Raw genomic sequence first — 112104 nt, forward strand, 5'->3', positions numbered from 1 at the left:
GAGGTGCCGGCGTCGTCGTCGTACCGCGGTCCGCGGCACGGTCCAGAACCTCTCGACGCAGCCGCTGGGCCTCCTCCTCCTTGAGGAAGGCGAGGACGACCGACGAGCCGGTGCCGCCCGCCGTCTCGATCTTGAGCTGGGCCAGCCCGAAGAGGCGCGCGAGGAGCGGCTGGACGACGTCCACCGCCTGGATGCGGTTGAGGCGCGCGTGGCGCTGCTGGCGGAAGAGGATGCCGCTGTGGAGGAAGACGGCGTCGCGCCCGACGGCGTAGCGCATCATCCGCCACGACAGCACCGAGTACACGGTGAGGACGAGGAGGAGCAGGAGGACGGCGCCGCCGCCGATGAGGAGGACGAGCGTCCAGTTGACGGTGTCGCGGTCCTCCCACACCTCGGCGAGGAGCTGGGTGTTCTGCCAGATCAGCACCGCGAAGAGCGCGACGATGACCTTCCACGCGTTGAGGACGGGCGTGACCTTGTGCACCCGCCGCCAGTCGACGTGCTCCTCGGGAGCCGGCTGCTGCTCGGTGCTCACAGGCCGGCCAGCCTCGACTCGCCGCGCTCGCTGAGGCGGTCACGCAGCCGGGAGGCCTCCTCCGGCGGCAGGCCGGGGATCGAGGCGTCGGTCTGCGCCGAGGCCGTGTGGAGCTGGACCTTGGCGACGTTCGCCCACCGGTCGAGAGGGCCGGCCTGGACGTCGACGTACTGCATACGGCCGTAAGGGACGACGGTGAGCTGGCGGAAGAGGATGCCCTTGCGGATGAGGAGGTCCTCCTCGCGCTCGGCGTAGCCGACGGAGCGCACCTGACGCGGGACGAGCCAGCCCAGCCATGCGACGAGCAGGACGAGCACGCCGATCGGGATGGACCACCACCATCCGGGGAAGAGGACGGCGAGGACGATGAGCACGACGAGCGGCAGTCCCAGCCACACCGCCACCGAGATGAGCCGCACCTTGATGAGGCCGGCCGAGACGGGTGTGAAGATGAGGCCCTCAGGTGCGAACGGGTCGCGCATCGCACCTCGCCGGTCTGGCATGTCGCTCATGGGTGGTCCTCTCGTCGGTCAGCACCGAGAGCCTCCCACACCCTCCCCCCACCCCTCGCATATGGGTGAATATCGCGGCCAGTGGTCCTCAGCAGCAGTAGGACTCCCACATATGCGGGGTTGGTGAGGGCGGTCGGGCTCCGCCGGAGCACGGGTGCTCCACGGGGCACGGGTGGGGCGGCACGGTCCACCGTCTCCCGTTGAGGCCGGGACTGAGGGCCGACGACGGCGTGAGAGTGCTGCCATGTCCACCGACCCTGTCCCCGCCTCCTTCGCCCGGGCCGCCGAGAAGGACTGCGTCACGCCGCTCCTCACCCGTGACGTCGCCGCCCACGGGCTCAGCCCGTCCCTGCTCCGACGCAAGGCCTACCGCCGCGTGTTCCACGGCGTCCACTTCCCCGTCGACGCGGCCGACGACACGTGGACGCGTGCTCACGCCGCTCTGGCACTCACGGGGCAGGGAGCCGTGGCCAGCTTCACGACGGCGGCACGGCTGTGGGGTGCCGCGGTTCCCGAGGACGCCGACATCCACGTCAGCGTGGCCACCGCCGCTGAGCGTCATGCGGTGGACGGCATCACCTTCCACGTCGACCAGGGCCTGGTCCCCGAGCACCACGTCCGCGGCGTCCGGGTGACCTCGCCGGAGCACACGTTCATCGACCTGGCACGACGGCTGAGCCTCGTGGACCTCGTCGTTGTCGGGGACAGCCTGGTGAGGAACGGCCACACGGCGCCCGAGAAGCTGCGAGCCGCCTGCCTCGCGAGCAGGCGCAAGGGAAGCGTGGCAGCCAGGCGTGCCAGCATGTACGTCCGGCCCGGGGTCGAGTCCCCGATGGAGACACGCCTGCGCATGCTCGTGGTCCTTGCCGGTCTGCCCGAGCCCGAGCTGCAGATCGAGATCCGGCTCGAGGACGGCACCGTCGTCTACCGCCTGGACATGGGCTACGTCGCGGCGCTCCTCGGCTTCGAGTACGACGGGCGACACCACGCCGAGGACCCAGCGCAGTGGGACCACGACGTCTCCCGGCGCGAGTACCTCGACTCCATCGGCTGGCGCATCATCGTCATCAGGGCGGCAGACATCTACCAGCACCCCGACCAGACCCTCGCCCGGATCGTGACCGCCATGAAGGCAGCGGGCGCACCCGTCCCGGCTCTGTCGACCACCTGGGCTCGCCACTTCCCCGGCCGCTCCTCCTGACCTCTCCGCATATGCGGGAAAACTGCACGCTGCGCGCCAGAACGGCAGTAATTTTCGCGCATATGCGCGGGGGGGGGGCTGGAGAGGGGGCTAGGCGGGTTCGGGGTCGTCCTCCGGGGGGAGGCGGCACCACTGCTCGACGATCAGGGCCACCACGAGGAGCGCCAGGGCGCCCACGCCCGCGGCGCCGGACCAGACGGCGTGGTCACGCAGCGCGGGGGCGGAGATGTTGGTCCAGGCGACGGCCACCTGGGCGGCGAAGTAGCCGGTGAAGGCGGCGCCGCACAGCGAGCAGGCCTTGGCGAACATCGCCACGCGCGCCGCGCGCAGGTGGTCCATGCGGGTGGCGCGCCCCTCGGTGAGGCGGCGCACCGACCGGCCCAGGAGGAGGAGGACGACGGCGACGACGGCGAGCACCAGCCACGTCTGCGCCGACACCGGCACGACGGTCCCCGTGCGCGTCTCGAGCACGGTGAGCCCCAGGTAGGAGACCGCGCCCACGACGACGCCCGTCCCCAGCAGCGTCTGCCAGCTCGTCCGGCGCATCAGGCCTCCCACCAGTTCTCGGCCACCCAGTCGACCGGCCCGAGGTCGGCGGCGAGCTCGGCCACCGGACCGAGCCCGGGCAGCACTGCCTCCGGCTGCACCCGCGCCCACGGCGCGAGCACGAAGGCGCGCTCGTGGGCGCGCGGGTGCGGGAGGGTGAGGTCGGCGTCCTGCCAGGTGAGGGCGCCGGCCGCGACGAGGTCGAGGTCCAGCGGCCGCGCGCCCCAGCGCTCCCCGCGCACCCGCCCGTGGCCCAGCTCCAGCCCTTGGCACAGCGCGAGCAGCTCGCGCGGCGGCAGGTCGGTGCGCAGGACGGCGACGGCGTTGAGGTAGTCCGGCTGCGGCCCCGCACCGGGCAGGGTGAGGGCCTGCGAGCGCAGCAGCGGGGAGACGGCGGCGACCGTCACCCGCGGGTGCTGCGCGAGCTGGGTGAGCGCCGCGGCGAGCGTGGCCCGCACGTCCCCGAGGTTCGCGCCGAGGGCGACGACGACGTCACGCGCGCCGTCGGCGTCGTCGGCCCGGCGGTGGACGTGGACGGTGACGTCGGCGAAGGGCACCGGGACCGGTGCCTGCGGCTTGTGGACGGTGACGTCGACGGCGAGCACCCTCGGGTGGGCGAGCACCCGCTCGGCGATGGTCGCCGCGACCGTCTCGACGAGGTCGACGGGCGGCCCGGCGAGGACGTCGACGACCTCGCGCGCGACCTCGGCGTAGTTGACCGTCCGGGTGAGGTCGTCACCGGCGGCGGCCGCGCGGGTGTCGAGGTGGAGGACGACGTCGGCACTGAACTCCTGGCCCAGCTCGCGCTCGGCGGCGAGGACGCCGTGCCGGCCTCGGGCACGCAGCCCCGTCAGCGTGATCCGGTCGGTCATGACGCCCCCCTCGCGGCCGCGAGCGCGTCGCCCACCCGCACGGCGTCGCGGCTGCCGGGCACCTCGTGGACGCGCACGCCCCACGCGCCGGCGGCCGCCGCGAGCGCGGAGACGGCCGCCGTCGCCGCGTCGCGGGCGAGGGGCGGCGCAGGCGTGCCGTCGTCCCCCGCGAGCAGGGTGCCGAGGAAGCGCTTGCGGGAGGCGCCGACGAGCACGGGGTAGCCGAGCGCCTGGAGCCGGTCGAGGTGGGCGAGGAGCTGCCAGTTGTGCCCGGCGTCCTTGGCGAAGCCCAGGCCGGGGTCCAGGACGAGCAGCCCAGGGTCCAGGTCCGCGCCCAGCGCCACCTCCACCCGCGCCGCGAGCTCGGTGCAGACCTCGCTGACGACCTCGTCGTACACGGCGCGCTCGTTCATCGTCGCGGGGTCCCCGCGCCAGTGGCCGAGCACGTACCAGGCGCCGTGGCGGGCGGTGACGGCGAGGATGTCGGGGTCGGCGAGCCCACCGGAGACGTCGTTGACGACGACGGCGCCCGCCCGCAGGCAGGCCTCGGCCGTCTCGGCGTGAACGGTGTCGACGCTGACGACGGCGCCGTCGCCGGCCAGCTCGGTGACGACGGGCAGCACGCGGTCGATCTCGGCGGCGGGCGGCACGCGCTCCGAGCCCGGCCTGGTGGACTCCCCGCCGACGTCGAGGACGTCGGCGCCCTGCGCGAGCAGCTCCCGGGCGCGGCGGAGGGCGGCGTCCGGGCGGTCCCAGCGTCCGCCGTCGGAGAAGGAGTCGGGCGTGACGTTGACGACGCCCATGACGAGCGTCCGGCCGACCCCCGCGAGGTCGGCGGCACGTGCTCGAGAGCTGCCCACCGGCCCAGGATAGGGGGCGGCCACGTCAGCGGCGGGGCGCGATGAGGCTCATCGCCTCCGCGCGCGTGGCGGCCTGCCGCATCTGGCCACGGACGGCGGAGGTGATCGTCCGGGCGCCGGGCTTGCGCACCCCGCGCATCGACATGCACAGGTGCTCGCACTCGATGACGACGATGACGCCCTGCGGGTCCAGGTGCGTGACGAGCGCGTCGGCGATCTGCGAGGTGAGCCGCTCCTGCACCTGCGGGCGGCGGGCGAAGGTCTCCACGAGCCGCGCGATCTTGCTCAGCCCGGTGACGCGGCCCTGGTGCCCGGGGATGTACCCCACGTGCGCGACGCCGTGGAAGGGCAGCAGGTGGTGCTCGCAGGTGGAGTACACCTCGATGTCCCGCACGAGGATCATCTCCTCGTGGCCGAGGTCGAAGGTCGTCGCGAGGACCTCGGCCGGGTCGGTCCGCATCCCGGCGAAGATCTCCTGCAGGGCCCGCGAGACGCGCGCTGGGGTGTCGCGCAGGCCTTCACGGTCCGGGTCCTCCCCGACGGCGACGAGCAGGTCACGCACCGCCGCCCGGACGCCCTCGGCGTCGTAGGGGCGCACGGCCTGGCCCTCCGGGAGCGCTGACGCCTCGCCCATCACACGCCCTCGGCCGGGCCACCGACCTGCCCCGACGGCGGGACCTCGCCCAGCCCGGGACCCTCGCCACCGGCCGCGGCCGCCTCGTCCTGCGGGAGCATGCCGTCGGCGCCGGTGCGCTCCTCGACGGGCGTGCGGACCGGGGGACGGTCGGACACCGTCCGGTTGACCGAGGAGAGCCACACCGGCCGGGGCTCGCGCTTGACGATCGGCGCAAAGATGGCCGCGAGCTCCCGCTCGTTGAGGGTCTCGTGCTCGAGGAGCTCCAGGACGAGGTGGTCCAGGACGTCGCGGTACTCGTGGAGGATCTCCCAGGCCTCGTCGTGCGCGGAGTCGATGAGGCGGCGGACCTCCTCGTCGACGATCCGGGCGATGTCCTCGGAGTAGTCGCGCTGGTGGCCCATGTCGCGGCCGAGGAAGGGCTCCCCGGTGTCCGTGCCGAGCTTCACCGCGCCGATCCGGTCGCTCATGCCGTACTGGGTGACCATCTTGCGGGCCAGGCCGGTGGCCTTCTCGATGTCGTTGGAGGCGCCGGTGGTGGGGTCGTGGAAGACGATCTCCTCGGCGACGCGCCCACCCATCGCGTAGACGAGCTGGTCGAGGAGCTCGTTGCGGGTCGTGGAGTACTTGTCCTCGCTCGGCATGACCATCGTGTAGCCCAGCGCCCGGCCGCGCGGCAGGATCGTCACCTTGGTCACCGGGTCGGTGTACCGGAGCACCGCCGCCGTGAGGGCGTGACCACCCTCGTGGTAGGCGGTGATCTTCTTCTCCTTCTCGTTCATCAGCCGGGTGCGCTTCTGCGGGCCGGCGATGACTCGGTCGATCGCCTCGTCCAGCGCGCGGTCGTCGATGAGGTCGGCGCCGGAGCGGGCGGTGAGGAGGGCGGCCTCGTTGAGGACGTTGGCGAGGTCCGCGCCGGTGAAGCCGGGGGTGCGCTTGGCGACCATCTGGAGGTCGATCTCGGGGACCATCGGCTTGCCGCGGGCGTGGACCCGCAGGATCGCGGTGCGACCTTGGAGGTCGGGCGCCTCGACGGTGATCTGACGGTCGAAGCGTCCGGGCCGCAGGAGCGCCGGGTCGAGGATGTCGGGCCGGTTGGTGGCGGCGATGAGGATGACGTTCGTCGTCGCGTCGAAGCCGTCCATCTCGACGAGCAGCTGGTTGAGCGTCTGCTCGCGCTCGTCGTGCCCGCCGCCCATGCCGGCGCCGCGGTGACGGCCGACGGCGTCGATCTCGTCGACGAAGATGATCGCCGGGGAGCTGGCCTTGGCCTGCTCGAAGAGGTCCCGCACACGGGAGGCGCCGACGCCGACGAACATCTCGACGAAGTCCGAGCCGGAGATCGAGTAGAAGGGCACGCCGGCCTCGCCGGCGACGGCGCGGGCGAGGAGCGTCTTGCCGGTGCCGGGCGGACCGTACAGGAGGACGCCCTTGGGGATCTTGGCTCCCACGGCCTGGAACTTGGACGGGTCCTCGAGGAACTCGCGGATCTCCTCGAGCTCCTCCACGGCCTCCTCCGCACCGGCGACGTCGGCGAAGGTGACCTGGGGGTTCTCCTTGCTCACCATCTTGGCCTTGGACTTGCCGAACTTCATCATCCCGCCGCCACCCTGCATGCGGGACAGGAGGAACCAGAAGACGCCGAGGAGGATGAGCATCGGCAGCAGGAGGCTGAGCGCGGAGGACCAGAACGAGGGGCGGGGCACCTCGGAGTTGAAGCCCTCGGCGGGGTCGGCCGCGGCGATCGCGTCCATGACGGTCTCGCCCTGAGGGGTTGCGTAGTAGAAGGCGACGAGGTCGCCCTTGTCCTCGAAGTCCTTGCTGAGGACGAGCTCGACGCGCTGCGTGGTGTCGGTGACCTCCGCCTGCTCGACGGTGTCGCCGGCGAGGAGCTCCAGGCCGTCGGAGGTGTCGATCTCCTCGGGGCTGTCCCCGGTGAGCATGGAGGCGCCGAGGTAGGCGAGGACGAGGACGAGGACGACCCACACGATGGGGCCGCGCAGCAGCTTCTTGGCGTTCATCGGTGGCGGCGCGACGGCCGGGTCCCTCCTGCTCGATCGATCATCGTTTGACGTTACACGTAGGGTCCGCGCAGGCAGGTGCGTGTTCGCCCAGGGCAGGACGGCCGTCCGGCCGGTGCCGGGCGGCGGCGCACGGGACGCTCAGCCGTTGTAGACGTGGGGGGCCAGCGTGCCGACAAAGGGTAGGTGGCGGTACTTCTCGGCGAAGTCCAGGCCGTAGCCGATGACGAACTCCGGCGGGATGTCGAAGCCGACGTAGCGCACGTCGACCTCGACCTTGGCGGCCTCCGGCTTGCGCAGCATGGTGGCGATCTCCACGGACGCCGGGCCGCGGCTGCGGAGGTTCGACACGAGCCAGGAGAGCGTGAGCCCGGAGTCGATGATGTCCTCGACGATGAGCACGTGGCGCCCGTGCAGGTCGGTGTCGAGGTCCTTGAGGATGCGCACCACGCCGGAGGACTTGGTGCCCGACCCGTAGGACGACACCGCCATCCAGTCCATCTCGATGTTGGCGTGCAGGCGGCGGGAGAGGTCGGCCATCACCATGACGGCCCCGCGGAGCACCCCGACGAGCAGGAGGTCCTTGCCGGCGTAGTCGGCGTCGATCTCGGCGGCCATCTCGTCGAGCCGGGCCTCGATCTGCTCCTTGGACAGCAAAACCTTCTCGAGGTCGTCTCCCATGTCGCTGGCGTCCATGCGCACTCCCTCACTCACCTGCGCCGCGCTGGCCGCGGCGGCCGAAGGTCAGCCTGCCACACCGACGGCGCGCGGTGACAGCGCCGGGCAGCGCCAGCGGGCCCTGACCCCGGTAGTCCGTGACGAGGGCCTCGAGACCCGCGACGTGCACCGCCCCGAGCGCGCCGGGCGGGCACCCGGCCGCCGTGGCGGCCTGGTGGAGCACCCGTCCCCGCAGCGCGGGGTGGGCAGCGGCGAGGACGACGACGTCGAGACTCACCGGGTCCGCATCGCTCACCCGGCCCCGGCCCCCCTCCCCCGCCGGCTCGCCCTCCCCGCGGAGGCCGGCACGGTCGGCCAGCTCGACCGCGGCGGCGGCGAGGTAGTCCTCGTCCTCCCGCAGCCGCCGGGCGGTGCGGGCCAGTGCCTCGGGCACGCCGGGCCCGAGGGCTTCGGCGAGGGCCGGCAGCACCTGGTGGCGGACGGCGGAACGGCGCAGCGGGCCGCCGTCCGCGCGGCGCCACGGACCGTTGGGCGCGTTCGTCGGGTCCTCGGCCCAGCGCAGCCCGAGAGCCGCGCACACGGCCTCGGTGTCCGGGCGCCGCAGACCGAGCAGGGGGCGGCGCCACAGCCCGGCCGCGGGCGCCATCCCGGCCAGCGAACGGCTCCCGGAGCCACGGCCCAGGCCGAGGAGGACCGTCTCGGCCTGGTCGTCCAGGGTGTGCCCGAGCAGCACGGCGGCGGCCCCGGTCTCCGTCGCGGCCTCCCTGAGCGCGGCGTAGCGCGCCGTGCGGGCGGCGGCCTCCGGACCACCGGGCCCGTCGACGTCGACGCCGCGCACCTGGGCCGGGTGCAGCCCGAGCGCCCGGCACGCGTCCGCGGCCTCGCGGGCGACGTCGTCGCTGCCGGCGCGCAGCCGGTGGTCGACGACCACCGCCCCGGCCCGCAGTCCCGCCCGCGGGGCGACGAAGGCGGTCGCCGCGGCCAGGGCGAGGGAGTCGGCGCCGCCCGAGCAGGCGACGAGCACGAGGGAGCCCGCGGGCAGGTCCGCGAGCACTGCCCGGACGGCCGTGCGGGCGGCGGCCACCGCCGGGGCGGGACCGGCCACGGCTCAGCCGTGGACCCGGCGCACCCAGGCGGTCGGGTCGGCGATCTCGGCGGGGGTCGGCAGGTTCTCCGCGGCGGCCCACACGGCGTTGAGGCCGTTGTGGCCCACCCGGTGCACGACCGCGCGGACGAAGTCGGCGCCGTTGCGGTACTGGGCGATCTTGGCGTCCATCCCCATGAGCCGGCGCGTGACGACGTCCAGGGTCCCGGTGCCCTCGCGGCGGCGGTCGAACTGGGTGCGGATGCGGGCCACCGAGGGCAGCACGCGCGGGCCGACGGCGTCCATGACGACGTCGGCGTGCCCCTCGAGCAGCGACATGACGGCGACGACCTCCGCGAGGCGCTCGCGCTCCTCGTCGGTGAGCACGGCGTCGACGAGCGGCCCCGCGAGGGCCTGCGCTTTCGGCGTCTCCCCGCGCGGCGTGGTGACGGCCTCGACGACGGCGCGCACGGTCCGTGCCAGGCGCTGGCCGCCCCCCTCCGGGGAGGCGATCGAGGAGACGGTCGCGGTCATCCGCTCGGCGAGGTGGCCGGCGAGCCAGGGCGCGGCGGAGAACTGGACGGCGTGGGTCTGCTCGTGGAGGCAGACCCAGCGGCGGAAGTCGAGGGCGTCGAGGTCGAGCTCGCGCTCGACGTGGAGGATGTTCGGCGCGACGAGGAGGAGGTAACCCGGCTCCCCGCGTCCGTCGGCGCTGGTGAAGGGGTCGAACTGGCCGAGCACCTTCGTCGACAGGTAGGAGAGCATGACGCCGAGCTCCTCACCGCCGAGCCGGGCGGCGCCGGGCAGCGTGGTCGGGGGGAGCAGGTCGCCCACGAGGTGGCGGAACATCCCGATGTTGGCCTCGGCCCAGCGCGCCCGGTCCACGACGTACACGGGGCGGCGCGCGGCCTGCGCGGCGGCGTCCTCCAGGCCGGTGATGTCGGCGACGTGTCCCGGCGCCTCCTTCGCGGAGGTGTGGAGCACGGTGACGAGGCCGCGGATCTCGGCGCGCCCGGCACGGGGCCCGGGCCGGGACAGCACGGCGGCACGGTGGCGGGCCGCCCGCCAGTCGATGGGAGAGCTCATGCGGTCACGCTATCCCGCGCGCCCCGCCCAGGCGCAGCACGCCCGGCAGCTCCGGGCTAACCGCACTCGCAGGTGGTGACCTCGGCGGCCCACTCGTCGAGGGCGGCGCGGGCCGGGCCGACCCCGCCGAGCTCGAGCTCGTCGGCGACGACGGCGAAGACGAGCAGGCGCCCCTCGACGTCCTGGACGAGACCGGTGAGGCTGACGGCCGTGGTGAGCGTGCCCGTCTTGGCGCGCAGCACACCGGCGGCCGGGCCCATCGGCCGCGCGCTCAGCGTGCCCTCGAGGCCGGCGGCGGGCAGACCGGTGACGGCGCCGTGGAGCTCGGGGCGCTCCATCGCGGTGGTGACGACGTCCGCGAGCACCCTCGCCGGGACCTGGTTCTCCACGAGGAGCCCGGAGGTGTCGGCGAGGGTGACGCCGTCGGTGTCGATGCCGAGCCCGGCGAGCCGAGCCAGGACGGCGCGGGTGGCGCCGGCGAAGGTCGCCTCCTCGCCGTCGGCGACGGCGACGAGCCGTGAGAGCACCTCGGCGACGGAGTTCTCCGACACCGCCAGGGTGTGGGCGACGACGTCGCGCAGGGGCGCGGACTCGACGGCGCCGAGCTCCTGCCCACCGGCGGGGGCGACGGCGCGGGTGACCTCCCCGCGGACCTCGACCCCCTCGGCGCGCAGCGCGTCCGCGAAGGCGGTGCCGGCCGCGAGCGCCGGGTCCTCCTGGTACCCGCCGTCCGGCGCGACGCCCGCGCGTACGGCGAGCGACTGGATCGGCATGACGAAGTCGAGGTCGATGCCGCCCCATCCGGGGGCGTAGCGCGGGCCGGTGAACAGCGAGTCGTCCACGGCCACGCGGACCTCCTCCCCCGCGAGCGTCCCGGCCACCTGGGCGGCGAGGTCGCGCAGCGAGGCACGGCCCACGGCGTCGCGGGGACTCCCCTCGCCGTCGGTGAGCAGGACGTCCCCGCCCCCGACGAGCACGACCTGCCCGCCCTCCCCGGCCACCGCCGTCGTGCGCAGGACGTGCCCGGGCCCGAGCGCGTCGAGGGCCGCGACGGCGCCGAGAAGCTTGAGCGAGGAGGCGGGCGTGCGGGGTCGGGCGCCGCCGACGTCGACGAGCACCTCCCCGGTGAGCGCGTCCTCGACGACGACGCCGACGTCCCCGCCGGTGCGCTCGTCCGCGGCGAGCGCCTCGCTGAGCGCGGTGAGCCGCTGCGCGGAGGGCACCGGCGCGTCCGGGTCCAGGGCGGTGAGGAGCGGCTCGGCCGGCTCGGCGGCGGGCTGCGGGAACGGTGCGGGGTCCGGCACCGGGAGTTGCGTGGTGAGGACGCCGGGGACGAGGTCGGCGGCGTCGGCCGCGCCGTAGCCGGCCACGAGGAGGAGCAGGGCCGTGACGGTGGCCGTCACCCGCCGCCTGCTGCTCGACGCCACGCCGGCCGCCATCCCTCCTGCGCCACGTTGTGGCCGCGATCTGCGAACTCGTAGGTCAGACTAGTGCTCGGTAACGACATGAGCGCACCCCCGGCTCCCGCACCCCAGCGAGGCACCGGCGCCCAGGAGAAGAGGTCAGGCAGTGGAGTTCGACGTCACGATCGAGATCCCCAAGGGGAACCGCAACAAGTACGAGGTGGATCACGAGACCGGACGGATTCGCCTGGACCGGATGCTCTTCACTTCCACCCGCTACCCCGACGACTACGGCTTCATCGAGATGACCCTCGGCGAGGACGGCGACCCGCTCGACGCGCTCGTCCTCCTCGAGGAGCCCACGTTCCCGGGCTGCCTCATCCGCTGCCGCGCGCTGGGCATGTTCCGCATGCGCGACGAGGCGGGCGGTGACGACAAGGTGCTGTGCGTGCCCACCGGTGACCAGCGCGCGTCGTGGCGCACCGACATCGAGGACGTCAGCGAGTTCCACCGCCTGGAGATCCAGCACTTCTTCGAGGTCTACAAGGACCTCGAGCCCGGCAAGTCCGTCGAGGGCGCGCACTGGGTGGGCCGTGAGGAGGCGGAGGAGGAGATCCGCCGCTCCTTCCAGCGCGCCAAGGACGCCGGCTACTACGAGCACGCCGACCCGCACGGGCCGGGCCAGGCGGAGTAGCTCAGACCCGCCCGCCGTAGGGCAGGACGTTCGGCCAGTACATCGGGACGAGCTCGACGGTCTTGCCCGGCGACGGCGCGTGCAGGCGCATCCCGTCACCGGCGTAGATCGCCACGTGGTAGATCCCCGAGGCCGTGCCGTTGTTGGAGTAGAAGACGAGGTCGCCGGCCTGGAGCTGGTCGACCGGCACGCGCGTGGTGGCGGCGTACTGCGCCTTCGTCGTGCGCGGCAGGGAGATCCCGGCGCGGGCGAAGGCCGTCTGGGTCAGGCCCGAGCAGTCGTAGCCGTTGGGGCCGGCCGCGCCCCACACGTAGGGCTTGCCCAGCTGCGTGCGGGCCCAGTCCAGTGCGGCCTTCGCACCGCTGGACGACGACGGCGGCGGCTGGGGTGCCGGCTCCGGCTTAGGTTGCGGCTGGGGTGCGGGGGCGGTCGGCTGGGGGGCCGGGCGGGCGGGCTCGGGCGCGGGGCGCGTCGGCTCGGGCCGGGACGGCTGCGGGGCCGGCCGTGCGGGCTCGGGTGCCGGGCGCGACGGCTCGCCGTCGGGCCGTGACGGCGCGGGAGCCGGCTGCGCCGGGGCCGCGGGCCGGTCGTTGGCGCGGGAGGCGGCCTCCTGCTCGCGGGCGGCCTCGAGGGCCGCGGCGCGGGCCACCTCGGCCTCGCGGCGGCGGCGCTCCTGGTCCTGGGCGTCCTGGCGCTCACGCTCGAGCTCGGCCGTCGTGCCGCGCTGCTCGGCGAGCTGGGCGATGAGCCCCTCGCGGCGGTCGGCGGACAGCGCGAGCTGGGTCTCCGCCCCGCTGGCGGCGTCGCGGGCCTCCTCGGCGGCGGCGGCGAGCGCCGTCGTCGCGTCCTCCTGTGCCACGGCAGCCTCGTCGGCCCGGCGCTGGAAGGTGGCGGCCACGAGCTCGGTCGCCTGGAAGCGCTGGAGCGCCTCGTCGGCGCGGGTGCCCATGCGCTCGGTGGTGGTCGCGCGCTGCATGGCGTTCTCGAAGCTGTCGGCCGACAGGAGCGGCTCGATGGGTCCGAGGGCGCCGGGGCCGGAGCGGTAGGCGGACATCGCGATGCGGCCGATCTCGGCGCGCTGCTCCTCGACCTCGGCCTGGGCGGTCGCGGCGGCCTCGCGGGCCTCGTCGGCGCGGGCGGTGGCCTCGTCCAGGGCCTCCTGCGCGCCGAGGTACTCCTCGTTGGCCTGCTGGGCCCGGACGGTCGCGTCCTCGAGCCGGGTGGCGAGGCTGGCGAGCTCGACCTCGAGCTCGGCGACGCTCGAGGCGGTGCGCCCCTCCGCCTCGCGGGCGGCGGCGATCTCCTCCTCGCTCGGCGGTTCGGCCGTGGCCGAGCTGACGAGCATGCCGCTGGTGAGCGCGAGCACGGCGACGGACACCGCTGCCTGCCGCCGACGGTCCAACCAGCCCACAATGCCTCCTCTGCCGCCCACTGGGCGGCTCTCCCTCAGCGCCGGGACGGCACCGACGAACACGCTAGCGCCTCAAACCCCCTAACGGAACACCAGTCACAGCAGCCTCATAAGTCACATCCGTGTCATTCAGCCCTCCCAACCCGGACACCCCTCGCCGAGCGCTGACGCGGCCCCTACCCGCGCGAGCGCTGAGTTGTTACTGCGCGCGCTCCACCGCCCTCCCCCGCCCGCGGCGACGGATCCTTCTCCACCCCGTCGCAGCTCAGCGCTCAGCGTGGTGGGGGCGGGTGGGTGGGGGGTCCCCGCGCGGTGTCAGCGCGCGGCGTCCAGCGGCGTCCACGTCGTGGACATCGCCGCGGTGGCGGGTCCGCTGCGCGAGACACCCCTTCTCAGCCGCTCGCGGCGTTCCTAGGCTCCCCAGCATGAGCCGACGAATGTGCACGTGACGCTGCGCACCGTTGCCACGCCCGCCGCCCTCGGCGCCAGGCCCCCGTGCGCCACCGCCCCCTCCGCGGGACCGGCGTGACGGCAGGGAGCCGGCTCGCCCCCGCTCCCCCACACCCTGGAGAACCGACATGACCGAGTCCACCTGGTCCTTCGAGACCAAGCAGATCCACGCAGGCCAGCAGGCCGATCCGGCCACCGGCGCCCGGGCACTGCCCATCTACCAGACGACCTCCTTCGTCTTCGACAGCGCCGAGCAGGCCGCCAACCGCTTCGCCCTCGCCGAGCTCGGGCCGATCTACACCCGCATCACCAACCCGACGCAGGAGGCGGTGGAGAACCGCATCAACGCGCTCGAGGGCGGCGTGGGGGCGCTGCTCGTCGCCTCCGGCCAGGCCGCGGAGACCTTCGCGATCCTCAACATCGCCGAGGCCGGTGACCACGTCGTCGCCAGCCCCAGCCTCTACGGCGGCACCTACAACCTCCTGCGCCACACCCTGCCCAAGTACGGGATCACGACGACGTTCGTCACCGACCCCGACGACCCCCAGGCGTGGCGCGACGCCGTGCAGCCCAACACCAAGCTCTTCTTCGCCGAGACGATCCCCAACCCCAAGCAGGACGTCCTCGACATCGAGACGGTCGCCGGGATCGCCCACGAGAACGGCGTGCCGCTCGTCGTCGACAACACCGTCGCCACGCCCTACCTCATCCGTCCGCTCGAGCACGGGGCGGACGTCGTCGTCCACTCCGCGACGAAGTACCTCGGCGGGCACGGCACCTCGATCGCGGGCGCGATCGTCGACGGCGGCCGCTTCGACTGGTCCGCGGACCCCGGGAAGTTCCCCGGCTTCACCACCCCCGACCCGAGCTACAACGGCCTCGTCTTCAAGGACCTCGGCGCCCCCGCCTTCATCCTCAAGGCCAGGGTCCAGCTGCTGCGCGACATCGGTGCCGCCGTCTCGCCCTTCAACGCCTTCCTCATCGCCCAGGGCATCGAGACGCTGTCGTTGCGCATGGAGCGCCACGTCGCCAACGCCCAGCGCGTCGCGGAGTTCCTCGAGCAGGAGGACCAGGTGACGAAGGTCGGATACGCGGGCCTGCCCTCCTCCCCCTGGTACCAGCGCGCCCGCCACTACGCCCCCAAGGGCGCCGGTGCCGTCATCACCTTCGAGCTGGCCGGCGGCTACGAGGCGGGCATCGCCTTCGTCGACGCCCTCGAGCTGCACTCCAACGTCGCCAACATCGGCGACGTCCGCTCCCTCGTCATCCACCCGGCGTCCACGACCCACTCCCAGCTGGACGAGGCGGCCCTCACCGCTGCCGGCGTGAGCCCGGGCCTCGTGCGCCTCGCCGTGGGGCTCGAGCACATCGACGACATCCTCGCCGACCTGCAGACCGGGCTGCGTGCCGCTGCCGCGGTCTCCCAGGCAGCCGCGGCGGTCGTGGGCGAGTAGGACCGTGTCCTTCGAGGAGCGCCGCCCGCACGCGGTGAGTGGCCAGGCCGCCGCTCACCGCGTGCGGGCGCGCCTCGACCCCGGGGCGGTCCCGGCCACCGGGGCCTGGCGCCCCGCGCACGGCGCCGGGCAGCGGCGCTTCGCCGACCTCGGTGCCCTGCACCTCGAGGCCGGCGGGCGCCTCCCCGCCGTGACGCTGGCCTACGAGACGTGGGGTGAGCTCAACGCGGCCGGCGACAACGCCGTGCTCATCTGCCACGCGCTGACCGGTGACGCGCACGTCACTGGTCCGGCCGGCCCGGGCCACCCCAGCCCCGGCTGGTGGTCGGCGGTCGTGGGACCGGGGCTGGCGATCGACACCGACCGCTGGTTCGTCGTCGCCGTCAACGTCCTGGGCGGCTGCCAGGGCTCCACCGGGCCGTCCTCCCCCGCACCGGACGGCAGCCCGTGGGGCAGCCGCTTCCCCAGCGTCACCGTCCGCGACCAGGTGGCCGCGGAGATCGAGCTCAGCGACCTGCTCGGCATCGGGCAGTGGGCCCACGTCGTCGGCGCCTCCATGGGCGGTCACCGGGTGCTCGAGTGGGCCGCCACCGCGCCCTCCCGGGTCCGTTCGGCCGCCGTCATCGCCTCCGGCGCGCAGACGACGGCGGACCAGATCGCGTGGGCGCACGCCCAGATCGCCGCCATCGAGCTCGACGCGAACTTCCGCGGCGGCGACTACTACGACGCGCCGCCCGGGCACGGCCCGCACGCCGGCCTCGCGCTGGCCCGCCGAATCGCCCACACGACCTACCGCAGCGCCGAGGAGCTCGAGGCCCGCTTCGGGCGCCTGCCCCAGCACGCGGAGGAGCCGCTGCTCGGGGGCCGCTTCGCCGTGCAGTCCTACCTCGACCACCACGGGACCAAGCTCGCCCAGCGCTTCGACGCGAACAGCTACCTCACCCTCACCCGCTCGATGCTCACCCACGACGTCGGCCGGGACCGGGGCGGCGTCGAGTCGGCGCTGGCGGAGGTGACGGCGGACGTGCTCGTCATCGCCGTCGAGTCCGACCGTCTGTTCCTCCCGCACGAGTCCGAGCGGATCGCCGCCGGCGTGCCCGGCTCCGGGCCGGTCCGCTACCTGCGCTCCCCCTACGGGCACGACGGGTTCCTCATCGAGCACGACCAGGTCACCCGGCACCTCGGCGGCTTCCTCAAGCAGGTCGCTCGGTCCTGACGCGTGCGTCCGGCGCCCGTCCGGGCGACCATGGGCGGGTGCCGAGCATCCCCTTCCTGCGTCCGACCCCCGACGTCGAGGACGCCCCCGCGGAGGTGGACGTCTACGACCCCGACGCCGCGCTCGAAGACCTGCCCGTCGCGCCGGTGGGCCGCTGGGGCCCCGACGTCCTGGGTGACGGCTTCACGGCCCGCACGGTGGAGCTGCTGCCCGACGAGGACGGCCCGGTCGTCGCGACCGTCGTGCGCTACCGGCCCGAGGACGACCCGGAGGGGCCGCCGCCCACCCCGCCGCGCTTCGTCATGCTCCACCTGCACGGGTGGAACGACTACTTCCACCAGCGCGAGCTCGCCCGCCGGTGCGCAGCCGACGGCGCCGCCTTCTACGCCCTCGACCTGCGCCGGTACGGGCGCAGCCTGCGCCCCGGCCAGCTGCGCGGGTACGTCGAGTCCCTGTCCACCTACGACGAGGAGATCCACGCGGCGCGTGACCTCATCCGTGCCGACCACCCCGAGCTGGGTGACGTCGTCCTCATGGGCCACTCGACCGGCGGCCTCACGGCCGCGCTGTGGGCGCACCGCCACCCCGGCGCGCTGCGCGCGCTCGTCCTCAACGCCCCGTGGCTGGAGCTGCAGGGCTCGTGGATCCTGCGCACGCTGGGCCAGCCGGTCATCGAGAGGCTCGCCCGCTACCAGCCCACGGCCGCCCTCCCGCTCAAGGACCTCGGCTTCTACAGCCGCGTCCTCGCGGGGCGGGCGGCGGGCGCGCACGGTGAGGACGCCCTGCCCGAGCTCAGCCCCGAGGAGCTCACCGACCCGGCCCACACCGGTTGGCCGATCGAGCGCGCCTGGCGCACGAGCCCGAGCGCCCCGATCCGGCCCGGCTGGCTGGCGGCCGTCCTGGCCGGTCACTCCCAAGTGGCCGCCGGCCTCGACATCACCTGCCCGGTGCTCGTCCTCGTCTCGGACAAGTCGCTGTTCGGGCCGAGGTGGACCGAGCAGATGCGCATGGCGGACACGGTCATCGACGCCGAGCTCACCGCGCGCCGTGCCCCCGGCCTGGGACCACTCGTCACGGTCGCGCGGGTGCGCGACGCCGTCCACGACGTCCTGCTCTCCCCGGCGGCCGTCCGCGAGGGGGCCTACCGCGAGCTCAGTCGCTGGCTGCGCGCCTACGCCGCCGCCTGAGGCCAGGTTCCTCGGCCCGGCGGCGCTCGCTCTCGCGGACGGCTCGCAGCTCCTCGCGCGCCTCGTGCAGGCTCGGGCCCTCCGCACCGAAGCGCCACGCCTCCCACGCCTCTGCGGCGACCGGCTCGCCGACGACGGCGGAGGCCGCGGCCTCGGGCGCCGCGAAGGAACGGCCCGCGACGATGATCCAGCCGTCGGGCCGGAGCGTCGCCTCCCCGCGGTGGCCGTTGCGGGTCCACACCAGGGTGACGGGCTCGCCGAGCATCACCCCGATGCCGAGGAGGTCCTCGTCGGGCGTGGCCGGCTCGTGGCCGGCGGGAACGGGCTGCGGCGCCGCGTGCGCCGGTGCCGCGTCGTCGGCTCGCGCGGGTGCCGCGTCCGCGGGTGCGGCGTCAGCGGCGGGGGCGTCCGCGGGTGGCGCCCCCTCGGACCCCGAAGCGGCGGCACGCCGCCTGCGGGCGCGCCGCCCGAGGGCGGGTACCGGCTGGGGCTGCGCCTCCTCGGCGGCGGGCGGTCCGGGCAGCGCCGAGGACGCGGCCTCGAGCGCGGCGACCGTGCGGCCGGGCAACAACCACGGCAGCGGGGCGACGGGGACGCTCACCTCGGTGACGTCGAGGAAGAGCCGCCCGCTGGACATCTGCCGGACGGCGAGCTCGTGGACGACGACCCCGGCGCCGGCGAGCGCGTCCAGCGCCCGCCGGGCGTCGTCGTCGATCTGCGCGGCGACGACGTGCACCCGGGCGGTGACGACCGTCCCGACCGGCTGCGACTCACGGAAGGCGTTCCAGTCCCGGCGGAAGGCCCCGACTCCGGAGGGGTAGCTGCGCGCGACGTCGATCCAGCCGCGCTCCGCCGAGTGCCCGGCCCGTCCGAGGGCGCCGACGAGGGCGTGGGCGTCCAGCCGCTCGAGCACCTCGACGCTGACGACGTGGCCGGCGGGGTCCATCGCGGTGAGGCGCGGGGCGCCGTCGTCGTCCCGCCAGGTGACGGGGAGGACGGGCAGCCGGAGCATCTCCAGCACCTGCGCCCGGACGGCGTCGAGCACGGCCGGCTCGACGGGGTCGGTGACGGCGTGGCCGATCTGTGCCGGGATCAGCTGGCCGGCCTCGAACTCGAACAGCGGCATACTCGACCTGAACTCTCGCACCGTGGGGACCGGTGCCATCTTCTCATGCCACCCCCGCCTCTCGAGGGCCTCGGGCCCCGCCGAAAGTACGGTTTCAGCGCCTCTCCCCGGCGAGGAGCTGGGCGAGGTGGATGCCCTGGCGGCCGGCGAGCTGGGCCGCCTGGGTCCGGCAGGAGTAGCCGTCGGCGAGGTAGACCGACTCGGCGCCGGCCTCCCGCAGCGCGGGCAGCAGGGCGTTCTCGGCGACCTGGACCGAGACGTCGTAGTGACCCTTCTCCATGCCGAAGTTCCCCGCTAGCCCGCAGCACCCGGCAAGCCGGGTGACCCGGGCCCCGGCCTTGGCGAGGATCGCCGCGTCGGCCTCCCAACCCATGACGGAGTGGTGGTGGCAGTGCGGCTGGGCGACGACCTCGAGGCCCTCGAGGGACGGCGGCTGCCAGTCCTCACCCGGACCGAGCGGCGCTGGGGCGGTGAGCAGCTCGGCCAGCGTGTGAGTGCCCTCGGCGATCATCCGCGCACGGGGGTCCTCCGGGAAGAGGTCCAGGAGGTCGTCACGCAGCACGCCGGTGCAGGACGGCTCCACGCCCACGATGGGCACGCCGTTCGCGGCGAAGGGCGCGAGCACCGACATCGTGTGCTCGAGCTGACGGCGGGCGCCGTCGAGCTGGCCGGTGGAGATCCAGGTGAGCCCGCAGCAGGCCTGCTCCTCGGGCACGAGCACCTCGTACCCGGCGTCCCGCAGCACCCGGACCATCGCCCGGGCCCCGGCGCCGTCGAGCGTCTCGGAGAAGGAGTCCGCCCACAGCAGCACCCGCCGCGCCCCCCCGCTCCCCCCATCACCGCATATGTCGGAATTCTGCGGCTCGGAGTGGCTCTCAGCCTGCGTTTTTCCGACATATGCGGAGGGGGTGGTGTGGTGCTTGGCCCACCTCGAGAAGCGCTGTGTTGTGAAGGACACCATCTCCCGCCTTGGGTCCATGCCGCCTGCTCGCATCACCAGCTTCGCGACGGGGCGCACGCCGAGAACGGCGTTGACGAGGCGCGCGACGGCCGGCACGCGGGTGATGAGCCCGGCCCAGCGCGGGAGCCAGCCGAGGGCGTAGTGGGTGACCGGCCGCAGGCGGCGCCGGTAGCTGCGGTGGAGCACCTCGGACTTGTAGCGGGCCATGTCGACGCCGGCCGGGCAGTCGCTCGAGCAGGCCTTGCAGGACAGGCACAGGTCGAGGGACTCGTGAAGGGCAGGGCTGCGCACGTCGGCCACGAGAGTGCCGTTGGCCAGCTCCTGCAGCATGCGTGCCCGACCGCGGGTCACGTCCTTCTCGTCCTTTGTCGCCCGGAAGGACGGGCACATGAAACCGCCGGCGGCGGAGGTGTCGGCGCGGCACTTGCCCACACCGGTGCAGCGGTGCACCGCACGGGTCATGTCTCCGCCGTCCTCGTGGAAGGTGAAGCCACCGGCCACGGGCAGCAGCGGCCGGGCGTGGGGCCGGCGCAGGTCCGCGTCGAGCGGGCGCGGGCGCACGAGCACACCGGGGTTGAGCTGCTCGGCCGGGTCGAACAGTGTCTTGACCTGCCCGAAGAGGTCGATCGTGCCGGGGCTGTACATGAGCGGGAGCAGCTCGCTGCGGGCGCGCCCGTCCCCGTGCTCCCCGGACAGCGAGCCCCCGTAGGAGGTGACGAGCTCGGCGGAGGCGACGAGGAAGTCACGGGACGGGGCGATGCCGTCGGGCGTCTCGAGCGGGAGGTCGATGCGCACGTGCATGCAGCCGTCACCGAAGTGCCCGTACAGCAGGCCGTCGACGCCGTGGTCGGCCATGAGCGCCTCGAAGTCGCGCAGGTAGGCGCCGAGCTTCTCCGGCGGGACGGCGGCGTCCTCCCAGCCCGGCCACCCCTGGGCACCGGACGGCGTGCGCCCGCCCAGCCCGGCGCCGTCGGCGCGGATCCGCCACAGCGCGTCGGCCTGCGGCCCGGCCGGCACGACGGCGACGGCGTCGGTCCCGGCGTCCGCGGCGAGCCGCCGTGCCCGCTCGAGAGCGTCGTCGTTGTCCTCGCCACCGACCTCCACGAGGAGCCAGCCGGCGCCGCGCGGCAGCTCGGGGACGGCCTGCGGCCCGTGGTGGCGGCGCACGATGTCGACGAGCCGCGCGTCGATGCCCTCGACGGCGAGCGGGCCGTGCGCGAGGAGCGCGGGCACGGCATCCGCCGCGGAGGCCATGTCCGGGTAGCCGAGCGCGACGAGCACCGGCGCGCTCGGCACCGGGACGAGGTCCACGGTCGCGCCGAGCACCGTGACGAGCGTGCCCTCGGTACCGACGAGCATCCTGGCGAGGTCGGCGCCGTTCTCCGGCAGCAGGTGCTCGAGGCTGTAGCCGGAGACCTGCCGCTTGAAGCGGCCCAGCTCGGTGCGGATGGCCGCGAGGTTGGCGCGGACGAGCCCGTCCAGCCCCGGGACGGCGTCGAGGCTGCCACGCCCGGCGGTGAAGGAACGTCCGGTGCCGTCGACGACGTCGAGGCTCGAGACGTTGTCCGCCGTGCGGCCGTAGGCGACGGCGTGCGGCCCGCAGGCGTTGTTGCCGATCATCCCGCCGAAGGTCGCACGGTTCTGGGTCGAGGGGTCGGGTCCGAAGCGCAGCCCGTGCGGTTTCGCGGCGCGCTGGAGGTCGGACATGATGACGCCGGGCTCCACCCGCGCGGTGCCGGCCTCGGGGTCGAGCTCGAGGATGCGGTTGACGTGACGGGAGAAGTCGATGACGACGCCCGGGCCGATGGAGTTCCCGGCGATCGACGTCCCGCCGCCGCGCGTGGTGACCGGCGCGCCGAGCCGCCGCGCGGTGTCGAGGGCGGCGCGCGCGTCGTCGACGTCACGGGGGATGACGACGACGTCGGGCACCACCCGGTAGTTCGAGGCGTCCGTGGAGTACAGGCCGCGGTGGAGCGTGTCGTCGTGGACGTCGCCGTCGACGGCCCGGCGCAGGGAGGCGACGAGGTCGGTGCGCTGGTCGGGCACGAGGTCGGTCACCCCCCGATCCTGCCACCTGGGCGGTGTCAGGGGCCGCACCGTCCGTCAGGTGCGAGGACCCACGTGCCGCTCGGCGGGCCCGACGTAGGCGGACAGGGGCCGGATGAGGGCGTTGTCCGCGGCCTGCTCCATGACGTGCGCGGCCCAGCCCGTCACCCGTGCCGCGACGAACAGCGGCGTGAACGTCACGGCGTCGAAACCCATGAGGTGGTAGGCCGGCCCGGAGGGGTAGTCGAGGTTGGGCCGGATCCCGGTGCGGGCGACCATCGCCGTCTCGAGCGCGTCGTACAGCGCGAGCAGCTCGTGGCGCCCGGTGTGGTCGACGAGCCGGTCCAGCGCCGCCTTCATCGTCGGGACCCGCGAGTCGCCGTGCTTGTACACCCGGTGGCCGAAGCCCATGACCTTGCGCTTCTCCGCGAGCGCCCGCTCCACCCACTCCTCCGCGCGCCCCGCCTCGCCGACCTCCTCGAGCACCGCCATGACCGCCTCGTTGGCGCCCCCGTGCAGCGGCCCCTTGAGCGCGCCGATCGCGCCGACGACGGCGGAGTACAGGTCCGCGCCGGTGGAGGTGATGACCCGTGCGGTGAAGGTCGAGGCGTTGAAGGAGTGCTCGGCGTAAAGGATGAGGGAGACCCGGAAGGCGTCGATGACGACGGGGTCGGGGACGTGCCCGAAGGTCATGTTGAGGAAGTTCTCGATGAACCCGAGGTCGGGACGCGGCTCGACGAGCTCCTCGCCGCGTCGGCGCCGCTGGTCGTAGGCGATGACGGCGGGGATCTGGCTGAGCAGCCCCACGGCCTTGCCCTCGTCGGTGCGGCGGTCGCCCGCGTGCCGGTCGTTGGCCCCCAGGACGCTGACGGCGGTGCGCAGGACGTCCATCGGGTGCGCCGTCGCCGGGACGAGGTCGACGGCGGCCCGCACCCGGTCCGACAGCGCCCGCTGCGCGCGACCCTCCCCCTCGAAGGCGACCCGCTCCAGCGGCGTCGGCAGCTCCCCGTGCCACAGGAGGTAGGCGACCTCCTCGAAGGTGCAGCGCTCGGCCAGCTCCTGCACCGGGTAACCGCGGTAGAGCAGCGAGCTGGTCCTCGGGTCGACCTCCGAGATGGCCGTGGTGTCGGCGACCACGCCCACCAGGCCCTTGCGGATGTCCTCGCTCATGGCTCGCTCCCTCGCGGTTCAGAGACGGAAGTTGTAGACGTCGGCGTCGAAGTGGGCGTAGGCGGAGTAGTCGAGCAGCTCGTAGAGCCGGGCGCGGGTCTGCATGGCCGCGACCTCCTCGCGCAGCGAGCCGTCGCTGCGCAGCGTATCGAGCCCGCGCTCCGCCGCACCCATGGCGAGGCGCAGCAGGGAGACGGGGTAAATGACCATCCGCACCCCCGCCGCGGCGAGCTGGGCGGTGGTGAAGAGCTCGGACTTGCCGAACTCGGTCATGTTGGCCAGGACCGGGACGCCGACGGCGGAGGCGACGGTCTCGAACTCCTCGAGGCTGGCCATGGCCTCGGGGAAGACGGCGTCCGCCCCGGCGTCGACGAGCGCGCGGGCGCGGTCGACGGCGGCGTCGAGGCCGTCGACGGCGCGGACGTCGGTGCGCGCGACGACGAGCAGGCCGGGGTCGCGGCGGGCGTCGACGGCGGCGCGGATGCGCCGCAGCGCCGTCCCCTCCTCGACCACCTGCTTGCCGTCGAGGTGCCCGCAGCGCTTGGGGTTGACCTGGTCCTCGATGTGCAGCCCGGCCACGCCGGCGTCCTCGAGCACCTGGACCGTGCGGGCGACGTTCATCGGCTCGCCGAAACCGGTGTCCGCGTCGACAAGGGCGGGCAGCTCGGTGACGCGGGCGATCTGGCCGCTGCGCGTGGCCACCTCGCTCAGCGTGGTGAGTCCGATGTCCGGAAGGGCGAGGTCGGCGGAGAGCACGGCGCCGGAGATGTAGACGCCGTCGAAGCCCCGCTCCTCGATGAGCCGGGCGGACAGCGGGTTGAACGCCCCCGGCAGCAGGAGGAGGTCCTCCCCCGCGAGGCGCCGCCGCAGGGCGGCACGCTTCTCGTGGGCCGGGGTGGTCGCGTGGAGCATCAGAAGATCCCCTCCGGTGCGGTGACGGACGCGAGCAGTGCGGGCGGAGCGGTGACGGTGAGCCCGCCGAGCTCCTCACCGGTGAGCTCGGGCAGCCGCTGCGCGACGTCGAGGAAGCGTTCGACCTCGGCGGGCTCGAGCACCCCCTCGGTCAGGGAGCGGAACTTCGCGATGTACTGCGCGCGGCCAAAGGGACGCGCACCGAGGGGGTGGGCGTCGGCGACGGCGATCTCCTCGATCACCCGGGTGCCGTCGGCGAGGCGGACCTCGACGCGTCCACCGAAGGCCTTCTCCGCCGGGTCGTGCGAGTGGTAGCGCCGGGTCCACTCGGGGTCCTCGGCCGTCGTCACCCTGTGCCACAGACCCACGGTGTCCGGCCGGGCGGCGCGCTCGGGAAGGTATGAGTCGACGTGGTGCCACCTCCCGTCCTGGAGGGCGACGGCGAAGATGTAGGGGATCGAGTGGTCGAGGGTCTCGCGGGACGCCTTGGGGTCGTACTTCTGCGGGTCGTTCGCGCCGGAGCCGATGACGTGGTGGGTGTGGTGGGAGGTGTGGATGACGATGGACTTGACGACACCGGGGTCGCCGAGCTCGGGACGCTGCTGGTGGAGGCGGCGGGCGAGGTCGATGAGCGCCTGCGCCTGGTACTCCGCGGAGTGCTCCTTGGTGTAGGTGTCGAGGATCGCCCGCTTCGGTGATCCGGGGGCCGGAAGCGGCACCGCGTAGTGCGCGTCCGGTCCGTCGAGGAGCCAGGCGATGACGCCGTCCTCCCCCTCGTAGATCGGCGCGGGAGAGGTTTGGCCGCGCATCGCCCGGTCGACCGCCTCGACGGCCACCTTGCCGGCGAAGGCGGGCGCGTAGGCCTTCCACGTCGAGATCTCGCCCTTGCGGGACTGGCGCGTCGCCGTCGTCGTGTGCAGCGCCTGCCCCACGGCGTGGAAGATCGTCTCCGCGTCGAGGCCGAGGAGCGTGCCCAGCCCTGCGGCGGCGGACGGCCCGAGGTGGGCGACGTGGTCGATCTTGTGCTGGTGCAGGCTGATCGCGCGGACGAGGTCGACCTGGACCTCGTAGGCGGTGGCCAGGCCGCGGACGACGTCGGCCCCGCTGAGCCCGCGGCGGGCGGCCGTGTGCTGCGCGACCGCGACGAGCGGCGGGATGTTGTCGGCGGGGTGGGAGTAGTCGGCCGCCAGGAAGGTGTCGTGGTAGTCGAGCTCCCGGACGGCCACCCCGTTGGCCCACGCCGCCCACTCGGGGCTCACCCGCTCCTCGGTGGCGCAGCCGAGGACCGTGGCGCCGGGCCGGTACGGGTGGGCGAGTGCCTGCGCCCGGGCGGCGACGGCAGGGGCTCGGGTGAGCGACGCCGTCGCGACCGCGGCGTTGTCGATGACCCGGTTGACGATCATCTCGGTGACGTCGCCGGGGACGGGGACCGGGTCGGTGGCGAGCTCGGCGATCTTCCACGCGAGCTGCTCCTCGCGCGGCAGCTGCGCCGCGCTGGCGTGGACGCGCACGTGGTGGGTGATCAGGTCGGCCATCGACTCTCCTCGTCCGAGCGGTGTCCCCATCCTCTCCCGAGCACCCGCCTGCGCATCACGACATCGCCGCCAAGATGCCGGTCGTTCAGTACGCTCGACATCGTTCGCGTGGTCGGGGACTCATCGGCCCGGGTCGCACGGGGGGGAAGTATGGGCAGCGTCATCGTCATTGGGGCCGGCATCGTCGGGCTGTCGACGGCGTGGCACCTCCAGGAGCGCGGGCACGAGGTCACCGTGCTGGACCGCACCGGCATCGCGGCCGGGTCCTCGTGGGGGAACGCCGGCTGGCTGACCCCGGGTCAGGCGATCCCCCTCGCGCACCCCAGCCTGTGGACCTACGGCCCCAGGGCGCTGCTGGACCCGGACGCAGCACTGCACGTCCCGTTCCGCTTCCAGCCCGGCCTGTGGTCCTTCCTCGCTCGCTTCCTCGGGCACGCGACGTCCCGCGCCTGGGACCGGACCATGGCGGCGTTGACACCGATCGACAGGCTCGCCCTCGAGGCCTTCGACGAGCTCGACCTCACGGGCGCCGGGTCGTGGACGCGTCCGGGGCCCTTTGTCGTGGGTTTCGAGGACGAGGCGCAGTCCCGTGGCTTCCGCGGTGAGGTGGCCGGAGCCGTCCGACACGGGCAGGACGTCCCCTTCGAGCGGTTGACGGAGCCGCAGGAGCTCGCGCCACAGCTGTCGGACGCCGTCACGGTGGCGTTCCGGCTCGACGGGCAGCGTTTCCTCGAGCCGGGGCCGTATGTCGAGGCGCTCGGCCGCGCCGTCGTCGAGCGCGGCGCCCACGTCCGTGAGGGGGTCGAGGTCACCGGTGTCAGCCCGACGCGCAGGCCCACGGTCGCGCTGGCCACGGGCGAGCGCACCACCGCGGACACCGTCGTCGTCGCGACCGGCGCGTGGCTCCCCCGGCTGGTCCGCCCGCTCGGCGTCCGGGTCCCGGTCCGGGCAGGACGGGGGTACTCCTTCACCGTCGCGACGGACTACCCGGCGCGCCACCCGGTGTACCTGCCGCACGCCCGCATCGCGTGCACGCCCTACCGGGGCCGCTTCCGCATCGCGGGGACCATGGAGCTGCGAGGGCCGGACGAGCCGTTCCAGCCCGGCCGCGTCACGGCGATCGTTCGGCAGGCGCGCCGGCTCCTCACCGGCGTGGACCTGGAGGACCGCCAGGACGAGTGGGTGGGCTCGCGCCCCGTCACGCCCGACGGGCTGCCGCTCGTCGGGGCAACCCGGGCACCCAACGTCTACGTCGCGGGGGGCCACGGCATGTGGGGCATGGTGCTCGGGCCCGTCACCGGACGGCTCCTCGCCGAGCGCATCACCACCGGGCGGACACACCCGGCGATCGTGCCCTTCGATCCGTTGCGCTGAACCGGCCGTCCCGCCCGCGGTTCCCGCTGTGTCAGCTGAAGCCGAGCTCCTCGGACAGCACGAGTCCGGCAGCGCCGAGCAGGACGCTGTCCTCGCCCAGGGACGTCGTGCGCACCGTGAGCCCCGCGCTGGTCACCGGCATCGTGCGGTGACGGACCATCGTGAGCATGCCCTCGGCCAGTGGCCCACCAAGGAGGTCGGTCCGCCCGATGAGCACGATCTCCCCGACGTTGAGGGCGGCCACGACCGGTGCCAGCGCGATCCCGAGCCGCCGCCCCACCGCTGCCAGCGCCTCGCTCCGTCCCGCCTCGTCCAGGCCCTCCACGCGGGCGCGGAGCGCAGGCAGGGACAGGATCGTCTCCAGGCAGCCCGTCCTCCCGCAGGCGCAGGGCAGGGGCGGCCCGAGCCGGTAGGGGTCGTGGATGTCGCCGTCACGCTCGTCCACCACCGTGAGGTGACCGACCTCGCCGGCCGCGAAGTTGCTGCCGCGCACGAGGTGGCCGTTGGTGACGACGCCCGCTCCCACGCCCTGTCCGACGTGCAGCGCCATGACGTCCAGGGGCCCCGCCCCGCCGTAGGCGAGCTCTCCGAGCACGGCCACATCGGCGTCGTTGGCGACGTGCACGGGCAGGCCGAGCACGCTCCCGAGCCGGGCAGAGAGCGGCACCCCGGTCCACCCGCGGTTGGGTGCGTCGACCACGGTGCCGGACGCGTCGATCACCCCGGGTGAACCGACACCGACGCCGAGGACCGGCATGGCGGCATCCGCGACGAGCTCACCGGCGAGCCGCTGGACAGCGTCGAGTGCGTCGGCACCACGGAGCCCGGCCGTGTGGGACACCCTCCGCGTGATGACCGCCCCGGACAGGTCGACGACCGCGCCGTGGACCTCGTCGCCTCCGGTGAGGTCCAGGACGGCGATGTGGAACTGCTCCACCCGCAGCCGGACCCGGGTCGCCGGCTTGCCGACCCGTCCCCTGGGCTCGGCCTCCAGCTCCTCGACGAGCCCGGCGGCGAGGAGGTCCTTGACGAGGTCGGCGACCGTGACGCGGGTGAGTCCGGAGGCGTCGGCGAGCCGTGTCCTCGTCGTCGGTCCGGAGTGGAAGAGGTGCTGGAGGACGAGGGAACGGTTGTGTGCCCGGCTGTCCTTGGGGAGGAGCTTCGCCGTCGGGCGGAGCAGGCGGCCGACCATGGAGGCAGTAGACCGATGCCCCGGGTTGCTGTCAACCGCCGCTCCGAGGACTGGGCTCAGCCCGACACGGCCATGGCGTCGATCTCCACGAGCATGTCCGGACGGGGCAGTCCGACCACGACCGTAGTCCGGCACGGCAGCACGTCCCCCGCGACAGCCGCGCCGACAAAGGCGGCGTAGGCCTCGTTCATGGCGGCGAAGTCCTCCTGGCGCGCCAGGTAGACACGGACCATGACGACCTCGTCCCACGAGCAGCTCGCTGCCGCGAGGACGGCCGTGACGTTCGCGAGCGTGAGCCGGGTCTGGGCGCGGACGTCACCGGGGTGCAGGTACTCACCCGTCGCCGCGTCCACCGGGCCCTGTCCCGAGACCTGGACCACCAGCCCGTGCCGGACCCCCTGGGAGAAGCTGTGCGCCGGCGCGGGGGCCTCAGCGGTGCGGATGGACTGCCGTGCGGTCATGATCTGTCTCCTGGGGTGGGGCGGCGGACGGTCAGAAGTCGGTGCTCACCAGGCCGATGACGCGGTCGTGCACGTCGGTGACGGCGGCGACGCGCCACTTGTCGAAGAGCGTGCACGGGTGGGAGATGCCCAGCCCGACGACGTCGCCGGTGGCGACGTCCACCGTGCCGTCCTCCGCACCCGGCCGCAGGTAGAGGTGCTGGTCGTCGAGCCGGTCGACGACGGGGCCGGTGAAGGGCTGCGGCGCGGACCAGCCGGTGCCGGTCCTGCGGCGCACCGCGGTGAGGACCGGCAGGTCGATGTCGTAGGGGACGTCGCGCCGTCCCGCACCGACGATCGCGAGGCCTGGCTCCGGGGTGGCCAGGACCTGCGCCCACACCGTCGCCGCGGGCTGCATGGCGGTGGGCTCGGGAAAGCGCGACCACGGGTCGGAGCGGGCGCACAGGCCGTGGTCGTGCGTGACGTAGGCGCCTGACCGCATGATGACCTGGCGCGCACGCGGCCCGGCGGTCAGGTGCGGCAGGACGACGTCCACGTAGGCGCTGCCACCCGCGCTGAGGACGGGGACCCCGCCGGTGCGCTCGTGGAGCAGGCCCTCGTCGCTCAGCGCGTCGGCGAGCGTGAGGAGGCGGCCGCAGAACTCGGCGACCGCGGCGCGGTCCCCCGTCCCGGCCCCCGCGGCTGCGGAGCCCTCGTACCCGGCCACACCCAGGACCGGGAGCCCGGCCCGGGTGGCTGCCCGCGCCAGGGTGGTCCCCGCGGCCACGTCGCGGACGCCCGTGCGACCGCCCGGCACCCCGAGCTCGACCACGAGACCGAGCCCCGCTGCGGCCGCCGGCCAGCGGTCGAGCGCGGCGCGGGCCGCGGCGACGACCTCCGGGCCGTCGACGTAGGTGAGGACCTCGACGGCCGAGCCACTGCCTCGTGCCGAGACGATGTCCGCGGCCAGCGCGGACCAGTCGCGCGGGTCGAGGATCTCGTTGGCGACGAGCACACGTTCCACGCCCCAGGACCGCACCGTGCGCAGCTGTCCGGCGTTGGCGACCGTCGCCCCCCAGGCGCCCACGGCGTGCTGGCGCGCGAAGAGCTCGCGGGACAGGGCGGTCTTCACGTGGGGCGCGTGCTCCGCGCCGTGCCGGCGACAGAGCGCGGCCATCGTCCGGATGTTGTGCGTGAGGGCCTCGTCGTCGAGGGTGAGCAGCGGCCAGGAGAAGCGGGCGTCGTCGACAGCGGGACGGCCGGCGAGGACCTGGTCCACCGTCGCCGGCGCCGTCAGACGCAGGCCCTTGGTCGTCGGACCGAGGGCGAGCCCGTCCCCGACGGGCTGCTCGCCGCGGGTGTCGGCGCTCATGCCGCAGCCCCGGCGCCCGCACGCAGCCCGCGGCCGGGCAGACGGCCGGTGAGCTCCCCGGCGCGCAGCACCGGCACGCCCGCCACGAGGACGTCGTCCACGCCGGTGGCGAGCCGGCGGGGCTCGTCGTAGGTGGCGTGGTCCTGAACCTGCGCCGGGTCCAGCAGGACCAGGTCGGCGACGGCGCCGACACCGACCCGACCCCGGTCCCCGAGCCCGAACCGGCGCACCGCCCGGGCGGAGTGGTGCTCCACCGCGTCCTGCCAGTCCCACTCGTCCCGGTCGCGGACCTGCTGCGCGAGGCAGCGCGCGAAGGCGCCCCAACCCCTCGGGTGCGGGTGGCTGCCCGCGTAGATCGCGTCGGACCCCGTCATGTGCGCGTCGTGCTGCATGAGCGTGCTGACCTCCGTCGTCGTGTGCTCGGGACCTTGGGCGAAGACCCCGCCGGCACGTAGCCCCGAGGCGAGGAGGATCTCGATGACCGCGTCCGCCGGCGTGCACCCGAGCCGGTCGGCCGCCTCGGTGAGGGCCAGCGCCTCGGTCCACGCCAGCTCCCCGGGGACCGCCGAGAGGACGACGCGCTCCCACAGGTGGTCGAGCCCGTCGAGGTGAGCGCGGACCGCCGCGCGCGTGTGGGGCCGCCGCAGCATCTGGACCGCCCGTGCGGGCTCGGCCACGGGCACCCAGCCGGGCAGCGCGAGCATCGACAGGATCGTCGCGCCGCGCAGGTAGGGGTAGGAGTCGAAGCTGACGTCGCGTCCGTCCGCGCGGGCGGCGTCGATGGCGGCGGCCAGTGGAGCCGCGGGCCCGTGCAGGTGCGACACGTGGGTCGCCGCGCCGGTCGTCGCACCGACCGCCACGACCTCCGCCAGCGCCTCCAGCGCGCGCTCCTGGTAGCCCCGCATGTGGGTGACGTGGGCCAGTCCTCGCTCGGCGAGCGGCGCGAGCACCGCGCACAGCTCGGCGGCGTCGGCGTACCGGGCGGGGGCGTACTCCAGGCCGGTGGACAGCCCGCACGCACCGTCGTCCAGCGCCTGCTCGAGGCGGTCGCGCAGGAGTGCACGCTCCGCGCCGTCGAGGGGGCGGTCCGCACCGCCCGCGACACCGTGCCGGAGCGTGCCGTAGGGGGCGAGGTAGGCGACGTTGACCGGCACCGTGGCGTCGTAGGTGGCCAGGAGCTCGGCGACGGAACCGCCGGAGAAGGTGGGGTGGACGCCGTTGACAGCGGCGAAGTAGTGGGTCGCCCAGGCCTGGGTGGCCTCGTCGGCCGGCGCCCACGAGACCCCGTCCTGCCCGACGACGACGGTCGTCACCCCCTGCCTCAGGAGCGCGTGCTGGGTGGCCCCTGCGAAGACGGCGGCGTCCGCGTGGGAGTGGGCGTCGACGAAGCCGGGGAGCAGGAGCCGCCCGTGCGCCTCCAGCCGCTCCGCGTACGTGCTCGCGGCAGCCGCGGGCCCGATGGCGGCGATCCGCCCCTCGTGGATGAGCACGTCGTGCAGGCGCTCGCCGCGACCAGCGAGGCGTGCACCGCGCACCTCGAGCCTCACTGCCCGGGTTCCTCGACGAGGCCGCCGGCACCGGCGAACCCGGCGGCTGCGAGCTCGGCGGACAGGTCACGGTGGTGGCCGGGCACGCCGGGTCGCTGCTGCCAGGGCAGCGGGCCCGCCAGTGGCCGGTACTCCACCCCCGCGGCCGCCAGCCGGGGCAGGTGGTGGGACCCCAGCCGCTCGAGGAAGTCCTCGGCTGCCGGGCTGCCGGGCGCACGGTCGGCGGGCGGGCTCCACACCGCTTCGGCGAAGGCGGCCAGGCGGGGGAAGAGCGCGCGGTCCACGGTCCGCGGGTCGTCCAGGTGCTCGGTCCACACCTGGGCCTGCGCACCCAGCAGCCGGCCCGGCGCGGCGGTCGCCGTCCCGACGGCGAGCTCGTCCTCGGCGCCCGTGGGCACGAGCTCGAAGGCGTACACGTCCTCCACCGTCCGGACGAAGCCCACCGGGACCGGTTCCTCGGGCCCGGCCCCGGCGCGGTGGTCGAGGTAGAGCACCTGCTCGGGCGCCATGACGACGTCGTGGCCGGCAGCCATGGCCTGCAGTCCCCGGGTCCAGCCCCGCCAGGAGAGCACGACGGCGTCCGTGGGCAGCTGCGGGCCCAGCGCCTCGTCCCACACGACCGCCCGGCGGCCGTGTCCGCGCACGTGGTCGCACAGCCGGGCGAGGAACCAGCCGTGGAGCTCGGCCACGTCCGACAGCCCGAGCTCACGGGCCTGCGCCACGATGTGCGGCGACGCGCGCCACGGACGCGTCGGCACCTCGTCACCGCCGAGCCCGATCCACGGGGAGCCGAAGACGTCGACGACCTCGTCCAGGACTGTCCGGAAGAAGTCGAGCGTCTGCGGCGAGGGGTCGAGCACCTCCTCGCTGATCCCCCACGTGGTCCACACCGGGACCGGTCGCTTGGTCACCCCGAGCTCGGGGTAGGCGGCGACCGCCGCCTGCACGTGGCCCGGCACGTCGATCTCCGGGACGACGGTGATTCCCTGCGCCCGGGCGTGGGCCACGACCTCGCGCAGGTCGTCCTGGGTGTAGTAGCCGCCGTGGGGGCGGCCGTCGGGGTGCCCGGAGCGACGGTCCCCGACCGTCGACTCGGTGCGCCAGGCCCCCACGCGGGTGAGCTCGGGGAAGTGGTGGACCTCCATCCGCCACCCCTGGTCGTCGGTGAGATGGAGGTGCAGGACGTTGAGCCGGTGCATCGCGGCCAGGTCCACGAGCCGCAGCAGGGCGGCCTTGGGCAGGAAGTGGCGCGCGACGTCGATGAGCAGCCCACGCCACTGGCTGCGCGGTGCGTCCACGACCCGGACGGCCGGCAGCTTTAACGGTGCCCGGTCCCGGCCGGTCGGCGCGACGCGGAAGGCCGCGCTCCCGGCGAGCTGTCGCAGGGTCTGGACCACAGCGTGGGCGCCGGCGAGGTCGTGGCACCGCGCCTGGACCCTCTCGGCGTCGACGGTGAGCTCATACCCCCCGGGAGGGGTGTCCGCTCCCAGGGTGAGCAGGAGCCTGGTGCCGGGCACCTCCTCGGGGTGGGCCACGACGTCGACGTCGAAGACGGCCTCGGTCCAGGTGGCCCAGGTGCGCGCCGCCGCACGCAGCGCGGGGTCGACGGCCACGTGGAGCTCACCCCGCGCCCGGAAGGGCGCACCCTCGCCGGGCACGGCCGTGGTGGGGGCTGGGACCAGGCCGCTCATGCCCCACGCTCGGCGGCGAGCTCGGCGCGCACCTCGTCGCGCAGGCGGCCGTGGCGAGACGGCTCGGGTGCCGCTGCGAGCAGCGCCTTGGTGTACTCGTGCTGCGGGTCCAGGATCACCGAGTCGGACGGTCCGCGCTCCACGACGACGCCTCGTCGCATGACCATGATCTCGTCGGAGAAGTGACGGGCGGTGGCCAGGTCGTGGGTGATGTACAGGACGCCGAGGTTGTCCTCGCGCTGGAGGCGGGCAAGGAGGTTGAGCACCCCGAGCCGGATGGAGACGTCGAGCATCGAGACTGGTTCGTCGGCGATGAGGAAGCGGGCCTCGGGCGCGAGCGCCCGGGCGATCGCGACGCGCTGCCGCTGTCCGCCGGACAGCTCGTGGGGCCGCCGGTCGGCGAAGGACCGCGCGGGAGTGAGGTTGACCCGCTCAAGAAGCTGCTCGATGTGGCTGTCGACCTCGCTCCGGGTGCGCGCCCGGCCGTGCAGCCGTAGCGGCCGCTCCAGGTGGTGGGCGATGGTGTGGAACTGGTTGAGGGAGGCGAAGGGGTCCTGGAAGACCATCTGGACCTCGTGCCGGTAGGCGCGCAGACCACGTCCCCTGGTGCTGGAGTCGTGCCCGTCAAGCAGGATGCGCCCGCTCGTGGGGGTGTCGAGCTTGGCGAGCATCTTCGCGACCGTGGACTTGCCCGAGCCGCTCTCCCCGACCAGCGCGATCGTGCGGCCCTGCTCCAGGAGGAAGGACACGTGGTCGACCGCGGTGAGTGGCGTCGTGCGCATGCCGTCGCGGACCCGGAACACCCGGGTGAGCTCACGGGCCTCAAGCGTTCCCATCGTTGCCTCCTGTCCGTACGAAGGATCCTCGTTCGCCGGTGAGGCTGGGGAAGGACCGCAGCAGCGTGCGGGTGTAGTCGTGCTGTGGCGCGGTGTAGATCTGCTCCGCCCTGCCGAGCTCGACGATGCTGCCCTCCCGCATGACGGCGATGCGGTCGCTGATCTCGAGCAGCAGCGGTAGGTCGTGGGTGATGAAGACGACCGCGAAACCGAGCCGTTCGCGCAGCCGCATGATCTCCCGGAGGATGTCGCGCTGGACGACGACGTCCAACGCGGTCGTCGGCTCGTCCATGATCATGACCTGCGGTCTCAGCGCGAGCGCCATCGCGATCATCACCCGCTGACGCATACCGCCGGAGAGCTGGTGGGCGAAGCTGCCGATACGGTCGGGGTCCATCCCGACGAGTCCGAGCAGCTCCCTGCTCGCCGTCTCCATCTCGCTGCGGGACATGCCCGGGCGGTGCGTCTGGAAGACGTCGAAGAGCTGGGCGCGGATGCTGATGACCGGGTTGAGCGAGTTCATCGCTCCCTGGAAGACCATGGAGATCTTGTCCCACCGGAATCGGCGCAGGGCGTCTCCGTCGAGGGAGACGACGTCGATGTCCGTCCCGCCCTCGTCGTGCAGGACGACCTCCCCAGCGGTCATGACTGCCGGTGGGCGCAGCAGCCGGTTCATGCCGTAGGCCAGGCTCGTCTTGCCGCACCCGCTCTCGCCGGCAAGTCCGAGGATCTCTCCCCTGTAGAGGGTGAGGGAGACGTTGCGCACCGCGTGGACGACCGGGGTGACCTCGTAGTCGATCGAGACGTCGTGCACGGTGAGGACCGCCTGCTGGCCAGGGCGCAGGTCCGCTGCCGTCGCTGTCACGTCCGTGGCGCTCATGCCGTTCCTCCACTCGTCGCCGGCTGCCGCGACGTGACGTCCCGGCCCTGCTCCTGGGCCTTGCGCACGCGGCGGGTCGTGGCGGGCACGTTGCGCAGCTTGGGGTTGATGATCTCGTCGATGGCGAAGTTGACGAGGGACAGTCCGGCGCCCAGCACCGCGATGAGCAGGCCCGGCGGGATGAACCACCACCAGCCGCCGCGAGAGATCGCCCCGCCGGTCTGAGCCTGGTTGAGCATGGTGCCCCACGTGAGGGAGCCGGTCGGTCCCAGTCCGAGGTAGGACAGTCCGGCCTCGCCGAGGATGCCGAGGATGACGGCGAAGAGGAACTGCGCCGCCACGAGCGGCAGGAGGTTGGGCAGGATCTCCACGCCGATGATCCGCCAGGTCTTCTCCCCGGCGACCTTCGCCGCCGCGACGTAGTCGCGGGTCCGCAGCGAGCGGGCCTGGGAGCGCAGGACCACAGCGGCACCCGCCCAGCCCGTGACGCCCAGGACGAGCGCGACCAGCCACAGGCTCCGTCCCGGGATGTAGCTGGCCAGCACGATGGTCAGCGGCAGGCCGGGGATGACGAGCATGACGTTGGTGATCAGCGAGAGCACCTCGTCGGTCCATCCGGAGAGGTAGCCGCTGACGATGCCGAAGATCAGGGACAGGACCAGGGCGATGGCCCCCACCGTCAGGCCGACGAGAAGGGAGCCGCGCCCCCCGTGGGCCAGCTGGGAGAGCACGTCGTGCCCCAGTGAGGTGGTGCCGAGCAGGTGCTCCGCGCTCGGCGGCGACAGCGACGGGTTGCCCTGGGAGACCGACGGGTCCTGCACGAGGTAGGGCCCGACCACCGTGAAGAGCACGATCGCTCCGGTGATGACGAGTCCGGTGACGAGCTTGGGCGAGCGACGGGGCAGCAGCTGGGCGAGCCCGCGTCGGGCGCGGGGCGCCCTGGGGGCCGGGGTGACGACGGCGTCAGCCATTGTGGCGAGTCCTCGGGTCGGCGAATCCGTAGAGCAGGTCCATGAGGAAGTTGGCGGCCAGCACGGCGACCGTGATGACGAGGAACACGCCCTGCATGAGCGCGTAGTCGTTGTTCTGGACCGACGTGATGAGCAGCTTGCCGATGCCGGGGTAGCTGAAGACCTGCTCCATGACGATGGATCCGGCGACGACGAAGCCCAGTGAGACGGCGAACCCGGCGATCGACGGGAGCGCCGCGTTGCGCACGGTGTAGGCGAAGAAGATCCTGCGGGGACGCAGCCCCTTGGCCTCGGCCGTGGTGATGTAGTCCTCGGCGAGGGTGGAGACGGTCATGTTGCGCATGCCGAGCAGCCACCCGCCCACCGCGCTGAGGACGATGGTCACCGCCGGCAGCGTGCCGTGGTAGATCGCGCTGCGGATGAAGGCCCAGCTCAGCTCCGGGCCGTCACGGAAGGTGAAGACGTCGTACCCGTGAATGATCGGCAGGTGGCCGAGCGTCACGGAGAACACGAAGACGAGGATGAGCGCGAGCCAGAAGTAGGGGATCGACTGCAGCAGGGTGGTGAAGGGGATGATGTGGTCCGCCCACGTCCCCCGCTTCCAGCCGATCCAGGCACCCAGTCCGATACCGATGACGAACGCGATGACCGTCGCGATCCCGACCAGGACGAGGGTCCAGGGCAGGGCCTGCGCGATGAGGTCGATCACCGGGGAGGGGTAGTTGGTGATCGAGACCCCCAGGTCGCCCTGGAGCAGCCGCCCCCAGTACGCGAGGTACTGCTGCCACAGACTGGCGTCCTGCTCGGAACCGAGGAGGAGCTCGACGCTCCTGATCATCGACGGGGTGACGTCACCGCTGCGCGCCAGGCGGGCCAGCATGATGGTCGCCGGGTCGCCGGGCAGCAGCCGCGGGATCAGGAAGTTCAACGAGATCGCCGCCCAGAGCGTGATCGCGTAGAACGAGAACCGGCGTACGTAGAACTTCACTGCCGTCCTCCTTCGTCGAGCTCCTCCTCGGTCCTCATGTCAGCCCGCCGGGGTCAGCTTCGCGAGCACGACACCGGCCGACGTGGCGCCCCAGGAGGGCGGGAACGCGTACGGGTCGTCCTCGGAGGGCCAGCCGGTGAAGTCCTGCTGGTCGAAGAACGTCTGAGTGGCGTTGATGACCAGCGGGATGTACGGCAGGTCGTTGACGATGTGCTCCTGGACGATGGCGTACTGGTCGAGCTTCTCCGCCTCGTCGTTGGTCTGACCGGCAGCCACGACAGCGGCGTCGACCTCGGGGTTGGAGTAGCGGCTGAAGTTCCAGTCGCCCGGCTTGAGCTCCTCACCGACCGGTGCGGTCGCGTGGCCCGCGATCCACTCGTCGTAGATCGAGTACGGGTCGGCGATCGAGGGGCCGACGACGCCGCCCATGATGAGCTCGAACTGACCGGTCTGGCGGGAGTCGGCGAATTCGTTCCACGACACGGTCGAGGCGATGACCTCGATGCCGGCCTCGGCGGTCTGCTCCTGGATGAGGGTCGCGGCGTCGTTGTAGTCGGTCCAGCCGTCCACGGAGGTCAGCGTCATCGAGGCCCGCTGGCCGTCCTTGGCGTAGATGCCGTCCGAGCCCTCGGCGTAGCCGGCGTCCTCGAGGATCTTGCGTGCTCCCTCGATGTCGGCCGTCTGAGGGCTCTCCGCCGGCATGCCGTCGGCGACCCAGTGGTCGTCACGGCCGGGCAGCGTGAAGGTCGGCGAGCCGGGGGCCGCGTGTCCCGCCCAGGCACGCTCGTTGATGAACGCGCGGTCGATGGCGACGTTGAGCGCCTGCCGCACGGCGACGTCGGTCTGCGCGCCCTGGCAGCCGAGGTCTGCGTTGGCGCAGGTGTACAGCACGCTCGGGTCCTGCGGGGTGTTGAGGTAGCCCAGGCGCCCGTCCTCGGTGAGCCGCTCCGGCTCGGGGACGAACATGCCCGCCCAGTCGACCTGGCCCGCGCTCAGCAGGTCCGCGGCGGACTGGTTCTGGTCGATCGCGAGGTACTGGAGCTCCTTGACCGCGACCTCCCCGTCCCGGAAGGAGGGGTTGGCCACGAGCGTGTAGGAGGACTCCGAGGTGCTGTCCACGACGTACGGTCCCGTGCCGACGGGCTGCTCGTCGGTGAAGGTGGCGGCGTCCTCCACCTCGGTCCACACGTGCTCGGGGATGATCCGCTGGCTGCCGAGCATGGAGAACTCGTTGGTGTACTGCGGCTCCTCGAAGGAGAAGACGACCGTCTGCTCGTCCGGCGCCTCGATGCCGCTCAGGTAGGTGGGGCTGGTGAGGTCGTGGGTGAAGGTGTAGACGACGTCATCCGCGGTGAAGGGCTCGCCGTCGTTCCACTCCACGCCCTCCTTGAGGGTGACGGTCAGCGTGCGGCCGTCCTCCGCCCACTCGAAGGACTCCCCCAGGAGACCCTCGGGCTCTCCCCCGACCGACTTGTTGTAGTGGAAGAGCGTCTCGTAGATCGGCCCGAGGGCGCCGTGGAGCACCGTCGGCGAGAAGGGGTTGTAGTTGGCGACGATGGGGATCTGGCTGCCCGCCCAGATGACGAGCGGCCGTCCCTCGGCCGACTGGGTCGTCGCGGTGGGGTCACTACCGGCACCCTCCTCACCGGGGGAGCACGCGGCCACGGTGAGGGCGAGCCCTGCTGTGGCGATGAGCGCGGTCGTGAGCCGACGCCTCTGAGAACGGAACATCTTCGGTCCTTTCCTTCCGGACGACACCGGCCGGCGCCGTCGTCTCCGTGTCCGGAGCACTCTTCCGATTGTATGGAAACCTTCCTAACAAACAAGTCTGTTCGGAACGTCTTTACCGGATCGTTACCGGGGCGCGAGACGCGCGACCGCGGCCTCGACGTTCACCCTGCCGGCGCCACGCGCCCACACGGCGGGTCCCGGGGTCAGCTCGCCGTCCTCGGGCATGCCGAGAGCGACGAGCACGGCGTCCGGCACCCGGCGCACGAACTGCTCCACCCATGCCCGCTGCCAGGCGCTGCGCCGGGCGCCGCGGACGACCAGGACGACGGGCGCCGCCCCCGTCTCCACGGTCTCCGGGCCCGGCCCCTCCTCCTGCACCGTCACGGTCGCGGCGTGCATGCCCACCGCAGACAGCGGCTCGGTGAGCCCCCACGGCGCCTCCCCGACAGCCATGTTGGCCGGGGACCGCAGCTCGACGAGGACCGCCGGAGCACGGAGCGCGACGTCGCCGCGGACGGTCACGGCTGCGTCGGCAGCCGACACCCCGACGTCCGGGTCCGGTCCCGCCGCGCCGCCCGTGCCCCCCACGCGGCGCCGCAGCGCGGCCACCCGCTCCCCCGCCTGGTGGAGCCGCTCGAGGCTGAGGACACCACTGTGCAAGGCCTCGCTCACCGCTGCGTGGATCTCGGTGCGCAGCTCCTTCCCGTCGCGCGCCCCGAGGAGGAGCAGGTCACTCCCTGCGGCCAGCGCACGGACGGCCGCCGCGGGGAGGCCGCCCTGCCCCAGGGCCCCGGCCATGTCCAGCGCGTCGGTGATGACGACGCCGTCGAACCCGAGCTCTCCGCGCAGCAGGTCGCCGAGCAGGCGCCTGCTGTGGGTGGCGGGCTCACTGTCCAGGACGGGAAAGACGACGTGGGAGGACATGACGAGCTCGACGCCGGCGGCGATGGCGGCCGCGAACGGCGGGAGCTCACGACGGCGGAAGGTCTGCTCGTCGACGTCGACGACCGGGAGCCCGAGGTGGGAGTCCACGACGGTCGCCCCGTGCCCGGGGAAGTGCTTGGCCGTCGCCGCGACACCGGCGGCCTGCAGTCCGCGGACGAAGGCCGCACCGTGCCGGGCGACCAGCTTCGGGTCCTGCCCGAAGGAGCGCACGCCGATGACGGGGTTGCGCGGGTCGCTGTTGACGTCGACGGAAGGGGCCAGGTTGACGTTGACCCCGACCGACCGCAGCTCGGCCCCGATGGCGGAGGCGACCGCCGCGGTCCTGCCCACCTCGTCCACGTGGCCGAGCGCGAGGTTCCCGGGGTACCCGCTCCCCACGAGGTAGTCCAGCCGCGTGACGTCACCGCCCTCCTCGTCCGTGGCCAGCAGCACGTCGGCACGCACGGTGGCCAGCTGCTCGGCCATAGCGCGGACACGGGGACGAGCCGGAGGCCCCTCGACCGTGAGGTTGTGGCCGTAGAGGCAGAGGCCCGCGAGCCCATCGTCGACAGCCTCAAGGGCCCATGGCGGGACCCGAGAACCGGCGAAGGCCGGCATAAGACAGGCATCGACGAGTGCGGTGACATCCGACATGGTGGTCCTCCGGTGCGGTGGCGGAGACCGGCCCACGGGCCGGTCAGGTGCGGTGAGCGCTCATACGGCCAGCTCGAGAGGCTGATCGTCCGCAGCGGCCTCGGTGGCGAGCAGTGCCGCACCGAGCGCGGCGACGTCGTCGCTGCCCCCGCACAGCACGACCCGGTCGGGTAGGTGGAGACCCGCGAGGAAGGGTGAGTGGGTGGCGCGAGCGGCAAGCGCGTCAGCAACGGCGTCCTGCAACGGCCGACCGATGTCGGCGACCCCTCCACCGATGACGACGGTGCGCACCCCGCAGGCCAGGACGAGGAGCTGGACGCAGGTGGCCACCGCCTGGGCGTACTCACGGCACACTCGCCCGGCCCCCTGGTCGCCTCGCGCGGCCGCGGTGAAGACATCGACCTCCCCGGTCCCCGGGTCGCGCTGGGCCGCCCAGGCGGCACTGAGTGCGGCGCCGGAGGCGGACATCTCCAGACACCCCCGCTGACCGCAGGAGCATCGCGGGCCCGTGGCATCGAGGGGCACGTGCCCGATCTCCCCCGCCACGCCCAGATGCCCACGCAGCAGGCGCCCGCTCAGGACGATGCCTGCAGCGACCCCGGTCCCCAGGGCGAGGTACGCGGCATCGTCGATACCGAGGGTACGGGCGGCGCCCAGCGCGGCCACGTTGACGTCGTTCTCCAGACGCACGCGCAGACAGCCCACCTGCTCCGTCAGAGCCCGTGCCAGGGCGAAGGGCTCGGGGCCGATACCGAGGTTGACGGCGCTCGTCACGGTTCCGGCCGCGACGTCCACGACTCCCGGGACACCGATGCCGATCGCGCGTACATCGTGGCGTGCGGCGCCCGCGTCGGAAAGCAGCATGTCGATGCACTCCAGGGCTGAGGCGACCACCCCCTGCGGTCCCTGGCGTGTGAGCACGCGTGCCGTGGACACCGGAACCCCGTCGGCGTCACGGAGCAGGCCCCGGACCTTGGTGCCGCCGATGTCGAGGCCGATGACACCGGCTGGTGCCTGTGCGCCACCGGCATCCTGTGTCATCTCGAACCCCCGTGGTCAGCGGCGCGGCGCGCACATGTCGTCGTAACGGTTTGTTAGTAAACCATCCTTACGTATAGGGGTCAACACTGCCCGCGACGACCACGCACGCCGGGTCACCGATGCCCACGGTGTCGTGAACCGTGCCGTCCAGCGCGCAGAGGGCCAGAGTGTGGGAGCGTTCTCCCGCCACGACGACGAGCTCGTCCACCTCGGCGAAGTGGCGGGGCCAGCTCCCACCGCTCGGCAGCCGCCTCAGCTCGCCCGTCCCGCCGGTTGCCCGACTCACCGGCACGACGACGACCTCGTCCGGTCCGCGGACCGAGACGAGGACCTCGCCACCGAGCCGGACGACGTGACCGGGGTGGGCAGGCAGGCCGAGTGAGGCGAGGGACACGGTCGCCAGGACGTTCGCCTCACCGGTCCCCGCGTCCCACGCCAGCGTGGTGAGGGTGGCGTCGAGCTCCCCGGCGACGTGGAGCAGGCCGTCAGTGCCGACCGCGAGGTGACGCGGACCGGTGCCCCGGGGCAGTCGAGCCGCTGTGCCGTCCCCGACGAGCAGCCCGTCCTGCACGATCCGGTACCGACGCAGCACGTCCAGGCCGAGATCGCACACGAGCAGGTGGTGCCCGCCAGGAGCCAGCGCCGCGAAGTGTGCCCGGGAGACGGCGGCGGGCCCGGCTCGCTGCGCCGCTCCGTGGACCTGGGCAGGTCCCTGCGCCGCGAACGTGCCGTCGGCCGCGAGGCGGTGCACTGCCAGGCTCCCGTCCCCGTAGTGCGAGACGTACACCGCGCGGTCCGTCACGAGCAGGTGGCAGGGTCCGCTCCCGCCGCTCGGGACCGTACCGACGAGGCTCAGGCCACCACCGGCGTCCACCGCCAGGGCACTCAGCGTCCCGGGGTCCGTCTCGGACAGCGCGTACAGCACACGTCCGGACGAGTGCTCGGCGAGGAAGGACGGGGCGGGGGCTGCGACCATCAGGCGCGGCCGGCCCAACCGGCGGCTGCGCATGTCCAGACCGACTGACCACACCCCCTCTCCACGGCCGGCGCGGGCACCGTTGCCGCCGTCGGGGTAGGTCCCCACCCACAGCCGGTGCGTCGGGTGCAACAGATCGTCCTCAGGTGACCTTTGGCTGAGCATCTTCCGCACTCTAGGCCAGCGGTGAGCACCGCCTACGCCGGGTCCCCCACCGCGAGCACCGCTGCCCGACCGGCCTCGAGCCGGGCCACCGACACCCGGTAGGGCGAGCACGAGACGTAGTCCAGGCCGGCGTCGTGAAAGAAGTGGATGGACTCGGGGTCCCCGCCGTGCTCGCCGCACACCCCGATGTGCATGTGCGGCTTCGTCGCCCGGCCGCCGGCCACCCCGGCGCGCACGAGGGGTCCCACGCCCTCGCCGTCGATCGTCTCGAACGGGGAGATGCGCAGCACCCCGTTGGCGAGGTAGCGGGAGAAGAAGGCCGCCTCGACGTCGTCCCGGGAGAAGCCCCACGTCGTCTGGGTGAGGTCGTTGGTACCAAAGGAGAAGAAGTCGGCCTGCTCGGCGATCCGGTGGGCGGTGAGCGCCGCCCGAGGCAGCTCGATCATGCAGCCGATCGGCAGGTCGAGGAGCATGTCCGCGGCCCGCCCCTCCTCCGCGAGCACCCGCTCGGCCTCCTGGCGCACGAGCTGCAGCTCCCGCACCGAGCCGACGAGCGGGACCATGATCTCCGGGTGCGGGTCGGCCCCCTCCGCGCGCAGCCGTGCCTTGGCCTGGGCGATCGCCCGCACCTGGAGCGCGAAGAGCCCGGGGACGACGAGGCCCAGCCGCACGCCCCGCAGCCCGAGCATCGGGTTGGACTCGTGCATCCGCCGGACCGCGGTGAGCAGCCGCTCGCGGCGCTCGTCCGCCTCGCCGCGCTCGGCCGCGAGCGCCACCTCGACGGAGAGCTCGGTGAGGTCGGGGAGGAACTCGTGGAGCGGGGGGTCGATGAGCCGGATGGTCGTCGGCAGGCCGTCCATCGCGCGGAGGATCTCGACGAAGTCCTCGCGCTGCGGCTCGAGCAGGGCCGCGAGCGCCTCCTCGCGCTCAGCGTCGTCGGCGGCGAGGATCAGCCGTTCCACCAGCGCGCGCCGCTCCCCGAGGAACATGTGCTCGGTGCGGCACAGGCCGATGCCCTCCGCGCCGCGCTCGCGGGCGTTGCGGGCGTCCTCGGCGGTGTCGGCGTTGGCGCGCACCCGCAGGGTCCGGGCGCTGTCCGCGTGGGTGAGGACGCGGTGGACCGCCTCGACGAGCTCGCGGGTCTCCTCGTCCGGGGCGGCCGCCCGCCCCGCGTCCAGCCCCTCGGCGATGTAGGTCATCACGGGTGAGTCGACGACGGGCACCTCACCGAGGAACACCTGGCCGGAGGTGCCGTCGATGGCGATGGTGTCCCCCGCGTGCAGCGTGCGTCCGCTCACGCGCAGCTCCCGGCGGGCGGCGTCGACGTCGAGCTCGTCGGCACCGACGACGGCGCAGGTGCCCATCCCCCGGGCGACGACGGCCGCGTGGGAGGTCTTGCCGCCGCGGGCGGTGAGGATCCCGGCGGCGACCACCATGCCTTGCAAGTCATCGGGGTTGGTCTCCCGCCGCACGAGGATGACGGGTGCCCCGGCCTCGCTGCGCTCCACCGCCTGGGCGTTGTCGAAGACGATCTCCCCCACGGCGGCACCCGGGGAGGCGGCCATCCCGGTGGTGAGGAGCTCGGTGTCCGCCTCGGCGTCGAACTGCGGGAAGAGCAGCTTGCCGAGCTGGGCGCCGGTGACCCGGGAGATGGCCTCGTCCATCGTGATGAGGTCCTCGTCCACCAGCTGGGTGGCCACCCGGAACGCCGCGGCCGCGGTGCGCTTGCCCACCCGGGTCTGCAGCAGCCACAGCCTGCCGTCCTCGATGGTGAACTCGATGTCGCACAGGTCGCGGTAGTGCGTCTCCAGGCGGCGCATCGCCTGCCGCAGCTCCGCGTAGGCGTCCGGGTCGAGCGACTCGAGATCGGCCAGCGGCACGGTGTTGCGGATACCGGCGACGACGTCCTCGCCCTGCGCGTTGGGCAGGTAGTCGCCGTAGACGCCGGAGTGGCCGGTCGAGGGGTCGCGCGTGAAGCACACGCCGGTGCCCGACGTGCGTCCGAGGTTGCCGAAGACCATGGCCTGGACGTTGACCGCCGTGCCGAGGTCGCCCGGGATGCCCTCCTGGCGGCGGTAGAGGACGGCGCGGTCGGTGTCCCACGAGCGCAGCACCGCCTCGACGGCCATGTCGAGCTGCTGGCGCGGGTGCTGCGGGAAGTCGGCCCCGGACCACTCACGGACGATGCCCTTGTACGTCGTCACGAGCCCGCGCAGGTCCTCGGCGGTGAGCTCGGTGTCGTCCCGGACGCCGCGCTCGGTCTTGAGGGCGTCCAGCGCGCCGGAGAAGAGCTCGCCGTCGATGTCGAGGACCGTCTTGCCAAACATCTGCAGGAGCCGACGGTAGGAGTCCCACGCGAAGCGCTCGTCAGCGGTGACGGCGGCCAGGCCCTGCACCGAGGCGTCGTTGAGGCCGACGTTGAGCACCGTCTCCATCATCCCGGGCATGGAGAACTTCGCGCCGGAGCGCACCGAGACGAGGAGCGGCTCGTGGAAGTCACCGAGGCTGCGCCCGAGGGTGTCCTCGACCTGCCGCAGCGCAAGGGTCACCTCCACGCGCAGGTCCGGCGGGACGTGCCCGTCGCGCATGAAGGCGCGGCACGCCTCGGTGGTGATCGTGAAGCCCGGCGGCACCGGCAGGCCGAGCCTGCTCATCTCCGCAAGGTTGGCCCCCTTGCCACCGAGCAGGTCCTTCTGGTCCATCCCGCCCTCGCTGAAGCGGTACACGTACTTCGGCATCGTCGCCTCCGGTGGTCCCCCGCGGTTCCCCGCACCGCGGACCTGTGCCCACTCTAGCGAGGCGCACCCACGTCCACCGAGGGTTCCCCGCATGCGACCGGGCGACGTGGCTGCGACGCTGAGACATGCCTGAGATCACTGTCAAGGACGTCCCCGCCCGGCACCGGTACGAGGCGACGGCGGGTGAGGACCTCCTCGGGGTCGCCCTCTACGAGCGGGACGCCGAGGTCCTCGTCCTCACGCACACGGTCGTCGAGCCGTCCGCCGAGGGGCAGGGGGTCGGCTCCGCGCTGGCGAGCGCGGCCCTGGAGGCCGCCCGCGCCGAGGGGCTGCGAGTCGTGCCGGAGTGCTCGTTCATCGCCGGCTGGATCGACGAGCACCCGGAGTACGCCGACCTCGTCGACGAGCGCACCGACTGACCGGCACCGCCCCGGCCGGCCCTCCAACCGGCCGGGACGACGCCCTCTCGTGGCGTCCTAGAACGCCAGCTCGTGGTCGGCCACGGCCAGCACCCGCCAGGTTCGTCCCACGGCGTCGCTCAGGTCGTAGGCCGGCAGCAGCAGGCTGCTGCCCTCGTCGGTCCAGTGCTCGACGAGGCTTGGTTCCGCCGTCGTGATGGTGACCTCGGTGACCGACCAGGGGACGGGGGCGCCCGCGGCCGGCGGCGGGGCGGGCGGGTCGTCCCAGCTGCGTCCCCCGGGCTCCTCGAGGGGCATGACCGAGATGTCGTCGGACCACACCGGGCTGCCGCCGAAGCGCGGGTCGGTGAGCCGCTCGACGGCTGCCGCGGGGCTGACGACGTCGTACTCGCCGAGCTCGACGACGGGCGCGAGCGGGCCGGAGAGGGACAGCACCTCGCCGTCGACGACCTCGGCGTACCAGCTGTACCCGGTGCGCACGCCGTCGATGACGTGGTGGGCGACGACGCTCGTCACCCGCTCCCCGCCCCACCCCTGCTGCTCGGCGTACTCGGCCGCGTCCGGGTCCAGCCCGAGCGCGCCGAGCGTCTCGTACAGGACGCCGGACGCGTCCTCCGGTGCGGTCCCGCCGGGCGCGACGGCGCTCGGCTCCTCCCCGGCAGGGGCACCGTCCGCGGGGAAGGGCTCGACGACGGACGTCCCGGCCTCCCCGTCCCTGGCCGAGGCGGTTTGACCGTCCTCGGCGGCGGTGTCGTCCATCGGCTCGGCGGGCTCGACGCCCTCGAGCACCTCGTAGAGCGCGGGGTCGTTGTAGCTGACCGTGACGGCGGCGTCGGGCCCGATGTTGAGGGTGGGGCCGCTGCCGTCGATCGGGCCGACGTTCCAGCCACCGTCCAGGCGCGGCTGCCCCTCGACGCCGAGGACCTCGGCGACGCGCGTGGCCGTCTCCTCGCTGAAGACGCCGGCGCCGTCGAAGGCCCAGGCCGGCGCGGAGCCGGCCGCGTCGCCGAGCCCCTGGGCCGTGAAGGTCGTGCGCTCCCCGCCGTAGCCGCCGGCGTAGGACATGTCGGCCGCCGCGCCGGCGGAGGACATGGTCTCGGGGACGCCGGCAGCGGCAGTGCGCTCCAGCGGCGCGGGAGCGTCCGCCGTCGGGGCCGGGTCCTCCGTCGCCCGGCCGATCCCGAAGCCGGCTCCCCCGCCGACGACGAGCGCACCCGCAGCGACGGCGGCCACCGCCGCCCACCGCGGGCCCCGGCGGGCGCGCCGTGCCGCGAGCTCGTCCGCGCGCCGCTCCTCGGTGAGCGCGCCCAGCCGCTCGCCGTCCGGCTCGGTGCCGGCGGCGGGGTCGGCGCCGCGTACCCGGGCGACTGCCTCGTCCTCGTCCATCATGACCTCCTGCTCCCGGTGGTGCTCCTATCCCTCCTGTGTGGCGGGCGGTCCGGTTCTTGCACCTGCGGTGGCAGGCTGGGCCCCATGCCCACGACCCTGCACTCCTCCGCCCTCGCCCTCCTCGAGCCGTGGCAGGCGCCCACCCCGCGCCAGGAGCAGCTGCGCGAGCGCTACGTCGCCCACCTGCGGGCCGAGCCGCTCGGCGTGCTCCGCGAGTGCTACCCCGACCACCTCACGGCGAGCACGGTCGTCGTCTCCGCCGACCGCCGCAGCGTTCTCCTCACCCTGCACCGCAAGGCGCAGCGGTGGTTCCAGCTCGGTGGCCACGTCGAGCCGGGCGACCCCACGCTCACCGCCGCCGCCCTGCGTGAGGCCCGCGAGGAGTCGGGCATCGACGCCCTCGTCCTCGACCCGGTACCGGTCCAGCTCAGCGCCCACCCCGTCCCCTTCTGCGACCCGCGCGGCGGCGCGACCCACCTGGACGTCCGCTTCGTCGCCACGGCACCCCCCGGCGCCGCGCACGCCGTGTCCGCCGAGTCCCTCGACGTCGCGTGGTGGCCGGTGGACGAGCTGCCCGACCCGCAGCCGGACATGGTCGAGCTCGTCGCTCTCGCGCTCGCCCGCCTGGCCTGACCGAGCGGGCCTGTCAGTCGGGCCAGGCAGCGGCCAGACGGGCACGGGCGCGGGAGAGAGCGGCGTCGGCGCCGCCGCGTGAGATGCCCAGCACCTGCGCGAGCTCGGTGCCGCCCAGCCCCTCCCACGCGTGGAGGACGAGGATCTGCCGGTCGCGCTCGCTCAGCGCGGCCAGCGCGACGCGGACGTCGTCGTCGGCGACGGCCGCCAGCGCCGGGTCACCGTCGTCGTCGCGCGAGTCGGGAACGGCGTCCACCGGGAGGGGGAGGATCTTGCGGCGGTGGTTGGCGAGGACGAAGCCGGCCGTGCGGTAGAGCCAGGGCAGCGCGGCGTCCACGGGGACGTCGTCGCGCCGTCGCCAGGCGGTGGCGAGGACGTCGGCGGTGAGATCCTCGGCGTCCGCGGCCGGCGCACGCCGCCGGAGATAGCGGTACACGGCGCTCGCGTGGTCACGGTAGAGCTCCTCGAACCACGCGTCGTCGCGCACAGCGCCCCTCTCGTCAGATGCCACCACCCTGCCTGTGTCCCCCGCGGCCCCGATCTTGCACTGGCGCGGGGCGGACAGACGAACGCCCCGCGGGACCTGAGTCCCGCGGGGCGTCAGGAGCCGGTCTACTTGAAGGCGTCCTTGACGTTCTCGGCGGCCTGCTTGAGGCTGCCCTTGGTCTGGTCCTTGTGGCCCTCGGCCTGGAGGTCCCTGTTGTCGGTCGCGTCGCCGACGGCCTCCTTGATCTTGCCCGAGGTCTTCTCGGTCGAGTTCGCGAGCTTGTCGTCTGCTCCCATGGGGCAACTCCTTCCGTCGCGGAGACCGTTCGTGGCCTCTCTGCCACCCACCCTAGGTGTGGCCCGCGGAGGTCGCACGGGGAGAGCGGGGCACCGGCGACGGGCCCGGACGCACCACAGCCCGCCACCGTCGGACGGTGGCGGGCTGCAGCGGGGTGCGCAACCAGTGACGGTGCGCGGTCACCTCAGATCAGAGGGGGCGGACATTCTCCGCCTGGGGGCCCTTGGGGCCCTGAGTGGTGTCGAACTCGACCTTCTGGTCCTCGTCGAGCGAACGGTAGCCGCTCGAGGCGATGGCCGAGTAGTGGACGAAGACATCCGCACCCCCGCCGTCGGGAGCAATGAAGCCGAACCCCTTCTCGCCGTTGAACCACTTCACGGTGCCAGTAGCCATGCAAACTCCTCGATAAAAAAGCCCCGGACCGATGCCGGAGCAGTTCCCACTGTAGCGGGCTCGGGCCGATTCGGCGAGGGGTATCGCGAACAGATCTGCCGAGGCGTTTGTCACCGGGACGCACGAGGCCCGGCAACCCGCAGGTTACCGGGCCTCGTGGCGCCGTTCGTCAGGCTCCGGGCTGGAGCTGCCCGCCTCCGCCCGCGCCCCCACCCTGGGGGGCGGTGGGCATCTGGCGCTGCTCGACGGTCGTCGTGCCGCCGACGCCGACGGGCTCGGGCGTGGCGATCTCGCCCTCGTCCAGGCCGCGGAAGAGGAACTCCCCGAGCAGGCCCTCGCCTGCGGCGTCGACCTCGATGGTCTGGCCGGCGTGGATCTGGCCGTAGAGGATCTTCTCGGACAGGACGTCCTCGATCTCCCGCTGGATCGCGCGGCGCAGCGGCCGGGCACCGAGGACGGGGTCGTAGCCCCGCTCGGCGAGGAGCAGCTTGGCCGGGTCGGTCAGCCGGATCGCCATGCCCTGGTTGCGCATGCGCTCGTCGAGCTGGGCGATCATGAGGTCGACGATCTGGACGATCTGGTCCTGGGTGAGCTGCGGGAAGACGATGGTGTCGTCCACGCGGTTGAGGAACTCGGGCCGGAAGTGCTGCTTGAGCTCCTCGTTGACCTTCGTCTTCATCCGCTCGTAGTCGTTGGACAGCTCGCCGCTCGCCTGGAACCCGGTCTGCACGCCCTTGGCGATGTCCCTGGTCCCGAGGTTCGTCGTCATGATGATGATGGTGTTCTTGAAGTTCACCACCCGGCCCTGGGCGTCGGTGAGGCGGCCGTCCTCGAGGATCTGCAGGAGCGAGTTGAAGATGTCCGCGTGGGCCTTCTCCACCTCGTCGAACAGGACCACGGAGAACGGACGGCGGCGCACCTTCTCGGTGAGCTGGCCACCCTCCTCGTACCCCACGTAGCCGGGGGGTGAGCCGAAGAGCCGCGAGACGGTGTGCTTCTCGGAGAACTCGCTCATGTCGAGCTGGATGAGCGCGTCCTCGTCACCGAAGAGGAACTCCGCCAGAGCCTTGGCCAGCTCGGTCTTCCCGACGCCGGTGGGGCCGGCGAAGATGAAGGAGCCACCGGGGCGCTTGGGGTCCTTGAGCCCGGCGCGGGTACGCCGGATCGCCTGGGACAGCGCGGTGATCGCGGCCTCCTGGCCGATGATCCGCTTGTGGAGCTCGTCCTCCATGTGGAGGAGCTTGGAGGACTCGGCCTCGGTGAGCTTGAAGACCGGGATGCCGGTCGACATCGCCAGCACCTCGGCGATGAGGTCCTCGTCCACCTCGGCGACCGTGTCGAGGTCGCCGGACTTCCAGGCCTTCTCCCGGTCGACGCGGCGCGCGGAGAGCTGCTTCTCGTCGTCGCGCAGCGAGGCGGCCTTCTCGAAGTCCTGGTCGTCGATCGCCGACTCCTTCTCGCGGCGGACCTCGGAGATCTGCTCGTCGAGCTCGCGGAGCTCCGGCGGGGCGGTCATCCGACGGATGCGCAGGCGCGCGCCCGCCTCGTCGATGAGGTCGATCGCCTTGTCCGGGAGGAAACGGTCGGACACGTACCGGTCGGCCAGCGTCGCGGCGGCGATGAGTGCCTCGTCGTTGATCGAGACGCGGTGGTGCGCCTCGTACCGGTCGCGCAGGCCCTTGAGGATCTCGATGGTGTGGGCCACGGACGGCTCGTCCACGAGGATCGGCTGGAAGCGGCGCTCGAGGGCGGCGTCCTTCTCGATGTGCTTGCGGTACTCGTCCAGCGTCGTGGCGCCGATGGTCTGGAGCTCACCGCGGGCGAGCATCGGCTTGAGGATGCTCGCGGCGTCGATCGCGCCCTCCGCGGCGCCCGCGCCGACGAGGGTGTGGATCTCGTCGATGAACAGGACGATGTCACCGCGGGTGCGGATCTCCTTGAGGACCTTCTTCAGGCGCTCCTCGAAGTCACCGCGATACCGGGAGCCGGCGACGAGCGAGCCGAGGTCGAGGGTGTAGAGCTGCTTGTCCCGGAGGGTCTCAGGCACGTCCCCGCGCACGATCGCCTGGGCCAGGCCCTCGACGACGGCGGTCTTGCCGACACCGGGCTCACCGATGAGGACAGGGTTGTTCTTCGTGCGGCGCGAGAGGACCTGCATGACGCGCTCGATGGGCTGCTCGCGACCGATGACCGGGTCAAGCTTGCCCTCGCGCGCGGCCTGGGTGAGGTTGCGGCCGAACTGGTCGAGGACGGCGGAGCCGGAGGGCTGACCCTCCGCGGGACCGCCGGCCGCGACGGCCTCCTTGCCCTGGTAGCCGGACAGCAGCTGGATGACCTGCTGGCGCACGCGGTTGAGGTCGGCGCCGAGCTTGTTGAGCACCTGCGCCGCCACGCCCTCGCCCTCGCGGATGAGGCCGAGGAGGATGTGCTCGGTGCCGATGTAGTTGTGACCCAGCTGGAGCGCCTCGCGCAGCGAGAGCTCGAGGACCTTCTTCGCACGGGGCGTGAAGGGAATGTGGCCGCCGGGGGCCTGCTGGCCCTCCCCGATGATCTCGGTGACCTGCTGCCGCACGCCCTCGAGGGAGATGTCGAGTGACTCCAGCGCCTTGGCGGCGACACCCTCGCCCTCGTGGATGAGGCCGAGCAGGATGTGCTCGGTGCCGATGTAGTTGTGGTTGAGCATCCGTGCCTCTTCCTGGGCAAGGACGATCACCCGACGGGCTCGGTCGGTAAATCTCTCGAACATCAGGGCTCCTTCGAGGCGGCGTGGCCGGGCGATCCCAGCCGGGCAGCGTTCATCGATGCTAACGGCGGGCCTCGCGTGAACCTGCCCGTGTTCGCCAGGGGCGTGACTCCATGGTCCCTCTCCACAGGCGCCCGCGCCCGCGGGCCCCGCTACGGCACCATGGCTCCCATGCGTATCGAGGCTCTGCAGGGCGACATCACCACCCAGGACGTCGACGCCGTCGTCAACGCCGCCAACTCCTCCCTCCTCGGCGGGGGCGGGGTCGACGGCGCGATCCACCGCGCCGCCGGGCCGCGGCTGCTCGAGGAGTGCATGGAGCTGCGGCGCACCGAGCTGCCCGACGGCCTGCCGGTGGGCCAGGCGGTCCCGACCGCCGGTTACGACCTGCGCGCCCCCTGGGTCATCCACACCGTGGGGCCCAACCGGCACCGCGGGGAGACCGACCCGGCCCTGCTCGCCTCCTGCTTCACCAGCGCACTCGACGTCGCCGACGCCGTCGGCGCCAGGAGGGTGGCCTTGCCCGCCGTGAGCGCGGGCGTCTACGGCTGGGACGCCGCGGAGGTCGCAGGCGTAGCGGTCGACGCCGTCCGCGGCTGGTCCGGCGACGTGGAGCTCGTGCGGTTCGTGCTCCTCGGCGACGACGTGCTGGCCGCGTTCACCGCGGCGCTCGAGCACCCCTGACGCGCCGGCAGCCGGATGCGGGGAGCTGCTGCTCGTTGTCCGCGCCGAAGTCCGCGACACGCGTGCGACACGCCGCGACACATGTCGAGTGAGAGCCGCTCCGCGGGCTTCGGATCAGTCCAGCGCCACGCAGCGGCGACGCTCAGACGTCGAGGACGATGGTGACCGGCCCGTCGTTGACGAGCGAGACCCGCATGTCCGCGCCGAAGCGACCGGTCTCCACGTGCACCCCGTGCTCACGCAGAGCGGCGACGACGGCGTCGACCACCGGCTCGGCGACGTCTGCCGGGGCGGCGGCGTTCCACGAGGGGCGCCGGCCCTTGCGGACGTCGGCGTGCAGGGTGAACTGGGAGATGACGAGGACCGGCGCGCCGTCGTCGCGCACGGAGCGTTCCTCACGCAGGATGCGCAGCTCGGCGATCTTGCGGGCGGTGCGTTCGACCTGCTCGGGGCCGTCGTCGTGCGTGACGCCGACGAGCGCGACGAGGCCCGGCCCGGTGAAGCCGCCGACCTGCTCGCCGTCGACGTGGACCGACGCGCCGTCGACCCGCTGGAGGACCGTCCTCACCAGCCGCCACCGCCGCGGCGGCCGCGGCCGTAGCCGCTGACGGCGGGCTTGACGTCGGTGAGGTAGATGGCGGCCGGGATGACGAGGATGATCGACAGGAAGCTGCCCGACAGCGGCCCGAAGGGTGGCAGGGCCACGAAGCCGAGCGCGACGTTGACGACGAGGACGATGAGCCAGAAGTTCTTCGTCCGCTTGCCCGCGTAGCTGAAGGCCTGGGCGGGCTGACGCAGGCAGTGCAGCAGCGCCCACACTTCGACGGCAAAGGCCGCGAGCGCGAGGGCGAGGAACAGGAAGAACTGCATGCTGCCGATGATTCCCACCGCGTGAGTCTACGAGACTCCGCGCCGCGCGCAGCCCTAGCGGGCGAGGAGGTGGCTGGCCTCCGCGGCGCTGAGGCCCGAGGCCTGGAGGAGGTCGCTGGTGAGCGAGCGCATGAGGATGACGAGGGTCTGCAGGTGCCAGCCCGGGTCCTCGACGTCCTCCGGGTCGAGCTCACCGGTGACCAGGGTGAGCACCTGGGCGGCGTCCGCCGTGCTCGCGCCGCTGCTGAGGGCGTCACCCAGGCGGGAGGCGCCGACGGCGAGCCCCTCGAAGGCCTCGCTCACGCGCTCGTCCCGGGCACCCTGCTCGACGGCGGTGAGGCCGCGGCGCGCGATGACGCGGGCGTTGCGCATGGCGCGGTCGGCGAGGGTGCTGGCCCGCTCGAGGCGGGCGAGCTCGGGCAGGTAGCGGCGTGCCGCCGGGGAGATGCGCGCCGACTGCAGGGCGTTGCGCACCACCGAGGCCCAGTCGTCGAGGGTGCCCTGCGTGCTGCGACCCAGGGCCAGGGCGTCACGCATGCGCTCGGCGTCCCCGTCCCGCAGCCCCTTGCCGAGGGTGCCGAGCATCTGGGAGAGGTCGGAGAGGCTCGCGGCGGCGAGCTGCCGGGCACGGCGCCGCGCGTCCTGCGGGGTGAGGATCGCGACGAGCAGGGCGAAGGTGCCGCCGACGAGCGCGTCGGTCCAGCGGCCCGCGGGCCCGTCGACAGCGGCGACGGGCAGCGCGACGATGACGATCCCCTGGACGCCGGCCTGGATGGTGAGCATCGGGCCGCGGTCGACGAACCGGGCGAACAGCGCCCCGAGGGTGATGACGAGCATGATCTGGAGCACGCCCGTGCTGAAGACGTAGGCCACCAGCTCCCCGAGTGCGACGCCGAGAGCCACTCCGAGCGCCAGCTCGGCGACCTTGCGCACCTCGCGGTCCGCGCTGAAGCCCAGGCAGACCCAGGTGGCGACGGGCGCGAAGAACGGCTGGGCGTGCCCGAGCCCGTAGTACGCCACCGCCCACGACAGGCCGGCGGCGACCGCGGCGACGACCACCGGGAAGGCCGCGGCCCGCACCCGGCGCCTCCCGCCCCGCAGCCGCTGCCGGACGAGGATCAGCAGGCGGCGTAGGTCGAGGCGGTCCTCGCGTCCCCCGGCGTCGGCCATGGTGTCAGGCGCGCGGCCGCCGGCGCAGTTCCTGGCCCGGGCGCTCGCTCGGGCGTCCGACGGCCTCGCCGCTCACCGGGACGATGACTTCCTGGGCGGCGGCGATGCCATCGACGACGAGCTCGGCGTCGGCCGGCAGGGAGCGCTTGACGAGCGCGAGGGCGACGGGCCCGAGCTCGGCGTGCCGCACGACGCTCGTCATGACGCCGACGTCTCTGTCCCCGTGCATCACCCGGGCGCCGGGCTCCGGCGTCAGGTGCTCGGAGCCGTCGAGGTGGAGCATGACGAGGCGGCGCGGGGGCCGGCCGAGGGTGAAGACGCGCGCGACAGTCTCCTGGCCGCGGTAGCAGCCCTTCTCGAGGTGGACGCCGGTGCGCAGCCAGTCCAGCTCGTGCGGGATGGCGCGCTCGTCGACCTCGCGGCCGAGCCGGGGCCGCCAGGCCTCCACGCGCAGCGCCTCCCAGGCCCACGTGCCGGCCACGCGCAGGCCGGACGCGTCGACGACGTCGGCCAGGCGGGCGCGGTCGACGAGGCCGAGGGAGCGGCGCAGGTGCCGACCGGGGTGCTCGTCGTCGGCCGGCCCGTAGCTCGTGCCGCCGGGCGCCGTCGTGGGCCACGGGTCGTGCCAGGTGAGCACGTGCCCCGGCGCCGCCGCCACGGCCTGCCAGCCGTCGCCGCAGGTGCCGACGACGGCGGTGTGCTCGGTGACGTCGGTGACCTCCACGCGCAGCATGAAGCGCATCCGCTCGAGGAACGCGACGAGGGGCGCCACGTGGTCGCCCTCGGTGACGAGCCAGGCGCGCTCGCCGTCGTCGGCCACGGCGGCGGCGTGCTCGATGCGGCCGTTGGGGTCGAGGAGGAGGAGCTCACCGGACTGGCCGGGGGCGAGGTGGAGGAGGAGCTGGGTGCTGAGCGTATTGAGCCAGCTCAGCCGGTCGGGGCCGGAGACGGTGACGACACCGAGCTGGGAGAGGTCGACGACGCCCACCCCGCGCTCGAGGGCGCGCTGCTCCTGGGCGGGCTGGCCGTAGTGGAGCGCGACGCCGGCGTCCGGGCCGCCGCCACCGACGGCACCGGGCCGGGAGAGCAGGGGGCTGGTCATGCCTGCTCCTGTCGGCTGAGGCGCCCGGAGGCGTAGGACTGCAGCTCGTGCCCGAAGGCCGCGAGCTCCTCGACCCACAGCAGGTCGCCCTGGACGAGCCCGTACATGCGGCTGCTCGCGCTGACGTCCTGGGCGCTGGCCGTGCGGACGACGGCGTCGCTGACGATGTCGATGCGCGCCGGGCGCACGCTGCCCACGTAGACGACGACGTGCCCGGTGGGCTGCGCGACGAGCACCTCGATGTCGGTGCTGCGCTGGCCCGAGGACTTCTCGCCGTCGATCGGCTCCTCCGGCGCGGCTGGGGAAGGGCGCCAGTAGGCCGTCTCGGTGGCCCACACCTCGGCCTTGGCCAGCAGCTCGGCCCCGACGGCACCGGGCATCTCCTGGGAGACGGACGAGGAGTGCTCCGCGTCCACCGCCCACAGCGTGCTCGTGCAGCGCAGGTAGGGACCGCCGTCGTGGTCGAAGGTCATCTCGTGGACGAGGGGCTGCTCTGGGACTCCCGGGTAGGACATGACGCCGTAGCCGCGCCAGGATCCGACGAGCCAGGCGAGCGGGTAGACCTCCGGGGCCAGGCCCTCGGGAAGGGTGAAGGTGGCCATGCCCCCGATGCTACGCGGTCGGCGCCGTGCGGCCCGTCCGCGCCCTCAGGCCAGCAGCACGCTGCCGAGCATGAAGGTCGGCGCGCCGGCGAGCATCGGCGGCAGCGCAGCGGCCGCGAGCGCGGGCAGCGGCCGGCTGGAGGCGGGGAAGCGGCCCAGGACGAGGTGGACGGCGGAGGTGAGCACCCCGGCGACGAGACCCGTCGCTGCGCCCACGAGCGGGCCGACGGCGGGCAGCAGCACCCCGGCGAGCAGGCCGGCACCGCCGGCGACGACGGTGGCCAGCCCCGGCACCAGCCGGGCACGCAGCGGCAGGGCGGTGCAGGCCGCTCCCGCGGCGAGCGCTGCCGCGGCCGTGACGACGACGGCGGCGGCCGGGCTCGTGTCCCCGAGCGCCGGCCACATCGCGGCGGAGCCGGCGACGACGCAGCCGGTCACCGTGCCGGCGACGGACTCCACGAGGCGCGGCCGGCCGTCCCGCCGCAGCATCTCCTGGACGAAGCTGCCCGCGACCGCGAGCCCTAGCACGACGGCCACGCCGTCGACCGAGCCGGTGACCGCGACGACGGCGAGCGCCGCCAGACCGGTGGCGGCGATGACGACGCCCGGTCCCGTCGTCACCGGCAGGCCGGCGAGCCGGGGCCAGCCGCCGGCCACGAGGAGGGTGGCGAGGGCGGCGACGACGAGGAGCGGCCAGTGCCACATCGCGCTGAGCGCGAGCACGGCGGCGACGGCGGCGGTGACGACCCCGCGGGTGGAGCTGCCCATCACGACTCGCACCCGGCGACGGCGGGGCGCGGCGGGAGAGCGGGGTGGACGGGCACCCCCTGAGTCTGGCAGATCGAGCGGTGACGTCGGCGGCACCCCGCTTCCCACTAGTGTGTCCCCGACCAGGAAGAGGTGCGATGGCCACTCTTGTCGTCCTGACCCGTGAGCCGACCGGCGCAGCCGCCGTGCTGCCCTCCCTCGCCCTGCTCGACCACCGGGTCTCGACGGCGCCCCTGTCCGCCGACTCGCTCGTCGACCCCGCGGACGCGGACGTCCTCGTCGTCGACGGCCGTCAGGAGCTCGCGGCGGCCCGGTCGGTGTGCCAGCTCGCGCGCAGTACGGGGCTGCAGCTGCCCCTGCTGCTCGCCCTCACCGAGGGCGGGCTCACCGCCGTCACCCCGGCGTGGGGGTGCAGCGACATCGTGCTCGCCACGGCCGGGCCCGCCGAGCTGGAGGCACGCTTGCGGCTCCTCGGCAGCCAGGTGGCGGCAGCGGAGCCGGCGGGGGACGTCCTCGAGGCGGGTGAGCTCGTCATCGACACGGCCGCCTACTCGGCGCGGGTGCGCGGACAGGCCCTCAACCTCACCTACAAGGAGTTCGAGCTGCTCCGGCACCTGGCTCAGCACCCGGGCCGTGTCCTCACCCGCGCGCAGCTCCTCGACGAGGTGTGGGGCTACGACTACTACGGCGGCACGCGCACGGTCGACGTCCACGTCCGGCGCTTGCGCGCCAAGCTCGGCGCGGAGCACGACCAGCTCATCGGGACGGTGCGCAACGTCGGCTACCGATTCGTCGTGCGCCCGACCGTCGACTGACAGGACGCGCCGCGCCCGCTGTTCTACGATGGATGCAGACGTCGGGTCGCGAATGCCCCGGGCTCCAACACAAGCCGCCACGAGCGGCCTTCGCGCCGACTGGCGCTTCGCGGCCCGGCGTCGCCCTCTCCCCCGGCCACCGCCGGCTGGCGCACCGACGGGCCGTGCCGGAGGTTTCGCTAAGGTGTCCCGGGACGTCCGGCCCTCCCCCTGGCCGCGCTCCCGCTCATCGCTCTCGTCTCGTCTGCCCGGAGGTAGAACACCATGTCCTTGCGCCGTCCCGTCCTTGCCGTTGCCGCCGCCCTCGCGCTGGTGGGTGCGGCCGGGTGCACGGCCGACTCCGTCCTCGATCTCGAGGTCGGTGACTGCCTCAACCAGAGCGACCTGGAGGGCGACGAGGTCAGCTCCGCGCCGGCCGTCGAGTGCACGGAGGAGCACGACGCCGAGATCTTCGGCGAGCACGTCTTCTCCGGTAACGACTACCCGGGGGTCGAGGCCGTGCAGGCCGAGTCCCAGGAGACCTGCCTCAAGGAGTTCGAGTCCTTCGTCGGCCTGCCCTACGAGGAGTCAGCGCTGCCCTTCACCATGCTCTACCCCTCCGAGCAGAGCTGGGATGACGCCAAGGACCGCACCACGCTGTGCATCGTCATCTCCGACGAGCCGCTGACCGAGTCACTCAAGGACTCCAAGATCTGACCCGCCGCACACGCACGACGCCCCCGGCAGCCCAGGCTCCCGGGGGCGTCGTCGTCGGTGCAGGTCAGCCGAAACGGCCGGAGATGTAGTCCTCGGTGGCCTTGTTCCGCGGCGCGGCGAACATCTGCTCGGTCGCGTCCATCTCGATGAGGCGGCCGGGCTTGCCGGTGCCGGCGATGTTGAAGAAGCCGGTCGTGTCCGAGACCCGGGCGGCCTGCTGCATGTTGTGGGTGACGATGACGATCGTGTACTCGGACTTCAGCTCCGAGATGAGGTCCTCGATCGCGAGCGTGGAGATCGGGTCGAGCGCCGAGCAGGGCTCGTCCATGAGGAGCACCTGCGGCTGCACCGCGATGGCGCGGGCGATGCACAGCCGCTGCTGCTGACCGCCGGAGATCGAGGACCCCGGCCGGTCGAGGCGGTCCTTGACCTCCTCCCACAGGTTGGCGCCGCGCAGCGCGCGCTCCACCAGCGTCTCCTGGTCGCTCTTGCTCATCCGCTTGTTGTTCAGCTTGACGCCCGCGAGGACGTTGTCCGCGATGGACATCGTCGGGAAGGGGTTGGGCCGCTGGAAGACCATGCCCACCTGGCGGCGGACCTCGACCGGGTCGACCGCGTCGCCGTAGAGGTCCTGGCCGTCCATGAGTGCCTGCCCCTCGACGCGGGCACCGGGGATGACCTCGTGCATGCGGTTGAGAGTGCGCAGGAAGGTCGACTTGCCACAGCCGGAGGGGCCGATGAGCGCGGTCACGGCGCGGGGCTCGATGACCATGTTGACGTCCTGGACGGCGAGGAACTCCCCGTAGAAGACGTTGAGGTCCTTGACGTCGATGCGCTTAGACATGCGTGGTCCTTGAGGGTCGTGCGGGCAGGAGGATCCGATGCGGGTCACGCATCAGCGCACTCCCTTGGGCGAGAAGTACCTGCTCACCAGGCGCGCGGCGAGGTTGAGCAGCATGACGATGAGGATGAGGGTGAGCGCACCGGCCCAGGCGCGGTACTCGCTCGCCCCGCCCTGCGCGTACTGGCGGAACACGTACACCGGCAGCGTGGCGATGCGCCCGTCGAAGGCGTCGTAGTTGACGGCGTTGGTGATGCCGACGGTGATGAGCAGCGGGGCGGTCTCACCGATGACTCGCGCGATGGAGATCATGACGCCGGTGGTGATGCCGGCGATCGCGGTGCGCAGGACGACCTTGACGATCGTCAGCCACTTCGGCACGCCGAGGGCGTAGGCCGCCTCGCGCAGCTCGTTCGGCACGAGGCGCAGCATCTCCTCCACCGAGCGCACGACGACGGGCGTCATGAGGACGGCGAGGGCGATGCCACCGATGAGCGCGGACTTGTACGCCGGGCCGAACAGGACGAGGAACACCGTGAAGGCGAACAGACCGGCGACGATCGAGGGGATGCCGGTCATGACGTCGACGAGGATCGTGATGGCCCGCTTGAGGCGGCCGCCGCCGTACTCGACGAGGTAGATCGCGGTGAAGATGCCCAGCGGGATCGAGATGACCGCGGCGATGCCGGTGACGTAGAGGGTGCCGATGATCGCGTGGTACGCGCCGCCCTCGGTCATCTGCCCGAAGACCCCGACCATGTCCGTCGTGAGGAACTCCCAGCCGAAGGCGCGGACGCCGCCGCTCGCCACCGTCCAGACGAGGGACACGAGCGGGATCATGGCCAGGACGAAGGCGAGGGTGACGAGCGTCGTCGCGAGGCGGTCCTTGGCCCACCGCGGGCCCTCGACCTGCCAGGACACGGCGACGACGGCGATGACGTGGATGATCGCGCCGAGGAACGCGACCCCCGCGACCGTCGGGGTGCCGCCGATCCCGAGGATCGCGGCGGCGACGGCGACGGAGACGGCGAGGACGGCCCACGGCGCCCAGGCGGGCAGCCGACGGGTCTGGTGCAGGGCGAGGGGCGTCGTCGTCATCAGTTGGCTCCCGAGAACTCGGCGCGGCGCGCGATGACCCACCGCGCGAGGAGGTTCACGCCGAAGGTGAGGACGAAGAGGATGAGGCCGGTCGCGATGAGGACGTCGACGCCGGTCCCGGAGGCCTCGGGGAACTGGCTGGCGATGTTCGCCGCGATCGACTGGTGCTGGCCGGGCTGCAGCAGGTGGACGTTGATGAGGAAGCCGGGCGACAGCACCATGAGCACCGCCATCGTCTCCCCCAGCGCGCGGCCCATGCCGAGCATGGCCGCGGAGATGATGCCCGAGCGCCCGAAGGGCAGCACGGCCTGCCGCACCATCTCCCAGCGGGTGGCCCCCAGGGCGAGGGAGGCCTCCTCGTGCAGCCGCGGGGTCTGGAGGAACACCTCGCGGATCGTCGCGGTGATGATCGGCAGGACCATGACGGCGAGGACGAGCCCGGCGGTGAGGATGTTGCGGGCCGGAGCCTGGTAGTCGGCGAAGAGCGGGATCCAGCCCAGGTGCTCCGACAGCCACGCGAACAGCGGGTCGATGACCGGCTGGAGCCACTGGATGCCCCACAGGCCGAAGATCACCGAGGGGATCGCGGCGAGCAGGTCGACGAGGTAGCCCAGCCCCTGCGCGAGGCGGCGGGGGGCGTAGTGGGAGATGAACAGCGCGATACCGACGCTCAGCGGGACCGCGACGACGAGGGCGATGACCGAGGAGAGGACGGTGCCGAACAGGAGCGGCGCGACGTACTCCCACAGGTTGCGTCCCTGCATGAAACCGACCTCGGCGAGCTCGTCGCGGGAGGCGACGAGGGCCGGCCAGGCGCGCACGAAGAGGAAGATCGCGACGGCGGCGAGGATGGTGAGAATCACCAGGCCGGCGCCCGTGGAGATGCCGGCGAAGAGCCGGTTGCCCAGCTTGCCGGGGGTCCGACCGGCGCGAAGGGCCGAGGTGGAGCCAGGCGGGGTCTGGGGCGGTGCGGCGGTTGCCACGTGTCCTCCGAGAATCGGACGGCGTGCGGACGTGCGTCGGGCGGGCCGGCGTCAGTGCACCGGCCCGCCCGTCAGGTTAGCCGGTCAGCCGGCAACCGTGATCTGCTCGAGGGCGGCGGCGACGCGCTCGCGCAGCTCGCCGGAGATCGGCGCGGAACCGGCGACGTCGGGCTGGGCGGCCCGGTCCTGGCCCTCGGGGCTGACGACGTACTGGAAGTAGGCCGTGACGTTGGCGGCGTCCGCCTCGTTCTCGTAGGTCGAGCAGGCGATCGAGTAGGACACGAGGACGATCGGGTAGGTGCCTGCCTCCGTCGTGTCGCGGGCCAGGTCGATCGTCAGGCGCAGGTCGGTCGCGCCCTCGGCCGCCGGTGAGGCGTCGATGACGGCGGCCGCCGCCTCCGGGGAGAAGGGCACGTACTCGTCGCCCACACCGACCGCGACGGTGCCGAGGTCCTCGGCGCGCGAGGCGTCGGCGTAGCCGATGGCGCCCTCGGCGGCCTGGACGGTGTCGATCATGCCGGAGGTCTGGGCACCGGACTGGGTGCCGGCGATCGGCCACGTCTCCACCGGGCCGTGCGTCCACACGTCGGGGGCGACGGCGTCGAGGTACTCGGTGAAGTTCTCCGTGGTGCCGGAGTCGTCGGAGCGGTTGACCGGGATGATGGCGAGGTCGGGCAGCTCGACGTCCGGGTTCGCTGCGACGATGGCCGGGTCGTCCCAGCTGGTGACCTCGCCCATGAAGATCCCGGCGATGGTGTCGGGGTCGAGGTTGAGGTGCTCGGCGTCGAGGTCGGGGAGGTTGTAGACGATCGCGATGGGGCTGATGTACAGCGGCATCTCGATGACCTCGCCGCCGTAGCAGCGGTCGACGCCCGCGGCGAGCTCCTCCTCGTCCATGGCGGCGTCCGAGCCCGCGAAGAGCACCGTGCCGTTGAGGAACTGCTCACGGCCGGTGCCGGAGCCGGTGGGGTCGTAGGTGACGTTGACGTCGGGGTTCTGGTCCATGAAACCGGCGATCCAGCCCTGCACGGCGGCCTCCTGGGAGCTCGCCCCGGAGCCGGCGATCGAGCCGGAGAGCTCGCCCGCACCGGCGTCCGCGGAGGAGGAGCCGGAGGCGGAGGCGTCGGAGGTGTCACCGTCACCGCAGGCCGCGAGGGTGAGCGCCACGGCGCTCAGGGCGGCGATCCCCGCCAGGCGGCGGCTACCTGCAAGCTTCACGTTCATTCCATCCTGTCAGTCGGAGGGCCCGGGAGACCCGGTGGCCGTCACTGACAGTAGGAAGGGCAGGTGTCCGCCCGGCAGGCGCCGCGTGAACGGCGGATGAACAGGCGATGTGGATCTCATCACGTCACCCGCTCAGGTCGTCAGGCGGCCCCGCACGATGCTGTCGCCGCTGTGGGCGGGGTCGCCGTCGAAAGGCTCGCGGGAGACGTCGACGAGGACGAGCTCGTCGAGGTCCAGGCCCTCGGGCAGGTCGAAGACACCCTCGTTGCCGGCGAGCAGGCCGACGCTGACGAGCTGCTGGACGTCCTCGTCGAGCAGCCAGACCTCGCGGAAGCCGTCGCTCTCCTCACCGCTCACCTCCACCCGCAGGAGCAGGCGTCCGTCGGCCTCCTCGAGGCGCGCCGAGCCGGTCTCCTGCCACCCGGGCAGCGGGTCGAGCTGGGCCTGCGCCACGGGCACGGGCTCCTCCTGGGTGCCGGGCAGATTCGTCACGACGAGCGTGCCGGCGATGCCGGCGGCGATACCGGCGGCGAGCCACGCCGCGCGGGCCAGGCGGCCGCGCGGGCGCTCGCGCCGCCCCGCGGGGCGGGTGGAGCCGCCCGGCCCACGCCGGCCCGGGGCGGTGGTGGCCGACGGCCGCGCCGGGTCCGCCGTCGTGCTCGCGATCTCCTGCGCGATCCTGTCCCACACGTGCGGCGCGGGGGCGACGAGCGGCTCGGCGGCGCGTCCGGCCGAGACGACGGCGGTGAGCGCGGCGAGCTCCTCGCGGCACTGCTCGCAGGTGGCGAGGTGCCGGGCCGCGGCGGCGTCCGGCTCGACCTCGCCGAGCGCGACGAGGGTGAGGGTGTCGTCCTCAACGTGACGCATGGCTTCCCTCCATCCTCGTGCGCAGGCGGCGCAGGCCGCGGTTGATGTGCGACTTCACGGTGCCGAGCGGCAGGTCCATTCTCTCGGCGATCTCGGTGTGCGTGAGCCGCTCGAAGAAGGCGAGCTCGAGCACGTCCTGCTGCGGGGGCCCGAGCTCGACGAGGGCCTGGGCCACGACCACCTGGTCGATGATCTCGTCGGTGCGGTCCGGGCCGGGTGCGTCCTGCGCCTCGGCGAGGTCGGACCGGTCGCGGGCCCGGCGGCGCAGCGCGTCGGCGACGGCGTTGCGGGTGATGCCGGAGAGCCAGGCACCGATCGGGGCTCGCTGCGGGTCGAAGCGGTCACGGGAGCGCCAGGCGCTGACGAAGACCTGCTGGGTGACGTCCTCGGCGTCGGCGGTGTTCCGCAGGGTGCGGAGGGCGATGCTGTAGACCATCGAGGAGTACTCCTCGTAGACGAGCCGGACGGCGTCGGTGGTGCCGTCGCGGAACCGCGCACCGAGCACCTCGGGTTCCGTCATCGCCACCTCTGCCGCACGCGTCCCTGTCAGGGAACCAATGTAGCGGTGACGACCGTGTTGTCGGTGTAGCTCTGGACGCCGTCCTGCCACACGCCGTCGCAGGTGATGAGGACGAGGCGGTGCTCACCGTCGCGGCGGAAGTGCTCGGACAGGTCGATCGTGGTCTTGGGGATGAGGTGGGCGGACTCGACGGCGTACTCGAGCACCTGCCCGTCCTCGCGGGTGACCCCGATGCGGTCGCCGGGCTCGAGCTCGGCGAGGTCCCGCAGCGGGCCGTAGGCGGTGATGAAGGAGCCGGAGTGGGCGGCGATGACGGCCGCCCCCTCCTCGGCGCCCGCGGAGGGGCCGAAGCGGTACCAGCCGGCGCGGGCAGCGTCCTCGGGGACTTCCATCTGGCCGTCGGGGGCGACGCCGACGGCGTCGACCGGGAGGTCGGCGCCGAGCGCCGGGACGACCACCCGGACGGGAGGGCTCTGGGTCTGGACCTCGGGGAGCCCCGCCGCCGAGCGGACGGGCACGTCCGGGACGGCGGCGGGGCTCGGGGCGGGAGAGCCGGCCGAGGCGTCTGGGGCGGGCGCCTCGGCCGGCGTCCCAGCGCCCGGGCCGGCAGGGGCTCCCACCACCGGCCCGGGCTGCTCGGGCTCCCCGCCGTCCGCACCGCACCCGGCGAGGACGAGCAGCAGGACTGCTGCTGCGGCTGCGGGGAGACGGCTCATGTCAGGCCCGGGTCCGGGCGAGACGGCGGGCGCCGACGGCGGCGAGGAGCAGCGCGCCCAGGCCCGCGGCGAGCGCGGCGGTGGGCACGGTGGGCTCGTCCACGGGGACGAGGCCGGTGGGCACGCCCTCGGGTGCGGAGTGGAGACCGGTGATCGTCTGGGTGGCGACGTCGAGGGTGTCGTCCTCGAGGCTGCCCCAGGCGTAGACGATGGTGCTGGAGCCCTCCTCGACGGGGACGTCGACCGGGCCGATGACCGGCTCGGTGGTGCCGGCGGCCGCGACGGCCGCCGGGACGGTGCCGGCGGGCAGGTCCAGGCTCTCCTCCGCGCCGTTGGCGAGACCGCTGATGACGGCCTCCCCGCCGGCGAGGACGTCGACCTCGGGGGCGGCTGCGGTGTGACGCACCGTGAGGCGGCCCTCACCGGCAGCCGTCTCGGAGATGTCGTTGGTGAAGAAGGAGGCGGTGGGTGCGCCGTCCGCGTCGAGGTGGGCGACGGCGGTGTAGTTGCCGCCCGCCTCGAGCGGCAGGTCGAGGGGCCCGAGCACGGGCTCGCTGTCGTCCTCGGCGTCCGCGGCGGTGATCGCGACGGAGTAGGTGCCGGCGGGCAGCTCGAGCGGGCCGGCGAGGCTGGCGGGCTCGAAGTCGTCCAGGGTGCGCTCCCCGTTGACCCAGACGTCGACGGTGAGGTCCGGGACCCCGTGCAGCACGGACAGCAGCGCGGCGTCGTCGGTGGCGGCCGAGGCGGGAGCAGCGAGAGCGAGCAGGGCGAGGCCGGCGGCGGCGCCGATCCCTGCGCGACGGGTGGTGCTCATGGTGTCCTCCAGTGTCGGTAGTGGTGCTGACACCAGGTATTCGTCGCCACCCCCCGATCCGGATGCACCTGGGTGCGAGGAGTTTTTTTCTCCGCGCTCGGGGCGGACCGGGACGAGCGTCCTAGGTCCGGTCCGCGGCCGTCAGCTCCTCCGTGTACGTCGGCGCGCGGTGCTTCTCGAGCGCGACGACGACAGCCGCCCGGCCGGGGCGACGCCCGACGTGGACCACGAGCATCTCCGAGGTCTTGAGCCACGGGTCGGACTCGGGGACCTGCTTCATGATCCGGTTGGGCGTGTTGACCGCGATCTGCTCCATGAAGGTCGGCAGGACGGGCCGGTGGGTGCAGATCGCGACGCCCGGTGCCCGCTGCTTGACCTCGGCGTCGAGGAGCCGGCGCGCCCGCTTGGGCTTCTCGCGGTGGGCGTCCTCGGTGATCTCCGGGTGCAGCTCGATCTCGACGCCGATGGTGTCGGCGTAGGGCGTCACGGTGTCGACGCAGCGCCGCCACGGGCTCGAGACGACCCGGTCGACGCCGTAGGCGGACAGCAGCGGGACGAGCCGCTGCGCCTGCGCCTCGCCCACGGCGGTGAGCGGGCGGGTGGACTCCCCGCCCTTCCACACCGTGCGCTTCCGGGCGCGGGCGTGCCGGACGACGATGAGCGCCCACGTGCTCAGCCGCTCGTCCTTCCACTGGTCCAGGAGCATGCCGAGCGGCTCACGGTCGTGGTCGTGGGTGAGGAGCCGGCGCGCGTCCTCGGCCTCGACCCAGCGCACGTCGTCGATCTCACGGTCGCTCGCCGGGGTGGCGAGCGGACGGCCGCGCAGCGACAGGTCCCCGGGCGGGGCGGGGCGGGCGGCCCAGTAGTGGACCTCCTTGCGCCGCCCGTCGCTGATCCGGTAGCTCACCTTGGGCAGCGGCTGGCCGAGGACGACGGCGACGCCCGTCTCCTCCGCCGTCTCCCGGACCGCGCAGGCAGCGAGCGTCTCGCCGCAGTCGAGCTTGCCCTTGGGCCAGGACCAGTCGTCGTAGCGCGGCCGGTGGACGAGGAGCACCTCGAGCTTCTTGCGGTCGTTGACGCGCCACACGAGTGTGCCGGCCGCGTACTGGGTGCGCGGGGCGGTCATCGGCTGGCCGCCACCCGTCGCCGGGCGCGGGCGATGAGGAGCTGCTGGAGGTCCTCCAGCGGCGTGCCGTCCTCCGCGAGCTGGTGGCGCTCCCAGGTGCCGTCCGGCAGGAGGTGCCAGGACGACGTCGTCGGCGCGACGCAACGGTCGAGGAGGTCGGTGAGGAACTCGACCTGCCCCTTGTCGACGATCCGCACGAGTACCTCGACGCGGCGGTCGAGGTTGCGGTGCATGAGGTCGGCGCTGCCGATCCACACGTCGGGCAGCTCCTCGTCCCCGGCGAAGGCGAAGACGCGGGCGTGCTCGAGGAAGCGGCCGAGGATCGAGCGGACGCGGATGTTCTCGCTGAGCCCCGGGATCCCGGCGCGCAGCGCGCAGATGCCGCGGACGACGACGTCCACCTGCACCCCCGCCTGGCTCGCCCGGTACAGGGCGTCGATGACGGTCTCGTCGACGATCGAGTTGACCTTGATCTTGATCCACGCGGGCCGGCCCGCGCGGTGCCCGGCGATCTCCCGCTCGATGCGCTCGACCAGCCCGGGGCGCACGGAGCGCGGCGCGACGAGCAGCCGGCGGAAGCGCGAGCGTGGGGCGTAGCCGGAGAGCTGGTTGAACAGGCGGGTGAGGTCCTGCCCGACGTCGGGGTCGCAGGTGAGCAGGCCGAGGTCCTCGTAGCCGCGCGCCGTCTTGGGGTTGTAGTTGCCGGTGCCGATGTGGCAGTAGCGGCGCAGCCCGTCCTTCTCGTTGCGCACGACGAGGGAGAGCTTGCAGTGGGTCTTGAGCCCGACGATGCCGTAGACGACGTGGACCCCGGCCTCCTCGAGCTTGCGCGCCCAGGAGATGTTGGCCTGCTCGTCGAAGCGCGCCTTGATCTCGACGATCGCCAGCACCTGCTTGCCGGCCTCGGCGGCGTCGATGAGGGCGTCGACGATCGGGGAGTCGCCGGACGTGCGGTAGAGGGTCTGCTTGATCGCCAGCACCCTGGGATCCGCCGCCGCCTGCGCGAGGAACTCCTGGACCGACGTCGAGAACGAGTCGTAGGGGTGGTGGAGGAGGACGTCGCGCCGGCGGATCGCCTCGAAGATGTTCGTCGGTTGCGCGCTCTCCACCTCCGCCAGCGCCTGGGCGGTGACGGGCACGAACTTCGGGTACTTCAGCTCCGGCCGGTCGAGCTCATGGACGACGTCGAGGCCGGTGAGGTCGAGCAGCGACGGCAGCTCGTAGACCTCGTGCTCGACGACGCCGAGCTCGCGGATGAGGAGGTCACGCACGTGCGCGCTGATGCCCTGGGCGAGCTCGAGGCGCACCGCGGGCCCGAAGCGGCGGCGCATGAGCTCCTTCTCCAGCGCCTGCAGGAGGTTCTCGGCGTCGTCCTCCTCGACCTCGAGGTCCTCGTTGCGGGTGACGCGGAAGGTGTGGTGCTCGACGATCTCCATCCCGGGGAAGAGGTAGTCGAGGTGCTCGCCGATGATCTCCTCGAGCGGGACGAAGGACGTGCGGCCGTCCTCGCGCGACGAGGGCGTCTCCTCCGGGCGGTGCGGGCGGCCCGCGGCGTCGACGGCGATGAAGCGCGGCAGCAGCGGGGGCACCTTGACGCGGGCGAAGTGCTCCTTGCCCGAGCTCGGGTTGCGCACGACGACGGCGAGGTTGAGCGAGAGCCCGGAGATGTACGGGAAGGGGTGGGCCGGGTCGACGGCGAGCGGGGTGAGGACCGGGAAGATCTGCTTGCGGAAGTACTTGCGCAGGCGCAGCTGCTCGCTCTCGGCGAGGTCCCCCCAGTGGAGGATCTCGATCCCCTCGGCCGCGAGCGCCGGCTGGATGTCCTCGGCGAAGGTGCGCGCGTGCTCCTCCATGAGCTCGTGGGCGCGCACGCTGATGGCCTCGAGGACCTGCCGCGGGGAGAGCCCCGAGGCCGCGGTCACGGCGAGGCCGGTGGCGATGCGCCGCTTGAGGCCGGCCACGCGGACCATGAAGAACTCGTCGAGGTTGGAGGCGAAGATCGACAGGAACCATGCGCGCTCGAGGAGCGGCTGGGTGGTGTCCTGGGCCTGCTCGAGCACCCGCTGGTTGAAGGCGAGCCAGCTGAGCTCGCGGTCCGCGAAGCGGCCCTCGGGGAGCCCGACGTCGAGCGGGTCGACCTCGCCGCCGTCCTCCCCGGCCTCCTCGCCCGCCTCCTCGACGAGCTCGTCCGCCTGCTCGGCGACCGCCTCGGCGGGCGCGGCGGCGCCGGTCAGCGCGACGGCGTCGCGGGCAACGCCGTCGTCTGCAGCGCCGTCGCGGGCAACGCCGTCGTGCGCGGCGTCGTCGTCAGCGGCGCCGTCGCCCGCCTCGAGCCGCTCGTCGGCGGGCGCGTCCTCGAGGTGGCTGGGCGTGGTGACCTCAGGCTCTGGCATGGGGCCATGCTGCCACCTCAGCGCGCGTACTGAACGTCGAGCGAGGAGCGGTCGTAGCCGGCACGTCGGTAGGTGCGGATCGCCGCCGTGTTGTCGCCCTCGACGTAGAGCGTGGTGCGGCGGAGGCCGCGCCGGCGCATCTCGGCGAGGGCGAGGGCGGTGAGGTACCCGCCCAGCCCGCGTCCCTGGGCCTGCGGGGCGACCCCGAGGGCGTAGATCTCCGCGTCACGCCCCTCGGGCTTGACCCACATCGAGGCGAGCAGCGCGTCCGGCCGTCCGGCCTCGTGGGCGAGCCACAGGAGGGTGGGGTCGAACCAGGGCTCGGCCTGCCGCTGGTGCAGGTCGGCGACGGTGAGGCGCCCCTGCTCGGGGTGCTCGGCGAAGGCGGTCGCGTTGAGGGCGACCCACGCCTCCTCGTCCTGCCCGCCGACGAAGGTGCGCACCTCCGCCCCGGCGGGTGCCTCGGGTGCCGGCGCCGGCGCCCCCGGCTCGAGGTCGCGCGCCATCTGCCACAGCTCGCGGGTGACGCGCAGCCCGGCGGCGCGGGCCAGCGCCTGGGCGCCAGGGAGGTCGCCGTGCGCCCACAGCGCGACGGTGGGGACGTCGTCGAGGACGGTGTCGAGCAGGCGCCGTCCCATACCGCGACGGCGGTGGGCCGGGTGCACGCACAGCTCGCCGCTACCCTCGGGGTCGACGACGGCGTGGGCGAGGAGCTCCTCCCCCTCGGCGAGCCAGTGGTGGCGGTAGCCGTCCGCACCGTGACGCACGGCCAGGACGCTCTGCTCGTTGAAGGGCGCGACGCCGTCGGCCTCCGTCACGGCGGCGGCGAGGCGCAGGACGGCGTCCGCGGAGGTGAGGCCGGTGCCCATCAGTCGAGGGTCCCCACGCGCCACATCTCGGCGGCGCGCTCGAGCTCCTCCGCGGTGCGGAGCAGCGCGGAGGCGCGGCGGGTGAGACGGGCGGCGAGCTCGTCGTCGTCGACCCAGTCGGCGTCGAGCGCGGACCCGGTGGCGACGACGCGGATGAAGGCGGCGGCGCGGTCGAGGGCGACGTCGAGGTCGCCCTCGTAGACGCCCGCGAGGACGGCGTCGGCGAGCTCGGCGACGTCGCTGGGCCCGGGGGGCTCGACGACGCCGGCGATGACCCCGGCGACCTCGGCACGGTGCCGGCCGAGGGAGAAGCGCTCGGCGACCCGGGCGGGGTCCGACCGGACCCACTCGCGCATGAGGTACAGGCGCCACAGGGCGCCGGGGAGGGTGGTCGAGGGGCTCTGCGACCAGAGCTCGGCGATGGTGTCCAGGCCCTGGGTGTCGACCAGCGAGACGAGTCGGGAGACGAGCTCCGGGTCCTCCGCACCGGCGCGGCCGCGCCCGACGAGCACAGCGGCCGTCGTGTGGGCGGCCTGCGAGCGCAGCGCCGGGTCGACGTCGCCGACGATGCGCTCGGCGGTCTGCGCGTCGAGCATGGCCGGACGGCGGTGCTTGCGCTCCATCAGTCCCCCTCACGGTGGTCCGTCCCGGACGGACCGACCGGAACGTCCCCGATGCTACGAGACACCTCCCCGGTCCGGCACGTGCGCAGCGGCTCTTCCCCGCGCCCGCCGTCCGTGGTGTGCTGGGCCCGCCCACCCCGGAGGAGAGGAAGCACACCATGGACGAGACACCCGCGACCCGGCCGATCGACGCGGCCGGTGACGCCCTGCACGTGCGACGCGTCTTCGGGGAGGCCTACCAGGCTGGTGACACGCTCGTCATCCCGGTCGCCAGGGTCGTCGGCGGCAGCGGCATGGGCTACGGCACGGGCGCTCTCGGCAGCCCCGAGCAGGGCGGGACCGGGGAGGGCTCCGGCGGCGGGGGCGGCTTCGGCGTCCACGCCAAGGCCGTGGGCGTCTACACCGTGCGCGACGGCGTCGTGCGCTGGCAGCCGGCGCTCGACCTCAACCGCGTGATCCTCGGCGGCCAGGTGGTCGGTGCGATCGCCGTGCTCGCCCTGGCGCGGGCGCTGCGGGCACGGCGCCGGTAGTCAGTCCAGCCGGCGGTTCCTGGCCCGGGACGCCGCGGCGTCGAGCTCGTCGGCCGTCGCCGCGAGCGCGTGGGGACGGCGGGTGACGGGGCCGGCGGCGGCGTCGTCGTGCGTGTGCCAACGCGGGTCGCTCGCGGCGCCGTCGGACAGCACCCGCAAAAAGGCCGCGGCCTGCTCGAGGAGGTCCGCGAGGTCGGTCTCGCTCGTCCCGGCGAAGAGCTGGGCGAGCCGCTCGTCCAGGACGGGCGGCTGAGGAGCGACGACGGCGTCGCGCAGCTCGCCGTCCGGTGCCGTCTCCCCCGGGCCGGTCCGCGCGGTGCCGGCGCGGAAGCGCATGGTGATGGTCTCGGGGTCGCGCTCGAGCCAGGCACGCACGAGGTAGAGACGCCACAGGGCGCCGGGCAGGCTGGCGGCGGGACTGCGCGACCACAGGCCGGCGATCTCGTCCAGGCCCTCGGCGTCGATGATGGCACCGACGCGCTCGGCGAGGCGCTCGTCCTCGGCCAGGTGGCTCGGGCCGAGGAGGACCGCGTTGGCCGTGGAGTGGGCGGCCTCGTAGGCGAGGGCGGGGTCGGAGTCGCCCCAGATCAGCTCGGCGTCCTTGTTGTCGAGGATGGCAGGCCGTCTGGGCCGCTCGCGACCGTCCACTGCTCTGGTCAGCTCGCCTTGCGGAGGGCGAAGCCCACGCCCTCGGGGCCGGTCTCCGCGTCGAGCAGGTGCTCGGCGAGCAACGGGGAGGCAGCCTCCTCGACGAAGACGCGGGCACCGTCCTCCTCGATGACGGCGTCGCCGCGCTCGGGCTGCGGCGACAGGCTCATCTCCACGAGGTCCGCGTCCGGGGCGAGCGAGAGTCGCACCCCGCCGGACTTCGGCAGGCCCGACTGGGAGGTGATCCCCGTGATGGCGGCCTTGGCGTTGTCGGTGAGACTCAGCATGATTCCCCCTCGGAGGCGGTGACCGGTGCCTGCAGCACCCCCTCTACGGTGCGTCCCGGGAACGCTCCCCGCAACCGGACGCGCCACCGCCACTCTCGACTGTGCCGCGCTGGTCCACCATGCTCCCGTCGACCGGGCGCACGGCGGACCTACGAGGCGCACGGTGGCCCGGCCGGCCGCGCGACGGCGCCGACGCCTGGCCGGCACGGTTGTCCGCGTAGTCTTGCCCCTGCCGGTGCGCGGCGGGCGAGCTCGCCCCGCGCGTCCCGGGGCCTCTAGCTCAATGGGCAGAGCAGCGGACTTTTAATCCGCGGGTTGTGGGTTCGAGTCCCACGGGGCCCACTGGAGGCACGTCCTCCCAATATGTTGCATGCTGGGACTGCCCAGCCCGTGGGCCTGCCCACGGCGAACGACGCGCGGACCAGGCGAAGGACATGGAGACCTACGACAGCACGGTCAAGCTCGCTCAGGCCCTTGGCCCGGGCGACGTGCTCGTGGGCGTCGGTCCGGGCGGCGAGCGGCTGTACGTGGTCCGAGAGGTGCAGCGCACGGCTTGGGAGGTCGTCGTCGCCGCCGGGGACCAGTCCGTGACGTTCCACCCACGTGACGAGGTGCGGGTCGCGCACCCGGACCTGGCGGAGCTCCACGCCACCCGCGACGAGGCGGGCGCCGAGTCGCCGACGCGGAGGGCGTAGCACCGCCCGTTCGGCTGGCGCCCCCGACCGTCGCCTCGTACGTTCGTCCGGCACGCCGACGAGACCCGCCGGCCACGCACACGAGGAGGGCACGATGGGATTCCTGCGCAAGGCCATTCGAGGTGGCATCGCCCTGAAGGCGCTTCAGATCGTCCAGCGTGAGGCGGCCAAGCCCGAGAACCAGCGCAAGGCCAAGGAGATGTTCGCCAAGGTCCGCGACCGGAAGAAGCCCCCGCAGCGCTGACGCGGGGACGCACAGACGGTCAACACTGACGCACGTGAGGTGCGTCGAGGTGACCGTCTGTGCGTACTCGGCGGGACGAGAGGAGCGTCAGACGCTGCGGACGCCGGAGGTGGCGCGACGGCCACCGCGGCTGCGGCCCTGGCCCCCACCCTGCGCCGGGCGCGAGTCGACCGAGGCCTGCCCGGTCGTGGAGGAGTAGACGGAACGCGATCCGGCACCGCGGCCGGAGCCGCCACCGGTCCTGGCGCCGGTCTTGGCACCACCACGGCTGCCGCCGCGCGGCGCGCTGGAGCCGCCGGACCGTCCGCCGCCCTGGGGCGCGCGCTCGGTCGCGGCGCTCGAGCCGGAGCGGCCACGGCCGCCGCGACGACGGCCGCCACCGGCACCGGCGCGCTGCTGCTGGGGCGCGCTCGGCACGGTCGCCGCGGCCTCGGCCGGGGACACGAGCGGCGCGAGCTCGCCGACGAGCTCGGAGATGACGCGGTCACCGGGGCGCACGCTCACCGGCTTGGCCGAGATCTTGGCCTGGCGGGTCAGCGTGCGCATGTCGCCGGCCTGCTCGGGGAGCATGATCGTCACGACGTCGCCGCCGGAGCCGGCGCGGGCGGTGCGGCCGGAACGGTGCAGGTAGGCCTTGTGCTCGGCGGGCGGGTCGACGTGGACGACGAGCTCGATGTCGTCGACGTGGATGCCGCGCGCCGCGATGTCGGTGGCCACGAGCACCCGGACGGTGCCGGTGGAGAAGGCCGCAAGGTTGCGCTCACGGGCCGGCTGGGTGAGGTTGCCGTGCAGGTCGACGGCGGGCACACCGGCCGCCGTCAACTGCTTGGCCAGACGCTTGGCCTGGTGCTTGGTTCGCGTGAAGAGCACGCGCTTGCCGGTGCCGGAGGCGAGTGCCTGGACGACGTCCTTCTTGTCGTCGGCGCCGGAGACGGCGAGGACGTGGTGCGTCATCGCGGCGACGGGCGACTCCGCGCTGTCCACCGAGTGGTGCAGCGGGTCGGTGAGGTAGCGCTTGACGAGGACGTCGACGCCGTTGTCCAGCGTCGCGGAGAAGAGCATGCGCTGGCCGGTGCGCGGCGTGCGGTCCATGATCCGCTTGACGCCGGGCAGGAAGCCGAGGTCGGCCATGTGGTCGGCCTCGTCGAGGATGGTGATCTGCACGTCGTCGAGCGACAGCACGCCCTGGCCGAGGAGGTCCTCGAGGCGGCCGGGGCAGGCGATGACGATGTCGACGCCGGTGCGCAGCGCGTTGACCTGGCGGGTCTGGTTGACGCCACCGAAGATCGTCGTCGTCACCAGGCCGAGCGACGTCGCGAGCGGCTCGACGACGGCGTTGACCTGGTTGGCGAGCTCACGCGTCGGCACGAGGACCAGGCCGCTGGGGCGCTTGGGGACGCGGCGCCGGCCGGCCAGCCGCGTGACGAGCGGGAGGGCGAAGGCGAGGGTCTTGCCCGAGCCGGTACGCCCGCGGCCGAGGACGTCGCGGCCCTCGAGCGTGTCGGGCAGGGTCGCCGACTGGATGGGGAAAGGAGCCGTGATGCCGGTGTCGGTGAGGTGCTGGACGACGGGCGCGGGCAGGTCAAAGGACGCGAAGGAAGTCAAGGGTGCCTTTCGGGCTTCGAAGATCGGTCGGAGTTCGCCGTAACGGGATCCGCAGCGATGACCGCTGCATCGAACTCGACGACGCCGGGCTCGCGAAGACGCGTTGCCCACCTGCCCAGGATAGCCCTACTCGTGCTTCCGTGCCGGGCAGGGACTGTGACATGGCGCGCGGTAGCGTGCCGGGCGTGACCCGTTCCTCCCGCGTCCTCGCCGCCCTGGCGCTCGTCCTGGCGGGCCTCCTGCTCCTCCCCCCGGCCGCGACGGCGGCGAGCGGCGACGTCGTGCGACAGCTCGACATCGCCATCGACATCCGCCCCGACGGGACGTTGGAGGTCACCGAGACCTACGACTGGGACTTCGGCTCGCGGGAGGGCCTGGGCCTCACCCGCATGCTCGACTCACGCTTCGACTACGCACCCGACCCGGACAGCGTCCGCGTCTACGAGTACGCGGGTTTCGCCGCCTCCAGCCCCACGGGCGCGCCGGCCGGGGTGTGGAGCACCGACGAGGGCGCGCGCGTCCGGGTCGACGTCGGCGCGCCCGACGGCTCCGAGGACCGCCGCAGCGGCCGGCAGACCTACGTCCTGCGCTACACCGTCGACGGAGCCCTCAACGCCATCCGTGACGACCCCGCCGTCCCCGACCAGGACGAGCTGTACTGGAACGCCACCGGCCACGACTGGGACGTGCCCATCGAGCAGGCGACCGTCACCGTGACCGGCCCGGCCGACGTCGTCGACCACGCGTGCTACCAGGGCAGCCGCGGCTCGACCGCCGAGTGCGCCTCCCTCGACGCCGACGGCGGGGAGGTGCGGGCCGCGAGCGGGCGCCTCCCATCGGGCTCCGGCATGACGGTCGTGGCCGCCTACCCGCCCGGCACCTTCGGGACGATCGAGCCGATCCTCCAGAGCGCGCCCGAGCCGCTCCTGTGGGCCGGCGACGGCGCCGCCCCCACCGCCGCCCGCTTCGTGCGGGACAACGTCGCCTGGCTCGCCTCGCTCGCCCTGCTCGGACCGGTGCTGCTCGCGGCGCTGCGCGTACGGCGCGGCCGCGACCTCCACTTCGCCGACCTGCCGCCCGGGGTGCTCCCCGCGCCGGGCAGGGCGCCGCGGGTGGAGGTGCTTCGCGACGCCCCCGCCGTCGCCGTCCGCTTCACCCCGCCCGACGGCCTGCGCCCCGGTGAGGTCGGCGCCCTCGACGAGAAGACGGCGACGACGACGCACGTCTCCGCGACGCTCATCGACCTCGCGGTCCGGGGCTTCCTCCAGATCCACGAGGCGGGCACCGGCTGGCGCGGCAGGCCGAACGACTGGCTGCTCGTCGCCACGCCGGAGGCCGCACGCGGGGATCTGCGCGACTACGAGCGCACGCTCCTGGAGAAGGTCTTCGCGGGCCGCAGCCAGGTGCGGATGTCGCAGCTGCGCAACACCTTCGCCGGCACGCTGCGCACCGCCCGCCGCCAGCTCATGGGCGGGCTGGCCCAGCTCTTCACCGGACACATCCGGGCCGGGGCGGGGTCGATGCTTGCTCTCGTGCGGGTCGTCGTCCTCGGCCTCGTGCTCGTCACCTTCGGCGGCGGGATCGCCGGGGCGGCCGCGAGCGGACCGGCGACCATCGTCCTCGTCCTGGCGGTCGGCGCCGTCCTCGCCGCCTTCCTCCTCGCCTGGGGCCTGACACGCCGGGCGAGGCTGCAGCGCAGCCCGGTCGGCCGGGCGCTGCACGAGCAGTCACGCGGGTTCCGCCTCTACCTCACGACCGCGGAGGGTCACCAGCTGCGCTTCGAGGAGGGCGAGGACATCTTCTCCCGGTACCTGCCCTACGCCATCGTCTACGAGGCGGCCGAGCGCTGGGCCGGCATCTTCGCCCGGCTCGAGGCCCAGGGACAGCAGGTTGCCCGACCCACCTGGTACGTCGGGACGCACGGCTTCCAGGCCGGCAGCTTCACCACCCTCGGCAGCGCGTTGTCCTCGTTCTCCTCCACCGCCGGCCGCACCCTGTCCTCGACCCCCGGCTCCTCGGGCGGCTCGGGCTCCCGCGGCGGAGGCGGCGGCTTCTCCGGCGGTGGTGGCGGCGGGGGCGGTGGCGGCGGTCGCTGAGCACCTCAGACACGACGACGCCGGCCGGCCCCCGTGGGGACCGGCCGGCGTCGAGGTCAGGCTCAGCGGCGCTTGGCGCCCTTGTTCGTGATGCCCACGTACACGCTGATGAAGAGGATCGCGGCGACGATCGAGATCGCCCAGCGGATCCAGTCGATGCCACCCGTGTCCTCCACGTTCAGCGCGCCGGCCAGCCAGTAGCCGGCCAGGGCACCCAGCACACCGAGGATGATGGTCCACAGGATGCCGAGGTTCTGGTCGCCCTTCATGAAGAGCCGAGCGAGCGCGCCGATGACGGCTCCGAAGATGATGAGACCAATGATCTCCATGGCATTCCTTCCTCTCACTGGGCGCCACCATCGGGGTGACGCCGTGTGTTCGTCCGGAATCGTGGCACGGGCCCGCAGGGGCCGCACTCCGAGAGCCGTCAGGCCGGCTCGACGCCGACGGCGAGTGCCAGGTGGTCCGACACGGGCAGCCGGACCGTGCTCGCCTCGGTCACGGCCCGCAGGCCGGGTCCGGCGAGCACGTGGTCGAGCTGGCGCCGGGGCCGGCGCGCGCTGAAGGTGGGCGCCTGCGCGAGCCCGCGCATGCCGGTCACGCGGGCGGCGTCGTCCGGGCCCATGTTGAGGTCACCGAGGAGGAGGTGGGGGCCGGGCAGCGTGCGCAGCGCCCACGCCGACTCCGCCAGCTGGCGCCGGGCCACGGGCGGGGCGACGGACAGGTGCGTGCAGCCCACCGTCACGGGCCCGAAGGGTGCTTGGACGACGGCCGCGAGCAGCACGCGCGGCTGGTCCAGCCGCACCTGGAAGCCCAGGCGGGTGTCCGCGGGCGCGACGCGGACGGGGCCGGGACGCAGCGGCCGCACGTGCCAGGAGCTCACCGGCCAGCGGCTGAGGAGGGCGACGCCGTAACCGGAGTCGTCGGGCACGTGGGAGGGCACGGGACGGCGGCGCAGCCCCCGGGTGGAGCCGGCGAAGGCCGCGGCGAAGCGGTGCCAGCGGTAGCCGAGGGCCTCGGCGATGACGGCCGTCTCGTCGATGCGGCCGCTGCGCGCCTGGCCCTTGTCGACCTCCTGGAGGGCGAGGACGTGGCCGGGCAGGTCACGCAACGCCGTCGCGAGCCGCTCCGCGGAGCTCGCGTCGCCCACGAGCGGGTGCCCGTGCTGGAGGTTGGACGTCACGACCAGCACGGGCGGCCTCTCAGCGCTCCTCGAAGGTGAGCGCCACGGAGTTCATGCAGTAGCGGTCCCCGGTGGGGGTCTGCGGCGCGTCAGGGAAGACGTGTCCCAGGTGGGAGTCGCAGCGGGCGCAGCGGACCTCGGTGCGGACCATGCCCAGGGTGCGGTCCTCGAGGAGGATGACCGCGTCGGAGTCCTGGGGGGAGAAGAAGCTCGGCCAGCCGCAGTGGGCGTCGAACTTCGTGGTGGAGCGGAACAGCTCCGCCCCGCAGCCGCGGCAGCTGTAGACGCCCTCGCGGTTCTCGTGGAGGAGCTCGCCGGTGCCCGGCCGCTCCGTGCCTGCCTCGCGCAGGACGTGGTACTCCTTGGGCGAGAGGCGCTCGCGCCACTCCTCCTCGCTCAGGGCGACCTTGGTGAACGCCACGCGCTGGTTCTCGGTGCTCATGTCCCCATCTTGCGCCTCGCTCGGTAGGGAAGTCACGTCGAGGCGTCCGAATGTGGCCCCACGAGCACCTTGCCGAAGACGTGCGTCACGTAGGAGTTGTCCCCGTCACGCTCGACCGGCTCGTAGCCGCTGGCCCGGTAGAGCCCGCAGGCCTCGACGAGGGACTCGTTGACGCCGAGCAGGACGCGCCGCCCGCCGAGGGAGCGGGCGCGGTTCTCCAGGGAACCGAGGAGGAACCTGCCCAGCCCGCGGCCGCGGACGTGCGGATGGAGCCACATCCGCCGGATCTCCACGAGGCCCTGCTCGAGCACGTGCACCGCCCCGAAGCCGACGACGGCACCTGAGCCGATCTCGCTGAGCAGCATGAAGTCCCCGCGCGGCGGGGTGACCTCGGCAGGGTCCGCGGCGTCCGCAAAGGACGGGTCGATGTCGAGGCGGTCACTGAGCTCGGCGAGGTAGGCACGCATCGCGTGCGCCGCGGCGTCGCTGCCGGCCTGGCCCTCGAGGACACGCACCGGTGGCGCCCCCGCGGCCCGGCGTGCGCGGCCTGCCGTTGCCTCCATCGGCACAGTGTGCACCTTCCCCCTGCGGTCTGTCTCGCGCGGTCCTAGGCTCGCGCCATGGAGCAGCAGTCGGCGCACCGGCCCAGGCTGTGCGTCCTCGCGCCCACCCCCCTCCTCATGGTCGAGGTCGAGCCGGGTGAGGACGGGGACTACGAGCACTCCGCCGACCTCCACCTCCACCCCGGTGGCCAGGGCCTGTGGGTGGCCCGGATGGCGATCTCCCTCGGCGCGGAAGTCACCGTGTGCGGGCCCTTCGGCGGGGAGGTGGGCGCCGTGCTCGCCCACATGCTCTCGGAGGAGAAGCTCACCGTGCGCGCCGTGCCCTACAACGCGGGCAACGGCGCCTACGTCCACGACCGCCGGGGCGGGGACCGCGCCACGCTCGCGCACATGGTCCCCCCGCAGCTCACCCGTCACGAGCTCGACGACCTCTACGGCACGGTCCTCGTCGAGGCGCTCGAGTCCGACGTCCTCGTTCTCACCGGCGCGGAGCCGGACCGGGTGCTGCCGGCCGGCTTCTTCTCCCGCCTGGTGCGGGACGTGCACAGCGTGGAGAAGCCGATCGTCGCGGACCTCTCGGGCGACGCCGCGAAGGCCGCCGCCGCCGAGGGGCCCACGGTCCTCAAGATGAGCCACGAGGAGCTGCAGGGCGCCGGCCTCACCACCGGCGACTCCGTCGAGGAGCTCCAGGCGGCGGGCCGGCGGCTCGTCGAGCAGGGCGTCGGGGCGATGCTCATCTCCCGTGCCGGGGAGCCGACGCTCCTCGTGACCGCCGAGTCGACCCGACTGCTTGTCGGGCCCGTCGTCACGCCCCTGGACCACCGCGGTGCCGGTGACTCGATGACGGCCGGGGTGGCGGTCGCGCTGGGGCGCGGTGCGAGCGTGGGCGAGGCCGCCCGCCTGGGCGCCGCGGCCGGCGCCCTCAACGTCACGAGGCGCGGGCTGGGCACGGGCCGGCGCGAGCAGATCGAGCGCTTCGCGGACCGCATCGGTATCGAGGTCGTCCCCCGGGACGACGGCGGGAGGGCTGAGGTGTGAGGGTCCTCGTCACCAACGACGACGGCATCCGGTCACCGGGGCTCGTCGTGCTCGCGCGCGTCGCGCTCGAGGCGGGCTGCGACGTCGTCGTCGCCGCACCGCACCGCCAGTACTCGGGGGCGAGCGCCTCGCTGACCGCGCAGGAGGTCGACGGGCGCCTCGCGCTCGTCGACGCCCGCCCTCCCGGCCTGCCCGACGGCGTGCCCTCCTTCGGCGTCAAGGCCGCTCCCGCCCTCATCGCCTTCGTCGCCGCCTACGGCGCCTTCGGGCAGCGCCCGGATCTCGTGCTGTCCGGCGTCAACCTCGGCGCGAACACCGGCCGGGCCACCCTCCACTCGGGGACGGTGGGGGCCGCGCTGTCCGCGGCAACCCAGGGCATCCCCGCCCTGGCGGTCTCCATCGCCTCGGCCGACCCTCAGCACTGGGACACCGCCCGCCTCGTGACCGCCCACGCCTTCACCTGGCTGCGCGACCAGCCGAGCGACGAGGAGCGCGTGCTCAACATCAACGTGCCGGACATCCCGGCCGAGCAGCTGCGCGGCCTGCGCGCGGCCCGCCTGGCCAGCTTCGGTGCCGTCCAGGCCCGGGTCAAGGAGAAGGGCAAGAACTACGTCATGCTCACCTACTCGGGCGTGGACGCCGAGGACGAGCCGGGCACCGACCACCACCTCCTCAGCCGCGGGTGGGCCACCGCGACGCTCCTCACCGCCCCCTACGACGATCCCGGGGACACCGAGCTGCCGGCCTTCACCGGTCGCGGAGAGGCGCCGGTGACGGTGGACGTCGGCTCGGGGACGGTGATGAGCGCGAACGACGACCTGCCGAGCGGCGAGATCACCGCGGAGCAGGTCGAGGGCTCAGCGACGCGCTGAGCGGTCCCACCTGCGTGGCCCTCAGTCCTCCTCGGGCACCTCGTGCTCGCCCGGCTCGCCGGTGTGAGCACGGCGGCGGTTCTTCACGCCCATGGCGAGGGCGCCGACGAGCAGTCCACCGCCGCCACCGATGACAGCCCCCTTGACCATCGAGCCGACCGCTCCGGACCGGACGTCGACGGCCGGCAGGTCGATGAGACCGTGGCCCGCGAAGATCGTGTAGGCGAGCGCCGCGAGGACGAGCGCGAAGCCGCCGAACACGGCGATCCCGGCGTTCCGCTTGAGATTCGCCTCGGCACGAAAGGCGAGGTCGCTCACGTCCACCCCGCGGCGCCCGGCATACCAGACCGTCGCCCAGCTCTGCAGCCCGAGCAGGAGCAGGAGCAGCACCGGCAGCAGCAGCTGCCCGAGCACTGCGGCGACGACCGCCACGGCGATCGAGACGTAGATCGTCAGCATGTAGCCGAAGGTCGTCGCCTCCATGAAGACGGCGCGCTCGCGCTCGTCGCCGTAGCTCGCGCTGTCCAGCGCCAGGATGCGGTCGGCCGCCCTGTCCCGGGCTCCGTGCGTGCTCTTCATCGTCGGGCCTCTCCTGTGGTCGTGTTCTCGTCCTCGGCGAACAGCTCCTCGACGGTGACACCGAGCGCGCGGGCGAGCCGCAGCGCGAGGTGGACCGACGGCGCGTAGTCGCCCCGCTCGACGGCGATGACCGTCTGCCGGCTGACGCCCACCGCCCTGGCGAGCTCGGCCTGCGTCAGGCGGTGCTCGCGCCGGCGCCGCCGGACCGGGTTGTCCGTGCCGCTCGTCGCGGCTGTGCGGGGAACCATGGCGCGATGTTAAGCGTGCTTAACATTCAGTGTCAAGCACACTTGACATGCCCATGACGCCCTCAGTCGTGCAGGCGCACCTCGGTCGCCTTGTGGTCGCGCGGCTCCAGCTGGAGCGTGGAGTGCTCGACGTCGAAGTGCCCCTCCAGGCAGTGCTGGAGCGCGTCGAGGACGACGCAGAAGCGCTCCGGGTGCAGCACGTGGTCCTCCACGACGACGTGCGCGGAGACCACCGGCACGCCGGAGGTGATCGTCCAGGCGTGGAGGTCGTGGACCGTGACGACCCCCTCGACCTCACACATGTGCTCCCGCAGCTCGGCGAGCGACATGTCCTCCGGCGCCCCCTCGAGCAGGACTCGGGCGACGTCACGCAGCAGGAGCAGCGCACGCGGCACGATGAACACTCCCAGCGCCACGGAGGCGACGGCGTCGGCCTGGGTCCACCCGGTCACCGCGATGACGGCGGCAGCCACGAGGACCGCCACCGAGCCGAGGAGGTCCCCGAGCACCTCGAGGTAGGCGCCACGGACGTTGAGGCTCTCCTCGCGCCCACCGCTGAGCAGCCACAGGGACACGAGGTTGGCGACGAGTCCGACCGTGCCGACGAGCACCATGAGGCCGGTGCGGATCTCCGGCTCGGCCCCGAACCTTCCCACCCCCTCGACGATGACGACCACGCCGACGACGAGGAGGATCACGCCGTTGACGAGTGCCGCGAGGATCTCCACCCGCTGCCAGCCGAAGGTCCACCTGCCCCGTGCGGGACGGGAGGCGATCCACGTGGCCGCGAGCGCCAGGCCGAGGGCGGCCGTGTCGGAGAGCATGTGCCCGGCGTCGGCCAGGAGGGCGAGCGAGCCGGACAGCCACCCGCCGACGGCCTCGACCAGCATGACGGTGGCCGTGACGAGGAACGCCGCGAGGAGCCGCGAGCGGTGGGCCGCGGCGGCGGTGCGGTGGTGGTCGTGGGCCATGTCAGCCCCAGCCGAGCTCGTGGAGCCGCTCGTCGTCGATGCCGAAGTGGTGGGCGATCTCGTGGACGACCGTCACGGCCACCTCCTCGACCACCTCCTCGACGCTCTCGCACATGCGCAGGGTGGGGCCGCGGAAGATCGTGATGCGGTCCGGCAGGGAGCCGGCCGCCCACCAGGAGTCCCGCTCCGTGAGCGGCGTGCCCTCGTAGAGTCCGAGCAGGTCGGGGTCCTGCGCGTCGGCCGGCGGCTCGTCCTCCACGAGCACGACGACGTTGTCCATCTGCGCCGTCAGCTCGGGCGGCACGAGGTCCAGGCCGTCACTGACGGCCTCCTCGAACTCCACGCGGGACATCTCCACCATGGGCCCATCATCGCCCAGGCCACCGACGCCCCGGTAGGCGTTCCGGCGACGTGCCGCAGACCACACCCAGGCGTTTTGCTCCTACGCCGTTCTTCCCCCTATGCTTATGGAGGTCTTGGGGCGCCTCGGCGTCACGGGCGTCCAAAACGGGCCCCCATCGTCTAGCGGCCTAGGACCCCGCCCTTTCACGGCGGTAGCACGGGTTCGAATCCCGTTGGGGGTACGAGCAGCACGACAGCAGAACAAGCAGGAAGCCTTGTCACCACAAGGCCCCGTAGCGCAGTTGGTTAGCGCGCCGCCCTGTCACGGCGGAGGTCGCGGGTTCGAGTCCCGTCGGGGTCGCGGCGGAAGGCCCGGTCAGAGTTCTGGCCGGGCCTTCGCACACCAGGCTCTGTAGCTCAGTTGGTAGAGCGTTCGACTGAAAATCGAAAGGTCACCGGATCGACGCCGGTCGGAGCCACACCGAAGAACCCCCGCCTCGCGCGGGGGTTCTTCCTTTTCCGCCCTCGGCACAGTGGCCGGGACGGGCGAGGGCCCCGCACCTGGTCGGTGCGAGGCCCCCGCTCGTGCGCTACCCGGTCAGGACGCCGGGGTGCGGCGCACGCCCAGGGTGTCCTTGCCGTCGCCGTTCCAGTCACCGACGTAGACCTCGTCACCGGAGCGGCCGTAGACCATGACGAAGTCGGCCGGACCGTCACGCAGGGAGTTCTTCACGTGGAACTCGCGGTCCCGTCGGATCGCAAAGGTGTCCGTGCCGTTGCCGTCCCAGTCCCCGGCGAGGGGGACGTCGTTCGGGCGGCCGTAGGTGAAGACCACGTCGGCGTCGCCGCCGGCGATGCGGTTCTTCGCGTAGTAGGTCGCGCCACGGCGCACCGCGAGGGTGTCCGTGCCGTTGCCGTCCCAGTCGCCGACCAGGACGTCGTCGTTCGCGCGCCCGTAGGAGATGACGCGGTCGGCGTCACCGCCGCGTAGGGAGTTCTTCACGTAGTACTGCGCCCCACGACGCACCGCCAGCGTGTCGACGCCGTCACCGTCCCAGTCGCCGACGAGGACGACGTCGTCGGGCCGCCCGTAGGCGAAGACCGTCGTCGCGGGGCCGCCGCGTGGCGCGTCGTTGACGAAGTACTCCCTCCCGCGGCGCACCGTGATGGTGTCGGTGCCGTTGCCGTCCCAGTCACCGATGAGCACCTCGTCGGTGAACCGCCCGTACTGGAAGGCGTAGTGGGCCTTGCCGGACCAGTCGTCGGACAGGAAGAACCCGAAGCGCAGCGGCTGGTCCGCAGCCGTGATCGTCACCGGCACCCGGACGGTGGTCCCGCTGGGTGCGGCCTCCATCTCCAAGGTGTACTCGCCGTCCAGGTCACCCGGCACGGTGAAGGTGACGGTGGCCGCGCCGTCGGTGACGGGGGCAGTGTGCACGGCCTCGCCCCGCTCACCGTCCGCGCCGACGAGGTAGACGGCCAGCTCGGTGTTGTCCGGGCTGCCCAGGGAGGTGAGGTCGAGCCTGCTGACCTCGAAGGACACCTCCTCGCCGGCCACCAGCTCCGAGGGGAGCGGCGTGAGGACGGTCGCCCGACGCGCGAAGTCCGGGGACAGCGGGGAGCTGTTCTCGATGTAGGAGATCCAGCCGTCGCGGTCGATGAGACCGGTCTGCTGGACGTCCGTGGCGTCGGCGAAGACGGTGAAGTTGTCACCGCCCTGGGCGAGGAAGGAGAACGTCCCGATGCGGTACTCCGCGGCCGTGTCGAGCGGCTGCCCGTCAACGGTCACGGAGGTGATCCGCTCGCCGCGCTCGGCGGTCGGGTCCATCGTGTAGGAGACGTTGTCCGACAGTCCCAGGTGCAGGAAGCTGCGTGAGGACGACTCGGGCTGCCACTGCTGCTCGAGCATCTCCTTGAACTGGGCGCCCGTGAGGGTGACGGTCCACAGGTCGTTGAGGAAGGGCAGCACCGCGTTCGCCTCGGCGAAGGTGATCTTCCCGTCCTCCCCGTAGCGCAGGTCGGCCCGCAGGCCACCGGGGTTGACCACGCCGATCTGGGCGCCGCCCAGGTTCTGCGCACTCAGCGTGTCGCGCAGCGCGTTGCCGACGAGGTTGCCCAGCGTCGACTCGCTGCCGCGGTCGTCACGCCCCCCGGCCGCGGTGAACGCCGTCGTGATGTCGGCGCTCACGCTACCCACGACCTCGTTGCCGATCTCCGCCGCACGCGCGAGCGCGGCGTCCAGGATCGTCTTGACCTCGGCGACGCGCGCGTAGGTCTGGACCAGCTCACCCATCGGGGTGGTGGACGCGGGCACGTTGCGGTGGTCGTAGTCGACGACGTCACCGGACTCGCGGTCCACGGTGAGGACCACCTGCGAGACGTACTCGCCGTAGCTCTCGCCCTGGATCACCGGGCGGAAGGCGCCCTCCTCGCCGGGAACCGGGCCGTCCCACGCGTAGACCTTGTGGGTGTGGCCGTTGAAGATCGCGTCCACGGCGCTGGTCGTGCCGCCCACGATGTGGGCGAAGGTCTCGCTCGAGGCGATCTCCTCCTCCAGGGACGAGGCGTTCTCGTCGAAGCCTGCACCCTCGTGGTAGGAGGCGACGATGACGTCGGCCTCGCCGTTGGCCCCGTCCCCGTCGGTCAGCGCGGCCGCGACGCGGTTGACCGCCTCGACGGGGTCACCGAACTCGAGCATGGCGATGCCCTCGGGGCTGACGAGGCTGGGGGTCTCCTGCGTGACGGCGCCGATGACGGCGACCGTCAGCCCCTCGACCTCGACGGTCTCGTAGGCCGGCAGGGCCGGCTCTCCGGTGGCCTTGACGGTCACGTTGGCGCCGAGGTGCCTGAAGTCGGCCCACTCCGTCACCTGTCCGGTGAGGTTGTCGTAGCCGCCGTCGAACTCGTGGTTGCCGACCGTCGCGGCAGTGAGGTCGAGCGCGTTGAGGATGTCGATGGTGGGCTTGTCCTCCTGGAGCGCGGAGGTGAACAGCGAGGCACCGATGTTGTCACCGGAGGAGAAGAGGATGGTGTTCCCCTCACCCTCCTGGGCGCGCAGCTCCTCGATCGTGCCCGCGAAGGCGAGCGTGTCGTTGCCGAGGACCGCGCCGGTGTCACGGTCGCGGGTGTAGTCGAACAGGCGGCCGTGGAAGTCGTTGAACGCCAGCAGGTTGATGTCCACCGTGGGCCCCGGCTCATCGGCGAGGAGGTCCACCCCCACGATGATCGGGTCGTGGTCGCTGGACCGGTACGGCGAGGCGTCGTGGAAGTCGGTGACGTTGTAGTTGTACCGGCTGTACTCGAAGGCGATCGACTCGTAGGCGTTGATGTTCCAGATGTCCGCGCCGGTCACCGCCGCGGTGGCCGCCTCGCTCGCCAGGACGTGGTCGAGCGAGCCGACCATCGAGCCGAAGGAGTACGTCGACTTCTCCGTGAGCTCGTCGCCGAGGTCCGTGTAGCCGTTCTCGTAGAAGACCTGCATCGGGTCTTCCTGGGTGTAGGAGTTGAAGTCACCGGCGAGGAACACCAGCTCCGTGCCGGCGTCGGCCGCGACCTCGTCGGCGAAGGCGACGAGCGCCTCGGCCTGGCGGACCCGGTCGGGGTTCGAGGCCCCCTGGCCGTCGCCCTGGTCGGCGTTCTCCCCCGAGCCGGAGCCCTTGGACTTGAAGTGGTTGTTGATGACGACGAAGGAGTCGGCGTCCTCGACGACGTCACCGTTCTCGTCGACCGGCGCGAACTCCTGGGCCATCGGCTCGCGGGCGTTGCCGAACGCGGCGCTGTCGAGCAGGATCTTGGTGCCGCCGACCGGGGTGACGGCGTCGACCTGGTAGATGAAGGCGTTGCGGATGACGTCCTCGGCCGCGGGGAACTGCTCCGCGGACACGACGTACTCCCACCGCTCCTCGCCCGCGCCCGCGTTGAGGGCGTCGACGAGGTCGGACAGGGCGTGGTCACGGTCAGCGGCGGTGTTGCCGGGGGCGAAGGGCAGCGAGTTCTCGATCTCCTGAAGGGCGACGACGTCGGCGTCCAGGGCGTTGACGGCGCTGACGATCTTCTCGGTCTGACGGGCCAGGTTCGCCGCGTCGTAGGCACCGCGGACGTCGCAGCTGCGCGCCGTCGTCGGGCCACCCAGGCGGTCACCGAAGAAGCCGCAGCCGGCCTCCTCGTCGCCGAGGCTGGTGAAGTAGTTGAGGACGTTGAAGGTGGCGAGCCTGACGTCGCCGCCAACCTCCTCCGGGGCCTCCGGCCGGGTGTTCTCCCAGTTGATGGGCTGGACCTCGGCGGCGTTGGCGCCGGTGAGGCGGCTCTGCGGCTGGAAGTTCCAGGTGGCGTCCTCGCCTGCGACGGTGCGACGGAAGTCGAGGATGACCGGGCCCTGGAACTCGACCGGCGCGCCCACCCGGACCGGGTTGTCCGGCGTCAGGTAGGCGACCGGGGTCCCGTGGTCGTCGAAGGAGAAGTTGGTCCAGTCGTGGCTGGAGCCGTCGTCCATCCGGATCGCGCGGTCGGCGTTCGCGGCGAGGAGGCCGGTGTAGGCCTCGGTGCCCGGGCGCACGACGTCGGTCGGCTGGCGCAGGGGCTCGTCGCCCGCGGCCAGGCCCACCCAGCCGAAGCGGTTGGTGTGGTAGGTGTCGGTCACCGTGAAGGCGCCCTGCGGGGCGAGCAGCATGCCCTCGAAGGCCTCGCGCTCGTCGACCGCCGGCAGGGGGACCTGGGCCGGGACGACGTCGGCGGCAGGCTCGTCGAGGACCCTGTGGCTCGCCGCGGCGATCTGGGTGAGGCCGAAGTACTCGCCGGCCGTGCCGGTCACCTCGACGAGGTCGCCGACCTCGACGTCACTGGCGAGCTGCGTGCCGCCGGCGAAGACGAAGATGCCGTGCGAGGCGTCGTGGCCCTCGAGGTCCGCGCCGGTGCCTGGGGTCTGGATGAAGGCGCCGTTGAAACCGCCGTCGGCGTAGACGCCGGTGACGACGCCGCGGGTGGTGACGGTCTGGCCCAGCAGCGGGGTCGCGTCGCCCGTGCCCTGGATCTCGGCGATCGGCGTCACCGCACCCGGCTCGGGGTCCGGGTCCGGGCCGGGCTCCTCGACGGCGCTGTTGACGGCACCGAAGGAGCTCGCGGACGGACCGGTCCACACGCCGTCGACCCGCTGGAGCGACTGCCCGGCAGGGGTGCTGCCCGGCTGCATGACGCCGATGTCGATGCTCTGCACGCCGTCGGCAGGACCGCCCGACGCGGTCATGACGCCCTCGTAGGAGAGGAACTCGACGAGCGCACCGGAGGCGTCGATGAGCGCGACGCCGTCGGGCCCACCGTTCTGGACACCGTTCTCCGGGTACTCCTGGACGACGACGCCCGACTCCCCGACCGTTCCGTCGAGAGTCTTGGTGTCGTACACGGAGCCGTTGCCGCCGTTGTAGAGAACGACCTGCCAGCCGGTGAGGTCGGTCCCGGCCGGGGCCTGAACCTCGATCGCCTCCCCCTGGTCCGTGCCGTCGTTGTCGTAGTGGATCTCGCTGATGAACACGGGTCCCGTGCTCATGAGCGCGGCCGCGGGGGTAACGGCGACGAGCGGGGTGAGGATGAGGGAGGCGACTCCGACCGCGGCCACACCCCCTCTGCCACGAGTGGTGGACCTACGGGGGACTCGGCTCACGGGTGCTCCTTCTCCGGCCGCCCGGCCGGGTGTGTCGTGCGCGCGACGACGCGCGCAGCGGAGGGGTCGGCCCGCTCATCATGTGGCACGGGCCACGTCCTCGTCAACGTCTCACTCTGCGAGATGCGAGTTGTTCACCGTCCCGTCGCCGCCCAGTCACCGGCCCGCGGCGCGCCCGTCCGCGCCGGACCGTGAGCGGCTCGCGCGGCGAGGACGTGCACGGCACGCCGATCCCCGCGATCATGGGGCAGCAACGACGACTGCACGACGACGGCGCTTCGGCGCGGAGAAGAGGGAGACGCGTGAGTACTGCCGCACCGCAGCACCTCGGGACCGGCCAGCAGCCGCCCGGACGCCCGTCCATCGGCGAGCTGGTGGCGAGGATCTCCGACCAGTTCTCGCGCATCCTGCGCGGCGAGCTGGAGCTCATCCAGGTCAAGGCGGCGGCCAAGGCCAAGAAGGTGGGCGCGGGCGCTGCCATGTTCGCCGTCGCCGGCCTCCTCGGCTTCTTCGCCCTCGCCCTTCTCATCACCACGGCGGTGCTGGGCCTGGCGGAGGCGCTCCCGGCGTGGCTGTCCGCCCTCATCGTCGCCGTCGTCCTGCTCGTCGTCGCCGGCATCATCGCCCTCGTCGGCAAGAAGATGCTGCAGTCGGGCGAGGCGCCCTCCGCGGAGGAGACCAAGGCCAACCTCAAGGCCGACCTCGACGCCGTCAAGAAGGGCCTCAACTCATGAGCGACGACAAGCGCACCCCCGAGCAGATCCAGGACGACCTCGCCCGCACGCGGCAGGAGCTGGCCGGCTCGGTCGACGAGCTGAGCTCGATGCTCGACCCGCGCGAGCAGATCAAGGAGGCGAGGTCGAGCCTCAAGGCCGCCGTCGGCCGCACGGGCGAGTCCGCCCGGCACGCGGCGAAGGGCGCCGAGGCGAAGGCCCAGTCGCTCCTGGACGACGCCAAGGGCGGGGACCCCAGGGCCATCGGCATCGTCGGGGCGGGCGCGGCCGCGCTCGCCCTCCTCGTCACGGTCGTCGCACGTCGCTCCCGCTGAGCCACGCACCCGACGCGCGCAGGGCCCCTGGAGGCCCTGCGCGCGTTCTGCTCAGCCCGTGGGGCGCTGCGCGCCCATCCCGTTCGCGACGAGCAGCTCGTCGACCTCGCTGCGGCGGTAGCGGCGGTGCCCACCCAGGGTGCGGACCGCGGTGAGCTTGCCGGCGTTCGCCCACCGGGTCACCGTCTTGGGGTCCACCCGGAACCGGGCGGCCACCTCACCGGGGGTCAGGAGTGTCTCCTCGCGATGATTCTCGTCCATGGTGCACCTCAGTTCCGTCACGGCCCGGGCCGGCTCACCCGCCAGATGACTCACGCTAACGCGCCCGATTCGGGCGAAATGCGGACGAAGGTCCCATGTCCCCCAGGGAGCTCGGGTCCCCGGCCGGGCCGGCAGAGTGAGCGGCCGCACGTGCGCTGGATGGTCGAACCCACGCTCGACCATGTACCGTGGGCACCACGAACCATGACCACATAAATGGGGCCGCACTGACACCGTCGGTGCCTGCCCCTCTTCTACGTTGGAGGGGGTCGACGCCATGGGGCGCGGCCGTCAGAAGGCCAAGCAGACGAAGGTCGCTCGCCGGCTGAAGTACTACAGCCCGGAGACCGACTACCAGGCTCTCGAGAGAGAGCTGGCGTCTCAGAGCCATGACCGGGACATGCACGACTTCGAGATCCCCTCCGCAGAGGATGACGACGACTGGCGTCTCCGCTCGGACTAGGTGCACCGTCGCCCACGGCGACGGCGTGACAGCGATCCTCAGGTCGCCGCTCCCCACGGGGACGCGGCGACCTGAGCTGATCGCGGCTGTCAGCTGCGGTAGCTGCCGTGCATGCGCACGGCTCCGCCACGCATGCCCTTGGTGCCGGTGACGACGTCGCCGTCGCTGTCGGTGAGGCGCTCCACCGTGCCCAGCGGCCACGCGTCGATGCCGGCCGCACGCGCCGTCCGGACCGCCTGCTCCGCCGCGGACGGGGCGAGGACCGCCACCATGCCGACACCGAGGTTGAGCGTCTGCTCGAGGTCGGGCCACTCGACCGGACCGAGGCGACGCACGACGTCGAAGACGGCCGGCACCTGCCAGGAGCCCCGCTCGACGTGGCCGACGAGCCCGGCTGGCAGCACGCGGGCGAGGTTCGCCGCGAGCCCTCCGCCGGTGACGTGCGAGAGGGCGTGCAGCCCGTCGTCTTCCGCGAGCTCCAGGCACAGCCGCGTGTACAGCCGGGTGGGCTCGAGGAGCTCCTCCCCGACGGTGCGCCCGAGCTCGGGGACCTCGCGCTCGAGGGACCAGCCGCTCACCTCGAGGACGCGGCGGACGAGGGAGTAGCCGTTGGCGTGCAGGCCGGAGGAGGCGAGCGCGACGAGGACGTCGCCCTCGGCCACCCGCTCGGGGCCCAGCACGCGGTCGGCCTCGACGACGCCCGTCGCGGCGCCTGCGACGTCGTACTCGTCGGGGCCCAGGAGGCCGGGGTGCTCGGCCGTCTCCCCGCCCACGAGGGCGGTGCCGGTCAGGGCGCAGGCCTCGGCGATGCCGCGGACGATGGCGGCGATCCGCTCGGGCACGACCCGCCCGCAGGCGATGTAGTCCGTCATGACGAGCGGGCGGGCCCCCACGACGACGATGTCGTCGACGACCATGCCGACGAGGTCGTGGCCGATGGTGTCGTGGACGTCCATCGCCTGGGCGATGGCGACCTTGGTGCCGACGCCGTCGGTGGAGGTGGCGAGAAGCGGACGGCGGTACTCGCGCAGCGCGGAGGCGTCGTAGAGCCCGGCGAAGCCGCCGGCGCCACCGACGACCTCGGGTCCGTGGGTGGCGCGCAGCGCACCCTTCATGAGCTCGACGGCGCGGTCACCCGCCTCCGTGTCGACGCCGGCCGCGGCGTAGCTGATAGGGGTGCGGTTCTCGGTGCTCACTACGCTCCAGCGATCGTCAGGGACCCCGGGTGCCGGGGCGGGAGGACCTGGTAGTCATGCCGCTCGGTCGAGACCTCGGCGTCCTCGACCGGCACGGGGTACTCGCCGGTGAAGCAGGCGGTGCACAGCCGCGTGCGGGGCACGGCGGTAGCCTCGATCATCCCGTCCGTGGAGATGTACCCGAGGCTGTCGGCGCCGAGGGAGGCACGAATCTCCTCGATGCTCATGCCGTTGGCGATGAGCTCGGCGCGCGTGGCGAAGTCGATGCCGTAGAAGCAGGGCCACTTCACCGGCGGGGAGGAGATGCGGACGTGGATCTCCGCGGCCCCGGCCTCACGCAGCATGCGGACGAGGGCGCGCTGGGTGTTGCCGCGGACGATGGAGTCGTCGACGACGACGAGCCGCTTGCCGGCAATGACCTCGCGCAGCGGGTTGAGCTTGAGCTTGATGCCGAGCTGGCGGATCGTGTCTGTCGGCTGGATGAAGGTGCGCCCGACGTAGGCGTTCTTCACCAGCCCCTGCGCGAAGGGGATGCCGGAGGCCTGCGCGTAGCCGATGGCGGCGGGCGTCCCGGAGTCGGGGGTGGGGATGACGAGGTCCGCGTCGACGGGGTGCTCGCGGGCCAGCACCCGGCCCATCTCGCTGCGCGCCGCGTTGACCGAGCGTCCGGCGATCTGCGTGTCCGGCCGGGCGAGGTAGACGTACTCGAAGACGCAGCCGCGCGGGCTGGGCTCGGCGAAGTGCTGCGAGCGCAGCCCGTCCTCGTCGACGACGACGAGCTCGCCGGGCTCGATCTCCCGCACGAAGGTGGCCCCCACGATGTCGAGGGCCGCGGTCTCCGAGGCGATGGCCCAGCCGCGCTGCAGCCGGCCCAGCACGAGGGGCCGGAAGCCGTGCGGGTCGCGGGCGGCGTAGAGGGAGTGCTCGTCCATGAAGACGAGCGAGAAGGCGCCCTCGAGGAGCGGCAGCACGCTCATCGCCGTCGCCTCGAGCGACCCGGAGCCCTCACCGGCGGTCCCGGAGAGGAGGGCGGTGATGACGGCGGTGTCGGTGGAGCTGCCCCGCCCGAGCTCGCCGGACAGGTCCGTGCCCGACTGCTCGCGCACGAGCTCCATGAGCCGGCGCGTGTTGGTGAGGTTGCCGTTGTGGCCGAGCGCGACCGTGCCGCTGCCTGCCGGGCCGAGGGTGGGCTGGGCGTTCTCCCACGCGCTGGCCCCCGTCGTCGCGTAGCGCACGTGTCCGACGGCGATGTGTCCCCGCAGCGCGGACAGCGTCCGGTCGTCGAAGACCTGGGAGACGAGGCCCATGTCCTTGTAGACGAGGAGCTGCTCACCGTTGCTCGTCGCGATGCCGGCCGACTCCTGCCCGCGGTGCTGCAGCGCGTAGATGCCGAAGTACGTGAGGCGGGCGACCTCCTCCCCGGGCGCCCAGACCCCGAAGACCCCGCACTCGTCCTGGGGCGGGGCCTCCCCCGGGAGCAGGTCGTGACTCAGCCGTCCGTCTCCGCGTCGCACGTGTGCCATGGTCCCACACACTCGCGCGCGTGGGCGGGTGCAGTCAGACGGGTGAGAACCGCACCGTCCGCCCGGGGACGTCCACCGCGTCCAGCCGCACGGTCACCTGCTCGCCGAGCGGCAGCCCGGGAGCCCGGACGGACGCCTCGACGGCGGGCTCGGCGATGACGACGGTGCCGCGCACGCCGTCGTCGTCCTCGTCGACCTCGACGACGACGCCACGGAACTCCTCCCCGACCCTGCTCTCGAGGACGAGGGCCTCGACGGCGTCGACGGCGCCCCGCTCGTAGCGCCCGGCCCGCTGGGTGGTGCGGGCCATGACCCGGGGCAGCTCGGGCAGCGCGGCGTGCACCCACCCGGGGACGGGCTCCCCGGCGCAGACGGCGCGGCAGACCTCGAGGCCGGCGCGGTCGACGAGGCGGCGCAGCGGCGCGGTGACGTGGGCGTAGTGGGCGGCGATGGCGGCGTGGCGGGTGTCGCCGCCCTCGTCCTGACCGAGGACGGCGTAGCCGGCGCCGCGGAAGAGGGTGGTCGCCTCGGTGAGGAAGGCGGCGTGGGCTGGGACGGCGGAGTCGAGGGTGGGAAGGAGGTCCTGGTAGGACACGTCCTCGGGCCACGCGATGCCGAGGCCGCGCGCGGTGCGGCGCAGGCGGGCGAGGTCGCGCGGGTCAGCGGGCGGCAGGGTGCGCAGGATGCCCACGCCGGCGCCGCGCATGAGCTCGGCGGCACAGATTCCGGTGAGGAGGGAGATCTGGGCGTTCCACTCCTCCGCGGGCGAGGTGGCGCGGAAGGCGAGGGCGTAGCCGCCGTCGCGGGCCACGACCTCTTGCTCGGGGATCTCGAGGGAGACGCCGCCGCGTGCCCGCTCCTGGGCGAGGCGCAGCTCGCCGAGCCGGCGCAGCAGCCCGGGCAGGGTGGGCGGGACGGCGGGGTCGCTGCCGCCGTCGACGACGTCCTGGATCTGGCCGTAGGTGAGCTGCGCACGGCTGCGGACCAGGGCCCGGCGCACGAAGGCTTCGCGGACCGTTCCGTCGGCGTCGAGCGCGATGCGCCACAGGTAGGCAGGGCGGTCCTCGCCCGGCAGGAGGCTGGCGGCGCCGGCGCTGAGGACCTCGGGGTGCAGGGGCGTGGAGCCGGTGGGGCCGTAGACGGTGACGCCCCGCGCGTGGACGGCGGCGTCGAGGGCGCCGCCGGGCGTGACGAAGGAGGCGAGGTCGGCGATGGCGTAGTGGACGAGGAACCCCTCGCCGTCCTCCTCGAGGTGGACGGCCTGGTCGAGGTCGCGGGAGCCGGGCGGGTCGACCGTGACGAGGGGCAGGTCGCGCGCGTCCGGCAGGTCGGGCAGCGGGCGCCGGGCGGCTTCCTGCGCCTCGGACAGTGCCGCGGGCGGGAGGTCGACGGGGATGTCGAGCTCGGCGCGGAGCCGGTCGAGGGACTGCGCGACGCGCGCGGGCGGGGCCGGCAGGTGGAGCTGGCGGGTGGGCACGCCGCGCTCAGTCCCGGCCACGGCGGCGCAGGGATCGGCGGTCGGCGACGAGTGCCCAGGTAAGGCCCGCGAAGACGCCCGCGGTACCGAGGGCCAGGAGCAGGAGGAGGAACAGGGTGCCGCGCGCGAGACCCGAACCGCCCACCGGGAGGAAGGTGAGGGCGAGGGAGAGGAGCGCGCCGAGGATGAAGCCGAGGAGGCCGAACCGTCCGTAGCGGGGGGCGCGCCGCACCCGGCTCGGGTCGGCGACATCGATCGCCCGGGCGACGGGAGCGTCCTCGGCGGGCGGTCCGGCGGGCGAGGCGGTGTCCGCGGGGGGCGCGACGTCGGCCGCGGGAGGTGCGGCGGGGTCGGGTGATGCGGCGGGGGCGGGCTCGGGCGTGCTCACGCGGTCAAACGTACCCCGCTGCGCGCGCTCTCCCCCGCGCTACCGGGTGATGAGCGGGAGCACGCCGGAGAGGTCGGCGCGGATCCCGGAGGCCCTCACCGCGCCGGACCTGCGCGCCTCGTCCCAGGAGAGGCGGCCGGTCGCCATGCGCAGCCACGTCTGCATGTCGGTCTCCACGACGTTGGGCGGGGTGCCGCGCGTGTGCCGCGGTCCGGCGATGGCCTGGACCGCCGCGGCGGGTGGCACCCGCACCTCGACGGAGTTGCCGGGCGAGCCCACCGCGAGCTCCTCGAGGGTGAAGCGGACCGCTGTGCGGACGACGGCGGCCGGCACCTGCTCCCCGGCGTCCTCGGCGGCGCGCCACTGCCGCAGTGCCGCCATGCCCTCGCCGGGGTCGATGCGTCGTCGTGCCACGGTGACACCGTAGCCGGGGATCAGCGGCCGGCGAGCGCAGCTCGGACGGCCTCGAGAATGTCCCGGTCGGTGACGTCGTACCCGGGGTCCCCGCCTCCCGGACCGGAGGGGCCGCCGTCGCGGATATGCCGCCGTGCCGAGAGGTGGACCGCGTCGACCCCGGCGTCCCCGAGCGCGGGCACGTCCTCGGGTCGCAGGCCACCGCCCGCCATCACCTGCACGCGCCCGCCGGCCGCCTCGACCATCCGGCGCAGGGTGGGAACGCCGTCGGCGACGGTCGGCGCGCCACCGGAGGTGAGGACGCGCGTGAACCCGAGACTGGCGAGGTCGTCCAGGGCGGCGGCCGGGTCGGGAAGCACGTCGACGCAGCGGTGGGCGGTCACCTCCAGGCCCTCGGCGGCGTACTGCAGCGCCTCGAGGGCGTGCCTGTCGAGCGTGTCCTTCGCCGTGAGGGCGCCGACGACGACGCCCGCGGCGCCGGCGTCGACGAGGGCCTCGATGTCCCGCACCATGAGCGAGACCTCGGTCGCCGAGTACCGGAAGCCCCCGGGGCGGGGACGGACGAGGACGTGCACGGGGACGCCGGTGGCGACCACGGCCTCGACCATGGCGATGCTGGGGGTGAGCCCACCGACATCGAGCGCCGAGCACAGCTCGACGCGGTCCGCGCCCGTGTCCCGGGCCAGCGCGGCCCCGCTCGCGTCCTGGACCGCGACCTCCACCTGCAGCTCACCCATGCGTCAACGATCCCGCATGCGGCGGGCGGGCGCCGCACGCGCCGGCGTGACGGCGGCCTCAGCGCGGGCTCACGCCCCGGCCGGCTCGACGCGGAGCGTGGCCGCGCGGGCCTCCTCGCTGCGCGTGGGGTCGATCGAGGAGCGCGGCGCGTGGGCGTACTTGCGCTCGAGCTCCTCGTCGACGCGGTCCTGGACGGGGTCGTCCGCGAGGACGTAGGTCATGTGGACCGTCTCGCGCGGGAGGTCCAGCGCCGCGTCCCGGTCGCGCTCCGCGACGGCGCCGTCGCCCAGGGCGATCGCCACCGGGCGACCGGACAGCGCGTGCCGGTACCACCACGAGCCGGCGCCGTAGGCCGACCGCAGATAGGGCACGCCGTCGACGACCATCGCCCAGATCGGCGTCGCGACCGGCTGACCGCCGGCCCTCGTCGTCACCACGGCCACGACCTCGGTGCGGTCGAGGTGGTCCCTCACGTCCTCGAAGCTCATGACAGACCGAACCGCGGGAACCCCGAAGGTGTTCCCGCGGCTCGGTGAGGGCTGGGTCAGATGACGCCCTGGGCGAGCATGGCGTCGGCGACCTTGGTGAAGCCGGCGATGTTCGCGCCGACGATGTAGTCACCCGGACGTCCGTACTCGTCGGCGGTGGCAGCGCAGCGGGCGTGGACGTCACGCATGATGTCGGCGAGCCGCTCCTCGGTGTACTCGAAGGTCCACGAGTCCCGGCTGGCGTTCTGCTGCATCTCGAGGGCGGAGGTCGCGACGCCACCGGCGTTGGCGGCCTTGCCCGGCCCGAAGAGCGTGCCGGCCTCCTGGAACAGCCGCAGCGCCTCGGGGGTGGTGGGCATGTTGGCGCCCTCGGCGACAGCCACCACGCCGTTCTTCAGCAGCGCGCGCGCGGCGTCCTCGCCCAGCTCGTTCTGGGTGGCGCAGGGCAGCGCGACGTCGGCCGGCACGTCCCAGATGGAGCCGCCGGTGACGAGACGGGCGCCGGGACGACGGTCGACGTAGTCCTTGGCGCGGCCGCGCTCGACGAGCTTGACCTCCTTGAGGAGCTCGAGGTCGATGCCCGCCTCGTCGACGACGTAGCCGGAGGAGTCGGAGAACGCGACTGCCGTGGCGCCGAGCTGCGTGGCCTTTTCCATCGCGAAGATCGCGACGTTGCCCGAGCCGGAGACGGTGACCTTGCGGCCGTCGAGGCTCTGGCCCTTCGTCGCGAGCATCTCGTTGGCGAACAGGACGGTGCCGTAGCCGGTGGCCTCGGTGCGCACGAGCGACCCGCCCCAGCTGATGCCCTTGCCGGTGAGGACACCGGACTCGTAGCGGTTGGTGATCCGCTTGTACTGGCCGAAGAGGTAGCCGATCTCCCGCTGGCCCACGCCGATGTCACCGGCGGGAACGTCGGTGTACTCCCCCAGGTGGCGGTAGAGCTCGGTCATGAAGGACTGGCAGAAGCGCATGATCTCGTGCTGGCTGCGGCCGCGGGGGTCGAAGTCCGAGCCACCCTTACCGCCGCCGATCGGCATGCCGGAGAGGGCGTTCTTGAAGATCTGCTCGAAGCCAAGGAACTTGACGATGCCGAGGTACACCGAGGGGTGGAAGCGCAGCCCGCCCTTGTACGGGCCGAGGGCGGAGTTGTACTCCACGCGGAAGCCGCGGTTGATGCGCACGCGGCCGGCGTCGTCGACCCACGGGACGCGGAAGATGATCTGCCGCTCGGGCTCGCACAGGCGCTCGAGCACGGCCGCGTCCACGTAGCGGGGGTTCTTGCGCAGGACGGGGCCCAGGGAGTCGAAGACCTCGCGGACGGCCTGGTGGAACTCGGCCTCGCCGGGGTTGCGGCGAAGCACCTCCTCGTAGGCGTGCTCGAGCTGCTGTTCCATGGACCACTCCTTCATCTCAGGCGTACAGGGCCCGGCGGGGGCGCCGGGGGTGGTGCTCAGCCGAAGTAGGCGGGCAGGGTCGCCGTGGCGGCCTCCCGCAGCTCGCTGAGCGGCAACGTGCCGATACCCTCGATGTCGAGCACGGGACGGCCCTCGTGGGACTCGGGGCCGGTGTCGTCTGTGGTGCCGATGCGCAGGAGCGCGACGCCGCGGGCGGTGCACAGGTCCTGGAGGTGGACCTCCTGGCTGCGCGGGACGGAGACGACGGCGCGTGCCCCGCTCTCGGAGAACAGGGCGGTGGCGAGGTCGACGCCGTCGCGCTCGCACAGCGCGGTGAGGTCGACGTGGGCACCGACGTCGAAGCGCAGGCACGAGTCGACGAGCGCCTGGAGCAGGCCGCCGGCCGACAGGTCGTGCGCGGACTCGACGATGCGGTCGCGGGAGACGTTGACGAGCACCTCCGCGAGCCGGCGCTCGGCCGCGAGGTCGACGGCGGGGGGCCGCCCACCGAGGTGTCCGTGGACGACGTCGGCCCACGCGGAGCCGGACAGCTCCTCGGCCGTGGTGCCGAGCACGTAGACGGCGCGCCCCGGTGCCGTCCAGCCCGAGCGGGTAGCGCGGGTGACGTCGTCGATCACGCCGAGGACCCCGACGACGGGGGTCGGGTTGATCGAGGAGTCGACGAGGCCGGGCTCGCCCGTGCCGTTGTACAGGGAGACGTTGCCACCGGTGACCGGCACGCCGAGCTCCCGGCAGGCGTCGGCCAGGCCGGTGATGGCCTGGACGAGCTGCCACATGGCGTCCGGGTCCTCGGGGGAGCCGAAGTTCAGGCAGTCGGTGACGGCGGTGGGCTGGGCGCCCACGGTCGCGACGTTCCGGTAGGCCTCGGCGAGCGCCTGCTGGGCCCCGGTGTAGGGGTCGAGCTTGGTGAAGCGGCCGTTGGCGTCGGTGCTGATCGCCACGCCCAGCCCGGTGGCCTCGTCGACGCGGACCACGCCGGCGTCGTCCGGCTGGGCGAGCGCGGTGTTGCCCTGGACGTAGCGGTCGTACTGGTCGGTGACCCACGACTTGCTCGCGAGGTTCGGGGAGGCGACCAGGCGCAGCGCCTGCTCGCGCAGCTCCTCGGGCGCGGCGGGGCGGGGCAGCCGCTCGGCGTCGTCGGCGTTGAGCGCGTCCTGCCAGGAGGGGCGCGCGTACGGGCGGTCGTAGACGGGACCGTCGTGGGCGACGGTGCGCGGGTCGACGTCCACGATCCGCTCACCGTGGTGGTCGATGACGAGGCGGCCGGTGTCGGTGACCTCACCGATGACGGAGGCCTCGACGTTCCAGCGGCCGGTGATCGCGAGGAACTCCTCGAGCCGGTCGGGCCGCACGACGGCCATCATCCGCTCCTGCGACTCCGACATGAGGATCTCCCCGGCCGTCAGCTCCTCGCGGAGCAGGACGTTCTCGAGGTGGACGTGCATGCCGCCGTCGCCGTTGGAGGCGAGCTCGGAGGTGGCGCAGGAGATGCCGGCCGCACCGAGGTCCTGGATGCCCTCGACGACGCCGGCCGCGAAGAGCTCGAGGCAGCACTCGATGAGGACCTTCTCCATGAAGGGGTCACCGACCTGGACGGCGGGGCGCTTCGTGGGCCCCTCGCCGGTGAAGGTCTCGCTCGCGAGGATCGAGGCGCCGCCGATGCCGTCGCCGCCGGTCCGAGCGCCGAAGAGGATCACCTGGTTGCCGACGCCGGAGGCGTTGGCAAGGTGGATGTCCTCGTGTCGCAGCACGCCCACGGCCAGGGCGTTGACGAGCGGGTTGGTCTGGTAGGAGGCGTCGAACTCGGTCTCACCGCCGATGTTCGGCAGGCCCAGGCAGTTGCCGTAGAAGCTGATGCCGGAGACGACGCCGTGGACGACGCGCGCGGTGTCGGGGTGGTCGATCGCCCCGAAGCGCAGCTGGTCCATGACGGCCACGGGTCGCGCGCCCATCGAGATGATGTCGCGGACGATGCCGCCGACGCCGGTCGCAGCGCCCTGGTGCGGCTCGACGAAGCTCGGGTGGTTGTGCGACTCGACCTTGAAGGTCACCGCCCAGCCGTCGCCGATGTCGACGACGCCGGCGTTCTCACCGATCCCGACGAGCAGGTGCTCGCGCATCGCCTCGGTGGTCTTCTCACCGAACTGGCGCAGGTGGGTCTTGGAGGACTTGTACGAGCAGTGCTCGGACCACATGACCGAGTACATGGCGAGCTCGGCTGCTGTGGGTCGACGACCGAGGATCTCCACGATCCCCGCGTACTCGTCATCCTTCAGGCCCAGGTCCCGGTAGGGAAGGGTGACGTCCGGCGTGGCCGCGGCGTGCGCGACGGTGTCGGACCGCTGCTCGTCAGACATCGGTGCCCCGTAATAGGACGGTAAAGGCATGCACGGCGGACAATCTACAGGCCCGGCGGGCGGGCGGCGGAAGCGGCCATCAGGCGGACCTGGCGCCTTGGCGGGGGCCGTGGTGCTCCACAGGGCCGGTCCGCGGCGGTGCCGTCCACAGCCTGAGCGGCACCTTTCGGCGCTGTGTCGCGGAAATGTCAGTGGTCGCTCCTACCCTGGAGACATGTCCAGCACCGACGCGACCGGCCCCGGCGCACCGCCCGCGGTGGCGCTGAGCGCGGCCGACGTCGGCGCGATGAGGCGGCTGCTCGAGCGGTTGGACCCGGGGCTGCGGGTCGTGGAGGGGGCCGACGCCCAGCGGCCCGGCCTCAGCGAGGCCGAGTGCATCGACCTCCTGCGTGAGCTGGAGGACCTCAAGGCCGCGGCGGCCGGCGCGCAGGCGGCGGTCACTGCGCACCTGTCGCGGCTGCGGCTGGACGCCGAGCAGGGGGCCGGGGTCGCGGCGGACCGCCGCGGCAGGGGCCTGGCGAGCGAGGTGGCCCTTGCGCGCCGCCTCTCCCCGCACCACGGCGGCCGGCACCTCGGCATGGCGCGGGCGCTGCGGGAGGACATGCCCTGCACCCTGGCGGCGCTGCGCCGGGGCGAGCTCAGCGAGTGGCGGGCCACCCTCCTCGTGCGGGAAAGCATCTGCCTCGGGGCCGAGGAGCGCCGCGCGCTGGACGCCGAGCTGTGGCAGGACCCGGCCCGCGTGGCCGGGATGGGCGACCGGCAGCTCGTCGCCGAGGCGAAGCGCGTCGCCTACCGGCTCGACCCCCACAGCGTCGTGGACCGTGCCGCCCGGGCGGAGCGCGAGCGCTTCGTCGGTATCCGTCCCGCCCCGGACACGATGGCCTACCTCACCGCCCTCCTGCCGGTCGCCCAGGCGGTGGCCGCCCACGCGTCGCTCGGCGCCGCGGCGGACTCCGCACGCGCAGCCGGGGACGAGCGCGGGCGGGGGCGGGGGCAGATCATGGCCGACGCCCTCGTCGCGCGGCTCACCGGCAGCGACGCCGAGGTGCCCGCTCGGGTACATCTCCAGCTCGTCATGACGGACCAGTCGCTGGCGGGCGGCGACGAGCCCGCCTCCGTGCCCGAGCACGGCACCGTCCCCGCCGGCTGGGCCCGCGAGCTCCTGCGCCGGGCGCTGGCCGACGAGGGTGGCTGCGGGGTGTGGGTCCGCCGCCTCCTCACCGACCCGGTGGGCCACCTCGTCGCCATGGAGTCCCGCGCCCGCCATGCACCGCCCGGCCTCGCGCACTACATCGCCACCCGGGACGCCGGCCGGTGCCGTACCCCGCACTGCGACGCGCCGGTGCGGCACATCGACCACGTCGTCGACCACGCCAAGGGAGGGGCCACGGACGAGGCGAACCTCGGCGGCCGGTGCGAGCGGTGCAACCAGGACAAGGCCGCGCCCGGCTGGCGCTCGCTGCCGCTGGGCCGAGGCGATCCGAGCGCTCCGCGGGCCGGGCCCCTCATCCGGACCCGCACGCCCACCGGGCACGTCCACACCTCGCCACCGCCGCGGCTCCCGCACGCGGGATGAGACTCCTCAGCTCGGTCTGCGCGGCACCACTCGACGCGTGCCACGTCGGTCCACTGCGCACCCGGCAGACCGGGGCACGGTGGCTCCGGGAGCCGCACGGTGGGCGGTGTGTCCCGCGCGGGCGCCGGCAGGGGGGGATGGCGGCCCCGCGCGGGAGTCTGTCAGCCGAGCCGCTCCGGCAGGGCTCGGCGGCGGCGCTGGAGCACCTCGGCCTCCTCCTGGCGGGCACGCTCGACGCCCGACGCGATCGGCGCGCGCAGGTGCTCGGGGGTGTAGCCAAAGGCGTCGACGAGGTCGACGGCGTGGGGCCGCAGCCGGGTGAGCAGCCGGTTGATGTAGCCGGTCACCACCCGGGCGCGCTGAGCGGTGAGCCGGCCGTTGACGAGGTACCAGGCGAGGTTGCGCTCGATGCGCTCCAAGCCGTAGAGGTCGCGCAGCCAGGTGAGAACCTGACGCGTGGTCCCGGCGGGCACCTGGTCGAGCGCCGCGGTGAAGGCCTCCCACTGGAGGAGCTCCGCATGGGCACGGGCGGCGCCGATGAGGGCGTCCTGGTGCTCGTTGAAGACGGCGGCGGCCTTCTCCGGGGGAGCGTCCTTGACCTCACGCAGCGCGCCGGCGATCTCGGCGATCATCGTCTCGACGCGGTCCTCGAGCAGCTCGCGCTGCGCCTCGGGGTCGCGCAGCTGGCCGGCGGACCGGGCCTTGGAGCCGGAGTCGAGCACCGACTGCGCGGCCCGCCGCAGCGGGGTGCGGTGCAGGGCCATGTCGCCCGCTCGGGCGGCGACGAAGCGGGCTGCCCCCGCGATGTCGATCTTCGCCATCGACCGGCCGTAGTCGGTGAGGAGCCGCTTGCCCACGAGCTGGAGCAGGACGTTGTTGTCCCCCTCGAAGGTCGCGTAGACGTCGAAGTCCTGCCGCCAGGTGACGAGCCGGTTCTCGGCCATGTACCCGGCGCCGCCGCAGGCCTCACGCGACTCCTGGATCGCCTCCAGCGCCAGCCACGTCGACGTCGGCTTGAAGGCGGCCGCGAGCGTCTCGAGGTCCTGGCGCGACTCGTCGTCGTCGTGCTCGCCGTTGAAGACCTGGTGGAAGCGCTCGAGGAGGACACCCTGGGAGAAGGCTGCGGCGTAGGTCCGCGCGAGGAGCGGGAGGAGTCGGCGCTGGTGGCGCTGGTAGTCGAGGAGGGTGACCTCGCGGTGCTCGTCGGCGCCGGTGAACTGGCGCCGCTCGTCGCCGTAGCGGACCGCGATCGCCAGCGCCGCCTTGCTCACGCCCACGGCCGCCCCGCCGAGGGAGACGCGCCCCTGGACGAGGGTCCCGAGCATGGTGAAGAAGCGGCGCCCCTTGCTCTCGATCGGCGAGGAGTAGCTGCCGTCCGGGGCCACGTCGCCGTAGCGGCGCAGGAGGTTGTCGCGGGGGACGCGGACGTGCTCGAACCACAGCTGGCCGTTGTCGACACCGTTGAGCCCGCCCTTGGCGCCGTCGTCCTTGCCACCGATCCCCGGCAGGAAGCGCAGCTCGCCGTCCTCGTCGCGCTCGCGGATGGGCACGTAGAAGGCGTGGACGCCGTGGTTGCGGCCCTGCGTGTAGAGCTGGGCGAAGACGACGGCGGCGACGCCGTGCACCGCGGCGTTGCCGATGTACTCCTTGCGCGCCGAGGGGAACGGCGTGTGGAGGACGAACTCCTCGGTGGCGGGGTCGTAGGTGGCGGTCGTGGCGATCGAGGCGACGTCCGAGCCGTGCCCCACCTCGGTCATCGCGAAGCAGCCGGGCACCTCGAGCTGCATGATCGGAGGCAGCAGCCGCGCGTGCTGCTCGGGCACGCCGAGGTGCTGGACGGCAGAGCCGAACAGCCCCCACTGCACGCCGCCCTTGATCTGGAGGGACGGGTCGGACAGGAAGAGCTCCTCGAACCCGGCGAGGTTGCCACCCGGGTCTCCCCCGCCGCCGAGCTCCTTCGGGAAGCCGCGCAGCACGTCGCTGCGGCGCACGAGCTCGCGCAGCTGCCACATCACCCGCTCGCGGTGCTCGGCGACGGTCTGGTCGGGCAGACGTTGGAAGTCCGGCTCGAGCGCGAGGTCGCGCGACGCGCGGCGCTGCTCGCGCCAGCGGCCGTCGAGCGCGTCCGCAACGGCTCGCCGGTCGAAGGCCTCGCCGGGGGTGACGGCGGTGTCCGGGCTCATCGCCGACGTCGCGGTCGTGACGGACACCGGCTGGGCGGCGTCGGACTCGTCGGGCAGGTCGGGTGCCACCGGGCGGGCGGAACGCTCGCGGTGGGCGGCGTCGTCCTCGCGGTGGGTGGTCGTGGTAGTCATGACGGGTCTCCGATCGCGTCGTCGGTCTCGGTGCGGGTGCTGGCATTGCGGGAGCGCCGGGCGACGCCCATCGCCCCCGTCCACAGCCAGTCGGTGATGTGGGCCGCGAGCGCCGCGCGGTCCAGGGTGGCGATGCCGCCCTCGACGGCGGGGGCGCCGTCCTCGGCCCGGGCGTCGGCGGGGTTCTCGGGGGTGAGGCCGCGGGCGGCGATCCAGCGTTCGGCGACGCTGCGGACGTGGCCGACGACGCCCGCTCCCCACAGGGCGGCGAGCGCGTGGTCCTCCGACGCCGCCCCACCGCCGTGACGGAGCACGGGCAGCAGCGCCTCAGCGACGATGTCCTCGATCTCCGCGACGAAGCCGCGCAGGGCGCCCGCGGTGGCGGTGGCCTCCGGCTGGGTGACGAAGGCGTAGACCCCGGCGGAGGACTCGACGATGCCGAGGTAGACGTCGACCATGGCGGCGATGCGGTCCCGGGGGCGGGTCACCCGCTCGCTCACCTCGCCCAGCGCGCCGCGGAGGTCCTCGATGACGGCGGCGCCCACGGCGCCCTGCAGGCCCGACTTGTCACTGAAGTAGCGGTAGACGATCGACTTCGAGGTGCCGATCTCCGCGGCGAGGTCGTCCATCGACAGGTCCGGCCCGCGGTGGTGCACCGCCCGGCGGGCCGCACGCACGAGCTCGGCGCGCCGCGAGCTGCGGTGCGCGGCCCAGCGGGCGTCACGACCGTCCACGCGGTCCTCGGCAGGTGTGCTCGGCATCACGGAACCGAGAGTATCAGGTACTCTGAGTTTCACGATGGCCAGGGACCTTCGTCCCCTCCCGATCCGAAGGAACAACGCCGTGACCTCATCCATCCGCCCGGCAGTCGTCGTCGGGGCGAACCGCATCCCCTTCGCCCGCGCCGGTGGCCGCTACGCCGCGTCGTCCAACAAGGACATGCTCACCGCCGCCCTCGAGGGGCTCGTCGCGCGCTTCGGCCTCGCCGGCGAACGCCTCGACGAGGTGAGCGCGGGCGCCGTCCTCAAGCACTCGCGCGACTTCAACCTCACCCGCGAGGTGGTGCTCGGCTCCTCCCTCGACCCTCACACCCCCGCCTACGACGTCCAGCGCGCTTGCGCCACGGGCCTGGAGGCGATCGTCGGGGTGAGCAACAAGATCGCCCTCGGGCAGGTCGAGGTGGGCGTCGGCGGTGGCGTCGACTCCGCCTCCGACGCCCCGATCGTCGTCTCGGACCGCCTGCGGCGCACCATCCTGCGCGCCTCCCGCGCCAAGAGTCTCCCCGAGCGCCTCAAGGTCCTCGCCGCGATCCGGCCGAGGGACCTCGCGCCGGTGGCCCCCGACACCGCCGAGCCGCGCACGGGGCTGAGCATGGGCCAGCACCAGGCCATCACCACCGAGCGCTGGGGCATCACCCGCGAGCAGCAGGACGAGCTCGCGCTGCGCTCCCACCAGAACCTCGCCGCCGCCTACGACCGCGGCTTTTTCGACGACCTCCTCACCCCCTACCGCGGAGTCACCCGCGACGAGTTCCTCCGCGCCGACACCTCGATGGAGAAGCTCGGCACGCTCCGCACCGCCTTCACCGCCCCGGGCAGCGACAACCCGACGATGACGGCGGGCAACTCCACGCCGCTGTCCGACGGCGCCTCCGCCGTGCTGCTCGCCACCGAGGAGTGGGCTGCCGAGCGTGGTCTGCCCGCCCTGGCGCGCGTCGTCGACGCCCAGACGGCGGCGGTCGACTTCACCAGCGGCGCCGAGGGCCTCCTCATGGGCGGCTGCTACGCCGTACCGCGCCTGCTCGAGCGCCACGGGCTCACGCTCGAGGACTTCGACTTCGTCGAGATCCACGAGGCCTTCGCCGGCACCGTCCTCTCCACGCTCGCCGCGTGGAACGACACCGAGTTCTGCCGTGAGCGCCTGGGCCGCGGGCCGCTCGGCACCGTGGCGTCGGACCGCCTCAACGTCACCGGCTCCTCCCTCGCCGCCGGGCACCCCTTCGGTGCCACCGGCGGGCGGATCGTCGGCACGCTCGCCAAGCTCCTGGCTGAGAAGAAGGCCGCGACCGGTGCACCCGTCCGCGGGCTCATCTCCGTCTGCGCCGCCGGTGGGCAGGCCACCGCGATGATTCTGGAGGCGTGATGAGCGACCGCTACCTCGACCTCGTCTCCGGCGGCCCCGGCAAGTCCGCGGCCAAGAAGCTCGGGCTGCCCCAGCCCGTCCGCCTGCGCCGCACCGACCCCGGCAGCGTCGACCAGCCGCTCGTGCCGGGCCCCGTCCTCGTCCTCGACGACGGCGCCTCGCTGCCCGCCGCCGACGAGCTCGCCGAGACCCTCCTCGGCTGGGACCTCGACGTCCGGCGCGACCCCCAGGAGCTGGCCAGGGGCCGGCGCTGGGGCGCCGTCGTCCTCGTCCTCACCGAGGCGGCCTCACCGGCGGCGCTCGCCGGCCCCGCCCTCGCGCTCGGCGGCGTGCTGCGCCGCCTCGCTCCCGGGGGCCGGGTCGTCACCGTGTCGCGCCGCGCCAACGACGCGAGCGAGCCCGCCGTCGTCGCTGTCCGGCAGGGGGTGGACGGCTTCCTGCGTTCCCTCGCCAAGGAGCTGCGCGCCGGGGCGACCGGCAACGGCGTCGTCCTGGGCCGGGACGTGCCGGTGAGCGCGCCGTCGGCGGTCGGTGCCGTGCGCTTCTTCCTCTCGGCCCGCTCCGCCTTTGTCGACGGCCAGCTGCTCCACGTCACCTCCGCCGACGGCGTGCCCCCGGCGGACTGGACCCGTCCCCTCGAGGGGATGGTCGCCGTCGTCACCGGTGCCGCCCGCGGCATCGGCGCGGCGATCGTCTCGGTCCTCGCCCGGGACGGCGCCCGCGTCGTCGGCGTGGACGTCCCGGCCGCCGGCGAGGCGCTGAGCCGGGTGATGAACGAGGTCCGCGGCAGTGCGCTGCAGCTCGACATCACCGCGGGGGACGCCGCCGAGCGGATCCTCGCGCACGTGCGGGAGCGCTACGGGCGCCTCGACGTCGTCGTCCACAACGCCGGCATCCTGCGTGACAAGCTGCTCGCCAACATGACCGACGACCGCTGGAACGACCTCCTCGCCGTCAACGTCCTCGCCCCGCTGCGGATGAACGAGACCTTCGCCGAGGAGCTCGGCGCGGGCGGGCGGATCATCTCCCTCGCCTCGACCTCCGGGATCGCCGGCAACCGTGGCCAGACGAACTACGCGGCCGCCAAGGCCGGGATCATCGGGATGACGCGCGCCCTCGCGCCGGTCGTCGCCGCGAGCGGCGCCACGGCCAACGCCGTCGCTCCAGGGTTCATCGAGACCGACATGACCGCGAAGATCCCTCCGGTCCCGAGGCAGGTGGCCCGCCGGGCGAACTCCTTGCAGCAGGGCGGCCAGCCGGTGGACGTCGCCGAGGCCATCGCCTTCCTCGCCTCCCCGCAGGCCGGTGGGGTCAACGGGCAGACGCTGCGGGTGTGCGGCCAGAACCTGGTGGGGCAGTGATGCGCGAGCAGCGCCTCGAGCCGGTCCCCAGCCTCGGCTCGCTGTACTCACGCGCCCTGGCGGCCACGGCGCGCACGACGATGCGCCGCGGCCCGGTGGCCGACCGCCTCCCGGACGTCGCCTACGTCGCCGGCGGTCTGCGCGCCGACCCCGCCACCCTCTCGGCCTACCAGGAGCTCCTCGGGGAGCCGGGCACCGACGAGCTGCCCGCCGGTTACGTCCACGTGCTCGCCTTCCCGCTCGCCATGGCGCTCATGGTCCGGCCGGACTTCCCCCTCCCGGTGCTCGGCATGGTCCACACGGCCAACCGGGTGGTCCAGCACCGGCCGGTGCTGCTCGGCGAGGAGCTGAGCGCGCGGGCCGAGGCCCGCTCCCCGCGGGCGCACCGCAAGGGCACGCTCGTCGACCTCGTCGTCACGGTGGAGGTCGGCGAGGAGACGGTCTGGGAGGGCGTGTCGACCTACCTGGCCCGCGGCATCCGCCTGCCGGGTGCGGCCGAGGAGGCGCCGTCGTCGCCCGCCGAGGAGGAGGCCGGGGGTGGTGTCGTCGCCGTGTGGTCGCTGGGCGCGGACACCGGCAAGCGCTACGCGGAGGTGTCCGGCGACCGCAACCCCATCCACGTGTCCCGCCTCGGGGCCCGGGCCTTCGGCTTCCCGCGGCCCATCGCGCACGGGATGTACACCGCCTCGCGGGCGCTGGCCCAGCTGGCCCGCTTCCGCGGGGACGCCTTCACCTGGGAGGTTGAGTTCGCGGGGCCGGTGCTGCTGCCGGGAAAGGTCGCGCTGAGCGTCGACCCGGCCGGTGACGGCGTGCGCTACGCCGGCCACCACCCGAGGTCAGGCCGCCTGCATCTCAGCGGGACGCTCACCCCGCGCACCTGACGGTGCGGCGCCGGTCCCTGCCGGCCGGCGCCGCCCGAGCGCGACCGCCATCGCGACGAGGATGAAGCCCGCGCCGGCCCACGCGACCGGCGAGACCGCCTCGCCGTAGACCGCGGCCCCCAGGAGCATGGCGACGACGACCTCCCAGTAGGACAGCGCCGAGAGCTCCACCGAGCGCAGGTGCGTGCCCGCGACGACGAGCAGCCCGAGCGCGAGGAGGCCGCACACGACGAAGAAGATGCCGGCCCACACCCAGTTCTCCGCCGTCATCCCTGACATGTCCGGGCGCGTGATGGCGACCATCCCGGCGGCTCCGAGGGCGCCGAAGGTGAAGTTCCAGAAGTTGCGGACGTCCGCCGGCATGTCCGCGCGGTAGCGGTAGCACAGCAGCGCCGCGCCGTAGAGCACGCCGGACGCGGCGGCGAGGACGTCACCGAGGAGCTGGTCACCCGTGGGGGCGGCCGGGGCGTCGACCAGGCCGGTGGCGAGCACCATCCCGGCGAAGCTGAGACCGAGGGAGGCGAGCTCGATACCCCGGGCCCGCTCCTTGAGGATGACGCGCGCGAGGACGGTCGCGATGACCGGGCCCAGGTAGTGGAGGGCGACGGCGCGGGAGAGCACGGTGAGGACCGTCGCCGAGAGGTAGGTGGCCAGGGACAGGCCGAGGAAGACGCCTCCGAGGACGACCGACCACGAGACGCGGGTGCGGCGCAGCACCGACAGGCGACGGCCCGCGGTGAGGATGACGACCATCCCCAGAGCGCCCACGGCCATCCGCCCGAGGGTGAGCGTCTCACCGATGACGGCCCCGGGCGGGGAGGCGAGCCGTCCGAAGACGCCGGCCAGACCCATGGCGGTGGCCGAGGCGATGATCGCGGTGACGCCGAGCCGGCGGCGCATCCGCGGGACGGCGCGGCGGGGGGTGGGCGCGGGGGCGCGGAGGGGGGTGTCGACAGCCAGGGCCAACGGGACTCCTCGGGATGACGGGCGCGCGCGGGCGCGCGTGAGCAGGGACCGTTCCCCGCTCTGTCATCGGACCTGAGAGTTTTCTGCGGGCATGGTGCCCGCACTTCCCCGTCGGTGAGCCCGGAGGGCTGCTTTCCAGAGGTGCCTCGCCGTGGCGGTATGGGGGCCTGAGAGTTTCCGGGGAGGTTGCTCCTTCGGCGCCCGCCTGCGCGGGTCTCTCCCGCCGCGAGTCGAAGGCTGTGAAGTTGTCGGGACAAGTCTCTCACACGGCCTGGTCCGCCCCCGACGGTAGCCTCCACAGCCCCGTCCACAGGCTGCGGGCGCTCCCTGTGTGTATGTGCACAACCCTGTGGACACGGCCTGTGGACAGATGGCCGCCCGATGACCGCCGGGGGAACACGCGCCCGCCTGCGGCGGACCTGGGAGGATGCCCCCATGAGGATCGCAGTGCCGCGAGAGGTCATGGACTCCGAGGGCCGCGTGGCCATCACCCCCTCGGGGGTGCACGAGCTCGTCCGCCACGGCCACGAGGTGGGCGTGGAGACCGGCGCCGGGACGTCCGCGTCCATCGCCGATGCCGACTTCACGGCGGCCGGCGCCACCGTGCTCCCCGACGCCGCCACCGCATGGGACTTCGCCGAGCTCGTGCTCAAGGTCAAGGAGCCGGTCCCCGAGGAGTACCCGCTGCTCCGCCGGGGGCAGACTCTGTTCACCTACCTTCACCTCGCGGCCGACCGGCCGCTCACCGAGGAGCTCGTGCGCCGCCGCGTCACGTCCGTCGCCTACGAGACCGTCGAGCTGCCCGACCGCTCCCTGCCCCTCCTCGCACCGATGAGCGAGATCGCCGGCCGGCTCGCGCCGCAGGTGGGCGCCCACAGCCTGATGAGCGCCCAGGGTGGCCGCGGGGTGCTGCTGGGCGGGGTGTCGGGGGTGTACTCGGCCCGGGTCGTCGTCATCGGCGCCGGGGTGGCCGGGATGAACGCCGCCGCGATGGCGGTGGGGATGCACGCGGACGTCGTCCTCATGGACCGTGACGTGGGCCGGCTGCGCCGGGCCGACGCCCTCTACCGCGGCCGCTGCCAGACCGTCATGTCCAACGCCTACGAGATCGAGCGGGCCATCACCGAGGCGGACCTCGTCATCGGTGCCGTGCTGCTCCCCGGGGCGCGCACGCCCCGCCTCGTGACGAACGAGCAGATCGCGACGATGAAGCCCGGCTCCGTCGTCGTGGACATCTCCGTGGACCAGGGCGGCTGCTTCGCCGACTCCCGGCCCACCACGCACTCCGACCCGACCTACCGCGTGCACGACACGCTGTTCTACTGCGTGAGCAACATGCCCGGCGCGGTGTCCCACACCTCCACCTACGCGCTGACCAACGTCACCGTCCCCTACGCGCTCGCGCTGGCGAACAGCGGCTGGCGCGAGGCGATGCGGGCCGACCCCGCGCTGGCCCTGGGCCTGGCCACCCACGACGGCGCGCTCGTCTCCGCCCCGGTGGCCCAGGCGCACGGGATGGAGCACACGCCGCTGGAGGCGGTCCTCGCCTGACTCAGGCGCTGACGAGGACCCCGAGGACGGAGGCGAAGATCGCCAGGCCGTCGGTGCCACCGCCGGAGTCCGGGCCGAAGCCCGGCTCGACGGCGTGCTCCGGGTGTGGCATGAGACCCACGACGTTGCCCGCCGCGTTGCTGATGCCGGCGATGTCGTGGAGCGAGCCGTTGGGGTTGTGGCCCTCGTAGCGGAAGACCACGCGCCCCTCCCCCTCGAGCTCGGCGAGCGTGCGCTCGTCCGCGACGAACCCGCCCTCACCGTTCTTCAGCGGGATGGTGATCGTCTGGCCCACCGAGTAGCCGGTGGTCCAGGCCGTGTCGTTGTTCTCCACGCGCAGCTGCTGGTCGCGGCACACGAAGCGCTGGGCCTCGTTGCGGATGAGCGCACCGGGCAGCAGGTGCGCCTCGCACAGGATCTGGAAGCCGTTGCAGATACCGAGCACCGGCAGGCCGCGGCCGGCCGCCTCGACGACGGCCGTCATCACCGGCGCGAAGCTCGCGATCGCGCCGCAGCGCAGGTAGTCGCCGTAGGAGAAGCCACCGGGCAGGACGACGGCGTCGACCCCGCGGAGGTCCTCGTCGGCGTGCCACAGCGCCACCGGCTCACCGCCGGCCAGGCGCACCGCCCGCTGCGCGTCACGCTCGTCGAGGGAGCCGGGGAAGGTGACGACGCCGACGCGTGCACCCTCGGCCCGCGGCTGGGGCTCGGGGACGTCGAGGCGGTGCATCAGACGCTCCGGGCGTCGTCGGCCGCAGCGACGCGGACGACGTCCTCGATGACCGGGTTGGACAGCAGCAGCTCGGCGGCACGGCGGGCCTGGTCGAGCGCGGCGTCGTCGACCTCGCCCTCGACCTCCAGCTCGAAGCGCTTGCCCTGCCGGACCGCGACGAAACCGTCCAGTCCGAGCCGGGGCAGCGCTCCGGCTACCGCCTTGCCCTGCGGGTCGAGAATTTCGGGCTTGGGCATGACCTCGACGACGATGCGTCCCATGGTGACTCCTGCTCGGGGTTTTCGGGCCGCCGTCGAGTCTACCCGGGTGCCGGGGTCAGACCCGGTACTGCGCAGCCAGCGGACAGGCCCACACGTCCAGGCCGCCGCGTCCCACCGTGTTGAGGTAGTTGTAGACGGCCCGGTAGGACTGCACGAGGGAGGTCTCGGTGTACCGGACGCCGAGGTCCTGGCAGTACTCCCTGACCATCGGCGCGACCTTGCGGAGGTTCGGGCGGGCCATCGACGGGAACAGGTGGTGCTCCACCTGGAAGTTGAGCCCGCCCATGAAGGTGTCC

Annotated in this window: 107 protein-coding genes, 4 tRNA genes and 1 riboswitch (2 of these 112 cut by a window edge); of the genes, 29 read left to right on the forward strand and 82 right to left on the reverse strand. The window is 73.3% G+C overall.

Annotated elements, in window-relative coordinates:
* Together M3148_RS04410 and M3148_RS04415 are read right to left on the reverse strand one after the other, a co-directional pair.
* Positions 1 to 535: the beginning of a PH domain-containing protein gene (locus M3148_RS04410; RefSeq protein WP_308203211.1), read on the reverse strand. It extends 1304 nt beyond the left edge of the window; the window shows 535 of its 1839 coding nt (coding positions 1-535); its start codon is at positions 533 to 535; the stop codon falls past the left edge of the window.
* Positions 532 to 1047 carry a PH domain-containing protein gene (locus M3148_RS04415; protein WP_251303458.1) on the reverse strand — a complete coding sequence of 172 codons (516 nt, stop codon included), beginning with the start codon at positions 1045 to 1047 and terminating at the stop codon, positions 532 to 534. Before M3148_RS04415 ends, M3148_RS04410 begins: the two co-directional genes overlap by 4 nt.
* 244 nt (positions 1048 to 1291) lie before the next feature.
* Here M3148_RS04415 and M3148_RS04420 point away from each other — a divergent pair, with 244 nt between their 5' ends.
* Positions 1292 to 2248 carry a DUF559 domain-containing protein gene (locus M3148_RS04420; protein ID WP_251303459.1) on the forward strand — a complete coding sequence of 319 codons (957 nt, stop codon included), beginning with the start codon at positions 1292 to 1294 and terminating at the stop codon, positions 2246 to 2248.
* Positions 2249 to 2338: 90 nt separating this feature from the next.
* On the opposite strand, the gene M3148_RS04425 is transcribed toward M3148_RS04420, so the two are convergent.
* From M3148_RS04425 to dacB, 9 genes are all read right to left on the reverse strand, one after another.
* The gene (locus tag M3148_RS04425) at positions 2339 to 2794 is read right to left on the reverse strand and encodes a DUF3180 domain-containing protein (RefSeq protein ID WP_251303460.1); all 456 of its coding nucleotides are present in this window, start codon (positions 2792 to 2794) and stop codon (positions 2339 to 2341) included.
* On the reverse strand, positions 2794 to 3666 hold the full coding sequence (folK, locus tag M3148_RS04430) for a 2-amino-4-hydroxy-6-hydroxymethyldihydropteridine diphosphokinase (protein WP_251303461.1): 873 nt from the start codon (positions 3664 to 3666) through the stop codon (positions 2794 to 2796). Before folK ends, M3148_RS04425 begins: the two co-directional genes overlap by 1 nt.
* Positions 3663 to 4526, reverse strand: a complete 864-nt coding sequence (gene folP, locus M3148_RS04435; protein WP_308203212.1) for a dihydropteroate synthase — start codon at positions 4524 to 4526, stop codon at positions 3663 to 3665. The genes folK and folP overlap by 4 nt, the downstream gene beginning before the upstream one ends.
* A gap of 25 nt (positions 4527 to 4551) precedes the next feature.
* Positions 4552 to 5160: a GTP cyclohydrolase I FolE gene (gene folE / locus M3148_RS04440; protein WP_251303462.1), complete on the reverse strand. Its 609-nt coding sequence runs from the start codon at positions 5158 to 5160 to the stop codon at positions 4552 to 4554.
* Positions 5160 to 7181, reverse strand: a complete 2022-nt coding sequence (gene ftsH / locus M3148_RS04445; protein ID WP_251303463.1) for an ATP-dependent zinc metalloprotease FtsH — start codon at positions 7179 to 7181, stop codon at positions 5160 to 5162. Before ftsH ends, folE begins: the two co-directional genes overlap by 1 nt.
* A gap of 141 nt (positions 7182 to 7322) precedes the next feature.
* Positions 7323 to 7877 (reverse strand): hypoxanthine phosphoribosyltransferase, encoded by a 555-nt coding sequence (hpt, locus tag M3148_RS04450; RefSeq protein ID WP_251303465.1) that lies wholly within the window; start codon positions 7875 to 7877, stop codon positions 7323 to 7325.
* 10 nt (positions 7878 to 7887) lie between these two features.
* Positions 7888 to 8964 carry a tRNA lysidine(34) synthetase TilS gene (tilS, locus tag M3148_RS04455; protein WP_251303467.1) on the reverse strand — a complete coding sequence of 359 codons (1077 nt, stop codon included), beginning with the start codon at positions 8962 to 8964 and terminating at the stop codon, positions 7888 to 7890.
* Between the two features lie 3 nt (positions 8965 to 8967).
* A complete protein-coding gene (locus tag M3148_RS04460) occupies positions 8968 to 10029 on the reverse strand; it encodes a zinc-dependent metalloprotease (protein ID WP_251303469.1) in 1062 nt (353 codons plus the stop codon).
* Positions 10030 to 10085: 56 nt separating this feature from the next.
* Positions 10086 to 11432, reverse strand: coding sequence for a D-alanyl-D-alanine carboxypeptidase/D-alanyl-D-alanine endopeptidase (gene dacB / locus M3148_RS04465; protein ID WP_251303470.1), 1347 nt, complete (start codon positions 11430 to 11432; stop codon positions 10086 to 10088).
* A 166-nt stretch (positions 11433 to 11598) separates the two neighbouring features.
* Between dacB and M3148_RS04470 the strand changes: the two genes are divergently transcribed.
* Positions 11599 to 12126: an inorganic diphosphatase gene (locus tag M3148_RS04470; protein WP_251303472.1), complete on the forward strand. Its 528-nt coding sequence runs from the start codon at positions 11599 to 11601 to the stop codon at positions 12124 to 12126.
* Between the two features lies 1 nt (position 12127).
* On the opposite strand, the gene M3148_RS04475 is transcribed toward M3148_RS04470, so the two are convergent.
* On the reverse strand, positions 12128 to 13537 hold the full coding sequence (locus M3148_RS04475) for an NlpC/P60 family protein (protein WP_251303473.1): 1410 nt from the start codon (positions 13535 to 13537) through the stop codon (positions 12128 to 12130).
* A 578-nt stretch (positions 13538 to 14115) separates the two neighbouring features.
* Between M3148_RS04475 and M3148_RS04480 the strand changes: the two genes are divergently transcribed.
* The 3 genes from M3148_RS04480 to M3148_RS04490 are packed head-to-tail and all read left to right on the forward strand — an operon-like array spanning position 14116 to position 17844.
* Positions 14116 to 15441, forward strand: a complete 1326-nt coding sequence (locus M3148_RS04480; RefSeq protein WP_251303474.1) for a bifunctional o-acetylhomoserine/o-acetylserine sulfhydrylase — start codon at positions 14116 to 14118, stop codon at positions 15439 to 15441.
* 4 nt (positions 15442 to 15445) lie between these two features.
* A complete protein-coding gene (gene metX, locus M3148_RS04485) occupies positions 15446 to 16657 on the forward strand; it encodes a homoserine O-acetyltransferase MetX (protein WP_251303475.1) in 1212 nt (403 codons plus the stop codon).
* A 38-nt stretch (positions 16658 to 16695) separates the two neighbouring features.
* On the forward strand, positions 16696 to 17844 hold the full coding sequence (locus M3148_RS04490) for an alpha/beta hydrolase (RefSeq protein ID WP_251303477.1): 1149 nt from the start codon (positions 16696 to 16698) through the stop codon (positions 17842 to 17844).
* Here the strand turns inward: M3148_RS04490 and M3148_RS04495 are convergent.
* The 5 genes from M3148_RS04495 to M3148_RS04515 all read right to left on the reverse strand — a co-directional run bounded on the left by M3148_RS04495 (position 17810) and on the right by M3148_RS04515 (position 25594).
* Positions 17810 to 18970, reverse strand: a complete 1161-nt coding sequence (locus tag M3148_RS04495; RefSeq protein WP_251303478.1) for a hypothetical protein — start codon at positions 18968 to 18970, stop codon at positions 17810 to 17812. The two genes, M3148_RS04490 and M3148_RS04495, sit on opposite strands and share 35 nt — an antisense overlap.
* A gap of 94 nt (positions 18971 to 19064) precedes the next feature.
* Positions 19065 to 21989 (reverse strand): FAD-binding and (Fe-S)-binding domain-containing protein, encoded by a 2925-nt coding sequence (locus tag M3148_RS04500; protein ID WP_251303479.1) that lies wholly within the window; start codon positions 21987 to 21989, stop codon positions 19065 to 19067.
* Between the two features lie 45 nt (positions 21990 to 22034).
* Positions 22035 to 23147 (reverse strand): bifunctional 2-methylcitrate synthase/citrate synthase, encoded by a 1113-nt coding sequence (locus tag M3148_RS04505; protein WP_251303481.1) that lies wholly within the window; start codon positions 23145 to 23147, stop codon positions 22035 to 22037.
* Positions 23148 to 23165: 18 nt separating this feature from the next.
* Positions 23166 to 24059 carry a methylisocitrate lyase gene (gene prpB / locus M3148_RS04510; protein WP_251303482.1) on the reverse strand — a complete coding sequence of 298 codons (894 nt, stop codon included), beginning with the start codon at positions 24057 to 24059 and terminating at the stop codon, positions 23166 to 23168.
* Positions 24059 to 25594, reverse strand: coding sequence for an MmgE/PrpD family protein (locus tag M3148_RS04515; RefSeq protein ID WP_251303484.1), 1536 nt, complete (start codon positions 25592 to 25594; stop codon positions 24059 to 24061). Before M3148_RS04515 ends, prpB begins: the two co-directional genes overlap by 1 nt.
* Before the next feature lie 150 nt (positions 25595 to 25744).
* Between M3148_RS04515 and M3148_RS04520 the strand changes: the two genes are divergently transcribed.
* Positions 25745 to 26968: an NAD(P)/FAD-dependent oxidoreductase gene (locus M3148_RS04520; protein WP_251303486.1), complete on the forward strand. Its 1224-nt coding sequence runs from the start codon at positions 25745 to 25747 to the stop codon at positions 26966 to 26968.
* Positions 26969 to 26999: 31 nt separating this feature from the next.
* Here the strand turns inward: M3148_RS04520 and M3148_RS04525 are convergent, their stop codons facing one another.
* The 14 genes from M3148_RS04525 to ppdK form a co-directional block, all read right to left on the reverse strand.
* Positions 27000 to 28160, reverse strand: coding sequence for an ROK family transcriptional regulator (locus M3148_RS04525; RefSeq protein ID WP_251303488.1), 1161 nt, complete (start codon positions 28158 to 28160; stop codon positions 27000 to 27002).
* Between the two features lie 56 nt (positions 28161 to 28216).
* A complete protein-coding gene (locus tag M3148_RS04530; RefSeq protein ID WP_251303490.1) occupies positions 28217 to 28621 on the reverse strand; it encodes a RidA family protein in 405 nt (134 codons plus the stop codon).
* 31 nt (positions 28622 to 28652) lie between these two features.
* Positions 28653 to 29972 (reverse strand): alanine racemase, encoded by a 1320-nt coding sequence (locus M3148_RS04535; RefSeq protein ID WP_251303491.1) that lies wholly within the window; start codon positions 29970 to 29972, stop codon positions 28653 to 28655.
* Positions 29969 to 31519: an N-acyl-D-amino-acid deacylase family protein gene (locus M3148_RS04540; RefSeq protein WP_251303493.1), complete on the reverse strand. Its 1551-nt coding sequence runs from the start codon at positions 31517 to 31519 to the stop codon at positions 29969 to 29971. The genes M3148_RS04535 and M3148_RS04540 overlap by 4 nt, the downstream gene beginning before the upstream one ends.
* Positions 31516 to 33210 (reverse strand): beta-N-acetylhexosaminidase, encoded by a 1695-nt coding sequence (locus M3148_RS04545; protein WP_251303495.1) that lies wholly within the window; start codon positions 33208 to 33210, stop codon positions 31516 to 31518. Before M3148_RS04545 ends, M3148_RS04540 begins: the two co-directional genes overlap by 4 nt.
* Entirely contained in the window at positions 33207 to 34046 is an 840-nt protein-coding gene (locus M3148_RS04550; protein WP_251303496.1) for an ABC transporter ATP-binding protein, read from the reverse strand. Before M3148_RS04550 ends, M3148_RS04545 begins: the two co-directional genes overlap by 4 nt.
* Positions 34033 to 34926 (reverse strand): ABC transporter ATP-binding protein, encoded by an 894-nt coding sequence (locus M3148_RS04555; RefSeq protein WP_251303498.1) that lies wholly within the window; start codon positions 34924 to 34926, stop codon positions 34033 to 34035. The genes M3148_RS04550 and M3148_RS04555 overlap by 14 nt, the downstream gene beginning before the upstream one ends.
* On the reverse strand, positions 34923 to 35897 hold the full coding sequence (locus M3148_RS04560) for an ABC transporter permease (RefSeq protein ID WP_251303500.1): 975 nt from the start codon (positions 35895 to 35897) through the stop codon (positions 34923 to 34925). The genes M3148_RS04555 and M3148_RS04560 overlap by 4 nt, the downstream gene beginning before the upstream one ends.
* On the reverse strand, positions 35890 to 36885 hold the full coding sequence (locus M3148_RS04565; RefSeq protein ID WP_251303502.1) for an ABC transporter permease: 996 nt from the start codon (positions 36883 to 36885) through the stop codon (positions 35890 to 35892). The genes M3148_RS04560 and M3148_RS04565 overlap by 8 nt, the downstream gene beginning before the upstream one ends.
* Positions 36886 to 36924: 39 nt before the next feature.
* Positions 36925 to 38616 (reverse strand): ABC transporter substrate-binding protein, encoded by a 1692-nt coding sequence (locus M3148_RS04570; RefSeq protein WP_251303504.1) that lies wholly within the window; start codon positions 38614 to 38616, stop codon positions 36925 to 36927.
* Between the two features lie 123 nt (positions 38617 to 38739).
* Positions 38740 to 40026: a glycoside hydrolase family 3 protein gene (locus tag M3148_RS04575; RefSeq protein WP_251303506.1), complete on the reverse strand. Its 1287-nt coding sequence runs from the start codon at positions 40024 to 40026 to the stop codon at positions 38740 to 38742.
* A gap of 228 nt (positions 40027 to 40254) precedes the next feature.
* A complete protein-coding gene (locus M3148_RS04580; protein ID WP_251303508.1) occupies positions 40255 to 41235 on the reverse strand; it encodes an ROK family protein in 981 nt (326 codons plus the stop codon).
* Between the two features lie 67 nt (positions 41236 to 41302).
* Positions 41303 to 42343 carry a lactonase family protein gene (locus M3148_RS04585; protein ID WP_251303509.1) on the reverse strand — a complete coding sequence of 347 codons (1041 nt, stop codon included), beginning with the start codon at positions 42341 to 42343 and terminating at the stop codon, positions 41303 to 41305.
* Positions 42344 to 42408: 65 nt separating this feature from the next.
* The gene (ppdK, locus tag M3148_RS04590) at positions 42409 to 45114 is read right to left on the reverse strand and encodes a pyruvate, phosphate dikinase (protein WP_251303511.1); all 2706 of its coding nucleotides are present in this window, start codon (positions 45112 to 45114) and stop codon (positions 42409 to 42411) included.
* 125 nt (positions 45115 to 45239) lie between these two features.
* Here ppdK and M3148_RS04595 point away from each other — a divergent pair, with 125 nt between their 5' ends.
* Entirely contained in the window at positions 45240 to 45533 is a 294-nt protein-coding gene (locus M3148_RS04595; protein ID WP_251303513.1) for a GNAT family N-acetyltransferase, read from the forward strand.
* Between the two features lie 57 nt (positions 45534 to 45590).
* Here M3148_RS04595 and M3148_RS04600 read toward each other — a convergent pair whose 3' ends face one another.
* Complete coding sequence (locus M3148_RS04600) at positions 45591 to 46919, reverse strand: hypothetical protein (protein WP_251303514.1); 1329 nt, start codon at positions 46917 to 46919, stop codon at positions 45591 to 45593.
* Between the two features lie 87 nt (positions 46920 to 47006).
* On the opposite strand from M3148_RS04600, the gene M3148_RS04605 reads away from it, so the two are divergent.
* Positions 47007 to 47555 carry an NUDIX hydrolase gene (locus M3148_RS04605; protein ID WP_251303515.1) on the forward strand — a complete coding sequence of 183 codons (549 nt, stop codon included), beginning with the start codon at positions 47007 to 47009 and terminating at the stop codon, positions 47553 to 47555.
* Between the two features lie 13 nt (positions 47556 to 47568).
* On the opposite strand, the gene M3148_RS04610 is transcribed toward M3148_RS04605, so the two are convergent.
* From M3148_RS04610 to M3148_RS04625, 4 genes are all read right to left on the reverse strand, one after another.
* Positions 47569 to 48042 (reverse strand): RNA polymerase sigma factor, encoded by a 474-nt coding sequence (locus M3148_RS04610; protein ID WP_251303516.1) that lies wholly within the window; start codon positions 48040 to 48042, stop codon positions 47569 to 47571.
* A 125-nt stretch (positions 48043 to 48167) separates the two neighbouring features.
* The gene (locus M3148_RS04615) at positions 48168 to 48338 is read right to left on the reverse strand and encodes a CsbD family protein (protein ID WP_251303517.1); all 171 of its coding nucleotides are present in this window, start codon (positions 48336 to 48338) and stop codon (positions 48168 to 48170) included.
* Positions 48339 to 48528: 190 nt separating this feature from the next.
* Positions 48529 to 48732: a cold-shock protein gene (locus M3148_RS04620; RefSeq protein WP_251303518.1), complete on the reverse strand. Its 204-nt coding sequence runs from the start codon at positions 48730 to 48732 to the stop codon at positions 48529 to 48531.
* Between the two features lie 169 nt (positions 48733 to 48901).
* The gene (locus M3148_RS04625) at positions 48902 to 51478 is read right to left on the reverse strand and encodes an ATP-dependent Clp protease ATP-binding subunit (protein WP_251303519.1); all 2577 of its coding nucleotides are present in this window, start codon (positions 51476 to 51478) and stop codon (positions 48902 to 48904) included.
* A gap of 168 nt (positions 51479 to 51646) precedes the next feature.
* Between M3148_RS04625 and M3148_RS04630 the strand changes: the two genes are divergently transcribed.
* Positions 51647 to 52159: an O-acetyl-ADP-ribose deacetylase gene (locus tag M3148_RS04630; RefSeq protein ID WP_251303520.1), complete on the forward strand. Its 513-nt coding sequence runs from the start codon at positions 51647 to 51649 to the stop codon at positions 52157 to 52159.
* Between the two features lie 142 nt (positions 52160 to 52301).
* Here the strand turns inward: M3148_RS04630 and dtd are convergent, their stop codons facing one another.
* From dtd to M3148_RS04660, 6 genes are read right to left on the reverse strand one after another with little or no spacing between them, the layout of a single operon-like run.
* Positions 52302 to 52727 carry a D-aminoacyl-tRNA deacylase gene (dtd, locus tag M3148_RS04635; RefSeq protein WP_251303521.1) on the reverse strand — a complete coding sequence of 142 codons (426 nt, stop codon included), beginning with the start codon at positions 52725 to 52727 and terminating at the stop codon, positions 52302 to 52304.
* The gene (locus tag M3148_RS04640; RefSeq protein WP_251303522.1) at positions 52724 to 53047 is read right to left on the reverse strand and encodes a DUF2516 family protein; all 324 of its coding nucleotides are present in this window, start codon (positions 53045 to 53047) and stop codon (positions 52724 to 52726) included. Before M3148_RS04640 ends, dtd begins: the two co-directional genes overlap by 4 nt.
* 36 nt (positions 53048 to 53083) lie before the next feature.
* Complete coding sequence (locus M3148_RS04645; protein WP_251303523.1) at positions 53084 to 54199, reverse strand: FUSC family protein; 1116 nt, start codon at positions 54197 to 54199, stop codon at positions 53084 to 53086.
* Between the two features lie 4 nt (positions 54200 to 54203).
* Positions 54204 to 55301, reverse strand: coding sequence for a CAF17-like 4Fe-4S cluster assembly/insertion protein YgfZ (gene ygfZ, locus M3148_RS04650; RefSeq protein WP_251303524.1), 1098 nt, complete (start codon positions 55299 to 55301; stop codon positions 54204 to 54206).
* Positions 55298 to 55903, reverse strand: a complete 606-nt coding sequence (locus tag M3148_RS04655) for an FABP family protein (protein ID WP_251303525.1) — start codon at positions 55901 to 55903, stop codon at positions 55298 to 55300. The genes ygfZ and M3148_RS04655 overlap by 4 nt, the downstream gene beginning before the upstream one ends.
* Positions 55904 to 55948: 45 nt before the next feature.
* The gene (locus tag M3148_RS04660) at positions 55949 to 56671 is read right to left on the reverse strand and encodes a hypothetical protein (protein WP_251303526.1); all 723 of its coding nucleotides are present in this window, start codon (positions 56669 to 56671) and stop codon (positions 55949 to 55951) included.
* A gap of 137 nt (positions 56672 to 56808) precedes the next feature.
* Between M3148_RS04660 and M3148_RS04665 the strand changes: the two genes are divergently transcribed.
* The gene (locus M3148_RS04665; RefSeq protein WP_251303527.1) at positions 56809 to 57486 is read left to right on the forward strand and encodes a winged helix-turn-helix domain-containing protein; all 678 of its coding nucleotides are present in this window, start codon (positions 56809 to 56811) and stop codon (positions 57484 to 57486) included.
* Between the two features lie 264 nt (positions 57487 to 57750).
* Positions 57751 to 58182, forward strand: a complete 432-nt coding sequence (locus tag M3148_RS04670; RefSeq protein ID WP_251303528.1) for a septum formation family protein — start codon at positions 57751 to 57753, stop codon at positions 58180 to 58182.
* 64 nt (positions 58183 to 58246) lie between these two features.
* Here the strand turns inward: M3148_RS04670 and pstB are convergent, their stop codons facing one another.
* The 12 genes from pstB to M3148_RS04730 form a co-directional block, all read right to left on the reverse strand.
* Positions 58247 to 59026 (reverse strand): phosphate ABC transporter ATP-binding protein PstB, encoded by a 780-nt coding sequence (gene pstB / locus M3148_RS04675; protein ID WP_251303529.1) that lies wholly within the window; start codon positions 59024 to 59026, stop codon positions 58247 to 58249.
* Between the two features lie 51 nt (positions 59027 to 59077).
* Positions 59078 to 60121 (reverse strand): phosphate ABC transporter permease PstA, encoded by a 1044-nt coding sequence (pstA, locus tag M3148_RS04680; protein WP_251303530.1) that lies wholly within the window; start codon positions 60119 to 60121, stop codon positions 59078 to 59080.
* Positions 60121 to 61104, reverse strand: a complete 984-nt coding sequence (gene pstC / locus M3148_RS04685; protein ID WP_251303531.1) for a phosphate ABC transporter permease subunit PstC — start codon at positions 61102 to 61104, stop codon at positions 60121 to 60123. Before pstC ends, pstA begins: the two co-directional genes overlap by 1 nt.
* Before the next feature lie 84 nt (positions 61105 to 61188).
* Positions 61189 to 62328 (reverse strand): phosphate ABC transporter substrate-binding protein PstS, encoded by a 1140-nt coding sequence (gene pstS / locus M3148_RS04690; RefSeq protein WP_251303532.1) that lies wholly within the window; start codon positions 62326 to 62328, stop codon positions 61189 to 61191.
* A gap of 132 nt (positions 62329 to 62460) precedes the next feature.
* Positions 62461 to 63195: an anti-sigma factor gene (locus M3148_RS04695; RefSeq protein WP_251303533.1), complete on the reverse strand. Its 735-nt coding sequence runs from the start codon at positions 63193 to 63195 to the stop codon at positions 62461 to 62463.
* Complete coding sequence (locus M3148_RS04700) at positions 63182 to 63715, reverse strand: RNA polymerase sigma factor (RefSeq protein WP_251303534.1); 534 nt, start codon at positions 63713 to 63715, stop codon at positions 63182 to 63184. The genes M3148_RS04695 and M3148_RS04700 overlap by 14 nt, the downstream gene beginning before the upstream one ends.
* 26 nt (positions 63716 to 63741) lie before the next feature.
* A complete protein-coding gene (locus M3148_RS04705) occupies positions 63742 to 64431 on the reverse strand; it encodes a class F sortase (RefSeq protein WP_251303535.1) in 690 nt (229 codons plus the stop codon).
* Position 64432: 1 nt separating this feature from the next.
* Complete coding sequence (locus M3148_RS04710) at positions 64433 to 65245, reverse strand: DUF4397 domain-containing protein (protein WP_251303536.1); 813 nt, start codon at positions 65243 to 65245, stop codon at positions 64433 to 64435.
* A gap of 121 nt (positions 65246 to 65366) precedes the next feature.
* Positions 65367 to 66371: an NUDIX hydrolase gene (locus tag M3148_RS04715; protein WP_251303537.1), complete on the reverse strand. Its 1005-nt coding sequence runs from the start codon at positions 66369 to 66371 to the stop codon at positions 65367 to 65369.
* Positions 66368 to 68764, reverse strand: coding sequence for an RNA degradosome polyphosphate kinase (locus tag M3148_RS04720; protein WP_251303538.1), 2397 nt, complete (start codon positions 68762 to 68764; stop codon positions 66368 to 66370). The genes M3148_RS04715 and M3148_RS04720 overlap by 4 nt, the downstream gene beginning before the upstream one ends.
* A gap of 17 nt (positions 68765 to 68781) precedes the next feature.
* A complete protein-coding gene (mshD, locus tag M3148_RS04725; protein ID WP_251303539.1) occupies positions 68782 to 69633 on the reverse strand; it encodes a mycothiol synthase in 852 nt (283 codons plus the stop codon).
* Positions 69633 to 70256, reverse strand: a complete 624-nt coding sequence (locus M3148_RS04730; RefSeq protein WP_251303540.1) for a hypothetical protein — start codon at positions 70254 to 70256, stop codon at positions 69633 to 69635. Before M3148_RS04730 ends, mshD begins: the two co-directional genes overlap by 1 nt.
* A 158-nt stretch (positions 70257 to 70414) precedes the next feature.
* Here M3148_RS04730 and M3148_RS04735 point away from each other — a divergent pair, with 158 nt between their 5' ends.
* Complete coding sequence (locus M3148_RS04735; protein ID WP_251303541.1) at positions 70415 to 70786, forward strand: spore germination protein GerW family protein; 372 nt, start codon at positions 70415 to 70417, stop codon at positions 70784 to 70786.
* Here M3148_RS04735 and M3148_RS04740 read toward each other — a convergent pair whose 3' ends face one another.
* Together M3148_RS04740 and M3148_RS04745 are read right to left on the reverse strand one after the other, a co-directional pair.
* On the reverse strand, positions 70787 to 71434 hold the full coding sequence (locus M3148_RS04740; RefSeq protein ID WP_251303542.1) for a hypothetical protein: 648 nt from the start codon (positions 71432 to 71434) through the stop codon (positions 70787 to 70789).
* Between the two features lie 8 nt (positions 71435 to 71442).
* Positions 71443 to 71721, reverse strand: coding sequence for a hypothetical protein (locus M3148_RS04745; protein WP_251303543.1), 279 nt, complete (start codon positions 71719 to 71721; stop codon positions 71443 to 71445).
* 269 nt (positions 71722 to 71990) lie between these two features.
* On the opposite strand from M3148_RS04745, the gene M3148_RS04750 reads away from it, so the two are divergent.
* From M3148_RS04750 to M3148_RS04760, 3 genes are all read left to right on the forward strand, one after another.
* Positions 71991 to 72063 (forward strand) — tRNA-Lys (locus M3148_RS04750).
* A 92-nt stretch (positions 72064 to 72155) separates the two neighbouring features.
* Positions 72156 to 72416: a hypothetical protein gene (locus M3148_RS04755; RefSeq protein ID WP_251303544.1), complete on the forward strand. Its 261-nt coding sequence runs from the start codon at positions 72156 to 72158 to the stop codon at positions 72414 to 72416.
* Positions 72417 to 72510: 94 nt separating this feature from the next.
* A complete protein-coding gene (locus tag M3148_RS04760; protein ID WP_251303545.1) occupies positions 72511 to 72660 on the forward strand; it encodes a hypothetical protein in 150 nt (49 codons plus the stop codon).
* A gap of 87 nt (positions 72661 to 72747) precedes the next feature.
* Here the strand turns inward: M3148_RS04760 and M3148_RS04765 are convergent, their stop codons facing one another.
* The gene (locus tag M3148_RS04765; protein WP_251303546.1) at positions 72748 to 74265 is read right to left on the reverse strand and encodes a DEAD/DEAH box helicase; all 1518 of its coding nucleotides are present in this window, start codon (positions 74263 to 74265) and stop codon (positions 72748 to 72750) included.
* Positions 74266 to 74450: 185 nt separating this feature from the next.
* On the opposite strand from M3148_RS04765, the gene M3148_RS04770 reads away from it, so the two are divergent.
* Positions 74451 to 76361, forward strand: a complete 1911-nt coding sequence (locus tag M3148_RS04770; protein ID WP_251303547.1) for a DUF2207 domain-containing protein — start codon at positions 74451 to 74453, stop codon at positions 76359 to 76361.
* 62 nt (positions 76362 to 76423) lie between these two features.
* Here the strand turns inward: M3148_RS04770 and M3148_RS04775 are convergent, their stop codons facing one another.
* From M3148_RS04775 to M3148_RS04790, 4 genes are all read right to left on the reverse strand, one after another.
* Positions 76424 to 76690, reverse strand: a complete 267-nt coding sequence (locus M3148_RS04775) for a GlsB/YeaQ/YmgE family stress response membrane protein (protein WP_251303548.1) — start codon at positions 76688 to 76690, stop codon at positions 76424 to 76426.
* 98 nt (positions 76691 to 76788) lie between these two features.
* On the reverse strand, positions 76789 to 77553 hold the full coding sequence (locus M3148_RS04780; protein ID WP_251303549.1) for an endonuclease/exonuclease/phosphatase family protein: 765 nt from the start codon (positions 77551 to 77553) through the stop codon (positions 76789 to 76791).
* A 10-nt stretch (positions 77554 to 77563) separates the two neighbouring features.
* Positions 77564 to 77986 carry a peptide-methionine (R)-S-oxide reductase MsrB gene (gene msrB / locus M3148_RS04785; protein ID WP_251303550.1) on the reverse strand — a complete coding sequence of 141 codons (423 nt, stop codon included), beginning with the start codon at positions 77984 to 77986 and terminating at the stop codon, positions 77564 to 77566.
* Between the two features lie 32 nt (positions 77987 to 78018).
* Complete coding sequence (locus M3148_RS04790) at positions 78019 to 78549, reverse strand: GNAT family N-acetyltransferase (protein WP_251303551.1); 531 nt, start codon at positions 78547 to 78549, stop codon at positions 78019 to 78021.
* Positions 78550 to 78606: 57 nt separating this feature from the next.
* Here M3148_RS04790 and M3148_RS04795 point away from each other — a divergent pair, with 57 nt between their 5' ends.
* Positions 78607 to 79587, forward strand: a complete 981-nt coding sequence (locus M3148_RS04795) for a 1-phosphofructokinase family hexose kinase (RefSeq protein WP_251303552.1) — start codon at positions 78607 to 78609, stop codon at positions 79585 to 79587.
* Positions 79584 to 80459 (forward strand): 5'/3'-nucleotidase SurE, encoded by an 876-nt coding sequence (surE, locus tag M3148_RS04800; protein WP_251303553.1) that lies wholly within the window; start codon positions 79584 to 79586, stop codon positions 80457 to 80459. Before M3148_RS04795 ends, surE begins: the two co-directional genes overlap by 4 nt.
* Before the next feature lie 21 nt (positions 80460 to 80480).
* Here the strand turns inward: surE and M3148_RS04805 are convergent, their stop codons facing one another.
* From M3148_RS04805 to M3148_RS04820, 4 genes are all read right to left on the reverse strand, one after another.
* Positions 80481 to 81038, reverse strand: a complete 558-nt coding sequence (locus M3148_RS04805) for a hypothetical protein (RefSeq protein ID WP_251303554.1) — start codon at positions 81036 to 81038, stop codon at positions 80481 to 80483.
* Complete coding sequence (locus tag M3148_RS04810; RefSeq protein ID WP_251303555.1) at positions 81035 to 81286, reverse strand: helix-turn-helix transcriptional regulator; 252 nt, start codon at positions 81284 to 81286, stop codon at positions 81035 to 81037. Before M3148_RS04810 ends, M3148_RS04805 begins: the two co-directional genes overlap by 4 nt.
* A gap of 62 nt (positions 81287 to 81348) precedes the next feature.
* On the reverse strand, positions 81349 to 82257 hold the full coding sequence (locus tag M3148_RS04815) for a cation diffusion facilitator family transporter (protein WP_251303556.1): 909 nt from the start codon (positions 82255 to 82257) through the stop codon (positions 81349 to 81351).
* Between the two features lies 1 nt (position 82258).
* Entirely contained in the window at positions 82259 to 82618 is a 360-nt protein-coding gene (locus M3148_RS04820) for a metallopeptidase family protein (protein WP_251303557.1), read from the reverse strand.
* A 150-nt stretch (positions 82619 to 82768) separates the two neighbouring features.
* Here M3148_RS04820 and M3148_RS04825 point away from each other — a divergent pair.
* The 3 genes from M3148_RS04825 (at position 82769) to M3148_RS04835 (ending at position 83078) form a co-directional block, all read left to right on the forward strand.
* A tRNA-Glu gene (locus M3148_RS04825) sits at positions 82769 to 82841 on the forward strand.
* 45 nt (positions 82842 to 82886) lie between these two features.
* A tRNA-Asp gene (locus tag M3148_RS04830) sits at positions 82887 to 82960 on the forward strand.
* Positions 82961 to 83005: 45 nt separating this feature from the next.
* Positions 83006 to 83078, forward strand: a tRNA-Phe gene (locus tag M3148_RS04835).
* Between the two features lie 119 nt (positions 83079 to 83197).
* Here M3148_RS04835 and M3148_RS04840 read toward each other — a convergent pair.
* On the reverse strand, positions 83198 to 88210 hold the full coding sequence (locus M3148_RS04840) for an ExeM/NucH family extracellular endonuclease (protein WP_251303558.1): 5013 nt from the start codon (positions 88208 to 88210) through the stop codon (positions 83198 to 83200).
* Between the two features lie 347 nt (positions 88211 to 88557).
* On the opposite strand from M3148_RS04840, the gene M3148_RS04845 reads away from it, so the two are divergent.
* The gene (locus M3148_RS04845; protein ID WP_251303559.1) at positions 88558 to 88989 is read left to right on the forward strand and encodes a phage holin family protein; all 432 of its coding nucleotides are present in this window, start codon (positions 88558 to 88560) and stop codon (positions 88987 to 88989) included.
* On the forward strand, positions 88986 to 89303 hold the full coding sequence (locus tag M3148_RS04850; protein WP_251303560.1) for a DUF3618 domain-containing protein: 318 nt from the start codon (positions 88986 to 88988) through the stop codon (positions 89301 to 89303). The genes M3148_RS04845 and M3148_RS04850 overlap by 4 nt, the downstream gene beginning before the upstream one ends.
* Before the next feature lie 51 nt (positions 89304 to 89354).
* On the opposite strand, the gene M3148_RS04855 is transcribed toward M3148_RS04850, so the two are convergent.
* Positions 89355 to 89564, reverse strand: coding sequence for a BldC family transcriptional regulator (locus M3148_RS04855; protein WP_251303561.1), 210 nt, complete (start codon positions 89562 to 89564; stop codon positions 89355 to 89357).
* 277 nt (positions 89565 to 89841) lie between these two features.
* On the opposite strand from M3148_RS04855, the gene M3148_RS04860 reads away from it, so the two are divergent.
* Complete coding sequence (locus M3148_RS04860; RefSeq protein WP_110853207.1) at positions 89842 to 90027, forward strand: DUF3073 domain-containing protein; 186 nt, start codon at positions 89842 to 89844, stop codon at positions 90025 to 90027.
* A gap of 89 nt (positions 90028 to 90116) precedes the next feature.
* Here M3148_RS04860 and purM read toward each other — a convergent pair whose 3' ends face one another.
* The 9 genes from purM to purL form a co-directional block, all read right to left on the reverse strand.
* A complete protein-coding gene (gene purM / locus M3148_RS04865; protein WP_251303562.1) occupies positions 90117 to 91223 on the reverse strand; it encodes a phosphoribosylformylglycinamidine cyclo-ligase in 1107 nt (368 codons plus the stop codon).
* A complete protein-coding gene (purF, locus tag M3148_RS04870; protein ID WP_251303563.1) occupies positions 91223 to 92737 on the reverse strand; it encodes an amidophosphoribosyltransferase in 1515 nt (504 codons plus the stop codon). The genes purM and purF overlap by 1 nt, the downstream gene beginning before the upstream one ends.
* Before the next feature lie 43 nt (positions 92738 to 92780).
* Positions 92781 to 94223 carry an RNB domain-containing ribonuclease gene (locus M3148_RS04875; RefSeq protein ID WP_251303564.1) on the reverse strand — a complete coding sequence of 481 codons (1443 nt, stop codon included), beginning with the start codon at positions 94221 to 94223 and terminating at the stop codon, positions 92781 to 92783.
* A gap of 7 nt (positions 94224 to 94230) precedes the next feature.
* Positions 94231 to 94611 (reverse strand): histidine kinase, encoded by a 381-nt coding sequence (locus M3148_RS04880; RefSeq protein ID WP_251303565.1) that lies wholly within the window; start codon positions 94609 to 94611, stop codon positions 94231 to 94233.
* Positions 94612 to 94650: 39 nt separating this feature from the next.
* Positions 94651 to 94992 carry a sterol carrier family protein gene (locus M3148_RS04885; protein ID WP_285883367.1) on the reverse strand — a complete coding sequence of 114 codons (342 nt, stop codon included), beginning with the start codon at positions 94990 to 94992 and terminating at the stop codon, positions 94651 to 94653.
* Positions 94993 to 95045: 53 nt separating this feature from the next.
* Entirely contained in the window at positions 95046 to 95762 is a 717-nt protein-coding gene (locus tag M3148_RS04890; protein ID WP_251303567.1) for a copper homeostasis protein CutC, read from the reverse strand.
* Between the two features lie 69 nt (positions 95763 to 95831).
* Positions 95832 to 96251 (reverse strand): DUF2255 family protein, encoded by a 420-nt coding sequence (locus M3148_RS04895; protein WP_251303568.1) that lies wholly within the window; start codon positions 96249 to 96251, stop codon positions 95832 to 95834.
* A gap of 56 nt (positions 96252 to 96307) precedes the next feature.
* The gene (gdhA, locus tag M3148_RS04900) at positions 96308 to 97645 is read right to left on the reverse strand and encodes an NADP-specific glutamate dehydrogenase (protein ID WP_251303569.1); all 1338 of its coding nucleotides are present in this window, start codon (positions 97643 to 97645) and stop codon (positions 96308 to 96310) included.
* 56 nt (positions 97646 to 97701) lie between these two features.
* Positions 97702 to 100023 (reverse strand): phosphoribosylformylglycinamidine synthase subunit PurL, encoded by a 2322-nt coding sequence (gene purL, locus M3148_RS04905; protein ID WP_251303570.1) that lies wholly within the window; start codon positions 100021 to 100023, stop codon positions 97702 to 97704.
* A gap of 214 nt (positions 100024 to 100237) precedes the next feature.
* On the opposite strand from purL, the gene M3148_RS04910 reads away from it, so the two are divergent.
* The gene (locus M3148_RS04910) at positions 100238 to 101599 is read left to right on the forward strand and encodes an HNH endonuclease (protein ID WP_251303571.1); all 1362 of its coding nucleotides are present in this window, start codon (positions 100238 to 100240) and stop codon (positions 101597 to 101599) included.
* 161 nt (positions 101600 to 101760) lie between these two features.
* Here M3148_RS04910 and M3148_RS04915 read toward each other — a convergent pair whose 3' ends face one another.
* Both M3148_RS04915 and M3148_RS04920 read right to left on the reverse strand, forming a co-directional pair.
* Positions 101761 to 103914 (reverse strand): acyl-CoA dehydrogenase family protein, encoded by a 2154-nt coding sequence (locus M3148_RS04915; protein WP_440136899.1) that lies wholly within the window; start codon positions 103912 to 103914, stop codon positions 101761 to 101763.
* Positions 103911 to 104675 carry a TetR/AcrR family transcriptional regulator gene (locus M3148_RS04920; RefSeq protein WP_251303572.1) on the reverse strand — a complete coding sequence of 255 codons (765 nt, stop codon included), beginning with the start codon at positions 104673 to 104675 and terminating at the stop codon, positions 103911 to 103913. The genes M3148_RS04915 and M3148_RS04920 overlap by 4 nt, the downstream gene beginning before the upstream one ends.
* Before the next feature lie 37 nt (positions 104676 to 104712).
* On the opposite strand from M3148_RS04920, the gene M3148_RS04925 reads away from it, so the two are divergent.
* The 3 genes from M3148_RS04925 to M3148_RS04935 are packed head-to-tail and all read left to right on the forward strand — an operon-like array spanning position 104713 to position 108298.
* Positions 104713 to 106056: an acetyl-CoA C-acetyltransferase gene (locus tag M3148_RS04925; RefSeq protein WP_251303573.1), complete on the forward strand. Its 1344-nt coding sequence runs from the start codon at positions 104713 to 104715 to the stop codon at positions 106054 to 106056.
* A complete protein-coding gene (locus M3148_RS04930; protein WP_251303574.1) occupies positions 106056 to 107417 on the forward strand; it encodes a 3-oxoacyl-ACP reductase in 1362 nt (453 codons plus the stop codon). Before M3148_RS04925 ends, M3148_RS04930 begins: the two co-directional genes overlap by 1 nt.
* Entirely contained in the window at positions 107417 to 108298 is an 882-nt protein-coding gene (locus M3148_RS04935; protein WP_251303575.1) for a MaoC/PaaZ C-terminal domain-containing protein, read from the forward strand. The genes M3148_RS04930 and M3148_RS04935 overlap by 1 nt, the downstream gene beginning before the upstream one ends.
* Here the strand turns inward: M3148_RS04935 and M3148_RS04940 are convergent.
* The gene (locus tag M3148_RS04940; protein ID WP_251303576.1) at positions 108254 to 109264 is read right to left on the reverse strand and encodes a DMT family transporter; all 1011 of its coding nucleotides are present in this window, start codon (positions 109262 to 109264) and stop codon (positions 108254 to 108256) included. The genes M3148_RS04935 and M3148_RS04940 overlap by 45 nt on opposite strands.
* A 145-nt stretch (positions 109265 to 109409) precedes the next feature.
* Positions 109410 to 109497: riboswitch (glycine riboswitch) on the reverse strand.
* 202 nt (positions 109498 to 109699) lie between these two features.
* Here M3148_RS04940 and ald point away from each other — a divergent pair.
* Positions 109700 to 110815 carry an alanine dehydrogenase gene (gene ald / locus M3148_RS04945; protein ID WP_251303577.1) on the forward strand — a complete coding sequence of 372 codons (1116 nt, stop codon included), beginning with the start codon at positions 109700 to 109702 and terminating at the stop codon, positions 110813 to 110815.
* A 1-nt stretch (position 110816) separates the two neighbouring features.
* Here ald and purQ read toward each other — a convergent pair whose 3' ends face one another.
* The 3 genes in view from purQ to M3148_RS04960 are tightly spaced (at most 55 nt apart) and all read right to left on the reverse strand, a layout consistent with a single transcriptional unit that may run on beyond the window.
* Positions 110817 to 111545, reverse strand: a complete 729-nt coding sequence (gene purQ / locus M3148_RS04950; RefSeq protein WP_251303578.1) for a phosphoribosylformylglycinamidine synthase subunit PurQ — start codon at positions 111543 to 111545, stop codon at positions 110817 to 110819.
* Entirely contained in the window at positions 111545 to 111808 is a 264-nt protein-coding gene (purS, locus tag M3148_RS04955; RefSeq protein WP_251303579.1) for a phosphoribosylformylglycinamidine synthase subunit PurS, read from the reverse strand. The genes purQ and purS overlap by 1 nt, the downstream gene beginning before the upstream one ends.
* 55 nt (positions 111809 to 111863) lie before the next feature.
* On the reverse strand, positions 111864 to 112104 hold the end of the coding sequence (locus M3148_RS04960) for a fatty acid desaturase family protein (RefSeq protein ID WP_251303580.1). It continues 845 nt past the right edge of the window; only the last 241 of its 1086 coding nucleotides appear in the window; its start codon lies beyond the right edge, outside the window; it ends in the stop codon at positions 111864 to 111866.

The organism is Georgenia satyanarayanai, assembly GCF_023715365.1.
Lineage (GTDB): Bacteria > Actinomycetota > Actinomycetes > Actinomycetales > Actinomycetaceae > Oceanitalea > Oceanitalea satyanarayanai_B.

Coding starts and splice junctions, on each gene's coding strand:
- pstB (WP_251303529.1), bottom strand. CDS start 59,026: ATGTCTAAGCGCATCGACGTCAAGGACCTCAACGTCTTCTACGGGGAG.
- M3148_RS04545 (WP_251303495.1), bottom strand. CDS start 33,210: ATGAGCGGCCTGGTCCCAGCCCCCACCACGGCCGTGCCCGGCGAGGGT.
- M3148_RS04615 (WP_251303517.1), bottom strand. CDS start 48,338: ATGGGAGCAGACGACAAGCTCGCGAACTCGACCGAGAAGACCTCGGGC.
- M3148_RS04885 (WP_285883367.1), bottom strand. CDS start 94,992: ATGGCGGCACTGCGGCAGTGGCGCGCCGCCGAGGACGCCGGGGAGCAG.
- M3148_RS04920 (WP_251303572.1), bottom strand. CDS start 104,675: ATGCCGAGCACACCTGCCGAGGACCGCGTGGACGGTCGTGACGCCCGC.
- M3148_RS04695 (WP_251303533.1), bottom strand. CDS start 63,195: ATGCGTCACGTTGAGGACGACACCCTCACCCTCGTCGCGCTCGGCGAG.
- M3148_RS04560 (WP_251303500.1), bottom strand. CDS start 35,897: ATGGCTGACGCCGTCGTCACCCCGGCCCCCAGGGCGCCCCGCGCCCGA.
- mshD (WP_251303539.1), bottom strand. CDS start 69,633: ATGGGCACCGGCCTCACCTCCGCGGACGCCGTCCTGCGCCTCGCCGCC.
- ygfZ (WP_251303524.1), bottom strand. CDS start 55,301: ATGACCAGCCCCCTGCTCTCCCGGCCCGGTGCCGTCGGTGGCGGCGGC.
- M3148_RS04890 (WP_251303567.1), bottom strand. CDS start 95,762: ATGGGTGAGCTGCAGGTGGAGGTCGCGGTCCAGGACGCGAGCGGGGCC.
- M3148_RS04480 (WP_251303474.1), top strand. CDS start 14,116: ATGACCGAGTCCACCTGGTCCTTCGAGACCAAGCAGATCCACGCAGGC.
- M3148_RS04735 (WP_251303541.1), top strand. CDS start 70,415: ATGGACGAGACACCCGCGACCCGGCCGATCGACGCGGCCGGTGACGCC.
- folE (WP_251303462.1), bottom strand. CDS start 5,160: ATGGGCGAGGCGTCAGCGCTCCCGGAGGGCCAGGCCGTGCGCCCCTAC.
- M3148_RS04795 (WP_251303552.1), top strand. CDS start 78,607: ATGGAGCAGCAGTCGGCGCACCGGCCCAGGCTGTGCGTCCTCGCGCCC.
- M3148_RS04810 (WP_251303555.1), bottom strand. CDS start 81,286: ATGGTTCCCCGCACAGCCGCGACGAGCGGCACGGACAACCCGGTCCGG.
- gdhA (WP_251303569.1), bottom strand. CDS start 97,645: ATGGAACAGCAGCTCGAGCACGCCTACGAGGAGGTGCTTCGCCGCAAC.
- M3148_RS04720 (WP_251303538.1), bottom strand. CDS start 68,764: ATGCCAGAGCCTGAGGTCACCACGCCCAGCCACCTCGAGGACGCGCCC.
- M3148_RS04790 (WP_251303551.1), bottom strand. CDS start 78,549: ATGGAGGCAACGGCAGGCCGCGCACGCCGGGCCGCGGGGGCGCCACCG.
- M3148_RS04705 (WP_251303535.1), bottom strand. CDS start 64,431: ATGAGCCGTCTCCCCGCAGCCGCAGCAGCAGTCCTGCTGCTCGTCCTC.
- M3148_RS04600 (WP_251303514.1), bottom strand. CDS start 46,919: ATGGACGAGGACGAGGCAGTCGCCCGGGTACGCGGCGCCGACCCCGCC.
- purS (WP_251303579.1), bottom strand. CDS start 111,808: ATGGGACGCATCGTCGTCGAGGTCATGCCCAAGCCCGAAATTCTCGAC.
- M3148_RS04730 (WP_251303540.1), bottom strand. CDS start 70,256: ATGGAGCGCAAGCACCGCCGTCCGGCCATGCTCGACGCGCAGACCGCC.
- M3148_RS04665 (WP_251303527.1), top strand. CDS start 56,809: ATGGCCACTCTTGTCGTCCTGACCCGTGAGCCGACCGGCGCAGCCGCC.
- M3148_RS04620 (WP_251303518.1), bottom strand. CDS start 48,732: ATGGCTACTGGCACCGTGAAGTGGTTCAACGGCGAGAAGGGGTTCGGC.
- M3148_RS04935 (WP_251303575.1), top strand. CDS start 107,417: ATGCGCGAGCAGCGCCTCGAGCCGGTCCCCAGCCTCGGCTCGCTGTAC.
- M3148_RS04515 (WP_251303484.1), bottom strand. CDS start 25,594: ATGGCCGACCTGATCACCCACCACGTGCGCGTCCACGCCAGCGCGGCG.
- M3148_RS04910 (WP_251303571.1), top strand. CDS start 100,238: ATGTCCAGCACCGACGCGACCGGCCCCGGCGCACCGCCCGCGGTGGCG.
- M3148_RS04670 (WP_251303528.1), top strand. CDS start 57,751: ATGTCCTTGCGCCGTCCCGTCCTTGCCGTTGCCGCCGCCCTCGCGCTG.
- M3148_RS04700 (WP_251303534.1), bottom strand. CDS start 63,715: ATGACGGAACCCGAGGTGCTCGGTGCGCGGTTCCGCGACGGCACCACC.
- M3148_RS04655 (WP_251303525.1), bottom strand. CDS start 55,903: ATGGCCACCTTCACCCTTCCCGAGGGCCTGGCCCCGGAGGTCTACCCG.
- M3148_RS04805 (WP_251303554.1), bottom strand. CDS start 81,038: ATGAAGAGCACGCACGGAGCCCGGGACAGGGCGGCCGACCGCATCCTG.
- M3148_RS04415 (WP_251303458.1), bottom strand. CDS start 1,047: ATGAGCGACATGCCAGACCGGCGAGGTGCGATGCGCGACCCGTTCGCA.
- msrB (WP_251303550.1), bottom strand. CDS start 77,986: ATGAGCACCGAGAACCAGCGCGTGGCGTTCACCAAGGTCGCCCTGAGC.
- purL (WP_251303570.1), bottom strand. CDS start 100,023: ATGTCTGACGAGCAGCGGTCCGACACCGTCGCGCACGCCGCGGCCACG.
- M3148_RS04895 (WP_251303568.1), bottom strand. CDS start 96,251: ATGAGCTTCGAGGACGTGAGGGACCACCTCGACCGCACCGAGGTCGTG.
- ppdK (WP_251303511.1), bottom strand. CDS start 45,114: ATGCCGAAGTACGTGTACCGCTTCAGCGAGGGCGGGATGGACCAGAAG.
- M3148_RS04660 (WP_251303526.1), bottom strand. CDS start 56,671: ATGGGCAGCTCCACCCGCGGGGTCGTCACCGCCGCCGTCGCCGCCGTG.
- M3148_RS04575 (WP_251303506.1), bottom strand. CDS start 40,026: ATGGCCGAGCAGCTGGCCACCGTGCGTGCCGACGTGCTGCTGGCCACG.
- M3148_RS04420 (WP_251303459.1), top strand. CDS start 1,292: ATGTCCACCGACCCTGTCCCCGCCTCCTTCGCCCGGGCCGCCGAGAAG.
- M3148_RS04505 (WP_251303481.1), bottom strand. CDS start 23,147: ATGAGCGAGGACATCCGCAAGGGCCTGGTGGGCGTGGTCGCCGACACC.
- M3148_RS04630 (WP_251303520.1), top strand. CDS start 51,647: ATGCGTATCGAGGCTCTGCAGGGCGACATCACCACCCAGGACGTCGAC.
- M3148_RS04930 (WP_251303574.1), top strand. CDS start 106,056: ATGAGCGACCGCTACCTCGACCTCGTCTCCGGCGGCCCCGGCAAGTCC.
- M3148_RS04625 (WP_251303519.1), bottom strand. CDS start 51,478: ATGTTCGAGAGATTTACCGACCGAGCCCGTCGGGTGATCGTCCTTGCC.
- M3148_RS04605 (WP_251303515.1), top strand. CDS start 47,007: ATGCCCACGACCCTGCACTCCTCCGCCCTCGCCCTCCTCGAGCCGTGG.
- ald (WP_251303577.1), top strand. CDS start 109,700: ATGAGGATCGCAGTGCCGCGAGAGGTCATGGACTCCGAGGGCCGCGTG.
- M3148_RS04755 (WP_251303544.1), top strand. CDS start 72,156: ATGGAGACCTACGACAGCACGGTCAAGCTCGCTCAGGCCCTTGGCCCG.
- pstA (WP_251303530.1), bottom strand. CDS start 60,121: ATGACGACGACGCCCCTCGCCCTGCACCAGACCCGTCGGCTGCCCGCC.
- M3148_RS04530 (WP_251303490.1), bottom strand. CDS start 28,621: ATGACCGCACGGCAGTCCATCCGCACCGCTGAGGCCCCCGCGCCGGCG.
- M3148_RS04820 (WP_251303557.1), bottom strand. CDS start 82,618: ATGGTGGAGATGTCCCGCGTGGAGTTCGAGGAGGCCGTCAGTGACGGC.
- M3148_RS04760 (WP_251303545.1), top strand. CDS start 72,511: ATGGGATTCCTGCGCAAGGCCATTCGAGGTGGCATCGCCCTGAAGGCG.
- folK (WP_251303461.1), bottom strand. CDS start 3,666: ATGACCGACCGGATCACGCTGACGGGGCTGCGTGCCCGAGGCCGGCAC.
- M3148_RS04425 (WP_251303460.1), bottom strand. CDS start 2,794: ATGCGCCGGACGAGCTGGCAGACGCTGCTGGGGACGGGCGTCGTCGTG.
- M3148_RS04580 (WP_251303508.1), bottom strand. CDS start 41,235: ATGACACAGGATGCCGGTGGCGCACAGGCACCAGCCGGTGTCATCGGC.
- M3148_RS04595 (WP_251303513.1), top strand. CDS start 45,240: ATGCCTGAGATCACTGTCAAGGACGTCCCCGCCCGGCACCGGTACGAG.
- pstS (WP_251303532.1), bottom strand. CDS start 62,328: ATGAACGTGAAGCTTGCAGGTAGCCGCCGCCTGGCGGGGATCGCCGCC.
- M3148_RS04925 (WP_251303573.1), top strand. CDS start 104,713: ATGGCCAGGGACCTTCGTCCCCTCCCGATCCGAAGGAACAACGCCGTG.
- M3148_RS04860 (WP_110853207.1), top strand. CDS start 89,842: ATGGGGCGCGGCCGTCAGAAGGCCAAGCAGACGAAGGTCGCTCGCCGG.
- M3148_RS04520 (WP_251303486.1), top strand. CDS start 25,745: ATGGGCAGCGTCATCGTCATTGGGGCCGGCATCGTCGGGCTGTCGACG.
- purQ (WP_251303578.1), bottom strand. CDS start 111,545: ATGCACCGCCTCGACGTCCCCGAGCCCCAGCCGCGGGCCGAGGGTGCA.
- M3148_RS04495 (WP_251303478.1), bottom strand. CDS start 18,970: ATGCCGCTGTTCGAGTTCGAGGCCGGCCAGCTGATCCCGGCACAGATC.
- M3148_RS04570 (WP_251303504.1), bottom strand. CDS start 38,616: ATGTTCCGTTCTCAGAGGCGTCGGCTCACGACCGCGCTCATCGCCACA.
- M3148_RS04815 (WP_251303556.1), bottom strand. CDS start 82,257: ATGGCCCACGACCACCACCGCACCGCCGCCGCGGCCCACCGCTCGCGG.
- M3148_RS04525 (WP_251303488.1), bottom strand. CDS start 28,160: ATGGTCGGCCGCCTGCTCCGCCCGACGGCGAAGCTCCTCCCCAAGGAC.
- M3148_RS04745 (WP_251303543.1), bottom strand. CDS start 71,721: ATGCTGAGTCTCACCGACAACGCCAAGGCCGCCATCACGGGGATCACC.
- hpt (WP_251303465.1), bottom strand. CDS start 7,877: ATGGACGCCAGCGACATGGGAGACGACCTCGAGAAGGTTTTGCTGTCC.
- M3148_RS04850 (WP_251303560.1), top strand. CDS start 88,986: ATGAGCGACGACAAGCGCACCCCCGAGCAGATCCAGGACGACCTCGCC.
- ftsH (WP_251303463.1), bottom strand. CDS start 7,181: ATGAACGCCAAGAAGCTGCTGCGCGGCCCCATCGTGTGGGTCGTCCTC.
- M3148_RS04775 (WP_251303548.1), bottom strand. CDS start 76,690: ATGGAGATCATTGGTCTCATCATCTTCGGAGCCGTCATCGGCGCGCTC.
- M3148_RS04460 (WP_251303469.1), bottom strand. CDS start 10,029: ATGAGCTCTCCCATCGACTGGCGGGCGGCCCGCCACCGTGCCGCCGTG.
- M3148_RS04645 (WP_251303523.1), bottom strand. CDS start 54,199: ATGGCCGACGCCGGGGGACGCGAGGACCGCCTCGACCTACGCCGCCTG.
- prpB (WP_251303482.1), bottom strand. CDS start 24,059: ATGCTCCACGCGACCACCCCGGCCCACGAGAAGCGTGCCGCCCTGCGG.
- M3148_RS04555 (WP_251303498.1), bottom strand. CDS start 34,926: ATGAGCGCCACGGACGTGACAGCGACGGCAGCGGACCTGCGCCCTGGC.
- M3148_RS04535 (WP_251303491.1), bottom strand. CDS start 29,972: ATGAGCGCCGACACCCGCGGCGAGCAGCCCGTCGGGGACGGGCTCGCC.
- M3148_RS04715 (WP_251303537.1), bottom strand. CDS start 66,371: ATGACCGCCCCGCGCACCCAGTACGCGGCCGGCACACTCGTGTGGCGC.
- M3148_RS04710 (WP_251303536.1), bottom strand. CDS start 65,245: ATGAGCACCACCCGTCGCGCAGGGATCGGCGCCGCCGCCGGCCTCGCC.
- M3148_RS04915 (WP_440136899.1), bottom strand. CDS start 103,914: ATGACTACCACGACCACCCACCGCGAGGACGACGCCGCCCACCGCGAG.
- M3148_RS04855 (WP_251303561.1), bottom strand. CDS start 89,564: ATGGACGAGAATCATCGCGAGGAGACACTCCTGACCCCCGGTGAGGTG.
- M3148_RS04550 (WP_251303496.1), bottom strand. CDS start 34,046: ATGGGAACGCTTGAGGCCCGTGAGCTCACCCGGGTGTTCCGGGTCCGC.